The organism is Rhizobium sp. BK602 (assembly GCF_014195095.1).
Taxonomy (GTDB): domain Bacteria; phylum Pseudomonadota; class Alphaproteobacteria; order Rhizobiales; family Rhizobiaceae; genus Rhizobium.
Genome location: NZ_JACIBC010000003.1, coordinates 572,465 through 687,807 on the forward strand (window position 1 = coordinate 572,465; position 115,343 = coordinate 687,807).

Below are 115,343 nucleotides of genomic sequence, written 5' to 3' on the forward strand. Positions count from 1 at the left end.
GCTTGCCGGCGACCTCGCGGGCATCGGCTACGATCTGATCGGCGCCGCAATCACGCCCATCCTGGTGGGGATGCTGCTCGCCTTCGTCATCTCGCCGCGCCTCAACGCGCTGGCGCTCGGCGATGCCGCCGCGACCGGACTTGGGGTGCCGGTCAGGAGCACCCGGCTGATCGGGCTTGCCGCCACGGCCCTGCTCTGCGGCGCCTCCGTCTCCATCGCCGGGCCGATCGGCTTCATCGGTCTCATCGTTCCCAACGCGGCCCGCCAGCTTTCCGGCGGCGATCTGCGCCTCGCATTGCCGCTTGCCGCTCTTGGCGGCGCGGCCCTGCTGCTTGCCGCCGACATCGCCGCACGCATGCTGCTGAACCCGCATGAGCTTGCGACCGGCATCATGACGGCCATCATCGGCGCGCCGATCTTCATTCTCGCCGCCGCGAGGTATTTCCGATGAGCGTCGCGCGACAGAACGGGTATCGTCTCGTCTCATTGGGACCGATGTCGCACCGCATCCATATGCGCTGCGTCGCGGCGCTCGGCCTGCTTTGCCTCTTCGTCCTTGCCGCCGCCTTCATCGTGGCACCGCTCGGCAGCCATGAAGCCGGCGTCCGCGAGCTTCTGGATGTGCTCTTCGATCCGGCCCATGCGACCGGCGAGGGTCATCGCATCATCCGCGATCTCCGGCTGCCGCGCATCGTCATGGCCTTGCTGGCCGGCGGGATGCTCGGACTTTCCGGCGCCGCGCTGCAATCGCTGACACGCAACGGCCTTGCCGATCCCGGCCTGCTCGGCGTCAAGGAAGGCGCAAGCCTTTCGGTGGTCGCGCTGATGCTGCTCATGCCATCCGCCGGACTTTATCTGCGCCCTCTTGCCGGCATGGCTGGCGGCTTCCTGAGCGCGCTGCTGGTCGCCTCGATCGCCCGCGACCTGACCCGCATGCGATTCGTGCTGATCGGCATCGGCCTCTCCTGGCTGATGTCGGCCGCCCTTTCACTGATCCTGACCACCGCCGATATCCGCGACGTGCAGACGGCCATGGTCTGGCTGGCCGGCAGTCTCAATGCCGTCTCCTGGGATATCGTCCCCATCGCGCTTGTCTGCGCGTCGATCGGCGCCGTCATCCTGTTCCTGACTGCAGCCGCGGCCGATGCCGCCCTGCTCGGAAACCCGCTGGCAACGGCGCTCGGCGTGCCGCTGCGGCGACTCTCGATCCTGCGCTTCATCGCGCCGGTACTTCTGACCGCCGCCTGCGTGTCCTGCGTCGGCAGCCTCGGCTTCGTCGGTCTTCTTGCCCCGCACATGGCCCGGCTTGCGCTGCGCGGCGGCGGCCAGACCGCGCTTCTCACCGGCAGTGCACTTTTCGGCTCGGCCCTCGTGCTGATTGCCGACAGCATCGGCCGCCTGGCCTTCGCCCCCCTTCAGCTGCCCGCCGGCATCGTGCTGGCCGTCGTCGGCGTTCCCGTCCTGCTGCTTCTGCTCTGGAAGCGCCGCGACCTTCTTTGAGGATGATCATGTTCCGTCGTTTTGCCGCCGCCCTTCTCGTGCTCGCCGTCACGGCAATACCCTTGCTGGCGCAGGAGATCGAAAACCGCAGCTTCATCGACGATCTCGGCCGCAAGGTCGAGGTGCCGGCCCATCCGCAGCGCATCGTCTCCATGCACGACCTCGATATTACCATTCCCCTGATCGAGCTCGGCGTGCGCCCCGTCGCCAGCCACGGACGCATGGGAAGCGACGGCAAGGCCTATCTGCGCTCGGGTCCGATCCTGACCGGTATCGATTTCGACAATTCCGGCATGCGCTACATCGGCGCCACCACCGTCGATCTCGAAGCCGTGGTATCGGCAAAGCCCGATCTCATCATCACCGAACCCGGCCGCACGACGCCGGTCGAACAGCTGGAAAAGATCGCGCCGACCGTCGTCATCGACAATACGATCGGTAGCGCACCGCATATCTACGAGCGCCTCGCCGATCTCACCGGAACGAAGGAGCGGCTCGCCATCCTCGACCGGCGCTACCGGGCGCAGATCGATGAGCTGAAACAGGTGATCGACCCCTCCAAGATCACCGTCTCCGTGCTGCAGGCACAGAACGGCAAGATCAGCATCTATCATACCTACCGTGCTCTTGGGCGCGTGCTGCGCGATGCCGGGTTCCGCTTTCCCGACATCATCGAGAACATTCCGGAAGGCGGGCGGATCGAGGTCAGTGCCGAGCGGCTGCAGGAGCTCGACGCCGATTTCATCTTCGATACCTATCGTTCCGACACCGGCGGGACGCCCGCCGAGGAGATCGACGCGATGAACAAGGTGCTGCCGGATTACTGCCAGTTCCTCGCCGCTTGCCGCGAAGGGCGCTACATCCTGCTGCCGCGTGAGGAGGCGATCTCCAACTCCTACGCCGCGCTCAGCCTGATGGTATCGATGATACAGTCGCATGTTGCCGGTCGGCCGGGCCTGAAACCACAGCGGCAGTGACGCCCGAGGCTTTCAAAATCCGCCGGAATAGGACAATGTGCCTTCCTTAACATGACTAGATGAGGAAGGTATCTTGCCGGCCATGGACGCCGCCCCCAGAATCCAGAAGACGCGCCGCATCGACCGCTTCGGTGAAAGGCTGAGGAACCGCCGCGCCTCACTGTCGCCAAGCCTGCTCAGCGTCGCCGATTATATCGACCAGCATCGCCACGCCATCCTCGGCAAATCCGCGCTGGAAATCGCCAACGAAACCGGCACATCCGACGCGACGGTCATCCGCGCGATCCAGGCGCTGGGCTTCGAGGGACTACTGGACCTCAAGGACACGCTGGAAGCCCATATCGGCGAAACGGATTCGCCGTCCGAAAAAATGGCGACGACAACGCGCGAGTTGAGCAGCGATGCCGATTCCGCCATCGATTTCGTCATCAACGATCACCGCCACGCGATGGAAGCGCTTTCCTCGCCATCCAACCGCCAGGGCATGGCCGATGCCATCGCCGTCATCCTCGGCGCGAAACGCATCGGCATTTTCGGCATTGGCGCCTCCGGTGTGCTGGCGACCTACGCGGCCCGCCTCTTTTCCCGCAACGGCTACCCTTCCTACGCGCTCAACATGACGGGCATAGCGCTTGCCGAGCAGCTCCTCACCATGGAGGAAGGCGACGCGCTGATCATGATGGCCCACGGGCGGCCGCACCGCGAAGGCATGACCACCATCACCGAGGCACAGCGCCTGGGTATCCCGATCGTCATGCTGCTGGGACAGGAAGAGACCGTGCTGCGCAAGCATGCGAATGCATCGATCATCATCCCCCGCGCCAAGGTCGAGCATGTCGCCTTGCATGGCCCGACCCTTGTGTGCCTGGAGGCAATGATGCTGGCGCTGGCGACCGCCGCTCAGGAAACGACCCTGCAATCCCTCGACCGCCTGCTGAACCTGCGCACATCCATCCGCCCCAGCAAGCGCTGATCGAGCCTATCACATTGACGGAAAAGGATTTCTCCGGAGGAGACGAGCTTGCATGCGACCATAGAATTGACCGCATCGCGAAACGCCGGATCAATACGACGAATATTCTGGTGATGATTGCGGGAAAGAGAGTTGTTCTCTTAAAATCCATATATTATGTGGGTAATTCATTTCACAAAGCCGCAAGAAATAGCATGCTATTTCTCGCCCGCCCCTGTCCCTCTCTCTAGTTTCCGCGCCGACTAAGGAGTTTTGAACCCATGAACTTTGCCAAGCGAACTTCGACAGCCCTTTTTGCTGCCGCCCTTTCCGTCGGTGCGCTTTTCAGCACGATGGCCCATGCCGATGCCACGCTCGACCGCATCAAGGGACGCGGCGCGCTCACCGTCGGCGTTATCCTGTCCGGCGCGCCCTTCGGCTATATCGATCCGACGAACCAGGAGCAGAAGGGATACAATGTCGACCTAGCCAAGGCGCTGGCCGACAAGCTCGGCGTCAAGCTGGAAACGGTGACGGTAACTCCGCCGAACCGCGTGCAGTTCCTGCAGCAGGGCAAGGTGGATATCCTGATCGCCAACATGCAATACACCGAGGAACGCGCCAAGATCCTCGATTACGTACCGACGCCTTACGATCGCAGCGGCGGCGCCGCCGTCGGCCGCAAGGACAGCGGCCTGAAGGACTGGAGCGACCTGAAGGGTAAGCCGGTCTGCATTTCCCAGGGCTCGAACTACGCCCAGCCGCTTGCGGAACAATACGGCGCGGAAGTGAAGGGGCTGCCGAGCCAGCCGGAATCGCTGCTGGCGCTGCAGGGCGGCAATTGCGTCGCCGCCGTGCATGTCGGCGCTACCCTCGGCCTGCTGCTGCAGGATCGCCCGGAAGAATGGAAGGACTATACCATCCTCTTCCCGACCGAACTGATCCCGTCCGATTCGGTGATCTGGCTGCGCAAGGGCGAAAGCGACACCAGCGCCGCGCTCGACAAGATCGTTCGCGAGCTGCATGCCAGCGGCAAGCTCCTCGACTATGCGAAGGCCAACCGGCTGCTCAACACCGCCTATCTCGAGGAAGAGCACAAGAAGCTCCAGACCGAGGGCAAGTGACGCTATTCGTCGCTTGAAGGAAGGCGAGCATGGAGAATTCTCTTCTTCAGGCCTTCATAGACTGGACGGGCAAGATCGGGCTCCATTACGAGTTCCTTGCCAGCGGTTATGAGGCACAGATCTGGCGTGGTGGTTTCATCACCACGCTTTATCTCATCGTGCTGTTGATTCCGGTCAGCCTCGTGTTCGGCCTGATCTTCGCGGCCATGCTGACTTCCAGCCGCAGACTGGTATCCGTGCCTGTCCGTGCATTGATTGAGATCACCCGCAATACGCCGACGCTGGTGCAGCTGATGTTCAGCTTCCTCGTGCTGAACACACTCGTCTCCAACATGCTGGGGGGAGCGCAGCACAATCCGCTCACGCCCTTTTTCTGGGTCGTGGCCGTGGTCGGCCTGCATGTCGCCGCCCTGCATGCCGACGCCATTCGCGCCGGCATCGAGGCCGTACCGGACCAGACGGTGGAGGCGGCCCGCGCCATCGGCTTCAACCGCCTGCAGATCCTGCGCTTCGTATCCGTACCGCTGGCGATCCGCGCCTCGCTGCCGGCGATCGTCAACAATCTGATCAATCTGGTGAAGCTGACCACCGTCGGCAATGCGATCGCGGTCAGCGAGATCACCTATGCCTCGATCATGGTCTGGACGCAGCGCGACAATGTCGTCGAGCTGATGATCGTCATCCTTCTGTTCTTCAGCGCCATCAACCTGGCCGTCGCCCGCATCGGCCATTGGGTCGAAAAGCGCCTGGCGGTGCCTGGATTCGGGGTGGGATCATGATCGGTACAAAAAACCTTCCCGCCCAGGTACATAACCGGCTGCCCTGGCTGTTCGCCGCGCTGGTCGCTCTGGCCGTCATCTGGCTGCTGGCCGACCTGTCATTGCTCAAGGTGCTGGTCGAATGGCTGCCTTATCTCGGCAGCGGCTTCCTGATGAACATCCTGATCAGCCTGCTCGCCATGACGGGCGGCACGATGGTCGGCGTCATCTTCGGCATTCTGGAGCTCGCGCCACTGAAGATCGTCCGCTACCCTGTCGTCTTTTATGTGCAAGTGTTCCGCAATGCGCCGCATCTGGTGCTGATCTTCGCCACCACCTACATCTTTCCCTTCGAAGTCGTCGTGTTCGGCCATTACCTGCCCTTCCCCGACTGGCTGAAGGCAGTGATCGGGCTTGCCATTCCGGCCAGCGCCTATGTGGCCGAAATCACGCGCGGCGCCATCCAGTCGATCCCCACCACGCAGTGGGAAGCCGCCAAGGGACTTGGTTTTTCAAGGCTGCAGGCCCTGCGCTGGATCATCCTGCCACAATGCGCCCGTCGTTCTCTGCCGCCCTGGATGAACCTCTTTTCCTCCATCACCATGGGGACCGCGCTCGCCTCGCTGGTCGGCGTTCACGAACTGCTGCATGCCGCCACCGACGCCAGCACCGCCGTTCGCCGGCTCGATTTCACCGTGCTTGCCTATGTCGTCGTCATGACGGCCTTCTTCGTTCTTTGCTATCCTATTTCCAGCCTGACGCGCCGCCTCGAGCGTCGCCTGAAAGCATGAGGAGCTGGGCATGAGCCAAGCTGCGACCAATCTGATTGTCGAACTCGCCGACGTGCACCTGTCCTTCGGTCCCACCGAGGTCCTGAAGGGCATCGATCTACAGGTGGAGCGGGGACAAACCGTCTCGATCATCGGCCCGTCCGGATCGGGCAAGTCGACCATCCTGCGCTGCATCAACGCGCTGGTGACGCCGCAATCCGGCCGCATCACCGTCAACGGCGCCCGTGTCGACCAGATGACCAGCGAAGCCGAGCGCATCAAGCTGCGGCAGAAGATCGGCATCGTCTTCCAGCAGTATAATCTCTTCCCGCACCTGACGGTCATCGACAACATCACGCTGGCACCGACCCGCATTCTCGGCATCGGTCGGGCGGAAGCCGAGCGTCACGCGAAGGACCTCCTGGCACGCGTGCGCCTCTCCGAAAAGGCGCAGATGTATCCGGGCCAGCTTTCTGGCGGCCAGCAGCAGCGCGTGGCGATTGCCCGCGCGCTTGCCATGAAACCCGACCTCGTCCTGTTTGACGAGGTAACCTCCGCGCTTGATCCCGAAACCGTCGGTGAGGTGCTCGCCGTCATCCGCGATCTCGTCAAGGAGGGTATGACGAGCATTCTCGTGACGCATGAAATGCGTTTTGCCGAGGAAATCAGCGACGTCGTCGTCTTCACCGAAAACGGCCTCATCGTCGACAAGGGCGCGCCGGAGGCTATCTTCCAGAAATCCGCAAACCCACGCATCCGCCGCTTCGTCAACGGGCTGGCGGGCGCGCGCAGCTCGCTGGAGGATGGCGAGGGCATCTGAAGGGATCGATCATGGACAGGACCTTTCCGCTCACCACCGCCTTTGCCGAGGCCATCATTTCCTCCGAGCCTCTGAAGGACGAAGCCGCCGTTCAGGCGGCCCGCACCGCGATCATCGATTGGCTGGCTTGCGCCTTCGGCGGCGCGCTCGACCGGACGACGCTCATCCTTCTGGAGCAGCTATCTCCCGGCAGTGGCAATGCGGTGATCATCGGACAGGAACGCCGCACCGATGCCTTGACGGCCGCGCTGGTCAACGGCCATGCCGGACATGTGCTCGACTATGATGACGTGCATTCCAGCGTGCGTGGCCATCCGACGACGGTGGTCGTTCCGGTGCTGCTGGCACTTGCCGCGGACGTGCAGATGTCCGCCGAGCAGTTGATCGCTGGCTATATCGTCGGGCTCGAGGCCATGGCCCGCCTCGGCCTGTCGCTCGGCATGAAGCATTACGAGAACGGTTTCCACGCGACGGCAACCCTCGGTACGATCGGCGCGGCCGCCGCCGTCGCGCATGTGCTGCGATATTCGGTCGAGGAAACCGCCGTGGCGCTCGGGCTTGCCGCCACCCATTCCAGCGGATTGCGCCTGCAGTTCGGCCACGACGCCAAGCCCTATCACGCCGGCATGGCGGCGCGCTCCGGCCTTCTCTCGGCGAGACTCGCCAGAGCCGGTTTTGGCGGCGCCAGGGATTTTCTCGACAATCACATCGGCTTCTTCTCCGCCTTCGCCTTCGGCGAGGAGCGTCCGCAGGCGGCGGTGGAAAACTGGGGCTCCCCGTGGCAGATCGTCTCGCCTGGTCTGACGCTCAAGGCCTTTCCCTGCTGCACGGCAAGTCATCCCGTCGCCATGATCGGCCTTCAGCTGCATCAGGAAGGTTTGCGCGCGGATACCATCGAATCCGTGACGTTCACCTTCCCGCCGGGCGGCGATGCCGCGCTGGTTGTGAGAAACCCGACCACCGGGATCGACGCGCGCTTCAGCCCCGAATATGTCTTCGCCGCCGCCCTCATCGACGGCGTGCTGCGGATCGATCATTTCGGCGAGACGCCGGTGCGCGAGGACCTGATGGCCGTTGCCCGCCGCGTAGGGCGCCGCCATGACGAAAGCGCCCCTCGGCTTTCCAATGACCCGAAGACGCGCTTCGTGATTGCCGAGGTGAGCCTCGCGGGTGGCGACCGGCTGACCCGCGAGTTCAAGGGGCTGCCGGGCCTCAGCGACCCCACCGGCAAATTCCGTGACGCCACTGGCAACCATCCGGCGGTTTCAGCCGTTCCGGAGCTTGCGCAGACGATGCGGAGCGAGGATGATCTCCATCGCTTCCTCGCCCTGCTCGGCCAACGTCTGACCTGATGCTTTTCCGCAATTCCAAGGCATGAAACCCAAGGCATGAAACCATGAGCAAGACCCGCAAGATCCATCTCGGCCTTTTCCTGCAGGGAGCCGGCCATCACGTTTCCGGCTGGCGCCATCCGGACGCCGAAGCCGGCAGCGAGAATTTCGACCTGCTGCGCCGCGTGGCGCAGATGGCGGAAGCGGCCAAGTTCGACATGCTTTTCCTGGCCGACGGCCTGACGAGCGGTGTCGATGCCCACCCCTCGATGATCGCGCGCTTCGAGCCACTGACCTTGCTCGCCTCGCTTGCCATGGTCACTGAAAAGATCGGCCTCGCCGCCACGGCCTCCACCACCTATGGCGAACCCTATCATCTCGCCCGCGCCTTCGCCTCGATCGACCATTTGAGTCATGGACGCGCCGCCTGGAATATCGTCACGACCTCCTATGCGCGCACCGCCGCCAATTTCTCCAAGAGCCATCCGGAGCATGACGAGCGCTATGCCGTCGCGGAGGAATTCGTCGACGTCGTGCGCGGCCTCTGGGACAGCTGGGACGACGATGCCTTTCCGAAGGACAAGGAAAGCGGCGTCTATGCCGATCCCTCCAAGGTGCATGTGCTCGATCACCAGGGCAAATATTATACGGTCAAGGGCCCACTCAACATTCCCCGCTCGCCGCAGGGACATCCGGTGCTGATCCAGGCCGGCTCGTCGGGTCCCGGCCAGGACTTGGCGGCGCGTACCGCCGACATCGTCTTTACCGCGCAGCAGAGCCTCGACGAAGCGCAAGCCTTCTACAAGAGCCTCAAGGGCCGGGTTGCCGGCTTCGGACGCGATCCCGACAGCGTGGCGGTCATGCCGGGTTTCCTGCCCGTCATCGGCAAGACGGCGGCCGAGGCCCGCGAAAAGCTCGATGTCCTCAATCGCTGGACGGATATCAAGAGCGCCATGCCGCTTCTCGAGGAGCGCATCGGCCATAGCCTCGCCGACTACGATCTCGACGGCCCGCTGCCGGACCTGCCGATCTCCGACCAGCTGCGCAGCCGCGCCGAACTGCTCACCGAACTGGCACGTCGCGAGAAGCTGACGATCCGCGAGCTCGCCCTGCGCGTCGCCGCCGGCCGCGGTCATCATATCGTGCTCGGCACGCCAATCGAGATTGCCGAGCGCATGCAGCAATGGTTCGAGAATGGTGCGGCCGACGGCTTCAACGTCATGCCGCCCTTCTTCCCCGGCGGTCTCGACGACTTCACGCGCGACGTGGTGCCGATCCTGCAGGAAAAGGGCCTCTTCCGCACCGAATATGAAGGCACGACGCTGCGCGATCATCTGGGCATTCCGCGCCCGGCGCTCGGCTGAGCGTCAAATGCAAAAGACCGGGGCGCCATGAGCGCCACCGGTCTTCATCATCGATAGACTGAGAAAGTCCGCCTTCGTCAGCGAAGGCGGACTTTTCCGCTCTACATCAGACCCGAGCCGGGTCTCTGCCGTTCAGATCCTGCGCGGCCGTCACGCGGGCGACGATCCGGCCGACAAACAGCACCAGTATCGCGGCGGCGGTCAGGCAGGCGGCCAGGAAGAACATCGGCGCGATCGTGCTGCCCGTGCTGTCCTTGATCCAGGGCACGACGTTCTGCGCGATGAAGCCGCCGAGATTGCCGATGGAGTTGATCGCCGCAAGGCCGGCGGCCGCACCCGCGCCCTTGAGGAACCGCGACGGAAGGCTCCAGAAGACCGGCTGCCCGGCAAAAATGCCGGCCGCGGCCACGCAGAGGAAGGCGAACTGTATCGTATGGTTCGGAATGATGGCCGAGAGCACCAGGCACGCCGCCCCGACCAATGCCGGAATGACGATATAGGGCGTCTTCGAGGATGCCTTGTCCGCCATGGACGGCACCACATAGAGGGCGATGGCGACCAGGGCCCAGGGAATGATGTTGATGAAGCCGTTGGTGGTGTTGCTGACGCCAAAGCTCTTGACGATGGTCGGAAGCCAGTAGCTGAGCCCATAGGCAGCCAGCGGAAAGCCGACATAGCACAGCGCCATCAAGAGAACGCGCGGATTGACCAATGCCCGAAAACCGTCCGATGAATGCTGTTCCATGCCTTCATTTTCGGTCGCAAGACGCTGCTTGAGCCAGGCCTTTTCCTCCGGCTTGAGAAAATTCGCCTTTTCCGGCAGGTCGGACAGATAGAAGAACGTCACGACACCGGCGAGGATGGCGGGAACGCCGGTGATGATGAACACCCACTGCCATCCGGCATGGCCGTAAAGGCCGTCGAGATCCAGCAAGGCGCCGCCGATGGGCGCCCCGATCGCATTCGCCAAGGCGCTGAAGATCATGAACAACCCGACCATGGTGCCGCGATAGGCACGGGGATACCAGAGCGTCAGAAGATAGAGAACACCCGGAAAGAACCCCGCCTCGCAGGCGCCGAGCAGGAAGCGCAGGATATAGAACATGGTCGGATTCTGCGTATAGGCCAAGGCGACCGTGACGGCGCCCCAGGAAACCAGAATACGCGCGAACCACTTGCTCGCACCGAACCTGTCGAGGAGCAGGTTGCTCGGAACCTCGAACAGGAAATAGCCGATGAAGAAGAGCGATGCGCCCAGACCATAGGCATATTCACTCATGCCCAGCGCGTCCACCATCTGCAGCTTGGCGTAGCTGACATTCTGACGATCGATATAGGCGATCAGATAAAGGACACCCAGAAAAGGCATAAGCCGCCAAGTGATCTTGGAGATAAGCTGCTTTTCATCCACCACGTCGTTTCCTCCTAAACTTGCGCTTGACCACGTACATAGCGCAACTCAGCCTTTATCAATCCAAAAGCAATCAGAAAAACAAGCTGCGAAACGCGAACTTTGCAGCCTCATCCACTAGCAATAGAAAAAAGCGGCAAAGGCTGCGAAATGCCGCCCCTGCATATTCCAATAGGTAGGCCCATCCATCGGATATCCCTCATGAATTGCATAATGCTCATATAGGGTTGACGATGAAGGGATCAGCCGCAACATTGCGTTGCGGGCCGCCGATCCATCGCGATTGCGGGACGGTGGTTCCTCAGATGAATGCCAAGCGTCTTGAATGCGAAGGAATGGATATTTCCGAATTTTCGAAAACATGGCCATTTGTTTCAAACACGTGATCGAACACCCGCCAATTGCACCGCAAACGCCCCAGTTTGGCCGGATTCGCTTACGAACGCTGGAAGGGTTGCTTGACGGTTCATCGGTCCGCGCGGGGCGTAAAGAAGAACAGTAGACGCAAGCGGCAAAATATCGGGGAGTTGGCGCCGTCGAGGAGAGTGTCCGGCAAAGGCTGAAAGCCAGGGGTGTCTATGTCGAATACACGCGACCGCCAATTGGACGGCTTGAGAACTCTTGCCGTCAGCATGGTATTGTACGCGCATTTCGTCGCCGCCGACGGTTCCATTTGGGGCCATCTCGGCGTGCGTCTGTTTTTTGTCCTCAGCGGCTTCCTGATCACGCGGCTATTGCTGGAAGCGCGCGCCGATTCCCGCTACCAGCCGGCAACGGCGCTGAAGGCCTTCTATATCCGCCGCGCGCTGCGCATATTCCCACCCTATTTCGCCATGCTGGCCTTCATCTGGTTCGTCAACCTCGAAGGCGCCCGCGGCAGCCTGAAATGGCACGCGCTTTACCTGTCGAACTACTGGTATGCCCTGCGCAATGAATGGACGCCCTGGGTCCTGTGCCACACCTGGAGCCTCAGCATCGAGGAGCAGTTCTATATCGTCTGGCCGCTCGTCATCCTGCTGGCGCCGCGCCGGCTGATCGAACGCATCTGCATCGCCGTCATCGCCTGTTCGCTTGCCTATCGCCTCTGCTGGCCGCTGACGGGAACGCCCAACCTGATGCGCGATCTGCTGCCTTCGGCCTCGATGGACGCGCTGGCCGCCGGCGCGCTGCTTGCCGCCTATCGCAGCAGGACGCAAGCTTGGCCGCAATGGATGCGGCTGGGCTGGATGCCGTTGGCGGCCGCGGCCGCCGTGGCGCTATGGCTGAGGCCCGATCCCATAAGCCCGATCCTCGACTGGACGATCTGGATCGGCTCGGAGGTTTTTCCGCTCGTGCCGCTCGTCATGCTGGTCGGCAACGGTTCCTCGGGCTTTCGATCTCCCATCGGCCGGCTGCTCCAGCTGCCGCCGATAACGGCCATCGGGCGGATCAGCTACGGTCTTTATCTTTTCCATCCGATCGTGCTCGCCCTGATCGTCAAGGCTCAGCCCTGGATTCCGGTCAACGTCTCCGAGCAGGGAGCCGGCCGCTTTGTCATCGGAAGTGCCGCGACTTTGCTGCTTGCCTCGGTCTCCTGGCTGGTTTTCGAAAAGCCATTGAACAATCTCAAGCGCTACTTTCCCTATATTGCCCGCAACCATCAGAGCTCTGCTCCATCGACCGCCATCGCCGGCGAGCCGCTGGAGCATCGACACGGCGCTAGGGCATACGAACCGGCGCTCTATCGCCGTGATCACGGCAATCGCGGTGACGCCGTCCAAACCTCTGATTTTCAATAGATCGACGAGCTGAAGAATGTTTGTTCCATTGGTCTCCGTGCTGCTGCCCGTCTATAATGGCGAACCCTATCTTGCCGCCGCTCTCGAGAGCATCCTGCGGCAGGATTACCAGCGCCTCGACGTCATCGCCATCGACGATGGTTCCACTGACCGTTCGCTCGACATCCTGCAGCGCTATCGCCAGGCGGATGGCCGCCTGCGCATCGTCTCGCGGGAAAACCGCGGCCTTATCGCGACCCTCAACGAAGGCATGACCATGGCGCAAGGCGAGCTGATCGCCAGAATGGATGCCGACGACATCGCCTATCCCACCCGCTTTTCGCGCCAGATCGCCCTGTTCCGGGAGCGGCCCGAGCTCGCAATCAGCGGCACGGGCGTCGACCGGCTGATCGGCAACCGGCTCGTGCGCGGCACGCCCAATCCGCTGCATCAATCGGCGGATTGGCATGTCTTGTCGATGTTCTACACCGTCTTCATGCATTCGACGGTGATGTACAACCGCAATGTCATCCCGGCGGACATGCTGACCTACGACGCAAGCTACGTGCATGCGGAGGACTTCGATCTGTTCCGGCGCATCACCCGCACCTTCCCCGCCGCCATGATCGACGACAGCCTGGTCGCCTATCGCGTTCACGACGAAAGCGTCACCAACAAGCACAAGCGGCCGATGCGCCGGACGCATCTGACGATCGCCGCCGAAAATCTGGAACTCGAATCCCTGATCGACGATCCCGATGCGCTGCACGCTATCGGCGCGGCGGTGACGCCGGACACGGTGCGGCGTGTCGCCGACTGTCTCCGCTCCATCGAAGCGAAGATCGCAGGTCCTGCGCCGGCATTGCCAAGCTACGAGGAAGGACTGATGTGCTTCTTCTATTTCCTCTACCAGCTCATCGCCGACGAGAAGCAACCGCAGCTCACGCATCAGTTCCTGACGCAGACCGGGAAATGGCATACGATCCGGCGCCGGGAACGCTATGGCCTGCGCGCCGCCGCCTACGCGCCCTGGTGCAGCCGCATCTGGAGCGACGCCAGCCTGCGCCTTGATGCGCTGGCAAGATACAAGCAATCGGTGCCCGCCAGGAGCGTGCCGTCGCTGCAGGGGCTCGCCTGACATGGCCGGGGAACGTTCCGAAACCATGCGGGAGCGTGCACAGCCATCCGCAAAGCCGCCTCGATCTCCCGCGGGCCGTGAGCCCACGGCGAGTTTCATCGTCTGCACCCGCAATCGTGCCGAAGCGCTCGAGGCCTGCATCCGATCGATCGAAGCCACCTGTCGTCTGCATGCTTCGATCACCAGCGAGCTTATCGTGGTCGATAACGGCTCGACCGACGGCACCGCCGAGCGACTGGCCCGCATCGCCGCCACGTCGAGCATGACGATCATAGCCCTGAACGAGCCGCGCCGCGGTCTCGCCGCGGCCCGTAATGCCGGGATGGAGCGGTCGCGCGGACGAATCCTTATCTTCATCGACGACGATTGCGAAGTGGATGTGCACTACTTGCGGGATCTGGAGCGACATTACGCGGCCGGCGAAGGCTGCGTCATCCGGGGCGGCCGCGTCGAACTCGGCAATGCGCTCGACCTGCCCTTTACGATCAAGCGCTCGCCACAACAGGCCCGCTTCAGCCCCGACATCCATCCGGGCGGCTTCATTCTGGGCTGCAACATGACGATGCACCGGGAGGTCGCCCTGCGCGTCGGCCGTTTCGACGAGCGCTTCGGCGCCGGCAGCGTCCTGCAATCGGCCGAGGATACCGATTATATCGTCCGCGCCTTTCAGCTCGGCATCCCCATCGAATATGTGCCAGACATGAGCGTTCTTCACTATCACGGGCGCAACACACGGGAGGCGATCGAGCGGCTCCACCGCAACTACAGCCTCGGAAACGGCGGGCTCTGTCTGAAGCACCTGTTCAGGGCGCCCTGGCTCTTGCGGCATTTTTACTGGACTTTTCGCTCGGCCTGGCGGGAATCATGGGGCGGATCGCGCTTCGATCCGGAAGTGTCCTTGTCTCACTGGCCGATCGTGTCCATGAATTTGCTGGGCGCGGCCGAATTCGCGCGGCTCGCCATGACAGGCCGGCCCCGGCGGCCGGATGTGGACCAGATCAAACAGGCAACCCGCTCGCTGAGGTGATCCGCCATGCTGAAACTCCTTCTGCCGGGCCTGCAGATCCTGCGTCGGGCGCTTGGCCGGCAGATGCGCCTGTTGCCTGTCGTCGTCGTTTTCGGCCTGATCGGCGCCGTGCTCGAGGGTACCGGCATCGGCCTCATCATTCCGATGTTGAGCATCATCGGCGGTCAGAAGGACCCGACGGGGCTCGGCGGATTTTCCGCCCTTTTCCAGCAGGTGGGCTCGAGCCTGGATGATCGCCAGAGGCTGATGGCGATTGCCGCCTGCATCCTGGCATTGATCACGCTGAAGAACATCCTTGCCTTCGCCAACACGGCGCTCACCACCTTCATCTATGGCAAGGCCGGCCACGCGATCCGCAGCGCGCTGGCCGATCAGCTCTTGAAGATCGGCTATCCCTTTTTCCTGCAGGAAACCCCCGGCCGGCTGCTGAACATCATCTCCAACGAATCCTGGCGGGCATCGGACGCGATACAGACCGTGCTCGGTACGATCGTGAACGCATCGGCGGCAATCATCCTGCTCGCCTTCCTGCTGCTCTTGTCCTGGCAGATGACGCTCTGCGTTGCGATCGGCCTCATCCTCGTGCAGGTCGCGCATGCCTTGCTTTCCTCCACGCTGAAAATGCCGAGCCGTGACGTCACCTCCTTCAACAACGAGCTCGCCAGCAGGATGCTGCATCTCGTTCATGCCGGTCGGCTGATCCGGGCTTTCGGCCAGGAAGCGCGCGAAAAGGCGATCTTCGATGGAGCATCGAACGCCGTTCGAAAGGCGGGCTTCATCCTACAGACCCGCCAGGGCGCCCTGCCGCCGCTGACGGAGGTTCTGCATTCGGCGCTCTTCCTTGCTGTCGTGGTGAGCGCATGGTCATGGGGCGTCAGCTTTCCGATCATCGTCGCCTTCGTCGTCCTGCTCTACCGGCTGCAGCCGCATGTGCGCGCCCTACAGCTGGCCTGGAGCCAGGTGCAGGGCTGGAGCGGTTCGCTGGAGGAGGTCCGCTGGCTGCTGGACCCCACCGCCAAGCCGAAGCCGCCGGCGGGCACGGAGCCCGCGCATGGGCTGCATGACGCGATCAAATTCGAGGGCGTGACCTTCAAATATCCAGGCGCGGCTTCCCGGCCCGTCGTGCTGCGCTCCGCCAGCTTCGAAATCCGCCATGGGCGCTCGACAGCGATCATCGGCCGGTCCGGTGCCGGAAAGACGACGATCGTCAATCTTCTCTGCCGCTTTGTCGAACCCGACGAGGGCGCGATCCTGATCGACGGGCTGCCGCTCAGCCGCATCGACCCCGCCCAATGGCGCAACCGGATCGCGCTTGCCAGCCAGGACCTGGAATTGGTGGACGGAACCATTCTTGAAAACATCGCCTATGGGCGCAATGCCTCACTCGCCGAAGCGGAGCGCGCCGCCAGGCTTGCCGAGGCGCACGAATTCATCGAGACACTCCCCGACGGTTACGAAACCGTCGTCGGCTATCGGGGCGCCAGCCTGTCGGCCGGGCAGCGGCAGCGGATCGCGCTGGCAAGGGCGCTGGTGCGCGATCCCGACATCCTCATCCTCGATGAAGCCACCAATGCCATGGATGGCCTGTCGGAAGCCGCCATCGTCGAGACGCTGAGATCGCGCGCCGGACGCCGCACGACGATCGTGATCAGCCATCATCGCAGCACCATCTCGTTCTGCGACGATGTCGTCATCCTCGGCAGCGGCCGCGTCCGCAACCAGACCCCCTTCGCCGACGTCGCATCCCTGAGCATGGACCAGCTCTACGAGCACGAGGTGTTGGAAAAGCCTTGAGTGCGCCAATAGCCGCTCGCTCAAAGTCCGGACAAATGGGCCTTATCGCCCGCTTGCCTGACGAACCGCCGGCTCCTGCGCAATCCAGGGCTTCGGCAGCTCGAGATTGGCGCGGAAATCGCCGCTGAGATAGTCGCTGTCGAGAAGCGAGCGCTTGCGCAGTTCGGGCAGCAGCCCGTTCAGCAGCAAATCCTCCTGGTCCGGATTGCCCAAACCGTGCAGGGAAATCACATCGAGCGCGCCGGCGCGGAAACGTTCCTCTATCGCGTCGGCAAGCTTTTCCGGCGTGCCGGCGACCGACCAGTGGCCCGTCTCCTGCGCCTGGATGATCAATTCGCGCAGGCTGAGCCCCTGCTGCGCATAGCGCCGAAAGATCTCGACGCGGCCGCGCCGGCGATTGACGCTATCGACCTCCGGCAGCAGGCTCGCCGGCAGCGGCTGATCGAGCGGCAGGTCCGCAAGGTCGACATCTCCGCCGAGCATGTCGGCAAGCTTCAGCCGGCCCTTCTCGTAGTCGATCCGCTCATGCTTTTCCTTCAGCCGGCGCGCGACGTCGGCATCGCTTTCGCCGATCACGGAGTGGAACGAGTTCATGACAAGCGGCAGGTCGGCGCCGCGTCCGAAGCCGCGGGCCTGCCGCCGCAACTCGCCGACGAAGGCAATGGCCGCGTCGAGCGTCGGCTGTGACGTGTAGACGACCTCGGCATAGCGCGCGCCGAGCGTCACGCCCTCGGCCGACTGGCCCGCCTGGAACTGCACCGGCCGGCCCTGCGGCGGCGGCGGAACGTTCAACGGACCTTGCACCTGAAAATGCTCGCCACGATAGTCGATGCGGTGCAGCTTGCCGGGATCGACGCTGATCGATCCGCCGGAACCACGCCTGACCGCCGCCGGATCGTTGGCGTCGAAAAGCGCGTTGATCACCTCGATGAATTCCGCCGCCCGCGCATAGCGCTTGGCCGGATCGGGAATGGTTTCACCGCCGAAATTCTCCTCGCCGACGGAGGAAGTAACGGCATTCCAGGCCGCACGGCCGCCGCTGGCATGATCCAGCGTCCCGATCAGGCGGGCGAGATTGTAGGGATGATGATAGGTCGTCGATACGGTCGCGATCAGGCCGATATGGGAGGTCACCTGGCTCAGCGCCGCCAAGGCCACGATCGGCTCCTGCGTGCCCGTCGTGCCCGAAAGCCCGTCGGGATCGGCCTGCAGCAGGTCGGCCGTGAACAGACCGGTTATCTTTTCCGCTTCCGCCTTGCGGGCAAGCTCGACGGCACGGAGAGCGCCGGTCACCGGGCTTGCATCATTGGGGGCGGAGACGAAATTGCCGGCACCGACCAGTGTCTTCAGGCGGCGTGGACGGGCGATACTCATGGGGCAGTACTCCTGTTTTCTCAAATACGGATTCGGCCATGCAAATCGCTGTATTCGCCGATTTGCGGCCGTGCAGCTCAAGCCAGCGCCGGAACGGCCTCCAGCAGAGCCTGCGTGTAGCTATGGCGCGGCGCCGAAAAGACCGTGCCGACATCTCCGGTCTCGACGATCCGCCCCTCCTTCATCACCACGACGCGATCCGTCAGATGGTGGACGACGCCGAGATCGTGCGAGATGAACAGGAGAGAGGTGCCGGAAGTGGCCTGAAGCTCCGCCAGCAGATCGAGGATCTGCGCCTGGATGGAGACATCGAGGGCGCTGACCGGCTCATCGGCGACCAATAGCTTCGGACGTGGGGCAAAGGCGCGGGCTATGGCGACCCTTTGCCGCTGTCCGCCCGAAAGCGCGCGTGGATAGCGGTCGAGGAAACTGGCTCCAAGGCGGACGGCATCGAGAACCTCGATCACCCGCTCTCTTCGCTCGGCTCCGAAAATGCCAACCGAATCCAGGCTTTCGCCGACAATCTTTTCGATCGTGTAGCGCGGATCGAAGGAGCTTAGCGCATCCTGGGCGATCAGCTGGATGCCGGCGCGCTGGGTCCGGCGCTGCGCCTCCGTCAATCCGCTCCAGGGACGTCCGTCGATCAGCACCCGGCCGGCATCGGTAGCCGTGAGCCCCAGCACGATGCGGGCGACGGTGGTCTTTCCCGATCCCGACTCGCCGACGATGCCGAGGGCTTCACCGGCGGCCAGCCTGAACGACACATCGTTGACGACCAGCGATGCCGAAGATCCGCTGCCATAGCGTTTCGACAGGTGCTCGGCGACAAGCATGCTCCGCCGCGCATCGATCTGCTTGGCGGGAAGAGGAATTCGCAGCCGCTCGGCGCCCCTAGCCTGCGCCGGCACCTTGATCGTTTCAGCCGGCGAGACGTCCTCGCTTCTCGGCGCCAGCCGGTAGCCGCGCGAGCTCGCCGAGGGGATCGCATCGAGCAACTGGCGCGTATAGGGATGGCGCGGCGCCGAGAGGATCTCCTCCGTGCGCCCCTCCTCCACGACCTCGCCATTGCGCATCACCAGCACCCGGTCGGCAAGCTGCGAGACCACCGCGAGATCATGGCTGATCAATAGCAGCGTATGCCCGGCCCGCCGGCGCTCGGCCAGAAGGTCGAGGATTTGCTTTTGCACGGTCGCGTCGAGTGCCGTCGTCGGCTCGTCGGCGATGACGAGAGCGGGCTGCCGGGCAATGGCGGTGGCGATCAGGGCGCGCTGGCGCAGGCCGCCGGAAAGCTGATGCGGATATTGCGGCAGGCGCCGCTCGGGGTCGGAAATGCCGACGGAACGCAGCAAGGCGACACTGTCGCCCCGCAACTCGCGCCGGCGCAGGAAACCGCGATGCCCGGTCGCATCCGCCAATTGCTGCGATATGCGGCGCAGCGGATCGAGAGAGACCAGCGCATCCTGCAACACCAGGCCGACCTTGTGCCCCCTCAGGCGCCGCCAGTCCCTTTCACCGAAACCGAGCACGCTTTCGCCATCCACATCGAAGACATTGGCGCTGACTTTCGCACCGGGACCGGTCAACCCGACGAGCGAGCGCGCCGTCACGGACTTGCCGGAGCCGGACTCGCCGACGAGAGCGACGGATTCCCCGCGATGAATGGTCAAGTCGAAGTCGCGGACCACGACATTCGGGTTGCCCGATTGCGGAAAGGCGATGGACAGATTGCGGATATGGACGAGTGGGGTCATGCGCGCCTCCTGCCTTCGAAAGCCGCCTGCCATTGGCGCCCGAGAACGCTGACGGAAATCACCGTGAGCGTGATGACGACACCCGGCCAGGCGCCGATCCACCAGGCGACGCGCAGATAGTTGCGTCCCTCCGCAAGCATGGCGCCCCATTCCGGCGTCGGCGGCTGCGGCCCCATGCCAAGGAAGCTCAAGCCCGCGGCACCGATGATCGCGGTGCCCAAGCCGATGGTCGCGAGGATCGGCACCTGGGCGATCGCATGCGGCAGGACATGCCGCAGGATCAGGACGGATGGAGCCAGGCCAAAGGTTCTGGCCTGCTCGACATAGCCGGATTCGGCGATGACGAAGGTTTGCGCGCGCACCACTCTGGCGAAACGGGGGATGGAGGCGACACCGAGCGCGAAGATGAGATTATAGGTGCCGGGGCCGGTGAAGGAAATCAGCACCAGCGCCAGCAACAGATCGGGGAAGGCGGAAACCACGTCCAGGAAACGCGTGACCACCTCGTCCACCAGCCCACGCGCTAGGCCAGCGGCGAGGCCGAGGATCGATCCGACGACCGCCGCGATCACCACGGCGCTGACGCCGATCAGGATGGAATAGCGGGCGCCGTGGACGACGCGGGAGAAAACGTCCCGGCCCAGCTGATCCGTGCCGAACCAATGTGCCGCACTCGGCGGCAATTGTGCCTGAAGCGGCTCGGCGGCGATCGGATCATAGGCGCTCAGCAGATGCGGCGAGACGGTCGCGAATGCGATCAGCAGCAGGAAAACCGTCGCGACCAGCAGGCCGGGATGGGCCGCCGCCGCAAGGATGCGTCGGGATCGGGAAGCGGAGACGGGTGGAAGCGTGGTCGAGAGTGTCATCGCCTGCCCCTCATGTCCGCGCGCGCAAGCGCGGGTCGAGAAGCAGATAGAGCACATCGACCAGGGTGCTGAGCACGACATAGATGAAGGCCGACAGGATCGCGACGGCCAGCACGACAGGCAGGTCCTTTCCGAGCACGGCATCGACGGTGATCTTGCCAAGCCCCGGACGCCCGAAGACCTGCTCGGTGATGACAGCGCCGGACAGGAGGCCGCCGATCAGCCAGCCCGTCAGGGTGACCGCCGGCAGGGCGGCGTGCCGCAGACCGTGGCGCAGCCTGAGCGTTAGCGCATTTGCGCCCCAGCTGCGCACGGTGAGCGCGAAAGGCTCTTCCAGCGCCCGCTCCAGCCCTTCGCGCAGCACCTGTCCGATGACCGCGCCAAGCGAGAGGCCAAGCGACAGTGACGGTAGTACGAGCGCTGAAAAAGTCCTGTCGCCGGCCACGGGGAAGAGCTTGAGCGTGAAGGAAAAGACGAACAGCAGGACGATGCCCAGCCAGAAGGAGGGGGTGGAAACGAGCACCAGTTCGAAACCCCCGGCGATACGCCGCGGCCAGCGCCGCCCGGCGGTGGCAACCGCGCTCACCACCGCGAAGACGACGGCGACGACAAGGGCGGCCGCCGTCAGCTTCACCGTCGGCCAGAGCTGGGACAGGACCAGGGTCGAAACATCAGTCTGCAGGATGTAGGAGCGCCCGAAATCGCCGTGCAGGATACGTCCGAGATAGGCGAGATATTGCGCATAGAGCGGTTCGTCGAGGCCCCATTCGGCGCGGATCGCCGCCTCCACCGCCGGCGTGCGGAGCTGTTCGCCGATCAGGAGATCGACGATATCGCCCGGCGCGATATGCAGGCTGACGAAGCTCAGCGTCACCGCCGCCCATAGCACGATGATCCCCGAGCCGACGCGGGCCAGGATCTGCGAGGGCAGCGTGCCGCGTGCAAACGACAGACGCCCCAGCACCCCCGAAGCCGGCGCATGGCGAATGGCTGTCACATTCTCAACGTCCATATCTCTTGCTCCTATGGCCCTCCGCGCCTTGCGAAGGGCGGCTCTGGTTCAGACCGTCATTCGCTGCGCCAGATGTCGTAGGCGCTCTCCGGCAGTTGCTTGAATGGACGGAAGCCGATGCCCTTCACATAGGAAGCGGCGGCGACCTGATCCTCCGGTTCGTAAAGCGGCAGCGCATAGGCCTGATCGACGATCGCGAAGCGCTGCAGCTTGGCGTAAAGGGCGAAGCGCTCCTTGGCGTCGAGCGTCGCCGAGGCGGCCTTCAGCCAGGAGAGAAGCTCTGGCGCCGAAGCCCGGCTGTAGTTGATCGAACCGCCCTTATCGAGGGGCAGATAGTGATACTCGATGTCGATCGCATCGGTCGGCGTGTTGGAATTGGCGATGGAGCCGAAGACGCCGGTCTTGCGCCGGTCGGTATAGGTACCGGCGTCGACATAGGAAATGGTGAGATCGATGCCGGCATTCTGCCTTGCCTGCGCCTGCAGGGCCTGCAGCAGCACGTCGCGCTGGTCGCGCACCGTTGCCTGTGCCTGGACCACCTCGATCGTCAGGCGTTTGCCATCCTTGGTGCGGAAGCCGTCGGCGTCGCGCGCCGTCCAGCCGGCCTCGTCGAGGAGCTGGTTGGCAAGCTTCGGATCGCTGCCATAGGCGCCCTCGATGCTCTTGTCGTAGAATTGCGTATCGATCGGCGAAGTAATGCCCCAGGCGCGCGTGCGCTCGCCGCGATAGACGGACTTGAGCACCGCATCCACATCGATCGCGGCAACGAGGGCCTTGCGCACCTTGATATCCTGCGTCGGCCCATAGGTGACGTTCAGGAAGAGGGAATAGGGCGTGCCGGTGTTGAGCGCCTTCTGATAGCTGTAGTCCGGGTTATCCTTGAACAATCCGGCATCATTGCCGGAAATACCCTCGATGACATCGACCTGGCCGGAGGTCAGCGCACCGGTGCGCACCGAGGATTCCGGCAGGAAGCGGTAGGTGATCTCATCGAGATAGGCCGGCCCCTGATGGGCAGCGGTCTTCGGCGGCCAGTTGTAGGCCGCATTCTTGACGAAATGGATATCCTGGCCCTTGACGTAACGCTCAAGGATGAAGGGACCGGTGCCGGCGATTTCCGGGCCGCCGGACTTTAACTGCGAGGAGGCGAAAGCCTTGGGCGACAGGATTTCGAGGCTGGCGGCGAAATCGAGGAACGGGGCGTAGACCTCGCTCAGCGTCAGCACGACGGTGTGCGCGTCCACGGCGTTGGCCTCGGCGACCCTCGAAACCGGCCCGGCGCTGTTGCTGCCGGAATAGGCGGCATCCTTGAGCTTGGTGAAATTGGTCACGACCGCGGCCGCATCGAGCTTCTCGCCATCGCTGAAGGTGACGCCGTCGCGCAGCGTGAAGGTATAGGTCTTGCCGTCATCGGAGATCTTGTAGCCGGTGGCCAGCCACGAGACATATCCACCCTCCTTGGTGCGGGCCAGCAGCGACTCGTAGACATTGCGCAGCAAGAGCTTGGTCTTGTCCTGTCCGTTGAGCTGCGGGTTCAGCGTCGCCGGGTCGGTCTCCACGCCCCAGACGAGCTTGCCGCCGCTGACCGGCGTTGCCTCCTGCGAATGAGCGGCAAGAGGCAACAGAACACTCGCAAGCGTGGCGGTCGTAACGTTCAGGAAAGATCGGCGGGAAAACATGTCGGTCATCGTCTCCAGGATGAAAAAGAAGTCTGATCGGTCGCGAAAGCCTTCGCCTTCCGGCTAGGCATCCAGCCAGATGTCGTAGGCATTTTCGGGCAGTTGCTTGAACGGGCGGAAGCCGACCCCGCGCACCTTGGTCGACGCGGCGATCTGGTCCTCGGGAACATAAAGCGGCAGGCCGAAGGCTTGCTCGACGATGGCGAAACGCTGCAACTCGGCGTAGGTGGCAAAGCGTTCCTTTGCGTCGAGGGTGGAGGCGGCCTTGTCCAGCCAGGCGGTAATCTCCGGCGCCTCGGTGCGGCTGTAATTGATCGATCCGCCCTTGTCCGGCGGCAGATAGTGAAAATAGATGGTGACCGCATTCCCCTGATTGGTGGTGGAATTGGGGATGGCGCCGTATTTTCCGCTCTTCTGCCGTTCGGCATAGGTGCCGGAATCGACATTGTTCAGGATAAGTTCGATGCCGGCGCTCTGCCGGGCCTGGGCCTGCAATGCCTGTAGCAGCACGTCGCGCTGGTCACGCAGCGTCACCTGTGACTGTACGATCTCGATCGACAAGCGCGCACCATCCTTGGTGCGGAAGCCATCGGCGTCGCGTGCCGTCCAGCCCGCCTCATCCAGCAATCGATTGGCAAGCTTCGGATCGAAACCATAGCTGCCCTCGATGCTGGCGTCGTAGAAATCCTTGTCCGCCGGCGTCAGGACGCCCCAGGCGCGGGTGCGTTCGCGGCGATAGATGGACTCGACGATCCCCGCAACGTCAACGGCGGCGATCACCGCCCTGCGGACCTTCACATCCTTGGTCGGACCATAGGTGGTGTTGAGATACAGCGTATAGGGCGTGCCGGGATTGAGCGCGCTCTGGTAGGTGAAGTCGGGATTGTCCTTGAAAAGAGCGGCGTCATTGCCGGAAATGCCTTCGATGACATCGACCTGCCCCGATATCAGCGCACCGGTCCGCACCGACGATTCCGGCAACAAACGATAGGTCACCTCGTCGAGATAGGCCGGCCCCTGATGCCCCGCACTTGACGGCGACCATTTGTAATCCGGGTTGCGGACCAGATGGAGTTCCTGGCCCCGGACATAACGGTCGAGGATGAAAGGCCCGGTGCCGGCGATCTCAGGCCCACCGGCCTTGATCTGCGTGGAGGCAAAGGCGCGCGGCGACAGGATATCGATGCTGGCCACACCGTCGAGAAACGGGGCGTAGACGCGGTCAAGCGTCAGGACCACCGTATGCGGATCGGCCGCCTTGGCTTCAATGACGTAGGACAGATAACCGGCGCTGATGCTGCCCGAATATTGCGGTTCCTTCAGTTTCGTGAAGTTCAGCACCACGGCCGCGGCGTCGAATTTCTCCCCGTCGCTGAAGGCGACATCATCGCGCAGCTTGAACGTATAGGTCTTGCCGTCCCTGGAGATTTCATAAGCGGTAGCAAGCCAGGGAACGTATCCGCCATCGGCCGTCCGGGCGAGCAGGGATTCATAGATGTTGCGCAGCACGAGCTTGGCCTTGGCCTGGCCGTTCAGATGCGGGTTCAGCGTGTTCGGCTCGGTTTCGATGCCGTAGACGAGCGAACCGCCCCGACGCGGCGATGCATTGCCCTCGGCATGGGCCGCGCGATGTCCGATGGCCGCCGTCAATGCCGCAGCACCGACGGTACCCATGAAACCTCTTCTCGTTACCATCATATCCCAGTCCCCCGACGCCGTTGAAAGTGATGCTGCCCACAGGCCGATACAGCGGCCCTATTGGGCATGCGCCAGCAATTGCGGCTCGAAACGCTTGTATTCGGCGACTTCCAGCTTCTCGTAGATCTCCGGGTTGAGGATCTTGCGCAGAAGGAGGATTTCGTCGTCGTGCCGGATATGCTTGTAGAAACCCTCATAGCCACGGCGCTCATAGATGCCGACCAGCCAGGGATGCCGGGTCGCGGTCGCCAGATAGACGGCCGGCGCCTTGATCTGATCACGCAGGAAAGCCAGCTCCACATGGTCCAGTAGCGTGCTGCCGATCGATTGCCGCTTGAAGTCCGGCGAAACGGCGAACCAGTGAATGAACGGGTAGCTCGCCAGATGATTTTCGCCGGTCGGCCAGGGAAAGCGCACGGAGACCGTGGCGATGATCTCTCCGTCACGCTCGAGAACGAAGCTCGTATGCCGGCGGATCGTCTCACGCACCAGAACGACATCGGCCGTGGTGGCCGTGAAGCGGATGTTCATCTCCTTCAGCGGCTGGTACGCCGCGTGCAGCAGGCGATGCAAGGCCGGCGCATCGTCGGCCGTGGCTATGCGGATGCTGTCACTCATCGCGAGGCGGCCTCCTTGCCGCGTTCGGCGTGCCTGCCCCACGGCAGGCTGCGAATGGCTGATATGCGGGGAAACAGGCTCATCATGCCGCGACGGAGAGATGCGCCGCGGCCAGCAGCTCGATCGAGGCAAGACGCGCTACCTTGTCGGTCACCGGGCAGTCGAGAATGAATTCGGCGACGCCGTAGCGCCGATGCAGCCGGTCCAGCTCGGCATGGATGCCGGAAGCGGTGCCGCGAAAGACGCCGGGCATCTTTTCCTCGATCCGGTAATCCGTCACGCCCGCCTGCCGGACATATTCCTCCGCCTGGGCAAGGCTGCCGACGGTAACGCTCTGACCGCCCTTCACCTCGACCTTGAAGCGCCGGAGATCGCCGGTAAGGCGTTCGGCCGCCTGATCGCTCGCGGCGGCGATGACGCCGATGGCAAGCACGGGAACCCTACCGCCGCTTGCATCGCGATAGGTCCTCAGCACTTGATCGAGCTGGGCCTCATCGCCATTGAGATGGCCCGCATAGACGAACTCCCAACCGTGAGCCGCCGCCAGTTCAGCGCTCTCGACGCTGGCGCCGAGCAGGAAGCGCTTCAGCGGAACGGCCGGTATCGGATAGGCGCGGAGGCTTTCCTCCGCATCCTCCGCCGCCTCGCCGCCAAGAAAGATGCTGAGATCAGCCAATTGCTGCGCGAATGTCGGCTTGCGCGCCGGATCGAAAGCGCCCTGCAGCGCCCGCGTCGACAGAGGAAGCCCGCCGGGCGCCTTTCCGACCCCGAGATCGACACGACCGGGCGCCAGCGTGGCGAGAAGATGAAAGTTCTCGGCGACCTTGTAGGCGCTGTAATGCTGTAGCATCACCCCGCCGGAACCAATCCTGATCCGCGACGTGTGCGCCAGCAGATAGGCGATCAGCACTTCCGGCGACGAGCTTGCAAGTCGCGCATTATTATGATGCTCGGCCACCCAGAAGCGGCGGAACCCCCAGCGCTCGGCCCGCTGCGCCAAAGCAAGCGTCCGGGCCAAAGCCTCGGCCGCCGGCTCCTCGCCGTCAATCGGACTTTTGTCGAGCAAACTCAACGCGTAACTCATCTGACCTGCCATGAAAGCTTCAAATTATACATTTAATCTATATGTTTAATGTATAAATCAGCCGAGAAAAGAAATTCCAATCTGGATGGGTGACGAAGAATGTCTTTCGGCCGGTCACCGCATCCGCTTTCGGCCAGGCATCCCGATGAAAGCCTTATGCCCGGATTTCAGACCGCCCTCACGCCTAGGCCGACAGCGTGGGCACGGAGGCGATCAGATTGCGCGTATAGGCATGCTGCGGGTGATTGAAGACCCGCTCCGCCGGCCCCGTCTCCACAATCGCGCCATCCTTCATGACCGCGATCCTGTGGCTCATATGCTGGACCACGCCGAGATCATGGGAAATGAAGACCATCGATAGGCCCAGCCGTCCCTGCAGATCGACCAGCAAATCCAGCACCTGCGCCTGCGTCGTGACATCGAGCGCGGATACCGGCTCGTCGCAGATCAAGAGCTTCGGCTCGGCGGCAAGCGCCTGGGCGATGGAGACGCGCTGCCGCTGGCCGCCGGACAGAGTGTTCGGCCGGCGCGGCAGGAGATCCGGCGACAGGCCGACCAATTCGATCAGCTCGGCAATCCTGGACCGCCGCGCCGCCCGGTCGAGCCCACGGCGCAGCACGAGCGGTTGCTCGATGATGCGCTCGACCGTGAAGCGCGGATCGAAGGAGCCGAGTGGATCCTGGCTGATGGTCTGGATCAGGCAGCGCAAGGGACGCCGCTCGGATTCGGAAAGTGCGTTCCACGGCTTTCCCTCGAACAGCACCTCGCCACTCTGCGGACGGCGGAGCGCGAGGGCGACCTTGCCGAGCGTCGACTTGCCGGAACCGGATTCACCGACGATGCCGAGCGTCTCGCCCCGGCCAACCTCCAGCGAAACCTTCTTTACCGCATCAAGAAGGCTGCCATCGGCACGCTTGAAGCTCACGGAGACATCGCGGACCTCAAGCAATGGCGCGCCGGCTTCGACGGCAGTCCTGCGGATCGGTGCGGCATCGCTCCTGCTCAGCCAGTGCCCACGCGTCGCCGCCGTCGGCACGGCCGCCAACAGGCGGCGCGTATACTCGTGTCTTGGCGACGACAGCACCACACGGGCCGGACCAGCCTCCACGACCTCGCCATTCTGCATCACCAGAACGCGGTCGGCGAGCTGCGCGGCCACGGCAAGATCATGGGTGATGATCAGGACGGCATGGCCGGCGCGGGCCAGCTCCTTGAAGACGGCAAGGACCTGTCGCTGCACCGTCACATCCAGCGCCGTCGTCGGTTCGTCGGCTATCAGCAGGCGCGGCTCGGCGGCAAGCGCCGAGGCGATCAACGCCCTTTGCCGCAACCCGCCGGAAAGCTCATGCGGATATTGGGCAACGCGATGTTCGGGATCAGGAATACCCGCCCGGCCGAGCAGTTCCTCGACACGGCGGGCGACTTGCGACCGGGGCAGCAGACGATGCGCCAGAATGGGCTCGGCCACTTCGCGCCCGACCGTCCGCAACGGATCGAGCGAGACGAGCGCGTCCTGCAGGACGAAGCCGACCTCCCGGCCGCGTAGCCGGCGCCAGGCCTTTTCGGAGAGACCGAGAAGATCGAGCGAGCGTCCATCATGCCCAACCATCGACATCGCTTCCGCCCGAACCTCGGCGCGAGCACCGGCGAGGCCGACAAGCGTGCGGGCCGTCACCGATTTGCCCGATCCGGATTCGCCGACCAGCGCCAAAATCTCGCCGGCGGCGATCTGAAAGGACACATCCCTGACCGCCTGGACCCGGCCACGCGGTGTCGGAAAGGCAACGCTCAGTCCCCTCACGTCAAGCAATGCGGGACGGCTTGCGGGTGCGGCAACGAAATGGCTTTGCGAGATATTGTTGAGGTTCAATGCGCCTCCCCCTTCGACAGGAGATTCTGCAGCCGGCGGCCGAGAAGAGTGATCGAAATGACGGAGGCGGCCACGACGGTCGCCGGCAACAGGCTGGTCCAGGGTGCTATATCCAGGAAGTTTCGGCCGTTGGCGAGCAAGGCTCCCCATTCGGGCGCCGGCGGCACGACGCCGAGGCCGAGGAAGCTCAGAGCCGAAGCGGAGAGAACGGAGCTTCCGACCCCGATCGTCGCCAGGATCAGCAGAGGGCGAACCGTGTTCGGAATGATGTGGCGGATAATGATCGTCCAGGGATGTTCGCCGAGCGTGACGGCATGCTCGACATAGCCGGAGAGCCGCACCTGCAGGACCTGCGAGCGCACCAGCCGCGCATAGGAAGCGATGCTGGAAAGCCCGACGGCGAGCAGCGTGTTGGCCGGTCCGCGCCCGAGCACGGCGATCACCAGCAGCGCCAGCAACATTTCGGGGAAAGCGAGCAGGATATCGATCAGGCGGACAAGCACGCGACTGACCAGCTTGGGAGCAAGCGCTGCCGCCGTTCCCAGCAGAATGCCGCCGATGGTGGCGATCAGCGTCGCACCGACGCCGATGGCAAGCGACATCGAGGTTCCGTGGACGACACGGGAAAATAGGTCGCGGCCGAGCTCGTCCGTCCCGAACCAATGCGTGAGATCCGGCGGCATCAACACGAGGTCGGGGTCGACCGCCTCCGGATCGAGGGCCGTGAACCATTGCGGCGCCCAGGTTGCCAGCGCCAGCACAGCGACCGCGGCGAGCGGCACCAGCAGGCCGGGGGCGAGCCAGGGATTGGCAAGAGAGCCACCATCGCCGCGTCGGCGCTGCACCTGGTCGACGAGGTCCGCGCTGCTCATTGCGCCGTTCTCCGCAGTCTTGGATCGATGAGCAGATAGAGCGCATCGACCAGCAGGTTGATGATGACGAAGACGCAGGCCGACAGCATCACGAGGCCGAGCACCAGCGGCATGTCGCGGGTCTTGATCGCCTGCAGCGTGATCTGGCCGATACCGGAACGGCCGAACACGGTTTCGGTCAGGATCGAGCCGCCAAGGGTGCTGGCAAACAGCGTGCCGGTGAGAGTGGATGCGGCAAGTGCGGCGTGGCGCAGCCCATGACGAACCCGGAGCAGCGTCTCACCGACGCCGCGGGCGCGCACCGTCAATGCGAATGGCTGGGCAAGAGCCTCCTCCAACCCGTCGCGCAGGACCTGGCTCAAGAGTGCCGCGAGCGGCAGGCTGAGCGCGATAGACGGCAGCACAAGGGCAGAAAATCCGTCATTCCCGGTCACCGGAAACCATTGCAGCCGGAAGCTGAAGAGCGACAGCAGCACGATGCCGATCCAGTAGACGGGCGTACTCAGCAGGACCAGCTCAAGGCTGGATAGCGTGACCGCCAGCCCTCTCCTACGCCCGGCGGTTGCCAATGCCACGGTGATCGCGAGGCTGAGTGCGATGACGATGGCGCTTCCCGCCAATTGCAGCGTCGGCCCGGCGGCTTCCAGGATGACGTCAACGACAGGCTGGCGATATTGATAGCTTTCCCCGAAATTGCCGAGCAGCGCCTGGCCGATATAGCGGCCATATTGCAGCAGCAGCGGCTGATCCAGGCCATATTGCCGGACCAGCGCCTCGCGCTCGGCGGCATCGACGATGTTTTCGCCGCCGGTGAGGATCGATACCGGGTCGCCGGGAATGAGCTTGACGGCAATGAAAGCGATCGTCGCCGCGCCCCACAACACGGCGACGATCACACCCAGCCGCCTCGCGACGGCATGGATCAGGTTACGGTGCGAGCCAGGCATCGTAGAAATTCGGCTTTGCGTTGGTCGCCCAGTTGATGCCGAGCAGCTTCTTGGAAGCGCCGAGCTGGTAGGCCGCGATATAGCGCGGCACCGCATAGGCCTGCTCGATGATCTCCGCCTGGATCTCCCCATAGAGCTGCTTGCGCTCGGCGTCGCTCGCGCCGATCGCCTTGCTCAGCTTGTCGTCAAGGCTGGCGATGCGTGCATAATTCGCGCCGTTCGGCGGCGCATAGGCGGAATGGAACACCGTGCGCAGGATGTCGGGCTCGGCTCGCACATAATAGAGCGAGACGAGATCGTAATCATTGGCGCCGGTACGCGCGGTGAAGCCGCCGGCATCGACCGGATCGAGCTGAAGATCGAAGCCCGCCTGGCGCACCTGATACTGTGCCGCCTGGGCAAGCGTGATATCGGAATCGCCGACCTGGGCACTGTCATAGACGTAATGCAGCGTCAGGCGCTGGCCGTCCTTCTTGCGAATGCCATCGGCATCCTTCTCCTTCCAGCCAGCCTCGTCGAGCAGGCGGTTCGCCTTGGCGACATCGAAGCCCCATTTGGCTTTGAGACCGGGATCGTAATAGAGCGTCGAGGGTCCAAGGATATTGTCGGCCGTTTTCAGCGTGCCGAAATAGGCGGCCTTCACGGCCGCGGCGACATTGACCGCGCTCTGAAACGCCTGTCGAACCTTGACCTCCTTGAAGGGGCCCTTCGAGGTATTCAGGAAGAAGGCGCTGCTGACGCCCGGATTTTCCTTCGTCACGACCTGCAGCGCGCCATTGCCCTGCACGGAGCGGAAATTGGCAGGCGGAACGGCGTCGATCGCCTGCACCTGGCCGCTCGCGAGTGCACCCAGGCGAACCGATGCTTCCGGCAGATACTTGAAATCGATCTCATCGAAGTGAGCGGGGCCTGTATGGGTCGCATAACCTGGCCCCCAATTGTAGTCGGCGCGGCGGCTGAGCTTGCTGCCATTACCCTTCACATAGCTGTCGAGAATGTAGGGACCGGAGCCGACGACGGTATTGGTCGTGTTCGTCGCCTTCTGCAAATAGGCCGAAGATTGGATGCCGAGATAGGGCAGGCTGAGGCCCTGCAGAAGCGGCGCGAAAGACTGGCGATAGTGGATGACGACCGTGGATGCGTCCGGCGCCTCGATCTTGTCGACTGGTCCGAGCAGCGATTTCGCGTAGCTCGAGGTGGTTTTCGGATCGAGGATGCGGTCGAAATTATATTTGACCGCGGCAGCATCGAGAGGCGTGCCGTCGCTGAAGGTCACGCCCTTGCGTAGATGGAACGTATAGACGGTGTTGTCAGGATTGATCTCCCAGCGCTCGGCGAGCCAGGGCTTGAAGCTGTTGTCCTCGGCCTGGCCGACGAGCGAGTCGACGATGTTGCGGGTGATGACCGCCGTGATCGAGCTGCCTGTGATCGACGGGTCGATGATTGCCGTGTCTGTTCCCAGACCGACCTTCAGAACACCGCCATCGACCGGCTTGGCGCTGTCGGATGCTGCGAAGGCATGAGGAGCGGCCAAGGAAAGAAATGAAAAGGCGACGGCAGCGCGAATGCTGCCTCGCAATGGAAATCCAGAAACTGCACGACCCATACTCTAAGCCCCGATGCTGAAAACGATCGAATGTGATCGGTCTGCCCGCGCCCAAAGGAAGAGGCGTTCGGCAATCCGCGCTTAGAATATTGTCTATTAAATTAGTGGACTAAAGGCATTCTGGTTCTTTTGCCGCAAGCTTCGAAAAATACCGTTTCAAACTTGCGCCATCATTTGTCCGTTGACGCCTGCCGTCCAGCGCCCGGCATCGTCAAGCGTTTAGGCAACGCGTTCGAAGCGGGTGCGGATATGCTCGATGTAATGCTGGCCGGGCGAAGCGGCCTTGACCATGGCAAGAGCTGCCTTTTCCGGAACCCCGGTAAACAGGCGCTCCTCGCCGTTCTTGAAGCGAATATAAAGACGTCCGTCCTCCGGGTGGAAAGCGACGGATTTAATGATTTTCGATGAAACCGGAAACTCTTTCATGGCGCCCTCTTCTTTGAAGCGGTTATCCCATGAAAACCCCAACATCAGGTGAAGTGACCTAGTTAAGGAAGAGTAGTCTGCAACCATCAGTTTTTATCGAACGGCGGAACGGTCTCCGGCACCGTTCCGTCACCCTCCCCCAAAGCCCGCTGCATCAACACCGTATCGACCCACTGGCCAAGCTTGAAACCAGCGGATTTGAACGTTCCGATGGGCTGAAATCCCATGCGCCGGTGCAGGGCGAGTGAGCCGGCATTGCCGCTATTGCCGATGACGGCCAGCATCTGCCGCCAGGGTCCCCTCTCGCAGCGGACAATGAGCTCCTGTAAAAGCGCGGTGCCGACGCCCCGACCACCCAACCCATCCGCGACGTAGACCGAATCCTCGATCGAGAAACGATAGGCCGGGCGGGGCCGATAGGCGGTCGCATAGCAGTAGCCGACGATGTCGCCATTCAATTCGGCAACCAGATAGGGCAGCCTCATGGCGAGAACAGCTGCCCGACGCGAACGAAGTTCATCGACCGACGGCGGCACCTCCTCGAATGTCGCCAATCCGTGGAGAACATGATGAGCATAGATATCGCGGATAGCCCCCATATCCGCATCGCTTGCATCGCGAATGACGAGCCGATCCCGCTCAACGGATATGTCTTGCTCTTCCACGCTCTGCTCGCTTTTCATCGCACACTCTCTTCAACAAGCTGTTGCCTTCAACGTCGCATCATGGAGAACCACCAATCATAAGTGAAGTTTTTTGAAATTATGCGAGATATAAGGGAAACTTTGCCTAGCGCCCGATCCGATATTGCTCCGGGGTCTTGCCGGACAAGCGTTTGAACATGGCGATGAAGGCCGACGGCGTGCTGTAGCCGAGATCGAAGGCGATGGCCTGGATGGTCCGGCCCTTGTCAAGCCATTCGACGGCACGCAGGAAGCGCATCCGCTGCCGCCATTCCCCCAGCGACATGCCGAGTTCGCGCTGACAGCGCCGCTCCAGCGTGCGCACCGTCATGTGGAAACGTCCGGCCCACGCCGCCAGCAGCAGGTCGCTCGCGGGCTCGGCTTGCAGCGCATCGAGAACCGACTGGATCTCAGGCGAAGCGGCGTGAGGCAGGTAAGCATCATGCGGCTGCGCGATCTCGATCTGGTCGAGCAGAACCGCGGCGAGCCGCCGATCGCGATCGCTCTCCGGCACATGAATGTCGCGTTCGGCGAAATCGACGAGGATCGCGCGCATGATCGGGCTCAGCTCCAGCGCGCAAGGCCGGTCGGAGATCCTTTGAGAACACGTAGCCGACACATAGACCGAGCGGTAGGCCGTGGCCGCCTCGTTATAGGCGCTATGTTGCCAGCGAGGCGGAATCCAGACGGCATAATGCGGCGGCGACAGAAAGCGCTTTCCTTCAACATCGATATGCATCGAACCGTAGGAGACGAAGCTCAATTGCCCGAAGACATGCGCATGCGGCGCCATATAGGTATCAGGCCCAAAATCCTCAGCGCGGAAATAGACATCTGACGGCAGGTCCCGCAAAGGCGGCGGCACGGCGATGGTGGGCATGTGTCAGCCTCGCATTATCCTTTGTCGTAAATAAAGTATATACTGAAAAGACGACGCGCTCTACGCTGGCCCGGACCAATCGGGTAAAGCGGATGAGCTACAGTCTTCTTCTCATCACGGCATTGATCTGGGGCGGCAACGCCATCGTGACGAAGGCCTCGGCCGGCGTCATCTCCGCGTCGGAAATCGCCTTCTACCGCTGGGTCGTCGCAATCGCCGTCCTGACGCCGTTCGTCATTCGCCCGATCTGGATGAACCGCGCGCTGCTCGTCGCACATGGCTGGCGTCTGCTGATCCTCGGGCTCCTCGGTGGTGCGGGTCTGCCCTATCTCTCCTATATCGCCGCCCGCTATACCTCGGCCATGCATCTCGGGGTCATTCAGTCGCTGATGCCGCTGCTGTCTCTCGTTCTCGCCATCATCCTGCTTGGCCATCGGATGACCTATGGCGCGGTGGCGGGCGGGATCGTCTCCCTGTTCGGCGTTGCGCTGGTCGCCTCGCAGGGGCACATCGCGATCCTCCTCACGCAGGGCCCGAACATCGGCGATGCGATCATGCTCGCCGCAACGATCTGCTATGCGCTCTACACCGTTCTGCTGAAGCGCTGGCCGATCGGCGTCCCCTTGCTGCAGTCTCTTTATCTTCAGGCATGCGCGGCCGCCCTCGTGCTGCTGCCGATCTATGTGCTCTCGCCGCGGCAGGGCATCGCCATCGCCAGTCTGCCGCTGATTGCCTATGCCGGTATCGCCGCCTCCATCGTCGCCCCTCTCCTATGGATGCGCGGCATCCATCACATCGGGCCTGCCCGGGCCTCGCTGTTCTTCAACTTCGTGCCGGTCGCGACCGCGATCCTGGCAATCCCGCTGCTCTCCGAGCAGCTCACGGCCAGTCTGGTGCTTGGCGGCGTCATGACCATGAGCGGCGTTATCCTTGCCGAACTCTGGCGCCGCCCGTTCCGTAGCCGATCTCGCGAGTCCGCCAGCCCGGCATGACGTCAAAAATCGCGGCTCTTTCTATGGAAAACGCGAGAGCTTCTTCTTGGCGGCGGGGGATTTGCGCAGCTTGGTCGCCACCATGCTCAACAGACCCTTGAGTTCCGGCTCCCAGACGCGCGTCGCCGCCTCATGGGGCGCCTGCCAGGTGAGCACGCGCTGGCCGCGCTCGGGAAATTCCGTTTCAAGCGCCGAAACCTCGAGAAGATGAACCTGGACGAGCGATGGAACCCGTTCGCCTGTGTCGAGCGACTTGAGATAGGTGTAATAGCCGAACGGCTTCTTCTTTGCCTTGCCCTTGACGCCCGCCTCCTCCCAGGCCTCGCGCTCGGCGACCTGATGCGGCAGCTTCTTGTCCATCGGCCATCCCTTGGGAATGACCCAGCGGCCGCTTTCCCGCGAGGTGATCAGCAGGATTTCGATCTCGTCGCCGGGCGGCCGTCTGCGATAGCAGAGCGCAGCATATTGCTCGATCGTTCGTCCGTGAAAAAGCTTGTCCGCTTCACCCGCCAACTGCGCCAGATAGGTCTTGGTCTTCTTTCTAGACATCGGTTCCCATGGCAGATCGTCTATAGGCTGGAGATGCCGCACCTGCGGCCATGAAGGGATCGATCGATGTCAATTCAGGTTTTGACAAAACTCACCCTCCCCGGACAGAACCGCGCCAAACCAGATCGGCATGCAATGTCAACGCATGACCATCGGGCGCATCCTCCCATCCTTCCACAAGCCAGGTCACGGCCTCGCGCGCGATCGTAACGACCGGCTGGGCAAAGGTCGTCAAATGATATGAGGTCCAGGAGGCCTGCTCGATATCGTCGAAGCCAGCGATGCAGAGCTGTTCGGGAATCGACAGCGAAAACTGGTGCCGCGCCGCATCCATGAAACCGCATGCCAGAAGATCGGTCGCGCAAAATACGGCGTCGGGCCTTTCCTTTCTGGTCAACATCCGCTGCGCGACGATCTGTCCGGCTTCGTATCCGGTCGAGCCATGCCGCTCGACGATGACATCCAGACCCTGCGCCTTGGCCGCGGCGACAAAGCCCTGCTCCCGCGCCATCAGGCTCGGCGTTCCCGCTTGCGAATTGGCGAATGCAAGCCTGGTACAGCCTGCGCGAAGGAAGGCGGTAACAACGCGGCCCGCCGCTTCGCGGTCATCCAGATTGATGCGCAGCGGCCCCGGCTGATCGTCGTCGCGATTGATCAGAACAAGCCGTTGACCGCTGCGCAGACAGAGCTGCGCGATCGATTTGTCGGGCAGGCCGGAAAGGATGATCGAGGCATCGGCCCGGTACCTTATGGCCTGGCGCAGCGCAAGATCGACGCTGCCGTCGGAACGGTCGGTATTGATCAGCATGGCAACCTTGCCGGCGGCCTGCAATTGCTGCGTCAATTCCCGCAGCAATGCGGACCGATAGGGCGTGGCGACGTCGGAGACGATCAGGCTGACGATACCGCTTTCATTGCGCATCAGGCCACGCGCAAGGTGATTGACGTGATAGCCGAGCTCCTCGGCCGCCTCCATCACCTTGATCCTGGTCTTCTCGGAAACACTCGCCCCCGGCGTGAAGGCACGGGAAACGGCCGAACGCGATACGCCCGCCTTCCTGGCCACCTCCTCGGCGCTGACGAAAACCTTTTCCGACAAGTGCTGTCCCCATGCTGCTGAAGATGCTGATTGTGCATGATTTGCAATCGTGTGCAATATTGCTCGATGCATCCTTTGTAAAACTTTTATGACAAGCCTGTTGACACGAGCATATGGCTCATGCAGCATTTGCACACGCTTGCAAAAGCGGATGGCGTGGAGGCGCCATCACGACCAGGAGGACATCATGCGATCGGTTAAATTGGCCGCGGCCGTGCTTGCCGCCGGCGTATCTTTTATTGCCTATTCCGCCCATGCCGCGGGCGAGCTCAATGTTATATGCTCGGCCGATCCGACGGTCTGCGACCTGATGAAGGAACTGTTCGAGAAACAATCCGACATCAAGGTCAACATGGTCCGGCTTTCGGCGGGCGAGACCTATGCGAAGATTCGCGCCGAGGCGCGCAATCCGAAAACGGATATCTGGTGGGCGGGCACCGGCGACCCGCATCTGCAGGCTGCGGCCGAGGGTCTGACGCAGGAGTACAAATCGCCACTCTTCGACCAGCTTCAGGATTGGGCGAAAAAGCAGGCCGAAAGCGCCAAGTACCGGACGGTCGGCGTCTATGCCGGCGCGCTCGGTTGGGGTTACAACACGGCGATCCTGGAAAAGAAGGGGCTCAAGGAGCCAAAGTGCTGGGCCGATCTGCTGGATCCCTCCTACAAGGGTGAAATCCAGATCGCCAATCCGAACTCCTCCGGCACATCCTACAACACGTTGGCGACGCTGGTGCAGATCATGGGCGAGGACAAGGCTTTCGATTACCTGTCCAAGCTCAACGCCAATGTCTCGCAATATACCAAATCCGGTTCCGCTCCGGTCAAGGCGGCCGCCCGCGGCGAGTCCACCATCGGCATCGTCTTCATGCACGATGCCGTTGCCCAGACCGTCGAGGGCTTCCCGATCAAGGCCGTCGCGCCGTGCGAGGGCACCGGCTACGAAATCGGCTCCATGTCGATCGTCAAGGGCGCCAAGAACCTCGAAAACGCCGAGAAATGGTACGATTGGGCCCTGAGCGCCGAGGTGCAGTCTCACATGAAGGATGCGAAGTCCTACCAGCTGCCGTCGAACAAGTCGGCGGCGGTTCCGAAGGAAGCGCCGAAGTTCGAGGATATCAAGCTCATCGATTACGATTTTGCGAAATATGGCGACCCGACGGTTCGCAAGGCACTTCTTGCCCGCTGGGACAAGGAGATCGGCGCGAAGGCCAATTGATGCCCGGCTGCGACCAGATGCCGGGCCGGCACCAGGCCGATCCGCCCGGCATCACTTCCAACCGATCTCCAACGGGACGCGAAATCCGACCATGACCAAAAGCAATCGCCGGCTGGATATCGCGCTTCTTCTTGGCCTCGCCGCCCTGATACTACTCCCATGGTATCGCATAGAAGGCGGCTTCTTCGGCTTTGGCTGGCTTTCCAGCTTTCCGGGCGACCCCTCCACAGCGCCCGGATTGCTCGAAATCGCCGAGCATGGCCGATGGTGGCTCGCGATCGCCGCCGCGCCCCTACTGCTCGGCGGCATCGCGCGCCTGCTTTCCAATCCGATGCAACGAGGCGCACTGCTCGCCTGGGCCGGAGGCCTCGGCGTTGTATTTCTGGCGCTGCAGGGCCTGGCGATCACCTTTTCCGGCTGGAGCTGGACGATCAGCGAGACCTCGTTCAGCACGCTTGCGGGCGGGCAGCCGTCAATGGGCGCCGGCGCCGTCCTGACGGGGATCGTCTTCGTCCTGTTGTTTTCCTTTGGGTTGGCCGAGCGCGGCGTCATGAAGGGCGACGCCTTCGTCGTCGGTGCGATCGCCATGCTGATCGTCCTGGTCGCCATCTTCGTCTTCTACCCGGTCGGCAGCATGTTCGTCGGCGCGTTCCAGGCCTTCGACGGCTCATTCAATCCGGATGGCTTCATCGCCAATGTCCAGGACCCCTCGATATGGAGCCTGAGCTGCCTTGCCGGCGGCGACCGCTGCGGCGTCGCCTGGCGCACGCTCTGGCTGGCCATCATGACGGCAAGCGGCGCCACCCTGCTTGGCCTCTGCTTTGCGCTGGTGGCGACACGCACGCGTTTTCCGTTCAAGAAGGGGCTGCGACTCCTGACCATCCTCCCCATCATCACGCCACCTTTCGTCGTCGGCCTGGCGCTAACCCTGCTGTTCGGCCGCGCCGGCATCGTCACGCAAACGGCCGCCTCGCTCTTCGGGACGGAGCCGGGCCGCTGGCTCTATGGCCTGACCGGCATCTGGATCGCCCAGGTCCTGTCCTTCACGCCGATCTCCTTCCTGGTCCTGATCGGCGTCGTCGAGGGTGTCAGCCCGTCGATGGAGGAAGCTTCGCAGACGCTCAGGGCCGATCGCTGGCGCACCTTCTGGCGCGTCTCCCTGCCGCTGATGAAACCCGGCATCGCAAACGCCTTTCTCATCGGCTTCATCGAGAGCATGGCCGATTTCGGCAACCCCATGGTCCTCGGCGGCAGCCACGGCGTCTTGTCGACCGAGATCTTCTTTGCCGTGGTGGGCTCGCAGAACGACCCTTCGCGCGCGGCCGTGCTCGCCATGATCCTTCTGCTCTTCACCATGTCCGCCTTCATCGCCCAGCGGTTCTGGCTGGCCGGCAAGAGCTTCGCGACGGTTACGGGCAAGGGCGATTCCGGCGCCCATATCGCCCTGCCTCGCGGCCTTTCCATCGCGGTTCACGCGATCGTCGTTCCCTGGATGATCTTCACCGTCATCGTCTATGCGATGATCCTCTTCGGCGGCTTCGTGCGAAGCTGGGGGCTGGATAACACCCTGACCGTTGCCCATTACGTCAAGGCATTCTCGATCGGCTGGCGCGATGACGGCGGCCTCGCCTGGACAGGCGTCGCCTGGAACTCCTTCTGGACGACGATGGAAATCGCCCTGATATCCGCCCCGCTCACCGCCGCCGTCGGCCTGCTCACCGCCTATCTGATCGTCCGCCAGACATTCGTCGGCCGCAACCTTTTCGAATTCGCGCTGATGATGAGCTTCGCCATTCCCGGCACGGTCATCGGCATCAGCTACATCATGGCGTTCAATCTGCCGCCGCTCGAGATGACCGGGACGGCGCTGATCCTGGTCGCCTGCTTCGTCTTCCGCAATATGCCCGTCGGCGTGCGTGGCGGCGTCGCGGCCATGAGCCAGCTCGACAAGAGCCTGGACGAAGCGTCGCTGACACTACGCGCCAACAGCCTGCGCACGATCCGCAAGGTGATCCTGCCGCTGCTGCGGCCGGCAATCACCGCCGCACTCGTCTATTCCTTCGTCCGCGCCATAACCTCGATCAGCGCGGTCATTTTCCTCGTCAGCGCCCAATACAACATGTCGACCGCCTACATCGTCGGACTGGTTGAGAACGGCGAATACGGCATCGCGATCGCCTACTCCTCCGCGCTCATCGTGGTGATGATCGCCGTCATCGCCGGCTTCCAGCTTCTGGTCGGCGAGCGGCGTCTGCGACGCGAAAACCGCGTCTCGGTCGCCACGCCTGCAGCTCCCATCCGTCAGGAGAAAACCGCATGATCACGACCTCCCCCGGCTCCGTCGTCTTCGAAGGCGTGCGCAAGAGTTTCGGAGCCTTCACCGCGATACCGGATCTGTCGCTGACCATCGAACCCGGCACGCTCGTGACGCTGCTTGGCCCTTCCGGCTGCGGCAAGACGACGACGCTGCGCATGCTGGCCGGCCTGGAACATCCATCCTCGGGCCGCATCCTGATCGGCGGCAAGGACGTGACGATGCTGCCAGCCAACGAGCGGGACGTTTCGATGGTCTTCCAGTCATATGCGCTCTTTCCGCACATGACAGCGCTGGACAATGTCGCCTACGGGCTGGAATCCTCCGGCATCCGGCGAAAGGAAGCGCGCGAGCGGGCCGAAGAGGGGCTGAAACTCGTCGGGCTTGCCGGAATGGGACAGCGCCTTCCCGCCGAGCTTTCCGGGGGACAACAGCAACGCGTCGCGGTAGCCCGCGCACTGGTGCTGGAACCGCAAGTGCTGCTTCTCGACGAACCGCTTTCCAATCTCGACGCCCGCCTGCGCCGCCGCGTCCGCACGGAGATCCGCGAACTGCAACAGCGTCTGGGCTTTACGGCGGTTTACGTGACGCACGATCAGGACGAGGCGCTGGCCGTCTCCGACCGCATCATCATCATGCAGGATGGCCGGATCGCCCAGCAGGGCACGCCGCGCGAGCTTTACGATACGCCCGCCTCCGCCTTCATCGCCGACTTCATGGGCGAGGCCAATGTCGTGCCGTGCGACATCGTCAGCGTCGAAAACGGCAGCGCGACCATCAATGTCGAAGGGCTCGAACATCGCGTACCCGGTCGCAACATTCGCGCCGGCCGTGCCCAACTGGCGGTCCGCCCCAATGCCATCACGCTGGCACCCCGCGCATCGGACAGTGCCTTCAACGGCCAGATTACCCACACCGCCTATCTCGGCGACCATGTCGAATACGAGGTCAAGACCCGCAATGGAACGCTCTATGTCGTCGATTCAGCGGTCGAAGCGCCGTTCAAGCCATCCACCGAGGTAACGATCGGCTTCAGGGATCGCGGCATCGCTATCATCGGCGGCTGAATGCCTGCCACTTCAAAGAGGAATTCGCATGCCAAATAATGTTGTCGCCGGCCTGGAAGAGCGCTTCGCACGAGCGCAGGAGGTTGCGCGCGAGGCCGGGGCACTGGCGCTCGATTATTTCAGCCGCCGGGAAACGCTGACGATCGAAACCAAACGGGATCTCCAAGATGTCGTATCGATCGCCGATCGGGATGTCGAAAACCTGATCCGCAGCCGCTTTCACGAGGCCTATCCCGGCGACGGCATCCTGGGCGAGGAATATGGCCTGGAAACCGGGTCCTCGGGCTTTACATGGGTCATCGATCCGATCGACGGCACCAGCCCCTTCGTCAACGGCATGCCGAACTGGTGCGTCTCCATCGCACTGCTGCACGACGATATTCCCGTCGTCGGCGTGATCTCCGCACCATGCCACAACGAGCTCTATGCGGCCGCGCTCGGCAAGGGCGCGACCTTGAACGGCAAGACATTGGCGCTTAATGCCACGCGCAATATCCGCAACGCGGTGACGGGCCTTGGCGCCAACAATCATGTCACGCCCGCCTTTGTCGGGAAGATGGTCGAGAACCTGCTGGAGGCCGGCGGCAATTTCATCCGCAACGGCTCCGGCGCGCTGATGCTCGCCTATGTCGCCGCCGGACGGCTGGTGGGCTATTACGAACCGTACATGCATGCCTGGGACTGCCTGGCCGGATATTGCCTCGTGAAGGAGGCCGGTGGCTGGTATCACCCCTTCCCGACGGCGGACGGAAAATTGACGAAGGGATCGGTCGTTCTGGCCGCGGCACCCGGCGCGATCGACGATTTACGTCGGATAGCCGGCTTATGATGGGTTTAATTCCACGGCGGAATCGTTTTAACTAGCGGTTTTATAATGAAATGTTCCGGTTTGGATCCAGGAGAAGCCGGCCGGAAATCCAAGTTGGCGCAATCCGCGCCGGACGCGATAACAAAGGGAGGAAACATGTCCATACGTCTTATCTGCGCTTCAGCCGCGGCGATCGCCGCTTCGCTGTCCCTGACGTCGAACGCCTTTGCGTTGACCGAACTGCAATGGTGGCACGCCATGTCGGGCGCCAACAATGAGGTCGTCGAGCAACTGGCCAAGGAATTCAACGAGAGCCAGAAGGATTACAAGATCGTTCCGGTGTTCAAGGGCACCTATCCGGAAGCGCTGAATGCCGGCATCGCCGCATTCCGCGCCAAGCAGGCGCCGGCAATCCTGCAGGTCTTCGATGCCGGCAGCGGCGTGATGATGGGGGCCGAGGGTGCGATCATGCCGGCGGCAGACGTCCTGAAGAAGGGCGGCTATACGTTCGACAAATCGCTCTATCTGTCGGGCATTGTGTCTTATTATTCCAAGCCGGACGGCACGATGCTGTCCTTCCCCTACAACTCGTCCTCGCCGATCCTCTACTACAACAAGGATACTTTCAAGAAGGCGGGACTCGACCCCGAAAATCCGCCGAAAACCTGGCCTGCCGTCTTCGAAGCCGCCAAGAAGATCAAATCGAGCGGCGCATCGGCCTGCGGCTTCACCTCCACCTGGCTCACCTGGATTCAGACTGAGAACTTCGCCGCCTGGAACAATGTCAGCTACGGCTCCAACGAAAACGGCCTCGGCGGCACGGACGTCAAGCTGGCGTTCAACGCGCCGCTCTTCGTCCAGCATTTCCAGGCGATCGCCGATCTCGCCAAGGACGGCACCTTCCGCTACGGCGGCCGTACCTCCGAAGCCAAGCAGCTCTTCACCTCGGGAGAATGCGGCATCCTGACGGAATCGTCCGGCGGCCTCGGCGACATCGTCAAGAGCGGCATGAATTACGGCATCGGGCAGCTCCCCTACTATGAGGGCGAGGGCCGGCCGCAGAACACCATTCCCGGCGGCGCCAGCCTTTGGGTTTTCGGGGGCAAGAGCGATACCGAATACAAGGGCATCGCCGAATTCTTCCACTTCCTGTCGCAGACCAAGATCCAGGCGCGCCTGCATCAGGTGTCCGGCTATCTGCCGGTGACGATGGCTGCCTATGAGGAAACCAAGAAATCCGGTTTCTACGAAAAGAACCCCGCCCGCGAAACACCGATCCTGCAAATGCTCGGCAAGGCTCCAACGGCCAATTCCAAGGGCGTGCGCCTCGTCAACCTGCCGCAGGTGCGCGACATCATGAACGAGGAGTTCGAGGCGATGCTGGCCGGCAAGGAAGATGCCAAGACGGCGCTCGACAAGGCTGTCCAGCGTGGCAACGCCGCCATTCAGCAGGCCCTCGGCAATTGATGCATGATACGGTCCCGCCCGCAGCCATCGAGGCTGCGGGCAATTTCCCCGTCCTAGGAGATCGCCGTGCAGCGCGTCGTCTTTCCGAACAAGATCCTTCCCTATCTCCTTGTCGCTCCGCAGATCATCCTGACGGTCGTCTTCTTTTTCTGGCCGGCGAGCCAGGCGCTTTATCAATCGACGCAGCGTGAAGACCCCTTCGGACTGAAGAGCGGCTTCGTCGGGCTTGCGAACTTCCGCGCCGTCCTGTCCGACGAGACCTATCTGCATTCCTTGCAGGTGACGGTGATCTTCAGCGTCGCGACGGCGTTGCTGTCGATGATCGTCGCGCTGGCGCTCGCCACCGCCGCCGACAAGGTGGTGCGCGGCCAGACGCTCTATCGCACACTGCTGATCTGGCCCTATGCGGTCGCGCCCGCGGTCGCCGGCATGCTCTGGCTCTTCATGTTCAACCCGGCCATGGGCACCTTCGCCTATATCCTGCGCCGCAACGGCTTTGCCTGGGACCCGCTGCTGAACGGCGATCAGGCCATGGTGCTGGTCATCATCGCCGCCGCCTGGAAGCAGATCAGCTATAATTTCCTGTTCTTCGTTGCCGGCCTGCAGGCGATCCCCAAATCGCTGCTGGAAGCCGCCTCCATCGATGGCGCGCGCGGCAACCGGCGCTTCTGGACGATCGTCTTTCCGCTGCTGGCGCCGACGACCTTCTTCCTGCTGGTGGTCAACACCGTCTACGCCTTCTTCGACACCTTCGGCATCATCCATGCCGTCACCGGCGGCGGGCCGGCAAAGGCGACGGAGACCCTCGTCTACAAGGTTTACAATGACGGTTTCGTCAATCTCAATCTTGGCTCCTCGGCGGCGCAGTCCGTCATCCTCATGGTGATCGTCATCGCCCTCACCGCCTTTCAATTCCGCTTCGTCGAGAAGCGCGTGCACTATGCGTGAGGCAAACCGATGATCGAAAAACGTCCCATCGCCAATCTCATCGGCCATCTGATGCTGATCATCGGCGTCATCATCGTCGCCTTTCCGATCTATTATACCTTCGTCGCCTCGACGATGACGTCGGCGGAGATTCTGCGGCCGCCGATCTCGCTGCTGCCCGGCGGCCATTTTGCCGAAAATTATGGCGAGGCACTGAACGGCGGCGTCGAGCGCGTGGTCGGCGTCAGCCTTGAGCGGATGCTCTGGAACACGCTCGTGGTCGCTGTCGTCATCGCCGCCGGCAAGATCGCCATCTCTTTTCTCTCGGCCTTCGCCATCGTCTTCTTCCGCTTTCCGCTGCGGATGGTCTTCTTCTGGATGATCTTCGTGACGCTGATGCTGCCGGTGGAGGTGCGCATCCTGCCGACCTACAAGGTCATCGTCGATCTCGGCATGATCGACACCTATGCGGGCCTCACCCTGCCGCTGATGGCCTCGGCAACGGCGACCTTCCTGTTCCGGCAGTTCTTTCTGACGGTGCCGGGTGAATTGCTGGAGGCGGCCCGCATCGACAATGCCGGCCCCTTCCGCTTCATGCGCGATATCCTGCTACCGCTGTCGAAGACCAATATCGCCGCCCTGTTCGTGATCCTCTTCATCTATGGCTGGACGCAGTATTTGTGGCCGCTGCTCGTCACCAATGACGCGAAGATGTCGACGATCATCATCGGGCTCAGGAAAATGGTGGATTTCGCCGACGCGGCGACACCCTGGAATTTCGTGATGGTGACGGCGATCCTGGCGATCATCCCGCCCATCCTCGTCGTCGTGCTGATGCAGCGCTGGTTCGTCAAAGGTCTTGTGGAGACAGAGAAATAATGGCTGGGATCACCCTCAAGGATGTCCGCAAAACCTATGGCGGCGGTGTTGAAGCGATCAGAAGCGTATCGCTGGATATCGCCGACGGCGAACTGATCGTGCTCGTCGGGCCTTCCGGTTGCGGCAAGTCGACGCTGCTGCGCATGATCGCCGGTCTTGAAAGCATCACCTCGGGCACGGTGTCGATCAATGGCCGCGTGGTCAATGACCTGGAACCGTCCGACCGCGACATTGCCATGGTCTTCCAGAACTATGCGCTCTATCCGCATATGACGGTACGTCAGAACCTTGCCTATGGTCTGAAGAACCGCCACATGCCGAAGGACGAGATCGATCGGCGGATCGCCGCTACGGCACGTTCGCTGGAGATCGAGCAATTCCTGGAGCGCAAGCCGCGCCAATTGTCCGGCGGCCAGCGCCAGCGTGTTGCCATGGGCCGCGCCATCGTGCGCGAGCCTGCAGCCTTCCTGTTCGACGAGCCGCTGTCCAACCTCGATGCCAAGCTGCGCGTGCAGATGCGCGTCGAAATCAAGCGGCTACAGCGCGCTCTCGCGACCACCAGCGTCTATGTCACGCACGACCAGATGGAGGCCATGACGCTGGCCGATCGGCTGGTGGTGCTGAACGGCGGGCGGATCGAACAGGTCGGCACGCCCATCGAGCTCTACGAACGTCCGGCCACGACCTTCGTTGCGACCTTCATCGGCTCGCCGTCGATGAACCTGCTGAAGATCACGGAGAAAAGCGGTCTCGCTCTTACGCCAAGTGCCGGCCTTGTCAGCGGCGACGCGACCATCGGCATTCGGCCCGAGGACCTTCATCTTGCCGAAGATGGAAACGGCCACGCCTTTAGCGCAAAGGTCCGGGTCCTGGCGGTGGAGCTGGTGGGCGCGGAAAGCTATGTCTACGGCGCCCTCCGAGACGGCCAGGACATCGTCTTTCGCGTTTCCGGTCGATCGCAGATCGCGATCGACAGCGAGCTTGTCGTTGCCGCCTCCGCCAATGCCCTGCATTTCTTCAATGCCGAAGGAAACAGAATAGAACCCGCGTAAACAGTTCAAACCTTGGGACGACGCGGTCGGAGCGCGCCGTTTCGCAGGCACATCGGCTTTTCATGTCAGGCTTCGTCATTTATGACGGATTTATGACAACGCATGTTTGGAGCGCCGAGAGTGAACTGGTTTCGTAAATTGATGCCGCGGGAAGATCGCTTTTTTGATCTGTTCGAGCGGCATTCCCGCACCATCGTCGGCGCGGCGGAGGCGCTGAACGAGCTGCTGGCCGGCAAGGACACCGAGCGGCATTGCCAGCGCATCATCGCGCTCGAAAACGAAGCCGACGAGATTACCCGCGAGGTTCTGCTCGCCGTCCGCCGCAGCTTCATCACGCCCTTCGACCGCGGCGACATCAAGGATCTCATCATGTCGATGGATGACGCCATCGACATGATGCACAAGACGGTCAAGACGATCCGGCTGTTCGAACAGACCAGCTTCGATCCCCTGATGCAGCAGATGGGCGGAGCGATCGTGCAGGCCGCCAAGCTGGTGGCCGAGGCCGTTCCGCTTCTCGACCGCATGGGCGCCAACGCGCAACGCCTCAGCGCCCTGACCGAAGAGGTGGTGAAGGTCGAAGGCCGATCCGACGAATTGCACGAGCAGGGATTGAAGGATCTCTTCCGCCGTCACGGCGGCGGCAATCCCATGGCCTATATCATCGGCAGCGAGATCTATGGCGAGCTCGAGAAGGTCGTCGACCGCTTCGAGGACGTCGCCAACGAGATCAGCGGCATCGTGATCGAGAACGTCTGATGGAGGCCACGCTTGCCCTTCCGCTGCTGGCGGGCCTGATTGCCGTCGCGCTGTTCTTCGATTTTCTGAACGGATTGCACGACGCCGCCAATTCGATCGCCACGATCGTCTCCACCCGCGTGCTGCGGCCGCAATATGCGGTGATGTGGGCGGCCTTCTTCAATTTCATCGCCTTCCTGTTCTTCGGCCTGCATGTGGCCGAGACCCTCGGCACCGGCATCATCGATCCCGGCATCGTGACGCCGCAGGTGATCTTCGCCGCGCTGATGGGCGCCATCGTCTGGAATATCGTCACCTGGATATTCGGTATCCCCTCCAGCTCGTCGCATGCGCTGGTCGGCGGCCTTGTCGGAGCAGGCCTCGCCAAGGTCGGGACGGGAGCGATCGTATGGTCCGGCCTCCTGAAGACGGCCAGTGCCATCGTGCTGTCGCCGCTGCTGGGCTTCGTGCTCGCACTTCTCCTCATCCTGTGCGTGACCTGGATCTTCGTCCGGCAGACCCCCTTTGCCGTCGACAGCACCTTTCGCGTGCTGCAATTCGTCTCGGCCTCCCTCTATTCCCTCGGCCACGGCGGCAATGACGCCCAGAAGACGATGGGGATCATCGCTGTCCTTCTCTATTCGCAAGGATATGGCGGTGGGGAGTTCCACGTCCCGCTCTGGGTCGTGCTGTCCTGCCAGTCCGCCATGGCGCTCGGCACATTGTTCGGCGGCTGGCGGATCGTGCACACGATGGGCTCCAAGATCACCCGGCTCAATCCGATGCAAGGCTTCTGCGCGGAGACGGGCGGCGCGATCACCTTGTTTGCCGCCACCTGGCTCGGTATCCCGGTTTCGACCACGCACACGATCACCGGCGCCATCATCGGCGTCGGCGCCTCGCGGCGCCTGTCGGCCGTGCGCTGGGGCCTTGCCGGCAATATCGTCATCGCTTGGGTGATAACCCTACCCGCCGCCGCGGCCATCGCCGCCCTCGTCTACTGGCTCATGAACTGGGTGGGCTGAGCGCCCACCCAAAGGCTTATCGCCTTCCCGTCACGGCGGTTCTTCCGGCAGCGTGCACCGATCGCAGCCTTAGACCTTCAAATCTATTTTTTCCATTCCCTCGCCGTCATCTCGAATGCCCGCTTCGGAGCCAACCTCGAATCCGGCGTCATTTTTGGGCAATTCAAGCCTCTCAGCGCCCATCCATACCCAACATGCGCAATTAATACGCACTCCAGGAGCGCGCACAAAACTTATGCGAATTTTCCACGAGAGCCGCTTGACAGGCCGGGTTTGGAAGGCTCTTAATGCGGTCACTGACGCAAATATATACCAGTATATCGGTTCACCATCGGAGCGTCGTTCGCCCTAGCTGGCGCGTCAAAAGCTCCGATCCGTTGATACGCACCGCCCATCCGCAGGCCGCAGCCGGCCTTCGGAGCGATGTCGCAATGCAAAGTAACGTCCGCACACGAACGAAAATCCATAAGGGGAACTTCATGCGACGCCTGCTTTCCATCTCTCTCGCCCTGATCCTTACCGCAAGCGCGGCCTCAGCCGCACCGGTCGCGGGCGGCAAGATCAATCTCATCGTCCAGCCGGAACCGCCCAGCCTGATGATCGGCATCACCACCAACGGCCCGAGCCTTGCCGTCGGCGGCAATATCTTCGAGAGCCTGCTGCGTTACGACGAGAAGCTGCAGCCGATGCCGTCGCTCGCCAAGGCATGGACGATTTCCGGCGACGGGCTGACCTACACCTTTACGCTCCAGGACAATGTCGTCTTTCACGACGGCAAGCCGATGACCTCGGCCGACGTGCTGTTCACCGCCAACGACTTCCTGATGAAGACACAGCCGCGCCATCGCAATCTGATGGAGCATGTGGAGAGCGTCACCGCGCCTGACGACAAGACGGTCGTCTTCAAGCTGAAGCAGCCCTTCGAGCCCTTCATCCGCGCCTTCAATTTCAGCGCCATGCCGATCGTGCCGAAGCATCTTTACGAAGGCACGGATTACGCCACCAACCCGAACAACGAGAAACCCATCGGGACCGGTCCCTTCAAATTCGTCGAATGGAAGAAGGGCAGCTATATCAAGCTCGAAAAGAACAAGGATTACTACCTGCCCGGCAAACCTTATCTCGATGAACTCTACTACCAAATTATCCCGGACGGCGCCGCGCGCGCCGTGGCCTATGAGACGGGCAAAGTGGATGTGTTGCCCGGCGGTTCGGTCGAAAATTTCGACGTCCCGCGCCTTTCGGCGCTGCCGAATACCTGTGTCACCGAAAAAGGCTGGGAATATTTCTCGCCGCTCTCCTGGCTTTGGCTGAACAACCGCGTCAAACCGATGGACAATCCGAAGTTCCGTCAGGCGATCATGTATGCGCTGGACCGCGAATTCGCCAAGGATGCGCTGTGGAACGGCATGGGCAAGGTTGCGACCGGCCCGTTCTCGTCCAAGCTTCCGTTCTATAAGGCGAGTGGCCAGCAATATGAATTCAATCAGGACAAGGCGAAGGAACTGCTGAAGGAAATCGGCTATGACGGCAAGCCGCTCCGCCTGCTGCCGCTTCCCTATGGCGAAACCTGGCAACGCTGGGCCGAAGCGGTGAAACAGAACCTTGCCGATGTCGGCATTCCCGTCGAGATCGAGGCGACCGATGTCGCCGGCTGGAACCAGCATGTCAGCAACTGGGACTACGATCTCGCCTTCACCTATCTCTACCAGAACGGCGATCCGGCGATCGGCGTCGAACGCAACTACAAGACCAAGCAGATTTCCAAGGGTTCGCCCTGGAACAATGTCGAGGGCTATTCGAACCCCGAAGTCGACAAGCTGTTCGATACTGCCGCCGTCGCCTATCCGGCCGCCGAGCGCCAGAAGATCTACGATCAGGTGCAGGCCAAGCTTCAGGACGACGTGCCGGTTGCCTGGCTGCTCGAACTGGGTTTTCCGACCATCTACAACTGCAAATTCCAGGATATCGTGACCACCGCCAACGGGCTCGCGGAATCCCTGCGCGATACATGGATACAGAAATGACGGCATGCATGGGGGAAGAATTTCCCCGTGCACTCACCCCGCATGAACATCGCATCCGGAGGCCATCATGATCCGATTCATTGCAGCAAGGCTGCTCAAGGCGGCCGTCATCCTCATCTGCATAGCCATCTTGAATTTCTTCCTGATCCATGCGGCGCCGGGCGATCCCGCCGCCGTGATGGCCGGAGAAGCGGGCGAAACCGATGCCGTGTTTCTGCAGCAGCTGCAGGAGCGCTTCGGGCTCGACAAGCCGCTCTATGTGCAATTGTGGATCTACATTTCCTCGATCGTGCGGCTCGACCTCGGTTATTCCTATCGTCAGCAATTGCCGGTCCTGCAATTGATCCTCGATCGCCTGCCGGCGACGCTGCTTCTCTCCGTCTCGGCCTTCGTCATCTCGCTCGGCCTCGGTATTGTCGCCGGTGTCGTCTCCTCGATGCGCCAGGGGCGCTGGTCCGACACGCTGATCTCGCTGGTGACGCTGATCTTCTACGCGACGCCGCTTTTCTGGCTGGCGCTGATGGCGGTGCTGTTGTTTTCCGTGCAGCTCGGTTGGCTGCCCGGCTTTGGCTACGAAACCGTGGGCGCGGACTATACCGGCTTCGCCCGCATGCTGGATATTCTCCAGCATCTCGCCCTTCCCGCCATGACGCTCGGCCTGTTCTTCATGGCCATCTACGTGCGGATGACGCGCGCCTCGATGCTGGAGGTCAACCGGCTCGATTTCGTCAAGACCGCCAGGGCGAAGGGCCTGCGCCCCGCGGTCATCCAGCGCCGGCATGTGCTGCGCAACGCCATCCTCCCGGTCGTCACCCTGGCCGGTCTTCAGGCCGGGCAACTGGTTGGCGGCGCGGTGCTCATCGAGACGGTCTTTGCCTGGCCCGGCATCGGCCGGCTGATGTTCGATGCCCTATCGCAGCGTGACTATAATCTGCTGCTTGGCGTCTTCATCGTCTCGGCCGCCATGGTGCTGCTGTTCAACCTGATCACCGACGTGCTCTATCGCATCGTCGATCCGCGCATCCGGGTGACGTCATGAAGGATTTCTGGAAGCGTTTCTCGCGGAACCGCGGCGCCGTCATCGGTCTGTTCATCCTCGCCGCCGTCGTGATCCTGTCGATCGTCGCTCCCTTCGTCTACCCCAAGTCGCCATGGGCGATGGTGCAGCGGCCGTTCCTGCCGCCGTTTACGACGGAGCGCTTTCTCCTCGGCACCGACCCGATGGGCCGCGACCTGGCCGCCGGACTGGCGCATGGCGCGCATGTCTCCCTGCTCGTCGGCTTGGTATCGACTATGGTATCGCTGCTCATCGGCATTCCGATCGGCGCGCTCGCCGGCTATTTCGGTGGCTGGGTCGACGACATCCTGATGCGCCTTACCGAATTCTTCCAGAGCGTTCCGAGCTTCGCGCTTGCCGTCGTGCTGGTCGCCATCTTCCAACCCTCCATTGGCTCCATCGTCGTGGCAATCGCCGTGGTCTCCTGGCCGCCGGTGGCGCGGTTGCTGCGCGGCGAGGTGATGTCGCTGCGCTCACGGGAATTCGTCGAGGCGGCCGTATTGTCGGGCCAGACACACGCAACCATCATCTGGCGGCAGATCCTGCCCAACACGTTGTCCCCGATCATCGTGCTTGCCTCGATGATGGTGGCGGCCGCCATCCTCATCGAAAGCTCGCTGTCCTTCCTCGGCCTCGGTGACCGCAACGTTATGTCCTGGGGCTATATCATCGGCGCCGGCCGCACCGTGATCCGGCAGGCCTGGTGGGTCAGCTTCTTTCCCGGTCTCGCCATCCTGCTTACCGTGCTCGCCCTCAATCTGGTCGGCGAAGGCCTGAACGATGCCCTCAATCCGCGCCTCGCGCACCGGCGAAAGTGAGGCGCGCAATGAGCGAAGATGTGTCATTCAATCCCATCGTTCACCCGCAACGCGTCGATCGCGGCGAACCGGTCGTTGATATCGACCGGCTGAGCATCGCCCTGCCCGCCGGCTCGGATCGCGCCTATGCCGTCGACCGCGTCAGCTTCCGGCTGCATCCCGGCGAAGCGCTCTGTGTCGTCGGCGAGAGCGGTTCGGGCAAGTCGATGTCGGCCAATGCGCTGATGGGACTGCTGCCCGAAGCGGTCAGCATCGCCCAGGGACGCATCCTGCTGGAGGATGTCGATCTTTTGCAGCTTGCGCCGGAGCAGCTCTACGATATTCGGGGCCGCCGGGTGGCGATGATCTTCCAGGAGCCGATGTCGGCACTGAACCCGCTGATGAAAGTGTCGGCGCAAATCGAGGAAGTGTTCGAGGCGCATGGTCTCCTGACCCCAAGGGAACGCAAGGCGAAGGCGCTGGACCTTTTGACCGAGGTCGGCCTGCCGGACCCGGCTCGCGCCGCAGCCTCCTATCCGTTTCAGCTTTCCGGCGGTCAGCGGCAGCGCGTCATGATCGCCATGGCGCTGGCACTCGAACCGCAGGTGCTGATCGCCGACGAGCCCACCACCGCGCTCGATGTCACGACCCAGGCGCAGATCCTGAAACTGATCCGCCGTCTGCAGAGCGAACGCAACATGGCGGTCATGTTCATCACCCATGATTTCGGCGTGGTGGCGGAGATTGCCGACTATGTCAGCGTCATGCAGTTCGGACGCATCGTCGAGCAGGGTGCGGCCGAGGACGTTCTCTATTCGCCGCAGCATCCCTATACGAGAAAGCTGATCGCCGCGATCCCACAGCCGGGTGGCGGCCTGCCGAAGCAGACGCAGCGCGAAACGGTGCTTTCGGTCGAAAACCTCACCAAGACCTATCGCATGGGCGGCGGCCTTTTCTCGAAGCCTAAATCGGTGGATGCCGTCAATGGTGTCAGCTTTTCGCTTGGCCGGGGCGAAACGCTTGGCATTGTCGGGGAAAGCGGCTCCGGCAAATCCTCGGTCGGGCGCTGTCTCGTGCGCCTGCAGGACCCGGATGGCGGCCGCGTCCTGCTTGGCGGCCAGGATATGGCGCATCTCAAGGGCGAGGAGCTGCGCGCCATGCGCCGGCGCATACAGATGATCTTCCAGGACCCCTTCTCATCGCTCAATCCGCGTGAGAGGGTTGGGCGCATCATCGCCGACGGCCCGATCGCCTATGGCGAGGATGAAAGGAAGGCTTTGTCACGCGCGGCGGAACTGATGGAAATGGTCGGTCTCGACCCGAAGGCGGCGAGCCGATATCCGCACGAATTTTCCGGTGGCCAGCGCCAGCGCATCGGCATCGCCAGGGCTCTTGCGCTCGAACCGGATATCATCGTCGCCGACGAAGCGGTATCGGCACTCGACGTCTCCATCCAGGCGCAGGTGCTGGAGCTTCTGGGCAGGCTGAAGAAGGAACTCGATCTTTCCCTGGTCTTCATCACGCACGACCTGCGTGTCGCCGCACAGATCTGCGATCGCGTCATGGTGATGCAGAAGGGCCACGTGGTTGAGCTCGGCGCCGGCGCGGAAATCTTCAACACACCGAAACACGCCTACACCAGGAGCCTGATCGATGCCATTCCCGGCCGGGACCGGGAAGCGCAGATGATGTCAAAACGCGCCTGAACCCGAACGATCGGCAAGACCGAAGGAGCCACTGCACATGCGCATCGTATCCAATTCCATCGAAGGCCGGGACATCGCCTATCAGATGCATCCCAACGTCAACCTGCGCAAATATGAGAAGACTGGCGGCCTGGTGATCGAATCCGGCGACGGCATCTATGTCACCGACAATAACGGCAAGCGCTATATCGAGGGCATGGCGGGTCTCTGGTCGGTGGCGCTCGGCTTCGGCGAAAAACGCCTGGCGGAGGTCGCCAAGGCCCAGATGGAGAAGCTGCCCTACTACCACACCTTCTCCTACAAGACGCATGGCCCCTCGATCGATCTTGCCGAACTGCTGATCTCCATCGCACCGGTGCCGATGTCGAAGGTTCACTTCACCTCCTCCGGCTCCGAAGCCAACGACCTCGCGGCCAAGATGGTCTGGTACCGCTCCAATGCGCTTGGCAACAAGGACAAGAAGAAGATCATCGGCCGCATCAAGGGCTATCACGGCGTCACGATCGCCGCCGCCTCGATCACCGGCCTGCCGCGCAACCACGAAAGCTTCGACCTGCCGCTCGACCGGATGATCCACACCTCGTGCCCCTCCTATGTGCATTTCGGAAAGGACGGCGAGAGCGAAGCCGATTTCACCGCCCGCATTCTCGCCGATCTGGAAGCGCTGATCCTCACGGAAGGCCCCGAAACCATCGCCGCCTTCTGGGGTGAACCGGTCATGGGTGCCGGCGGCGTTTTGGTTCCCCCGGCCGGCTATTGGGAAGGCGTGCAGGCGATCCTGAAAAAATACGATATCCTGCTGGTCGCCGACGAGGTGATCTGCGGTTTCGGACGCACCGGCAGGATGTTCGCCTGCGAGACCTGTAATATCAAACCCGACGTGCTGATCGTCTCGAAGCAGATCTCGTCCTCCTACATGCCGCTTTCGGCAATCATCATGAACGACACCTTCTACCAGCCGATCGCCGACGAATCCGACCGCATCGGCGTATTCGGCCATGGTTTTACCGCCTCGGGACATCCGGTCGCGACGGCGGTCGGCCTTGAAAACCTGAAGATCATCCAGGAGCGCGATCTGGTCGGCAATGCCGCGCGCCTGGAGAGACAATTCCTCAGCCGCCTCGCCGAGCTTGCGGAGCATCCATTGGCCCATTCCTCTCGCGGCGTCGGGCTGATCGGCGCGCTGGAAATAAAACCATGGGCCGACGCCAAACCCGGCGATGCCGCAGCGGCCGTTTCGGCGGCGCTTGAAGAGGAAGGTGTGATTTCCCGCAATATCGGCGAGGCGCTGTGCTTCTGCCCGCCGCTGATCATCACCGCCGAACAGATCGACGACATGTTCGATGCGGTCGGTCGCGCGCTCGACAAGGTCGGGAAAACAAGAGCCTGATGGGGATTTGATAATCATGGATACATCGGTCAAAACAGATCTCGGCGAGATGAGTGCGGTGGAACTGTCGGCGCTTTTCGCGTCCGGAAAGGCCTCCCCCGTGGAGGCGGCGCGAGCCTCGCTGGAGCGCATCGAACGCTTCAATCCCTCTGTCAATGCCTTTGCCTATGTGATGCCGGAAATGGCCCTGGCGGCAGCCGGGGAATCGGAAGCCCGCTGGCGGAAAGGCGAGCCGCTGAGCCCCATCGACGGCGCACCGACGACGATCAAGGAACTGACCCCGGTCAAGGGCATTCCCTGGCGGCGCGGCTCGGCGCTTGGCTCAAAGGAACCTTCCGACAAGGAGTTCCTGATCATGAAACGGCTCCGCGCTGCCGGCGTCACCGTGCTCGGAACCACGACCTCGCCGGAATTCGGCTGGAAGGGCGTGACCCATGGCCCGGCCTTCGGCAACACGCTCAACCCCTGGCGCACCGATCGCGCCTCCGGCGGCTCGTCGGGCGGCGCGGCAGTCGCCGCCGCACTCAACATGGGCGTCCTGCATGAAGGCTCCGACGGCGCCGGATCGATCCGCATTCCCGCCTCGTTCTGCGGCATCTTCGGCATCAAGCCGACCTATGGCTGGATACCATCGGATACGCCGACACCGCTGTTCGAACTCGCCCATCGCGGTCCGCTGACCCGTAGCGTCGAGGACGCCACGCTGTTTCTCAACGCGACGACCGGCCCGACGCCGGATGCCATGTATGGCTACTGCCCGAGCCCGGTTCCGGACTGGCGGCAAGCCATAAAAGGCGCGAACATCAAGGGGCTGAAAATCGGCTACAGCCGCAATCTCGGCTATGCGCAAGTCCAGCCGGACGTGGCCGCCGCCGTCGAGCGGGCGGCCTCGCGCCTGGCCGACATGGGCGCCATCATCGAGGAGGTCGATCCCGGCTTCTCCAATCCGCAGGACGCCCTGCTGACCCTCTGGTATGCGGCGGAAGCACGGACGGTCGACCTTGCCAACCCGACCGAGGAACAGAGGAAGCTGATGGACCCCGGCCTTCTGCGCATTCACGAAAAGGGCAGCGCCTTGACCGCCATCGACTATGTCGCCGCGGAGCAGGTGCGTGCAGACCTGAAGGTCAAGATGGCGTCCTTCCATGAGACCTATAACGCATTGATGCTGCCGACCATGCCGACGACGGCGATCGAGGCCGGCGTTGATTTTCCTGGCGGCATCGAAGGCAAGGATTGGTCGGACTGGTCGCCATTTACCTACCCTTTCAACATGACGGGACAGCCGGCCGTTTCGGTTCCCTGCGGCTTCGACGCGGGCGGCCTGCCGATCGGCCTGCAGTTCGTCGGCCCGCGTTATCGCGACGACATCGTGCTGAAACTCGCCGCGGCCTATCAGACGGCCTTTCCGGAACAATTTCCGTCGGCCCCTCGCGCGCTTTAGCCGTATTGGTCACGCAAGCATCCGCTCCATGCGCATGCGGCGGAGGACTGGCCGGAAGCGAATATGGAGCATTCGCGCTCGGCTGAAACATATAACAAGCAGAGGAAGCCCATGTTAAGCAGTTCCGCCCGCGACGCGGGCATCGGTGCCGAGCTGAAAACCGGCGCCGCCGCCGTGCCGGCCGATCAGGCCGAGGCCGTCGCCCGAGAAAAATACGGGCTGGACGGACGCATGCAATGGCTGTGGGGCGAGAAGGATTCGAACTATCGGCTGACCCTCGCCGATGGGCGGGATTATCTCTTCAAGGTCCTCAATCCGGCGGAAGATCCCGGCATGACCTCCATGCACAGCCAGGCGCTGCTGCATGTGGAGGCCGCCGATCCCGGTATCCCCGTGCAGCGCATCATTCGCACGCTCGATGGCGAGGCGGATTTCCGTATGACGGCCGAGGACGGCGGAACGCGCGGCGTGCGCATGGTGACCTTCCTGCCGGGGATCGCCCAGAAGGCCGCGCCGCATTCGAAACGGCAGCGACGCAATGTCGGCGCGCTGCTGGCGCGCATGCAGATGGCGCTCTCCAGCTTCACGCACCCGGCAGCCGGGCACCGCATCACCTGGGACATGCAGCACGCAATCGGCATGCGCGATCTCCTGCCGGTCTTTTCAGACGTGGCGCAGCGCCGCCGGCTGGAAGCGGCGATGGACGACTTCGAAACGCGGATCGTGCCCGTCATGGCCTCGCTCCCGGCGCAGGTGGTGCATAATGATTTCAACATGGAGAATATCCTCGTCGATCCCGAAACGCCGGAGACGGTGAGCGGCATCATCGACTTCGGCGATATGGTGCATGCGCCAAGGGTATTCGACGTCGCCGTCGCCGCCGCCTATCAGATGGGCGACGCCACCGATCCCATCGGGGCGATCTGCGATTTTCTCGAGGAATATTCGACGCTTGTCAGCCTGACGGCACAGGAAATAGCCGTCCTCTATCCGGCAATCCTCACGCGTATGGTCATGCGTCTTGCCATCCCGCAATGGCGGGCCGGGCTCTTTCCGGAAAATCGCGACTTCTATGTGCGCAACAGTCCGACGGTCTGGGCGCAATTTACGCGCCTCGATGCGATCCCGGCCGAAACCATCGTGGCGCGGCTTGCCACTGCCTGCCAGCAAGGAAAGCGAAAGCAATGACCACGCCCAAAATCGAAACGGCCGCTCCCGGCATGATCAACGGCTTCGATGCATCGAAGCTGAGCACCCTGCCCGAACGCGAACGGCGAATGGTCGAGCGGCGTCAGGCCTTGCTCGGCCCCTCCTACCGGCTGTTCTACGACAACCCGCTGCATGTGGTGCGCGCCGAGGGCGTCTGGCTTTACGACGGCGAAGGCAAGGCCCATCTCGATGTCTATAACAACGTGCCCTCGGTCGGCCATTGCCATCCGCGCGTCGTGGAGGCCATTGCCCGGCAGGCGGCCGTGCTCAACACGCATACGCGATATCTGGACGAAAATATCCTCGATTATTCCGAACGGCTGCTCGCCACCTTTCCGGACGAGATCGACCGGGTGATGTATACCTGCACCGGCAGCGAGGCCGTCGATCTCGCCCTGCGCATCGCTCGCCACTATACCGGCGGGACGGGCATCATCATCACCGAGAACGCCTATCATGGCGTCACCGCCGCCGCCGTCGAGATTTCTCCGTCGCTCGGCGCGGGCGTTCCGCTTGGCCCGCATGTCATCACGGTTCCCGCTCCGAATGCCTATCGCGCCCAGGGCCGGGATGTGGGCGATGCACTCGCCGAGGATGTGAGCAAGGCAATCGCCTTCATGCGTCGCCACGGCATTCGCCCCGCCGCTTTCATCGCCGACAGTATCTTTTCGACGGACGGCATCCTGCCCGGTCCGGCGGGCTTCCTGCAAAAGGCGCTCGCCGTGGTCCATGAAGCCGGCGCGCTTTACATCGCCGACGAGGTTCAGCCCGGCTTCGGCCGCACCGGCAAGCACATGTGGGGCTTCATGCGGCATGGAATCGTCCCCGATATCGCCGTGATGGGCAAGCCGATGGGCAATGGCATGCCGATCGCCGCCGTCGTGATGAAGGCCGACGTACAGGAACGGTTCGGCAAAGATGTCCGCTATTTCAACACCTTCGGCGCCAATCACGTCTCGATCGCCGCGGCAAGTGCCGTACTGGACGTCATCCGTGACGAGAAGCTGATGGAAAATGCCGCGACCACCGGCGAGCATATGCTTGCGGGCATGCGGGCGCTGCAGCGGAAATTCGCCAGCATCGGCGATGTCAGGGGCGCCGGCCTGTTCCTGGGGCTGGAATTCGTCAAGGATGGTGAAAGCTGCACCCCGGACGGTGCGCTGGCTCTTGCCGTCGTCAACGGGTTGCGAGAGCGCCGCGTCCTCATCAGCGCCTCGGGAGCTCATGGAAACGTCCTGAAAATCCGTCCGCCCTTGCCATTTTCGCGGGAACACGCCGATATGTTTCTGGAAACGCTGGAGAGCGTGCTCGCAGACATTGTATAAAGGACGACGCCCGGTTCAACCGGGTGACAAAATGCCGGGGAGAGGAGATCATTCCGGGTGAGTGTACATATCAAGCGGTCCGAGCTGCGGACTGACGGCAACAGCCAGCCGAAGGCACAATGGGCCTACAACGCCATCCGCGACGCCATCATCACCATGGCCCTCGAACCGGGAGCCATGCTGAGCGAAAAGGAGACCTGCGCGAAGCTCGGCATCTCCCGCACGCCCATGCGCGAAGCCGTGCTGCGGCTTGCCCAGGAGGGCCTTGTCAATGTCGTGCCGAGCGGCGGCACCTTTATCAGCAAGATTTCGGTCCGGGGCGTCATCGAAGGACAGATCGTCCGATCCAGTCTGGAGCTGCGCATGGTCCGCCTCGCTGCCCGGACCTATGATCCGGTCTTCGACAAGGATTTCGATCTTCTGATGTTCCTGCAGGGCGATTCCGCCAAGCGACAGGATTACGACGAGGCCTTTTCCGTCGACAATGCCTTCCATCAGCTCATCTGCAAGACGGCCGGCTTTCCCAATATCTGGCATACGATCCGCAATGCCACCGGCCAGCTCGACCGCGTGCGCCGCCGCGCCTATCCGAAATCCGGCTATTTCGACGAAGTTGTCGAAGAGCACGGCGCCATCTACGAGGCCATCCGCTCGCGCAACGAAGACAAAGCCTACAAGCTCCTGCGCCAGCATCTCGATGATATCGAGCAGGTCCTGGCCTTCGTGGTCTCCGAGGATCCCGGCATCATCGTCCAGGAAGAGAATGCCGGTATCCTCGATGCGCTGTTGACGCCGAGGGAGTAGGACAACCACCATCAATGCCGGCCAACCCGGCATTGATGGTGCGGCCAGTGAACCTACCTGCTTTTCAAGATTCGCGGATCCAGCGCATCGCGCACCGCATCGCCGAGATAGTTGATGCTCAGCACCGTCAGCGAGATGGCAAGGCCCGGCCAGAGTACGCGTGAAGGCGTGATCTGCAGGAAGCTGGCGCCGTCGAACAGCAGGCGTCCCCAGGTCGGGAAATCGGACGGAAAACCGAGCCCCAGAAAGCTCAGGGCGGATTCGGTGATGATGGCCGAAGCAATGCCGAGCGTTGCCGACACCATGATCGAACTCATGACGTTCGGCAGGACATGCTTCAGAATGATGCGGTATTCCCGCATGCCGCTGCTTCTTGCCGCCGTGACATATTCGAGCCGCTTGACCGCCAGAACATCGCCGCGGACGATACGGGCGGTATGCATCCAGCTTGTAATCCCGATCACGAAGACGATGAGGATGAAAATCCCGGTTTCCGGCCCGAAATAGGCCCGCAGCGTATCGCGGAACAGCATGATGATGACCAGCAGCAACGGCAGCAGCGGCAAGGCCAGGAACAGGTCGGTCAACCGCATGAGGGGGCCGTCGAGACGCCGGAAATAGCCGGATGTCACGCCCACCAGCGTTCCGAGAAGAAGCGCGAGCAACATGGCTGTAAAGCCGACGGCGAGCGAGATGCGTCCGCCTGCCATGACCTGCGCCAGCATGTCGTGGCCGAGATTGTCGGTGCCGAAGGGATGAGCGAGAGACGGCCCCTGGTTCTTGGCGCGGATATCGATCTTGTTCGGATCGATGCGGTGGATGAGCGGGCCGATATAGACGACGGCAAGGATGAACAGGAAGACGATCAGCCCCGCAAACCCGCCCTTATGGGCGCGGAATTGCCGCCACGTATCGGCGATGATCGAACGCGACGGCTTGGTGGAAAGCGTCGTCGGGATTGCTGACACGTCAGTCATAACGAATCCTCGGGTCAAGAATGCCGTAAAGCACGTCGGCGATCAGATTGAAGAGAACGATCAGCACCGCGAAGATGAAGGTCAGTGTCTGGACCATCGGGATGTCCCCGCCCTGCACGGCGGTGATCAGAAGCTGGCCAAGGCCGTTCACGCGGAAAACCTGCTCGGTGATGATAGCGCCGGAAAAGATGGTCGGTACGCCGAGCGCGATGACGGTGACGACCGGGATCAGGCTGTTGCGCAGCACATGGATCAACAGCACGGCCTGCTCCTTCACGCCCTTGGCCCGGGCGGTGCGCACATAATCCTGATGCAGATTGTCGAGCACGGAGGCGCGGACGAAACGGCTGATATGAGAGACGTTGTAGAGCGTCAGCACCATGACGGGCAGGAACATCTGCCGGAGCTGCGCCACGAAGCTCGACCAGTCCGTCACGCGCAGATTGGTATCGTAGACCGAGGGAAACCAGTGCAGGTAGGAGCTGAAGATGACGATCAGCAATACGCCGGTGAAGAAGGTGGGCACGGAATAGCCGACCATCGAGACGAAGGTGCCGATCTGGTCGAAGATCGAATATTGCTTGTAGGCCGAGAGAACGCCGATCGGGATCGCCAGCAAGATGCCGAAGACATAGGCCATGCCGACGACCAGCAGCGTCTGCGGCAGGCGCTGGACGACAAGGTCGACCACGGGGCTGCGCGTTGCCCAGGAGAGCACCCGCAGCCTGTGACCGTCGCCGAACTGCCAGCCGGTGAGCTGCTCGAGGATATTCAGCGGTTCGTTGACGAAGAACTGATGCAGCCATCGCAAATAGCGGATGAGGAAGGGCTGATCGAGGCCGAGTGCTGCGCGGATCTGTTCGCGAACCTCAGGCGGGATCGTCAGCGGCAGGTCGCCCGTGGGATTGTTGGGCGCGAGATCGAGAAGGGTAAAAATAACAAAGCTTATAACAAGCAATGTCGGCACGGCAAAGAACAATCGCCGCAGGGTAAAATGAAACATCGGAAAGTCTCCAGACCTTCAGGCGATAGAAGACGCCGGCCCCGCCATCGGGCGGAGCCGGTGTCTTTCGCGTCCTACTTCTTGCGAGACCAGTCAGCGACGTTCCAGAGTTCGGAATCCCAGCCGTTTATCCTGACGCCTTCGAGCGTCACGGCGCGCGCCGACACCTGACCACGGTAGATAAGCGGGATATGCGCGCCCTCTTCCGTCAGCATGTCATTGGCTTTCTTGGCGATTTCCGCCCGTTTGGCGAGATCGGCCGTCTTCGACAATTCTGCGACGAGCTTGTCGTATTCCGGATTGCAGTAACGCGGCATGTTCTGCCCCTGCCAGCCGTTCTCAGGCGCGGGGATCTTGTTGCACAGCCATTCGGCCAGATATTTTTCCGGATCGGTGCCGTCAAAATTGTTGGTGTACATTTCGACGTCGGCATAGAATTTCTGGAACGTGTCCGGGCTTGCCGGATCGCCGCCGAAAAACACAGAGGCACTGATATTGCGCAGCTCCGCCTGGACGCCGATCTGCGCCCACATGTCCTTCACCAGCGCCTGGGTGGCCTGACGCACGGAGTTGGTCGACGTCTGGTACAGGAAGGAGAGCTTCACGCCGTTCTTGGCGCGGATGCCATCCGAACCCTTGACCCAGCCGGCCTCGTCGAGCAGCTTGTTGGCGCCATCGACATCCGGCTTCAGGCACCAGTCGTTCGCCGTCGAGGCATAGACCTCGGGGCCGGGAACGATATTGCAGGTCGGCTTGCCGGCGGCGCCATATCCCGTCTCGTTGATGACGTCGCGATCGATCGCCATCGACAATGCGCGGCGAACGGCCGGGTCCGACAAGGACGGATGCGGACCGGCTTCCTTGGTCGAGCGCTTGTCACCAAGCGACGGGTCGACGGCATAATGGTTGATGTTGATACGTTCGACCTGTGATCCGAAGGCCGTCACCAGCTCGCCCTTGCCGGCTGCCACCATGGTTGCCAGAATTTCCGGCTCGACCTGCATGTTCCAGGCATAATCATATTCGCCGGTTTCCAGCACCGCACGGGCAGCGGACACCGCATCGCCGCCGCCTTTGAGCGTTACCGTGGCGAAGGCGGGCTTGGCCGGATCGCGGTAATTCTTGTTGGCCACGAAGGTAATGACATCGTTCGGCTTGAATTCCTTGACGACGAAGGGGCCGGTGCCGATCGGGCCGAAATTGGCCGACGTGCAGCCGGGAGCGGCCGCGCCAAGGCAATCCTTGAACTGGGCCTTCTGGATCACGGGCGACTGGCCGCCGACGAAGGCGCTATAGGGATAATATTTCGGCTCCGTGAAGGTCAGCTTGACAGTATGGGGATCGACGGCCTCGACCGACTTGACGCCTTCATATTGCGCCTTCTGGGCGCAGCCGCCGTCCGGCGCGGTGCAATATTTCCAGGTGAAAACCACGTCATCGGCGGTGAAATCGGTGCCGTCGGACCATTTGACATCCGGCTTCAGCTTCCAGGTCATGCTCGTCATGTCCTTGGAGATGCCACCATTTTCCAGTGTCGGAATTTCCGTCACCAGCGTCGGCACAAGCTTGCCGGTTTCGTCGTAACGCGCCAGCGGCTCGATGACCATCGAGGAGCTGTAGACTTCCTTGGTGCCGCCCGAGAGATACGGGTTGAGCGTCGAAACCGCCTGCCAGAACAGGATCTTCAGCTCGCCGTCGCTGCCGCGCTCCGCATGGGCGGCAGAGCCGGCCATGGCGAAAGCCGCAAACGCGCTGGCAAGAAGGATATTGCGTCTCTTCATCTTGATTTCCCCTTTGAGATTCTTGTGCGTTTGGAATTTCGACGCGGCCTGTCTCATGTGCCGCGGCGCTAAAGGTTCACATCCGTGCGCCGGCCTCCCCTAAAAATCGAAGCCGGCGATATTCAGCGCGGCGGTCTTCGTCGACAGGACCCCGCGCCGTGGAGATGCTCGCATCGGCGCGCCGAGGGCCATTGTCAGGCCATCCGGGGACACCGTGCTGCGTTATGGATTGGGAAAGGGCTTCACGCGCCGGAACGGCTGGCGGAAGGTTGAGAAACGCGTGGTCGACCACCGGTCTGGCGACTTTGCGGAGGCGCGTCATCCTCAAGCGCCTCGAATGGCTCCAGGACGGGACACTTCCGATCGCTATCGGCTCCTCGCAAACCTGCAGAATGATAACCTCCTGAAATCGTTTAACTCTTCTTTACTCGAGTTCCGATTGCCTATCCGCTTCAGCCTTGTTTTTGGAAGCCACTCGCTGTCATTGTTCCCGTCTGCCGGCACACGCGTCAAAGGCGATGCTCAAATTTTGAGCCATCTAAGCACAGGCCTATTTTTCGTTCAAGAATGAAAGTTGAAGCTTGCAAAATCAGATTTCCACAGGGCAATATACTGCCATATCCCTTTGAACCGGACGAATGAGGTCGAGACAATGCCGATATTGAACCGCGTTGCCGAAATGCAAGAGGAAGTCGCCGGCTGGCGCCGTCACCTGCATGAAACGCCGGAATTGCTCTACGACGTCTTCGAAACATCGACCTTCGTCGCGCGGAAATTGAAGGAGTTCGGCTGCGACACCGTCGAGAGCGGCCTGGGCAAGACCGGCGTGGTCGGCATCATCAAGGGCAGGCACGGCGACGGGCCGACCATCGGCTTCCGGGCGGATATGGACGCGCTGCCGATCACCGAGACCAGCGGCAAGCCGTGGACTTCGAAAGTGCCGGGCAAGGCGCATTCCTGCGGCCATGACGGGCATACCGCCATGCTTCTTGGGGCCGCGCAATATCTGGCGGAAACACGCAACTTCAAGGGTTCGGTCGCGGTGATCTTCCAGCCGGCCGAGGAAGGCGGCGCCGGCGCGCTTGCCATGCTTGACGACGGCATGATGGACAAGTTCGGCATCAAGGAAGTCTATGGCATGCACAATGCACCAGGCATGCCGGTCGGCAACTTCGCTATCCGCAAGGGATCGCTGATGGCGGCAGCCGACAGTTTCGAGATCGAGATCATCGGCAATGGCAGCCATGCTGCCGCGCCGCATCTCTCGATCGATCCGGTGCTGGCATCCGCCCATGTGATCATCGCGCTGCAATCGATCGTCTCGCGCGAGGTCGACCCGTTGAAATCGCTGGTCATTTCGGTAACCACCACCCATGGCGGCACCGCCCATAACGTCATTCCCGGTTCCGTGACCCTGACGGGGACGGTGCGCACGCTGCTGCCCGAAACGCGGGATTTCGCCGAAAAGCGCCTGACCGAGGTCGCGCAGGCAACCGCAATAGCGCACGGCGCGAAAGCGGAAGTCAATTACCATCGCGGTTATCCGGTGACCTTCAACCACGACAACGAAACCGAATTCGCCATCGGCATCGCAAGCTCGATCGCCGGCGCCGCCGGCGTCGAAGCCAACACGCCGCCGCGCATGGGAGCGGAGGATTTCTCCTACATGCTGGAATCGCGTCCTGGCGCCTTCATCTTCATCGGCAACGGCGACACCGCCGGCCTGCACCATCCCTCCTATGATTTCAACGACGACGTCCTGCCCTACGGCATCAGCTATTGGGTGAAGATGGCGGAAACCGCGCTGGCCGCATGAGGTCGCGAAGTCTCGTTCCGTCATGAAAAATTCCGGACGGCATGGAGGTGGTCAAGTCAATCGGCTCGCCCGCCCCTGGCGCCTTCGCCGCCACAGATAGACCAGGAAGGCGATCATCCATATGGCCAGCATGATCAGGCCCGCCGGAATGGTCGCGAGCATCAGCCAGCCGAGCACGGTCAGCGAATAGAGAAGCTCGCCGGCATCGAAGCCGGCGATCATGCAGGGATGGACGCTGCCCTCATCGACCTGACATCCGCTCACCTGCGCCGTGATGCCGGCAAGGAGAACCGAGAGGACGGGAAGAAACGCGAACAGGATGATCGCCGCAAGCACCACAAACCAGATCTTTCGCATCCGATCCTCCCCATGCCGGACCTAGCCGCGAGCCGGCACCGATGGCCAGCTTCCGCGGCTTATATTATCCCAGCTTTCTTGGAGTGGCGAAGGCTTATGCGGGCAGGCGGCTTCGCTCCTTCTGCTTCTGCGCCTCCTGGGCGGCCTTGAGCTGCGCCTTGGTATACATGAGCGCATGGGAGGCAAGGTCGCCGCTGTCTTCCCATAGGTTGCGCCAGATGCCGAGAATGCCTTCGAGCGGCTGGCCGACGACACGCGACGAGAAGGATTCGAAGGTGATCGGCCCCTTGTAATTCGCCTTCACCAAGGCGCGAAATACGCTGGCCAGATCGATCGAGCCCGAGCCCATATAGCCGCGATGGGAATCGCCGGTGTGGAAATAGCCGAGATAATCGCCCGTCTCGATGATCGCCTGGGAGATATCCGATTCCTCGATGTTCATGTGGTAGACGTCGAGATGGACCTTGACGTTCGGCGCACCGATGCGCTTGCACATCTCGACGCCCTGGGCGGCGGTATTCAGCACATTGGTCTCGTAGCGATTGACCACCTCCAGCCCCAGCGTGACATTGCTGGCCGCCGCCTTTTCCGCGACGCGGCGAAGGATATCGGCGGAATGGCTGATGCCGTCGGCCGTCGGCGGCACGGCATATTTCTGGAAGGCGGAATAGAGGATGCCGGCAATATGGGTCGCGCCCAGATCCCGGGCGAGCGCCACCGCGCGCTCCAGCTTCGCCTCGCCTCGCTTCAGCTTATTGGGATCATTGCTGGAAATATCCTCCTCCGCGCCCATTCCGAACGAGAAAGTGCAGCCCAAACCATGCCTGTCGAGCTCCGCTCGCGTATGGGCGGCATCGATCTCATCCATATCCATCGCCGAGACTTCGATGAGGTCGAACCCCGTTTCGGCCGACCGTGCGATCGCCCGCTTGCTCTCCTCCTTGCTCCAGCCCTTCTCCCACACAAATGCATGCACACCGAGCTTGTTCATGGAAAATCTCCTCCTCCGTATCTGACGACGCGTCAGGTTTCGCGTCGCTCGAGCAGGCGCCCGAGGGCACCAACCAGGACAATATTGACACGGCCGAACGGAAAGTCTAGCTTTTGATAAAACGTTTTACGGGAGGTCCGGCCCAGCCGGAAGAAGACGGTGAAGCGCAGACAGCCGGTTTCGATCAAGACAGTTGCCGAGCGCGCCGGGGTCTCCCCCGCCACGGTCTCCAATGTCCTGAACGCAAAGCCGAGCGTGGCCCCGGAACTGATCGAACGCGTCCGCAACGTCGTTGCCGAGCTTGGCTACATCGCCGACAATCACGCCTCCCGGCTGCGCTCCGGCAAGCATTCGCTCGCCGGCGTCGTCGTACCCGATCTTTCCAATCCGATGTTCGGAACATTCGTCTCGACGCTCGAGACGCTCGCAAGGCAGGACGGCTTCGACCTTCTGGTCGTCAGCGCCGCCAATGACGTCGAACAGGAAAGGGAGCGCCTCAACGCCATCCGTTCCTGGCGGCCCGCAGGCCTGATCGTCATTCCCTGCGACGGCGCGCTCAGCCATCGCACGCCGTCCATCATGCCGATGCCGATCGTCGTCGTCGACCGCCTGCCCGACGATCCGGATTACGACCTGATCGCCGTCAACAATGCGCAATCCGCCGCCGCCATCAGCGCCCATCTCTCCGGACAGGGCTATCGCTCCTGCACGGTTGCCGGCAGCACGCTGTCGATCAGCAACGTGCGCGAACGCTGGGAGGGTGCTGCTTCGGCAGCCGGCGGCATGGCGATTTCCATGGTCGAGGTCGGCCTAGAGACCGACGGCATCCGCCGGCGACTATACGAGACGCTGACACAACGGCGGCCGGAGGCACTGTTCGCACTCGATCACATCACCGCGCTGATCGCCTATCAGACGATGACCGATCTCGGTCTGTCCACTCCCGGCGATCTCGCATTCGCCAGTTTCGACGAGGCCGAATGGATGCGCCTCGTCCGTCCCGCAATCACCACCGTCCGTCAGCCAATCGAGGAAATGGCAACGGCGGCCTGGCAGCAGCTCTCCCAGCGAATGGGAGGGAATGCCGATCCGGTCAGGACGATGCGCCTGGCATGCTCGGTGGAAATCCGCGGCTCGACGCTGCGAGAAGGAGGGCGGTCCGACACGGCTGCTTGACAATAAAACGGAGGAGGAGAACATCATGGACATGACACGACGCAGGCTGCTCGGCACGCTGACGGGCGGAGCCGTGGCGGGAGTCTTCGGCTTGCCGAACCTGACGCTGGCACAGGACAAGCAGGTTCAGGCCGGAATTGTAGTGAAGATCGGCGGCATCCCCTGGTTCAACGCCATGGAGGTCGGCATCAAGAAGGAATCGCAGGCGCTCAAGGCCAATGCCTGGATGATCGGCCCGACACAGGCCGACGCCGCCCAGCAGGTGCGCGCCATCGAAGATCTCATCGCCCGCAAGGTGGACGTGATCGGCGTGGTGCCGAACGACGCGGCGGCTCTCGAGCCGGTGCTCGGCAAGGCCAAGGCCGCCGGCATCAAGGTGATTTCGCATGAAAGCCCCAATCAAAAGAACAATGACTGGGACTTCGAGCTGACCACAGTCGAAGCCTATGGCGAACAGCATATGGACCTGCTCGCCAAGGAAATGAAGGAAGAGGGCAAATACATCGTCTATGTCGGCTCCCTGACCGTGCCACTGCACAATGCCTGGGCCGACGCGGCGATTGCCTACCAGAAGAAGAAGTATCCGAAGATGGAAATGCTCGGCGACCGCTTCGGCGTTGCCGAAAGCCTGGATGAGTCCATCAAGACGACACAGGACCAGCTTCGCGCCCACCCCGACCTGAAGGGCATCCTGACCTTCGGATCGCAAGGGCCGATCGGTGCCGCCAAGGTGCTGGACGATCGCGGCAAGGCGAAATCCATCGTGCTGGTCGGCGGCTTCTCGCCGGGCCAGGGGATCAAATATGTCAAAAGCGGCGTGATCCGCGGCGGCTATATCTGGAATCCCTTGGTCGCAGGTCAGGTTTTCGTGCAGCTCGCGACCCTGCTGGCCGCCGGCAAGGCAATCACCGACGGCATGGAGCTCGTCGAGGTCGGGCCGGTCAAGGTCTTCCCCGACAAGCGCCTGATCCAGGCTCAGAAGCTCGAATCCCTGGACAAGGAAAACATCCAGCGATTGGCCGATCTGGGGCTTTGAGCCCCGTCTCGCCGGAAAGATGCCACCGTACGGGATGCAAACGTCCCGTACGGCCCCGCATCGTTCCCACCGTGACCGGCCTGAACGGAACCACCCGATGAGTGAACAGGATTCCTTTTTGCGTCTCAGCAAGGTCAGCAAGCGCTTCGGCGGCGTGCTGGCGCTCGACGATATCGACTGGGAGGTCCGGGCAGGCGAGATCCACTGCCTGGTGGGAGAAAACGGCTGCGGCAAGTCCACGCTGATCAAGACGGTGGCGGGTGTGCATCCGCCGACATCCGGCGACATCGAGATCGCCGGAAAGCCGGCACTGCCGCTCAGCCCGGCTTCGGCGCGGGCACTCGGCATTCAGGTCATCTTTCAGGATCTGTCGCTGTTTCCCAATCTCAGCGTCGCCGAGAACATCGCCGTCGAAAGCCATCTGCAAGGCGGCCTCAAGCCGGTTTCCTATGGCCACATGCGAAAGCTCGCGCTTGCCGCACTGAAACGGTTGGATTTCCATCTCGACCCGGATGCCACGGTTGCCGATCTCTCGGTCGCCGAACGGCAGATCGTCGCGATCTGCCGTGGGCTGGCGGCGCAGGCTCGGCTGATCTTCATGGACGAGCCGACGGCATCGCTGACGCGCAGCGAGGTCAAGCGGCTGCTCGCCATCGTCACCCGGCTGAAGGCCGACGGCATCGCCGTGGTCTTCGTCTCGCATCGGCTGGATGAAATCGTCGAGATCGCCGAACGCGTCACCGTCATGCGCGACGGGCGCAAGGTGGGAACCTACCCCGCCTCGGAAGTCGACCAGCGCCGCATCGCGCATCTGATGACCGGCATCGACATCTTCCAGTCCATCGTCGCCCGCGACATGTCGGGGGAAAAGCCGCTCTTGGAAATCTCCGCGCTCAGCCGGCGCGGCGAATACAAGGATATCAGCTTCACGATCCGGCGCGGCGAAGTGGTCGGCATCACCGGCCTGCTCGGCGCGGGACGAACCGAACTTGCGCTCAGCCTTTTCGGCATGACGCGCCCCGACAGCGGTGCGATCACGCTCGACGGCCGAGCGCTGTCGCTGCGCTCCAATCGCGACGCCGTGCGCGCCGGCATCGCCTATGTCTCCGAAGACCGCCTGAGCCTCGGCGTCATCCTGCGGCAATCGATCGGCGACAACCTCATATTGGCGGTTCTCAAAAGCCTGCGTGGCCGGTTCGGTCTGATTTCGGACGGCCGTCGACAGGCATTCGCCGCCGATTGGGTGAGCCGGCTCGCCATCAAGATACCGGGGCTGGATCGTCCGGTCGGCACGCTGTCGGGCGGCAACCAGCAGCGCGTGGTGCTGGCGAAATGGCTGGCGGCGAAACCCAAGATCCTCATCCTCGACAGCCCCACGGTCGGTGTCGACATCAAGAACAAGCAGGGCATCTACAAGGTCGTCGCCGATCTCGCCCGCGAGGGCGTCGGCATCCTGATCATTTCCGACGAGGTCGCCGAAGCCTACGCGACCTGCGACCGCGTGCTGCACATGCGCGCCGGCCGCATCGTCGACGAGATTGTGCCCGGCCAGATCAGCGAACATGCGTTCGAGGAGCGAATCTATGCCTGACATCAGAAAGCTTCAGCGCCGCCCGGAAACCTGGCTCGCCATGGTGATCGTCGTCGCCATCATCGCGCTCGGCGCGACGGCGCCGGGTTTCCTGACGCTCGCCAATATCGTCGATCTCCTGGAAACCTACAGCGTCCAGTCGATCATGGCGATGGGGCTTTTCGTCGTGCTGGTCTCCGGCGGCATCGACATTTCCTTCGCCGCAACCGCATCGGTCGCCCAATATGTCACCGCCCTTCTGGCAACGCAGTCGGGCCTGCCGCCCTTCGTCTGCATCGGCCTCGGCCTATCGGTCGGCATCCTGCTCGGCTGCATCAACGCGCTGCTGATCCACTTCATCCGCATCACCTCGATCATCGCCACCATCGCCATGATGAGCGTCTCCTTCTCGCTGCTCATGTATTTCTCGCAAGGGAAATCCATCTACACCCTGCCGGAATGGTGGACAGACCGCATCGTGTTCTGGGAACACGAGGCGCCCAACGGCGACCTGACACGCATCACCCTGCCGATCGTGGTGATGCTGGCGGCGACGCTGCTCACCTGGCTGTTCATGACCCGGACGAAGACCGGGCGGCAGCTCTACACCATGGGCGGAAATCCGGAGGCGGCGCGGCGCATCGGCGTCAATATCGCCAAATTGCAATTCATCGCCTATGGCTTCCTCGGTTTCATGGCCGCGGTCGGCGGGCTGCTGCAGGCGCATCGCGTCGGCGAAAGCGTGCCCAACGCTATGTACAATACCGAGCTTTCCGTGCTGTCGGCCGCCGTGCTCGGCGGCGCGAGCCTGACCGGCGGCATCGGCACAGTGCCCGGCGTGCTACTCGGCATCGTACTCCTCGCCATCCTGCAAAACGGCCTCAACCTTCTCGGCGTGTCCTCCTATTTCTTCCAGATCGTCATCGGCCTGACGATCCTGATCTCCACCTCGATCACCGTCATCAGCGCGCGCAAGCGCCGCCGGCTCAATCCGATAGGAGACGTGGCCCATGGTTGATTCCACCCATTCTCCGAATGACGGCCTCGCCGGCCTTGTCGCGCGGATGCGCGATGCCAAGCCGGGGCTGTTCGGGCTGCTCATCCTGCTGGTGGCCGCCTTCTCGCTGACGATCCCTGGCTTCGCCAGCTGGGGCACGTTGAATTCCTTTGCCGTGCAATTGCCGATTCTCGGGCTCCTTTCTCTTGCCATGGTCGTGCCGCTCATCACCGGCGGCCTCAATCTGGCGATCATCGCGACCACCAATCAATGCGCGCTGCTGATGGCCTGGATCATGCGCAGCATGACGACGGCAGACTCGTCCTCGACGGAAGTCTTCGGCGTCATCCTCCTGGCGCTGCTCGCCGGCCTGCTTCTGGCCCTCGTCATCGGCATCATAACCGGCGCGATCGTCGCCTATACCGGCGTGCATCCTATTCTCGTCACGCTCGGCACCAAATCGCTGATCGACGGGATCAGCATCTACATGACGCGCGGCGAGGCCCTGTCCGGCTTCCCGCAATCCTATTCCGTCGTCGGCAATTCGGCCATCGCCGGCATACCCGTGACATTCCTCCTGCTGGTCGTCGTGGCCGTCGTCGTCGGCATCATTCTGCGCAAGACGCCGTTCGGCATCAGTTGCGCCATGATCGGTTCCAACATGGAAGCGACCCGTTTCTCGGCGATCGATACGCGCCGCGTCCTGGTCGGGGTCTACACACTGTCGAGCGTCCTCTGCTTCGTGGCCGCCGCCGTGACGCTTGCCGTCTTCAACTCGGCGAGCGCCGACTATTCGCAATCCTACCTGCTCGTGACGATCCTCGCAGCCGTCCTCGGCGGCGTCGATCCTTTCGGCGGCTTCGGCAAGGTTTCCGGGCTGATGATCGCGCTCGCCATCCTGCAGATCATCTCCTCCGGCTTCAACCAGCTCGGCATCAGCCCCTATCTGACGACAGCCATCTGGGGCCTCATCCTGATTTTCGTCATGGCGGCGCAGACCGCCTATCCCTACCTCACCTTCCTTTTCGGGCAACGCCGGTCGGGGGAGAAGCGATGATGGTTCAGCCAGGCCCATGCAACGGCCATGGGAACCTCCCATGAGAACCATCGCCGTCTTCGACACCGGCAAGACGAACATCAAGCTCTCGGTCACCGATGAAGCCGGCGGGCTGATCGAGACCTTGTCGACCCCCAATCCCGTTCTGGACGGACCGCCCTACCGTCATCACGATCTTGCCGCCGTGGAGAATTGGTTGCTGGCCGGGCTCGCCGCGCTGGCAAGCCGGCACGAAATCGCCGCCATCGTCTGCACGGCGCACGGTTCCGGCGGCGTGCTGGTCGGCGAGCAAGGGCCAGCCATGCCGATGATCGACTACGAGCAACCGATCCCCCCGGAAATCGACAGGGCATATCGCGACATCATGGGATCGTTTCGCGAGCGCGGCAGCGCCCTCATGCTCGGCGCCGCCCATCTGGCACGGCAGATGCTCTGGCTGGAGCGTGGCTGGCCGGATGTCTTTGCAAAGGCGCGGCATTTTCTCGCCATTCCGCAATATTGGGCCTGGCGCCTGTCGGGTGTTGCAGCCTCCGAAGTGACGAGCCTTGCCGCGCAATCGCATCTCTGGTGCGCAGCTGAATCCCGGCCCGCGGCACTCATCAGGACAATGAACTGGGAGCGGCTCCTGCCGCCGCTGCGCCCTGCCTGGGCGAAGCTTGGCACCATCAAGCCGGAGATTGCGGAACGGACTGGCCTCGCGCCCGCGACCGCAGTCCTTTGCGGCATCCATGACTCCTCCGCCAATTTCTACCAGTATCAAGCCGCCGGCCTGCGCGACGTCACGATCGTTTCGACCGGAACATGGATCGTGGCGATCAGCGACCGTTCCGGCCCTGATTTCGATGTCGAACGGGCCGGTCTCTGCTGCAATGCCGATGTTAAGGCAAGACCGCTTCCCGGCATGCTGACCATGGGCGGCCGCGAATTCGCGATGGTGGCGGGCGAGGACGACCGCCCGACGACCGAGGAAAGCCTCGCACGGCTGATCGAGACGCGCAGCATGGCGCTCCCTTCCTTCGGCAGCGACGACGGCCTGTTTCCGGGAACGTCGCGCAAGGGACGGCTGCAAGGCCCGCTCGCCGAGCGCTCGGACATGCGCCACTCGCTCGCCCTGCTCTATGCGGCGCTTTTGACGGACAAATGCCTTCAGCTCGTCCGCACGCCGACGGTCGTCCTCGACGGCTCCTTCGTCCGCGATCCGCTTTATGGCGCCCTCGTCGCCGCGCTCAATCGGGACCGCCATGTCCTCGTCAACGCCGACCAGTATGGAACCGCGACAGGCGCCGCCCTGCTGGCGTCGCACGAGACGCGGCAGGCGCCAGCGCCCTTGGCCCTGAGGCCGGCGATGCCCTTTTCTCACCCCGACCTTGACGACTACCGCGCGCAGTGGCTGCACGCGGCCCTATCTGGAGAACAAAGATGACTGACTATGACGATCGCCGCCAACGGGAGGCCATGGTTGAAATCTGCCGCAAGATGAATGCCAGCGGCATCAACCAGGGAACGGCCGGAAATGTCTCGATCCGCAATCCCCATGGCTTTCTCGTCACCCCGACCTCCCTGCCCTATGACGAGATGACGCCGGACGACCTCGTGCAGATGAACTTTGACGGCACCTATGAAGGTCGCCGCCGCCCCTCGTCGGAATGGCGCTTCCATCGCGATATCCTGGCCGCGCGCGACGATATCAATGTCGTACTGCATTGCCATTCCGTCTATGCGACCACGCTTGCCTGCCATCACAAGACGATCCCGAGCTTCCACTACATGACGGGCGTGGCGGGCGGCACGACGATCCGCTGCGCGAAATATGCGACATTCGGCACGCAGGCGCTCTCCGACAATGCGCTGGAAGCGCTTCAGGGCCGCCTTGCCTGCCTGCTCGGGCAGCATGGCCAGATCTCTCTGGGCAAGACGCTCCCCTCGGCGCTGGCGCTCGCCATCGAGGTCGAGACCATTTCACGCCTCTATGTGCAGGCCCTGACGCTCGGCGAGCCGCCGGTGCTGTCAGACGAGGAGATGGCGCGCGTCCTGCAGCAGATGAAGAATATGAGCTACGGCCAGGCGCCGGATCTCGACGGCGTCAATGACATCGCACGGCCGAAACAGCGCTGACCGGTTCTATTGTCGAGGAGGTTGCCTACCAGCTCAATTGCCTGACATCGTCGATCGCGGCACGCCCCTTGCGGACGACATAGGCCGGCGCTTCCACGGCTCTGTTCAGGATATAGCGCACGCCACCCACCGGCGGATGATCGTCCACGGGTTCGGGCTCATAACGCGCCGCCACCTGCAGATCCACCGGCGGCGGAGCCGGCTCCGCCTGGCCCACGATCATCGGATCGCGCGTGTCGCATTGCGGCATGCAACGGTCGAACCGCGTGACGTCGGAAGCTTCGGCCGTCTTGACGACCGTTACCTTGGCATGCGCCACGACCTTCTTTGCCCCGGTCGCGGTTTGGGTTGACGCGGACCTGTTCGGGGAAGCCGGCCGGGCGGCCGGCGTCGGCAGCACATACGGGCTTGCATCGATCGCCGCCTGAAGATCGCTGGCATTGTTCCGGGCATTGGCAATCTTGATCGCCCCGCCCCCGACAGCATCGATCGACGACATCAGCGGACGTTCCGAGTCGGTGCGGGCAACCGCATACAGTCCGGCCACCGTGACGCCGCAGACGAAAAGCCCGACACTGATCTTTCGGGCCAGCTCACTTGCGGCACCCGGCAATTTGGCATGCTGCATGCTCATCGCTCTCTCCGTTCGACATTGGTCCACGGTTGAGAGTTGACCCGACAATTACGGCACCACCTTTGCCGAAAAAAGGCCGATAGCAGGCGATTTGCAAAGAAATGTTACGCGCGCCGGCAACGCCGCGCTCAGGAAGATCGGCCTTGCCGCTTGTTTGCGCGGTCGGCATGACTGTAGCCCAACCGCTCCGAAATCTCACCCACGGCAGCCAGAAGACTGTCGAGATAGGCTTCGCGATTTCTCAATCCGTCTTCCTTCGGCGCCACCAGGCAAAGCGTGGCGATGCATCGCCCGTCTTCCTGCCTGATCGGCGCGGCGAAGCAATGGGTGAAATTTTCCACCTCGCTGTTGAAGGTGAAATAGCCATCGATCGCCGCCTGGCGCACCTCGTCGACGAAACGGCTCCGGTCGAGCTGCTTGCCGCTGGGGAGGACGAAGTCCTCCTCCGGAATGAAGTCGATCAGCTCGGCATCGGACAGGTGCGAGACGAGCAGGCGGCCGGAGGCGGTCCATGGGATCGGCACGAGCTCGCCGACATTCGAGGAAATGCGGAAGGGGCGCACACCCTCGCGCATCATCGCGACCGTATATTTGTTGCCTTCCAGCAGGCACATCTGCGCCGTTTCGCGCGTCTCCTCGGCAAGTCGGGTCAGCATATTGTCGGATTCGCGCATCAGGTCGAACTGGTCGGCATAGGCCGTGCCGAGAAAATAGAGCTTGCGACCAAGAAAAACCCGGCCGTCGCCGCCCTGATAATCGAGCATGCCATGACGCAGGAGAAGATTGACGAGCTCATAGACGGACGAGCGCGGCGCGCCGATCTCCACCGCAATCTCGTTGGGGCGCATCGGTTGACGCTTCGTGCGCAAGAATTCAAGGATTTCAAAAGCACGATCGAGGCCGCGTGTCCGCCGCGATACGATATCGTCTACGCTGTCCGCCATCAAACATGCTCCATTGTTGGGAGAGCGCGACCATGACGGCCGCGCCCGCATATATCAACCCCTGTCAGCGCGATAGGCCACGCAATCGACTTCCACCTTGCAATCGACCATCATGCGGGACTGAACGCAAGCGCGCGCCGGCGCATCCTTGCCGAAATATTCCGCATAGACGCCATTGAAGCTCCAGAAGTCGCGCGGATCGTCCAGCCAGACGCCGACGCGAACCACATCCTCGACCCCATAGCCGGCCTCATGCAGGATGGCGATCAGGTTTTCGATCGCCTTGCGGGTCTCCGCTATGACGCCGCCACCAACGATCTCGCCTTTTTCCATCGCAACCTGGCCGGAAACATACAGCCAGCCGTTGGCTTCCACCGCGCGGGCAAAAGGCAAGGGCTGCCCACCGGCTCCGGTTTCGCCGGCACCGTAACGCTTGATAGTCATGTGACCTCTCTCTTTTCTTCTGGATCTTACGTGTCAGCGGGCGGCAGCAAGGCCGCCCGTCATCAGTTGAAGCTGGATGTTTTCAGGAATTCGGCGAGGCGCTCGGTCTTCGGCTTGACGAACATCTCCTTCGGATCGCCTTCTTCGCCGATGAGCCCCTGGTTCATGAAGATGACCCGCGAGGAGACCTCATAGGCAAAGCGCATCTCATGGGTGACGAGCAGCATGCTCATGCCGTCGGAGGCGAGCCCCTTGATGACCTGCAGCACCTCGCCGACCAGTTCCGGATCGAGCGCGGACGTCACTTCGTCGAACAGCATCAGCCTTGGGGTCATGGCAATGGCCCGCGCAATCGCCACGCGCTGCTGCTGACCGCCGGAAAGCTGGCCAGGATAGTGATCGGCGCGCGATGCGAGCCCCACGCGGTCGAGCCATTTCTCGGCAACCGCGCGCGCCTCGTCGCGATGCATCTTCTTGACCTTGACGAGCCCCAGCATGACATTGCGCGCGGCCGTCATGTGCGGGAAAAGATTGAACTGCTGAAAGGCCATGCCGGTCAGCGCCCGCTGGCGGGCGATGTCCTTCTCGCTCTTGCGGCGGCGGACGCCGTTGGCCTCCTCGTAGCCGATCTCTTCGCCCTCGAGCAGGATGCGCCCGCCCTGGAATTCCTCCAGCATGTTGATGCAGCGAAGCATCGTCGTCTTGCCGGAGCCGGAAGAACCGATGATCGAGATGACCTCGCCCTCGCGCATGGTGCAGTCGACGCCCTTCAGCACCTCGACCGGGCCGTATTGCTTGCGCAGCCCCTGTATTTCGAGAAGTATCTTGCTCATGATGATCGAGCCCTCACGACGGAACGGCGGTCTTGCGCTCGACATATTTGCCAAGCCGCTCGATGCCGTAATTGATGACGAAATACAAAAGCCCCGCGAAGAAATAGAACTGGAGGCTCATGAAATTGCGCGAAATGATCTCCTGGGTCCGCAGCAGCAGCTCGGCGACGCCGATGACGGAGAGCAGCGTCGATGCCTTGACCATTTCGGCGGCGGTGTTCACCCAGGCGGGCAGGAACTGACGCAGCGCCTGCGGCCAGAGCACATAGGCAAAAGTCTGGCGGAAGGTGAGCCCGATCGCCTTTGCCGCCTCGGTCTGCCCCTTCGGGATCGCCTGCAATCCGCCGCGCACGATCTCGCCGACATGCGAGGAGCAGAAGATCGCCAGCGCCAGAATGCCGGCCTGGAAGGGACCAAGATCGATCCCGACGGTCGACAGGACATAATAGCTGGCGAGAACCAGAACGAGGACCGGCGTCCCCCGGATAAAATCCGTATAGGCGCGCACAAGAAAGCGCAGCACCGGATTGCCATAGACGAGGCAAAGTCCGACGAGGACGCCGAGCAGCGAGCCGATGACGATGGCGAGCAGCGAAATCGAGACCGTGACGCCAAGGCCCTTGAGGATGACGAGACGGGCGATCCAGAGCTGATCGAGAAAAGCGGTAGAACCTGTCATGACATCACCTCGGAATGGCCAGGCGGCGCTCGACGAAACGCAACAGCGCGGCGAGCACGACGCAGGTGACGACATAGAGACCGGAGGTGACAAGCCAGGTCTCGATGACGCGGAAGCTCTCGACATTGATCTTGCGCGCCTCGAAGGTCAGCTCCGGCACGGCGATCGCGGCGGCGAGCGAGGTGTCCTTGAACAGCGAGATCACCGTCGAGGACAGCGAGGGCAGCACGTTGCGGAACATCAGCGGCGCGACGATCGAGCCACGGATCTGCATCGGCGTCAGGCCGATGGCGAGGCCCGCTTCCGATAACCCCTTGGGAATGGACAGCAGCCCGGCGCGAAACACCTCGGCCAGATAGGCGCCGGAATAGATCGACAGCACCGCCACGAAGCTTTGGATCTTCGAAATCCGGAAACCCATCTGCGGCAGCGCGAAATAGGCGAAAAGAACCAGCACGAGGATCGGCAGGTTGCGAATGATCGTCACGTAAAGCCCGGCCGGCCGGCGTGCCCAGCCGCTTTTCGCGGTGAGGGCGAAGGCAACCAGCAGGCCGATCAGCGCGCCGATCAGGATGGAAATAAAAGCCAGACCGAGACTGAGCAGCAGTCCGCCCAGAAGCTGGTCGAAACTGCGCCAGACGGCGGCAAAATTCAGCGTATAACCCATGGTGCAATCCGGCAATCAAGGGTGAGGAAAGGACGGAAGCCGAGCTTCCGTCCTCGACGAGATTACTTGTATTCGACCGGGAAGCCGATCTGCGGCGGCGTCAGATCCTTGCCGAACCACTTCTTGTAGGAGGCGGCATAGAAGTCGAACTCGACGCCGGTCATGGCCTCATGCAAAGCGGTGTTGACGAAGTTCAGCCAGTCCTGATCGCCGCGCTTGACGCCGCAGGCATAGGTCTGCGGGTTCCAGCCGTAGCCGGCATCCTTGTAGCGGCCGGGGTTCTGGGTCATGTACCAGGCAAGCGAAGACTGGTCGGTCGCGACCGCGTCGGCGCGGCCGGATTCCAGCGCCTGGTAGATCAAATCCACCGATTCATATTGGTCGACCGTCGCTTCCGGCAGGGCGGCATGCACCATCGCCTCGGCATAGACGTTCTGCAGGACGGAGACGGTGACGGACGAACCGGCGGCCTTCAGAGCGGCATAATCGGCATATTTGCCATCGGCCTTCAGCATCAGCCCGACGCCTTCGCGATAGTAGGGAATGGTGAAGGCGATCTGCTGGGCCCGCTCGCCCGTGACCGTCATGAACTGGCAGGTGATATCAACCTTGTCGGTGGTGATGTTCGGAATGCGCGCATCCGAGGACTGGTTGACGAATTCGATCTTGTCGGGATCGCCGAACAGCGCCTTGGCGACGATGTGGCCCATGTCGATATCGAATCCCTGAAGCTTGTCGTCGGCGCTCTTGAAGTGCCACGGCGCATTGGTGCTGCCGGTGCCCATGACGAGGTGGCCGCGGGCGAGCACTTCGTCGAGCTTGCTTTTCGCCTGCTGCGCGGCGGCAGGCACTGCGGAAATCAGAAGGGCGGTGGCCAGCGATAGCAGGCTGGCGCGGAGCGAGATGGTCATGATGTTCCCCTATCGAACGATTATTAAAGATGTCCAATATTCCGGACATGTGTCCATTTTACCGGATTTCCATATTCAGCGCCGCATTGACGAAATTGTCAAGAGCGGCATGCCGCGGAATCCGCATGCGCCGGAATCGCCCTTTGCAGGGTGCATCCAGTTGATACGGCATGAGCAGCCTGGCTGCAGGTACGCCTTATGATAGGGGGACAGTTAAAAACACCGCCTGATCGGCCCGATGACGGCAATGAGAGCGGGCCAGTTTGCAGGAAACGCACGGGGCAAAGACAGCGAACACTTCAGCGCAACCTCGGCTGTGCTTACGCGGTCTCGCCTTCAATCAATTCGAAACCGAGATCGATCGTCTGCGACGGCGCATCGTCGAGAACGAGCTGTGCCGCGACCTGCCCCACGGCCACGCGAGGGGTACGAATGGTCGATAGCGGCTGCGGCGTCACTTTGGCCATATCCAGGCCGTTGTAGCCGAAAATGGCCAATTGATAGGGAATGGAAATGCCCCGCGCCAGACAGTGGAAATAGCCGCCCAAGGCCATGTCGTCGTTCGAAAAATAGATGGCGTCGAGTTCTGGAAGGCGCGCAAGCAGCCTTTCCAATCCCAGCCGTCCGGCTTCGACGGAGGAGGCACCGGCATGAATTTCATGCCCTGCGAGCGGCCTGCCGGCGGCTTCCAGCACGGTACAAAAGGCTCGAAAACGTTTGCCTGCACGCGTATCGCGATGGAAATCATGGCCGACATAACCGATGCGGCGATAGCCGCGCTGCAGCATGAACTCGGCGCTCGCGCGCCCGGCCGCACCGTTTGAAAAACCGACCGCGAGGTCGATCGCCGCGCCGTCGAGATCGAGCAGCTCCACCACGCGGCAGCCATTGGCGCGCAATATCTTCGCCGTTCCCTCACTGTGCTCCAGACCCGCCAGCATGACCGCCGAGGGGCGCCAGGCGAGCATGGCGGCAACCATGGCCTCTTCCCTGCCCGGATCATAATCGGTCACCGCGAAGACCGATTGATACTGGTTCGCCTCCAGCACGCCGCCGGCGCCGCGTAGCACATCCGGAAAAACGATATTGGACAGGGAGGGGATCACGAAGGCGACGAGACGCGACCCCGCCGAGGCAAGCGCGCCGGCAATCCGGTTCGGCACGTAACCGAGGCGCTCGACCGCCGCCATGACGCGATCATGCGTCTTCTTGGAAAAGGAACCATGATTGCGAAGCACGCGCGAAACCGTGCTTTCGCCCACCCCGGCCGCTTCCGCAACCTCCGCAAGCGTGACCGTGGATTGGAGCTTGGAAGTCATGTTTCCTTGCAGGTCGTTTGCGCTTCGCACCCGAAGCAACGCGGAAAGCCCGCTGTTTTCAATATCTATTTTCCACGTCCGTCCCCTGATTGCAAGATTTTTGGCAGCGCCGCCAAATTCTGGATTGGCAGCGCTGCCAAAATGCGTTAATAAAATTGGCAGCGCTGCCAAAATTGAAAGGCAAGCGGCCGAAATGGCTCAGGAGGAGCCTCGGCTTTCTGTTCGGAGGAGGACATCGTGACGTTTCAAGCGCAAGCTTCAGCTCAAGGCGAACGGGTGAGCAATCCCGTCGAGGATCGTGCCTATCGCAAGGTTTTCTGGAGGATCATCCCCTTTCTGGTCCTCTGCTACATCGTCGCCTATCTCGACCGCGTGAATGTCGGCTTTGCCAAGCTGCAGATGGCGAGCGAGCTCGGTCTTTCCGAAGCCGCCTACGGCGTCGGCGCCGGCATCTTCTTCATCGGCTATTTCCTGTTCGAAGTGCCGAGCAACGTCATCATGAACCGGGTCGGCGCCCGCGTATGGATCGCGCGCATCATGGTGACCTGGGGTATCGTTTCCGCCGCCTTCATGTTCACCACGTCGGAAACCGTCTTCTACATCCTGCGCTTCCTGCTCGGCATCGCCGAAGCCGGCTTCTTCCCTGGCCTCATCTTCTATCTCGCCTCCTGGTATCCGGCCCATCACCGCGCCAAGATCATCACCACCTTCATGTCAGCGATCCCGGTATCGGCCATCTTCGGCAATCCCCTGTCCGGCTTGCTGATGGACAGCTTCCACGGAACGCACGGTCTCTCCGGCTGGCAGTGGATGTTCCTGATCGAGGCTATCCCGGCAGCACTTCTCGGCATCGCGGTCTTCTTCTATCTCGATGACAAGATCAGTGATGCAAAGTGGCTGACGGCGGACGAGAAGGCCATTCTCATCGGCAATATCGAAACGGAAAACCGCACCAAGTCGTCCAGCCCGCACGACGTTGCCAGCACCCTGCGCGACGGCCGCGTCTGGCTGATGTGCCTCATCTATTTCTGCTTCGTCCTCGGACAATACGGCCTGAACTTCTGGATGCCCAGCATCGTCAAGGCAAGCGGCGTCGTCGGCAACTTCAACATCGGCCTCGTCTCGGCAATCCCCTATATCTGCACCTTCGTCGTCATGATCGCGCTCGGCCGCTCGGCCGATCGCCATCGTGAGCGCCGCTGGCACCTGATCGTGCCCGCTTTGATCGCCGCCGTCGGCTTCGTCATCGCAAGCAGCACCACCAGCACGACGGTCGCGATCATCGCCCTGTCGCTTGCCGCAGCCGGCGCCATCAGCTGCGCGCCCCTCTTCTGGTCGCTGCCGACAGCCTTTCTCGCCGGAACGGGCGCGGCGGCGGGCATCGCCTGGATCAATTCGGTCGGTAATCTCGCTGGTTTTCTCGGCCCGTTTCTGGTTGGCTATCTCAAGGACTTCACCGGCAGCACCGCCGCCGGCATGTATTTCCTGGCGGCCGCGCTCGTCATCGGATCGATCGCCGTGCTGACCGTTCCGGCCAAGAGCGTCAACCGCTAAACCAAGAGGCCCCCGGACATCGCGACCGGGGGCCTGGCATCCCAGACACCGCAAGGATTTGAACATGTCATCTCCCGCTGAAAACGCGCAACATCCGCTCACTGCCGCCGTCATCGGTCTCGGCTCCATGGGCCTCGGCATGGCCCGATCCCTGAAACGCGCCGGTCTCGACGTGATCGGATACGACATCTCGGCAGCCGCCGTCGACCGCTTCGTGAGCGAAGGTGGCCGGGGTGCCTCCAGCCCGGCGGAAGCGGCGCAGGGCGCGGATATCGTCGTCTCCGTTGTGGTCAACGGCGCCCAGACCAGGGACGTCCTGTTCGGCGCCGGCAAGGTCGCCGAAGTCATGAAGCGCGGCGCGGTCTTCATCTCGTCGGCAACGATGGACCCGGCGGTCGCCCGCGAGCTCGCCGAGCGAAGCACGGCCCTCGGCCTGCACTATCTCGATGCACCGATCTCCGGCGGTGCGGTCAAGGCCGCAAGCGGCGAACTGACCATCATGGCCTCCGGCACCAAGGCGGCCTTCGATACGGCCCGTCCGGCGCTCGACGCCATGGCCGGCAAGGTCTACGAGCTGGGCGATGCCGCCGGCACCGGCGCCGCCTTCAAGATGATCAACCAGCTACTCGCCGGCGTGCACATCGCCGCCGCTTGTGAGGCGATCACCTTCGCCGCCAAGCAGGGCCTCGATCTCGACAAGGTCTATGAGGTGATCACCGCGTCGGCCGGCAATTCCTGGATGTTCGAAAACCGGGTGCCGCACGTCCTCGAAGGCGACTACAGCCCGCGCAGCGCCATCGAGATCTTCGTCAAGGATCTCGGCATCGTGCAGGACATGGCCCGCGCCGAGCGCTATCCCGCCCCGCTCGCCGCCGCGGCGCTACAGATGTATCTTGCCGCCTCCGGCGCCGGCATGGGGCGCGACGACGACGCATCGCTCGCCCGCCTTTACGCGCAGCTTTCGGGCGCGGCCCTGCCGAACAGCTGAAACGGGAAAAGAAGGAAACCAACATGCCCGTCTTCGCCGCCAATCTGACGATGATGTTCAACGAATGGCAGTTCCTCGATCGTTTCGATGCTGCCGCCGAGGCCGGCTTTACCGCCGTCGAATATCTCTTTCCCTATGAATTCGCGCCGGAGGCAATCGCCGAGCGTCTTCAGCGCAACGGCCTGACGCAAGCCCTGTTCAACATGCCTCCAGGCGATTGGAACCGGGGCGAACGAGGACTTGCCGCCCTGCCCGAGCGCTTCGAGGACGTGAAATCGAACGTGGAAAAGGCGCTCGACTATGCCGAGGCCACCGGCGTCAGGCGATTGCATCTGATGGCGGGCCTGGCCAATCCGAGGAACGAAGAGGCGCTGCGCGCCTATCGCCGTTCCGTCGAATATTCCGCCGGCCGGATTGCCGAAAAGGGACTGGACCTATTGCTGGAGCCTATCAACGGGCGCAACATGCCAGGCTATTTCCTCAATGATTTCAACCACGCAAAGACGCTGATCGAGGAACTGGGCCTCGCCAACCTCAAGCTCCAGTTCGATATCTACCACCGCCAGATCATTCATGGCGATGTTGCGGTCGCGCTCCGCGAGATGATGCCGCTGATCGGTCATATCCAGACCGCCAGCGTTCCCTCCCGCCAGGAACCTTTCAGCGAAGAGCTGAACGACGCCTTCCTGTTCAGCGAGATCGACCGGCTCGGCTACCGGGGCTTCATCGGCTGCGAATATGTTCCGCGGCAGCATACGCTCGACGGCCTCGGCTGGTTCGCATCCTTCAAAAGGAGAAAGGCATGACACTCCTGCTCGGATCGATCGCCGACGACTATACCGGCGCATCCGATCTCGCCAACACGCTGACGAAGAACGGGTTGCGCACGGTGCAGACCATCGGCATTCCCGATCCCGATCTGGCGCTGCCGGATGTCGATGCGGTCGTCGTCTCGCTGAAGATCCGCTCCGTTGCCGCGCAGGAGGCCGTTTCGGCGGCCAGCACGGCAGAAGCCTGGCTGCGGGCACGCGGCGCGATCCATGTCCTCTACAAGATCTGCTCGACCTTCGATTCCACCGATGCCGGCAATATCGGCCCGGTGACGGATGCACTGCGGAAAGCCGCCGGCGGCGGTCCCGTCATCGTCACCCCCGCCTTCCCGGAAACCGGTCGCACCGTCTATGCCGGCCATCTCTTCGTCAACGGGATGCCGCTCGACGAAAGCCCGCTGAAGGACCATCCGCTCAACCCGATGCACGACGCCAATCTCGTCCGCGTTCTTGCCCGGCAATCCTCCGGCACCGTCGGCCTTGTCGATCTGGCGACGATTGCGGGCGGCGCGGATGCAGTAAGATCGCGTCTTGCAGCTCTCGGCGCAAGCGGCGTGACGGCGGCTATCGCCGACGCCGTGTTTGAGAGCGATCTCGAAACGCTCGGCGCGGTCGCGCTCGAAACGCCGCTGTCGACAGGCGCCTCGGGGCTTGGCCTCGGACTGGCCCGTGCACTGGTGCACTCCGGCAGGATCACGCAGCCGGCTCGGGCGGCGGGGACTGCACTTCCCGCGGTCGGCGGGCTTGCTGCCATCGTCGCCGGCAGCTGCTCGGCGGCAACGCTGCGCCAGATCGCCGAAGCGGAACGCATCATGCCCGTCCTGCGGCTCGATCCCGAAAAGCTGCTCTCCGGCCCCGACGAACTTGCCGCCGCCATTTCCTGGGCGGGCGACAGGATCGCAAGCGGCCCGGTCGCTATCGCCGCCAGCGCCGATCCGCAGGCCGTTGCCCGCGTGCAGGCGCGTTACGGCCGCGAAGCCTCCGGACATGCCATCGAAAGCGCCACATCCGCCATCGCTGAGGAACTCGTTGCGCGCGGCGTGCGCCGCCTTGTCGTCGCAGGCGGCGAGACATCGGGCGCCGCCGTCGACAGGCTCGGCATTCCGGCCTTCCTGATCGGCCCCGAAATCGCACCGGGCGTGCCCGTCCTCGGAACGGTCGGCAATGCCCAGGGCAAGATGCTGCTCGCTCTCAAATCCGGAAATTTCGGCGGCGACGACTTCTTTGCCGCCGCTCTTTCCATGATGCACTAGAGCAATTCCAGGAAAAGTGCATAGCGGTTTTCCGTCCGGAATTGCGTAGAAACAACGGCATAGAGCGGCTCAACGATTCCATGAAGCGATGAACCGCTCTAGACAATAGAGGCAAGGAACCATGACCGAGGAAGCTGAACTGCGCGAGAAGATCGCCCGCATGGGCGCACTGCTCTATAATCGCCAGCTCGCCCATGGCAGTGCCGGCAATCTCTCGGTTCGTCTCGAAGACGGCTCGATCCTGGTCACGCCGACCAATTCGAGCCTGGGCTTTCTGGACCCGGCCCGGATATCGAAAGTCTCCCCCTCGGGTGAGCTTCTGGCCGGCGATCCACCCTCCAAGGAGGCTTTCTTCCATCTCGCCGTCTATGAGGAGCGGCCGGCTGCCCGCGCCGTGGTGCATCTCCACTCCACCTATTCGGTGGCGGTCTCCTGCCTCTGCCACGACCAGACCGACGATGTGTTGCCGCCGCTGACCGCCTATCACGTCATGCGGGTCGGTAAGCTCCCGCTGCTGAAATATTTCCGGCCGGGCGATCGGGCGCTGGCGGAGGCCGTCCGCCTTGCCGCCCGCGACCACCGCGCCATGCTGCTGGCCAATCATGGGCCGATCGTTTCGGGCAAAACCCTGGAGGAAGCGGTCTATGCCTATGAGGAGCTGGAGGAGACCTCCAAGCTCTTCTTCCTGCTGGGCGACCGCAAGACGGCTCCGCTCAGCCTCGAGGCCATAGCGGAGCTGAACCAGTCTTTTCCAAGCTGAGCCTGTCTTCCACAGGCTCCTTGCTTCGAACATTCGAGCAATAATAGAGAGCCGCCAGGGCGACCACGGCGGCAATCAGAAACCTGATCATCGGCGTTCCTTGATCGATATCGGCATCGGTCGAAACGGCGGCCTACCCCTGATATTGCTCGTCGCTGACGTGCTCCATCCAGTCGACCACCTTGCCATCGAGATTTTCCTGGATGGCGATGTGGGTCATGGCCGTGGTCGGCGACGCACCGTGCCAATGTCTTTCGCCTGGCTCGAACCAGACGACATCGCCGGGGCGGATTTCCTCGATGAGACCGCCTTCGCGCTGGACCCGCCCGAGGCCGGCCGTCACGATCAGCGTCTGGCCGAGCGGATGCGTGTGCCATGCGGTACGGGCGCCCGGCTCGAACGTCACGCTGCCGGCGGCTCCCCGCCGTGCCTCGTTGGCGGCAAACAGCGGATCGATACGAACCGTGCCGGTGAACCAGTCGGCCGGTCCCTTGGCGGAGGGCTGACTGCCATTCTTCCTGATATCCATGCTTTCATTCCTTTCGATTCAGACGGGCTTTCACCGTCCGCTTGGGATTATCTAGGGTATCGGATCGGCCCGGATTAGCCCTTGATCCACGCATGGGTTTATGAGTCTCATTCATGAATTGATCCGCTGGCAACAAAATTGCAGCGCCAATATCGGCAGCGTTTCCGCCCCGGATGCAGCTGCGGAGCAGCCTCGACACTCTGTTGCGCAACGACTTTCGGATATCCGCCGAAGATGCCGGAGCCGAGCGGCGAGCCGTGAGAATCTCCCGGCAAATTAGGTGAACGGCGCATTCACGCCATGTTCAGATGAACATAGTCATTCTGTGAACACACTGATTAGCTCAGTCGAACATTTGCATTTCAAGACGCATCGCGTCGGAGGTGATCATGATCAAGAAAACAGTTCTCACCGTTTTGCTCGCGGCCACGGTCGCCGGCAGCGTGTTGGCTCCGGCCGGTTTCGCTCAGGCGCAGGAATATGACCGCTATGGCGATTGGCGCGACGCACCGCGGCGTCATCATCGTCACCATGACGGAAACGCCATCATCGGCGGCGTGGCTGCCGGCCTCATCGGCGGCATGATCGGTGGCGCGATTGCCAATGGCGGTCCGGTCTATGCCGCTCCTCCGCCGCCGCGCTGCTGGTACGAAAGCCGCCCGGTTCAGAACGAATACGACGACGGCTGGCATTATGAGCGGATGCGGGTCTGCGATTAAGCGCTGCGGACCTTCCCAGGTATGATCGAGAGGCGCCGGATACCGGCGCCTTTTTCGTCAGTGGCCCGCGGGATCACCGCGCCGGACAAACGGGGACTGCCCCGTCAGCTCGGTCAGCGCCCGAAACAGGAAGCGCGTTTCGAGCAGATTGAATATCCTCAAGATCGTCTCGACCGCATCGATCGGCTTCACAAGAAAATCCTTGGCGCCGAGCGACAGAGCCCTGCGCCGGGTCTCGACCGTCACGTCGGCGGTCAGCACGACGATGGGAACGAATGACGCCGGTCCCGTCAGCCGGGAAAAGGCATCCAGAAGCGCAAAGCCATCCAGATGCGGCATCATCAGATCCAAGAGGACGATATCCGGGGCGACCTCGTTGAACAGCCGCACGGCATCCCTCGGATCGGTCGTCGTCGTCACCTTCCGGAAGCCTTCGCGACGCAGCAGGCGCTCCATCAGCGCGATGTTGGCTGCCTCATCATCGATGACCAATATGCTGGCCTCGGCTGCAATATCGATTTGCTGGCTCATTGCGCCATGACCTCATCGAGAAGCTGAAGAAACTGTCTTATGTCGAGGGGTTTGGTCAGGACGCGCGTCGCCCCCTCCTGCTGCGCCCGTTGACGTGTCGTCTCCGTCGCGTCGGCAGTGATGACGATCACCGGTATGTTGCGCATCTGACCGTCTGCCTTCAGGCTTTTCAAAACCTCCAGGCCACCGATATCCGGCAGGTCGATATCGAGCAGGATCAGATCCGGCCGGTGCTCGCGCGCCAGCGTCAAGCCGAGGCTGCCGAGCATAGCCGGGATGACCTTGGCGGCACAATGCCGGGTCAGGACATTCTCGATCAGGTTCAGGCTCGCCAGATTGTCCTCGATGCATAGAACGAGATCGAGACCAGGCTTGCTCGCAGGCCTATCCGGCGTCTCGGCTATCGCCGGACGGGATGTGACCGCGGCGCGCGGCGCGGCTGGCGCGAGAACGGTAAAGGTCGAGCCCTCGGCGTCGCTGGACGCAAGCTCCAATCTGCCGCCCATTGCCTCCATCAGATTTTTCGACAAAGCGAGCCCCAAGCCGGTTCCGGACGTGGCATTGCTATCGGCGCCGAGGCGTTCGAAGGGCTGGAAGAGATGCTCCTTCCTGCCCTCCGCGATACCGAAGCCATTGTCGCTGATATCGATGGCAAGGGTATCGCTATCTGGAAGCCGGGCGGAAACGCGGAGCATTCCATGCTCGCGATTGAATTTGATCGCATTGGAGAGAAGGTTCAAAAGCACCTGGAGAAAACGCCGGCGATCGACAGTGACGGCGACGCCGTCGACCGGCCCGATCTCCACCGCGATGCCGACATTGCGCGATGCCGCAAGCGGGCGGGCAAGGTCGACGGCTTCGCCGATAACCTCGCCCGCATCCAGCGTTTCGATATAGAGCTCCATCCGCCCTGCATCGATGCGGGCGAGGTCGAGCAAATCGTCGAGCAGGCTGAGAAGATGGCGGCCGGCCCGTAAAATCTGGGCCAGACTTGCCTGCATTTCAGGCTCGGTCACATCCATTTCCAGAATCTGCGCAAATCCGAGAATGGAATTGAGAGGCGTCCGGAATTCATGGCTCAAGCGCGAATGGAAGGCGCTTCTGGCCTCGCTTGCCTGCTCGGCCTTGTGGCGGGCGGAAAGGAGTTCTTCTTCATTGCGTTTGCGATCAGTGATATCGCGGGTGATCTTCGAAAATCCCCGTGGATTACCACTCTCGTCGTGAAGCGCGGTCACGACGACATTGGCCCAGAAACGGGAGCCGTCCTTGCGCACCCGCCAGCCTTCATCCTCGACACGGCCATCGGCCTCCGCACGCTCAAGCTCCTGGCTCGGCAGCGTATCGCGCACCTCCGGCGGATAGAAACGCGAGAAATGTTGGCCAATGATCTCCTCGGCCGAATATCCCTTGATGCGTTCGGCGCCCGCGTTCCAACTGACCACCCGCCCCTTCTGGTCCAGGCCGAAAATGCCGTAGTCGTGGACGCCGTCGACGAGGAGGCGGAAGCGTTCCTCGCTTTCCCGCAGCGCCCGTTCGCGCTCCTTCAGGAGAAGGCTGGCCTCCTGAAGCGCCCGCGACAGCGTGCCGAGTTCATCGCGCGCATGTTCACTGATCGTCAGCGGCTGTCCCGTCGCCAGAAGCCGCGCCGCCTTTTGCAGGGACGCCACCCGCCGGACGATGCCGTTCGACATCAGAATGATCGCAACGACGCAGCCGACCAGCCCGAAAATGGCACCGATGATCGTGATCCACTGCGCCCTGTCCCGGATGAAATCCGCCTGCTTCGTCCGCTCTTCAAGAAGCCGGTCCTCCCGCTCGCGCATCTGCTGGATACGGGAACGAAGCTCGTCGAGTACCACCTTGTTATCCACCAGCGTCTGGCGCATCTCGCCATCGATCATCTGGTTGTTGCGGCGGCCCTTCTCCAAAAGATCATTGAGGCCCGCGAGCTTTTGGAAAACGAGCGGCTCGATGCCGTCGAGCCGGGTGCGCTGTTCGCTGTCGGTGATCAGCGGCCGCATCCGGGCAAAGACACCCGGAAGTTCGGCATTGGCCTTTTCGAAGGGTGCAAGGAAGGCATCGTCCCCGGTCAGCAGATAGCCGCGGACGCCGGAGGCGCCCTCGGCCAGCAAGGCATGCAGCTCGAGAATGTCGGACTGAATGGCGAAGGTCACGCGCACATAATTCTCGGCGCGGCGGCTTTCCTGGTCGGCCAGGAACACCGATCCGAGGGCGATCAGCAGGCAGATCAGCGGCAGGGCGATGACGATCAGCCCCTTGCGGGCCAACGGCTGGTCAAGGAAACGAGCCGACGGACCTGCCTTGTCGATGGTATCGCCGATCGTCAAAGCTCTTCCTTTCGCAGCAATCCGGCCTGGATCGCCAGCACGGCTGCCTGGGTGCGGTCGTTGACGCCGAGCTTGCTCAGGATGCGCTCGATATGCACCTTCACGGTTCCCGGTGAGATGGAAAGCAGCCGGGCGATGCCCTTGTTGGTCTCGCCGGTGGTTAGGCGACCGAGGATTTCCCTCTCCCGGTTCGTCAGTTTTTCGATGACGGTTTCCGCCGCCGGTTCCCGACCGATGCGCGCCAGCATCTTGCGCATGAGATCGGCATCGAAGAAGGCCTGGCCGTCGAGCACGGTTTCGATGGTACGCAGCAGGTCGTCGCGGCTGACATCCTTGAGGAGATAGCCGCTCGCACCCACCTTGATCGCCGCGCTCAGATAATCGACGCTGTCATGCATGGTGAGCATGACAATCCTGGTGGCCGGCGCGACCTTGCGAATCTCCGCTGCGGCAGCCAGCCCGTCGAGCGGCGTCATGCGGATATCGAGAAGAATGAGGTCGGGACGCAAACGATCGCAGAGTTCGATCGCCTCGAGGCCATCCCTTGCCTGACCGACGACGTGCAAACTGTTCGAGGTGGCGAGAATGGCCGCGATCCCCGACCGCGCGAGGTCATGGTCGTCGGCGATGACGATCGACGCATTGCTCATGCTGAGGTCTCTCCGTTCGTGTCAACCGGCACCTCGGCCAGCAGGCTAGTTCCGGCGCCGGGGGCGCTGTCGATGGCGAGCGTGCCGCCGACCAGCGCCAGGCGCTCCCGCATGGCGGACAGACCGATCCCATGGCCCCTGCTGCGCTGACGATCGCTGGCCGCGAAGCCGCGTCCATCGTCCCGTATCGTCAAGGCGACCATTCCGTCGGCTGTCTTGCCGAGTTCTATCCCGAGATGCTTGCAGGCCGCATGTTTCTCGGCATTTGCCAGGGCCTCCTGGGCAACGCGATAAAGCACGATCTCGACGGCGCGCGGCAGGCGCGTTTCGCCAAGCCGGTCGGAAAAGGAGATGGTCTCGATCCGCATCGCATCCAGCTTTGCCCGGATCGCGGCGGCAAGGCCGAGGTCGTCGAGTTCGGCCGGCCGGAGATCGGCGATCGCATGCCTGACATCGCCGACGCAACGGCGGGCGAGATCGATGCAGTTCGCCAGGTTCTGTGCGGCCTCGTTGGCAATCTCCTGTCCCGCCGCTGCCGCCTGCAGATGATGCAGCAGACTGACAAGGCTTTGCGCTACGCCGTCATGCAGATCATAAGCGACGCGGGCGCGCTCCTTCTCCTGCGCGCTGATCATCTCCGCCACCAGATGGGCGAGCATGGCTTCACGACCCTTCAGTGCCTCGGTGAAAGCCTCGCGCTCCTGCCGCCTCGTCCGGTCGTTGAGGGCCGACAGGATCTGATCCGCGACGATCCCGAGCGTCTGCCGGTCATCATCGCTGATCAGAACCTGCAATTCGGAGGCAAGCGACAAGGTGATGGCAGAGGCGTCCTCTCCGCCTGCGACGGTCAAAACGATAGCCAGGGACGGCGAGGGGCTGCGCTCGTAGCTGATGGTCTCGTCCGCTTGCGTTTCAGGAAACTCGATACGCGCGGACGAGGCACCGCTGAAGGCGCAGGCGAGAGCCAGCACCTGCCGGGCGGCAAACTCGAAATCCGCACTGTCGAGAATGGTCCGCGCCTCGACGATCAGCCGCAGACGCGCCGCCTTTGCCTCGGACTCCCGGTAGAGGCGACGCAACTCTCTAACCGGGGATTCTAGGTTTTCCAATGTGCCTGTCTCTAGCCTGCGCCGGGCGAACGAGCCGGCGGTCCCGGATTAGATAGTCGTTCCGTAAGCCAAAGAACATACGCCATCCGGCATATCGTTTCGCGATTTGCGCAAACCTATCTCCAGCCTACCGGCGATGGGCCGGGAAACTCGTAGAATTCAAGATTGGAGAAAACCTCTATGTATAAACTCGTCCTGGTCGCCGCGGTTGCTTCTGTTCTGGCGGGCCCGGCAATGGCCGTCGAATGCACGCCGATCACCGAAAAGCAGGTGGAAGGCCTCTTCGACCGCTGGAATGCATCGCTCGCAACACTCGACCCGCAAAAGGTGGTCGACAACTACGACAAGGATGCGGTTCTGCTGCCGACGCTATCGAACAAGCCACGCCTGACGCAGGAAGAGCGGATGGCCTACTTCAAGGACTTTCTGAAGAAGAAGCCGCAGGGCAAGATCGATAGCCGCACCGTCAAGATCGGCTGCGACAAGGTGATCGATACGGGCACCTATACCTTCACCCTCGCCGACGGCACGAAGGTTCCGGCCCGCTATACCTTCACCTACAAGTTCGAGCACGGAAAGTGGCTGATCACGTCGCACCACTCTTCGGCAATGCCGGAAACGCATAGCTAACCAACCACGCACCGATCCGGCCCATCGAGGGGAGCGCTCGACCGCTGTCGAGATACGTTCCGCCTCGATGGGCAAGATCGGCCGCTGCGGTCACTGCCCGGCCGGAGCGAGGAAGGCCCTGACGGCGGCGAGGAATATCCCCCTCCCCGCAACATCACGATCAAGATGCACGAAATGCGTTGCCTCCGCTATTTCCAGCAGTTTCGCGTTCGGTGCCTCCTCGGCGATCGTGCTTGCATCTTCCGGCCGGCTCCAGAAATCACCTCTCGAACGGATGACGAGCACCGGCCATCGTCGATCACGTCCGGTGAGCGCCTAAGTCAGGCTCTTCCTGAAAAATGCATGTGTGAACGAGCCGGAATAGACGTAACAAATCGTCTCCGGCTTATCCGCCATGAATTCATCGCATGCCTTTTTGACACCGGGCAGATGATTCCATCCATCCGGATTGACGGCCGGATCGCAATAGTCGTCGATGAGGCACACCGCCCCCTTGGAAAGGCGCGGATAGACGTGCTCCAGGCTCACCAATATCGAACTGTACAGATCGCCATCCAGATAGGCGAAACATATCCTGTCGGGAAGGCCCTGCGGAAGCGTGTCTTCGAACCACCCCTTGTGGATGGTCGGCAGTTCCAGCCCATGGGTCGCGAAGTTGCTGATCAGCACGTCTTGCGAGGTGGCGAGATCGCCTTTCTTGTAGGCATCTCCATCCTCGCTACGCGCCGACGGAAGTCCTTCGAAACTGTCATAGACATGCAATTTCTTGGGCGAATTGAAGCTCTTTAGGACTTTCGTGATCAAGACGGATGACTGGCCTTCGTTGCAGCCGACCTCCACCAGGTCGCCTTCTATCCCGTAGGCGATGACCTGGGACACCAGGTGGTACATATTCATTCTCTGTTCCACATTCGTGGAGATGCCCGAACGCGTCGGCGCAAATTTGAGACCTGTGTATTTATGGATCAGCCGGTCGACGATATCGGCCGTATCGGCGTTGAATCCGATCCGCCGCGTGAGCAGGTTCAAGGCTCTGTCGACATTGGACGAGCGCCGTATCCGCCAGTCAAAATCCCTCGTGATGAAAAAGTTGTCCATATCTGGTCACCTTGTTTCGTGATCCACGATCTATCGTCCCGCGCATGGAAAGCAGGATAAGCACAAGTATTTTTGGATGTATTCCTCCGAATATTTCAGTAAATAATTGTATAAACATAAGAAAGTCAAGAATTTTCGATAATACTAATCCCACCTGCTTTGCAAAGCGGCCCTCGCGGGAATTCATACGGAACCGCCCGGCGCCGAAGGCCATGATGACGTCGCGCTGGCCGGGCAGCGGTCATCCGGGATGACACACTTCCTATGTGCGGGCGCGAACTCGGCAATATCAGTCAGAGCGCCGGCGTGGTCGACAGGACGGCTTCCTTCAGCGCCTGCGAATAGGGATGCTGCGGATTGTCGAGAACGGCGCGTGCCTTGCCCTGTTCGACAATCTCGCCCTTCTTCATGATGATGATCCGGTCGCTGATATAGTAGGCGGTCGCCAGGTCATGTGTGATATAGATGATCGACAGGCCGAGCTCCCTTTTCAGCTGGCCGAACAGATTGACGATCGCCATGCGAAGCGAGGCATCGACCATCGACACCGGTTCGTCGGCGACCAGAAGCCGTGGCTGCGGAATGAGGGCGCGGGCGATCGCCGTGCGCTGCAATTGTCCGCCCGACAATTCATGCGGAAACCGGCCTTTCACCTCGGCAAGCGTCAAGCCGATATGCGATAGCGCCTCGTCGGCCATGCGCTCTACCGCGGCGCGGTCCGGCCGTTTGCCGTCGGGCGCAAAGCTCCTGGCCGTTTCGAACAGGTAGCGATCCACGCGTTTCAGCGGGTTGAAGGCCTCGAACGGGTTTTGCAGCACCGGCTGGACCTGCCGCATGAAAGCGCGCCGCTCGGCCCTGCCGTGCACGGCAACAGGACTGCCGCGAAAATCCAGCCGTCCTTCCGTCGGCGCCGTCTGGCCGAGGATCATCGCCGCGATGGTCGACTTGCCCGAGCCGGATTCGCCGACGATCGAGAGGATTTCCGGCTCCTCCCCGAGTGTCAGGCTGACATCGCTGACCGCGGTGATATGGCGACGGCTGAGCAGGCCGCCCTGCCGGTAGATCTTGGTGACATGCGAGAGCGACAGCAGATCGTTCATGTCCGCTCTCCCGTCACGGCAAAACAGGCCACACGCCGATCCGGCTCGACATTGACCATCGGCGGCACCTCGCGGCTGCAAATATCCATGCGCTTCGGACATCTCGGATGGAAACGACAGCCCTCCGGCGGCATGGCGAGATTGGGTGGGCGCCCTTCCAGCGACGGCCGGGCGCTGGCATCGCCGATCCGGGGAAGGCTTGCCACCAGATGCTGCGTATAGGGATGCAGCGGCATGTGGAACAGCTTGCGGGTCGGCGCCTCCTCGACCAGACGGCCGGCATAGACGATGCCGATGCGGTCGGAGACGGCGGCGTGGACGCCCATGTCATGGGTGACGAACAGGAAGGAGGAGCCCATCTCCCGCTGGATCTCGCGGATCATCGTCAGGACGTCGCGCTGCACGATGACGTCGAGCGCCGTGGTCGGCTCGTCGGCGATAATGAATTCCGGCGTCAGGATGGTGGCGAGCGCAATGGTCATGCGCTGGCGCATGCCGCCGGACAATTCGTGCGGATAGGCGTCGAGAAGCTGCGGATCGAGCTTCAGCCGCTGCAGATGGCTTCCGACCCGCTCAAGGAAAGTGGCCTTGTCCACCTTCATATGGCGAAAGGCAAAATCCGTGAACGAATGGCGGATGCGCCGCACCGGATTGAGCACGTTCATCGAGCCCTGCATGATGTAGGAAAGATAGCGCCACCGCAGCGCCGCCCTCGCCTCCGGCGTCATCGCATGGATATCCTGGCTACCACCATCGAAATGGAAGGTGACGGCGCCGGAAACCACCCGCAGCGGCGGACGGATGGCGCCGGCGATGGTCTTGATCAGCGTCGTCTTGCCGCTGCTCGATTCACCGGCGACGCCGTAGATCTCGCCGCGTCCGATCGTCAGGCTGATATCGTCGACCGCGCGCACCTCGCGATCGACGCCGTAGAGGAAGGCCCGGTAATAGGCCTTCAGATTCTTGACCTCGACGACTGCGTCCATGACTTAGCCCCCCATCCGGTTCAGCCGGCTGCGCGGATCGTTGTATTCGTTCATCGACATCGACAGCAGGAAGAGCGCCATGAACAACACGATGATGGCCGCGACGGGAGCGGCCACCCACCACCATGTCCCGGCGATCAGCGCCGAATGCGCGTTGGCCCAATAGATCATCATGCCCATGGTCGGGGTTTCGATGTCGGTGAAGCCGAGCACCGACAGCGTGATCTCCATGCCGATCGACCAGATCATGTTGTTCATCGTCGTGGCGAAGACGATCGGCAGCACATAGGGCAGATGTTCCTGGACGAGGATCTTGTACATGCTCATGCCGGAATAGACACTCTGGGTGGTGAAGGGCCGGCTCTTCAGGCTGATCGCCACCGAGCGGATCAGGCGCGCGTCATAGGACCAGCCGAGGCAGGCCATCACCACGATGAGCACGCTCCAGGTCATGCCGTCCTTGAGCACGAAATAGAACAGGATCAAAAGCGGGAACTGCGGAATGACCATGATGCTGTCATTGATCGCCATCAGCACCCGGTCGACCATGCCGCCGGCATAGCCCGCCACCAGCCCGACCACGAGAGAGATGATGCGCGACAGGAAGGCGACGCCGATGCCGAAATAAAGCGTGTTGTGCAGGGCGGTGGTGAGCTGCCAGAAGACATCCTGGCCGCGCGAGGTCGTGCCGAGCCAGTACTGACTATCGGGCGGCATGTCCGGCGGCAGGAGATAGATGTCCGAGGGACCATAGGGCGAGAAATAGGACAGGATCACCAGACCGACGATGATGCCGAACAATATCAGGCCACAGAGGAATTCCGCATTCTGGCGGGCAAGGTCGCGAACGATCGTGAACATGGCCTACTCCACCTTGATGCGCGGGTCGATCAGCGGACCCAATATGTCGATGATGAACACGGCCGCGGCGACGCCGGCGATGGAGAGCGCGCTCAGCCCCAGGACCAGGCTGTAATCGCCGGCATGCACCGCCGAAATCAGCAGATTGCCGATGCCGGGATAGCCGAAGACGATCTCGGTGATGACCGTGCCGTTGAAGACCGCCCCCAACGACATGGCAAGGCCCGTGAACTGCGGCACCATTGCGTTGCGGGCGATATAAGAGCGCAATATGCGGCCCTTCGGCACCCCGCCAAGCTCGGCGAAGGTCACATAGTCCTCGGTGATGATGTTGGAGACCAGCGCCCGCATGCCGATCAGCCAGCCGCCGGTGCCGACGAGGATCAGCGACAGCGCCGGCAGGATCGAATGCTTGAGGATGTCGAGAACCAGCGAGAAGGACAGTTGCAGATTGGTGTTCATCTCATAGCCGCCATTGATCGGCAGGATCGGCCAGAGATAGCCGAACAGGATGATCAGCACGAAGGCGAGGATGTAATAGGGGATCGGCTGCATGGCGATGAACACGAGGCTGACGGCCTTGAGCGCCATGCTCTTGCGATAATAGCCGGCCAGCGCGCCGATCATGTTGCCGAGGATGAAGGTCATCAGCGTCGCGACCGTCATCAGCCCGATGGTCCACGGCAGGGATCGCAGGATGATGGTGGAAACCGGCGTCGGAAAGGCCGAGAGCGAAGGGCCGAGATCGCCCGTCGCCAGCCGGCCCCAGAAGTGCAGATATTGCTGCCAGAGCGAGCCCTGCGTGCCGTAGAGTTCACGCAGCGACTGGCGCATCAGCTCGATGGCGCGCGGATCGGACTGGCCCATCTGCTGGATCGCGCCGATGCTTTCCTCGACCGGATCGATCGGCGTCAGATGCGTGATGAAGAACGTCGCGGAAATGCCGAGAAAGACAACGAGCAGGAACTGGCCGAAACGCCTCAAGACGAAGATGGGATAGGACGTCATACCGCCTGTTTCCTTGCTGCTTGCATGGGATCTCGCTTCAAGAAAGGTCGCCGGACCCGCCTATGGCCCGGCGACTAGGTGCCCGACGCAACGCCTATTGCGTCGAGGTTGGGAGGATTATGGCTGCGCCGGTTTCAGCTTCACCATCATCAGCCGCGAGTTCGCCCAATTGGGAACCGGGTCGGTATAGGGATCGGCAATGGTCGGGTAGCCTTTCCAGTAGGTGGTATCCATCGACGTGAAGACGTTGTAGGACATCAGCGGAATGGTCGGCATTTCGCGGGCGACGAGCTTCAGATACTCCTTGCCGAATTCGATCCCCTTGGGATCGTCGGCACTGACGCGACGGATACCCTCGATGATCTTGTCGAGCTCCGGATTGGACCAGCGCTGCCAGTTGCGCGCCGCCTGGTTCTCACCCTTCTTGGCGACGAAATCCGAATGCCAGCTGTCGAGGAAGAACGACAGGTCGGGATCGCCGCCCCAGGTCTCGACGCTCCAGGCGATGGCGCATTGGAAATCGCCAGTCGCCAGCCCCTGCCAGACGGCGGAGGATGGAACGGCCTTGGCATCGATGCCGAAGGCTGCCCATTGCTGGGCGATCAGCGTGCCGGCGCGGGTGAAGACCGAACGGGTGTCGCCTTCAACCGTCATGCGGATCTTGAACGGCTGACCGTCCGGCGTCATCCACTTGCCGCCGACCTTCTTGAAACCGGCCTTCTCCAGCAGTTCGGCCGCGGCCTGTGGATCGGTCTTCCACCAGCCATAGCCGAAGGCCGTGCTGATGGCGGCCGGATCGGTCGGGATCTGATCCCTATATTTCGGCTGCTTGCGCAGGATATCGGCGACTTGCTGGCCGATCGTCGGATCGTAGGGCTTGACCTTGCGCTTGCCGGTATCAACCTCGAAATCCTTGAGCCAATCCTGCAGCGGCGCCTGATAATCCTTCATGGCGATCGCCGTCGGCGGAACGCCGAGCGCCGACAGGGTCGCGGCACCGCGATAGCTCGCCATGTCCACAGCCTTGATATCGATGAGCAGCGCCAGTGCCCAGCGCACATCGGCATTCTGGAACAAAGGGTCCTGATTGTTGAAGATCACCGCCGGCAAGGTCGGGTCGGGATGCGCGAAGGGGAAGCCGGGGAACCAGCTTTCAACCGTCTTGGATTTCTCCTTCAGCGTGAACATGCCTTCGGGCGTGTTGTCGTGAATGATATCGAGATTATGCTCGAGCTGGGCGATCGTGCGCTTATCCGGTGGGCCGGGATCGACGTAGCTGACATATTTCGGTCCCGGTTCGCCGAGGCGGGCAAGCGAGGTGCGCTGCCAGTCGTCGCGCTTTTCCCAGGTGTACCATTTGCCCTGCGGATCGAAGGCTTTCAGCTTGTAGGCACCGAGCGAGACCGGATTGGCGAAATCATAGCGAACCGGATCGGCCGCCTTTTCGAAGACGTGCTTGGGCATGATCCAGGCGCCGTTCCAGCGCACGGTGAAGATGGCGTGGAAGCGCGAATTCGGCTTCTTAAGCTTGAAGACCACCGTATAGGGGTCCGGCGCCTCGACGCTGGCCACCTGCACCGAGAAGGCGGCGCTCCAATTCATGCCCGGATGGTCCATCTGGGTCTTGACGGTATAGACCACGTCATCGGCGGTGAATTCCACGCCGTCGCTCCAATAGAGCCCCTTGCGCAGCTTGACCGTCATCTGGGTGAAGTCGTCATTATATTGCGGCTTGTCGGCGGCGAGGGAATTGTCCCAGGCCGAGCCGCCGAGCCCCTGTTCGGGATCGATGTACCAGAGCGTATCCATGGTCAATTGCTGCAGGCCGGTCGAGACGCCGCCGCCGCCATTGACCCAGGCATTGAACCAGCCGGGATTCTTGATCGTCCCTTCCGGATTTTCGACGATCAGCGTCTCCTTGCGCGGCAAAGAGGTATAGTCCTGGGCCTTGGCCGCCGCGATGAGGCCGAACGTGGCCAGCGCGACACCAAAAGCAAGCTTCTTCCACTGCTGCATGATCTCCTCCCTTTGTTATCCATCGGGCGGCATGCCGATCAAGGCGACGCATGCCGCGACCTTCGCGCTCCCGCAATCGGCCGAGATCGAACGATTTACGTCCGATCGGGCCTGCGGCAGATTGGCCTTGCCGGCTTCATCGCCTCCTCGCGATGGCCGGATGCCGCTGCCAGCCGGAGCGCATCCCGCGCCCCGGCAAGCCGGCCGTCATACCGACAGCCGGATCACGTTATAGGAGAGCGGCTTCAGCGTAGCGCGAAGCCGGCCATCCTCGATCTTGGCGTTGCCCGTGGCGGCGGGAACCACCGTATTGGGCCGGGCCGCGGTGTTGACCGCATTCAAATCCTCATGAACCATCTCATGCTGTTCGAAGACGCGGGCGCCGGGGAAGCCCTGAAGCTGCGTGTCGAGATCGAGCGCCGCGTCGGGATGCCGGTTCACCGCAAACAGGGTGACCGCATTGGCCGTAGCGTCATGGACGGCGGAGACATCGAGATAGGGTACGTCGTCGGCCTCGTCGCTGTCATAGGTCGGGCCATCGACAACAAGCCGAAGAGCGGAACCGCGCCCATATTTCGACGCGAAATAAAGCGGATAATAGATGCTCTGCCGCCAGGCAGGGCCACCATTCTCCGTCATGATCGGCGCGATGACGTTCACGAGCTGGGCGATGCAGGCGATGCGCACGCGGTCGGAGCGGCGGATGAAGGTGTTCAGGATGCCACCGACCTGGAGAACATCCTCGAAATTATAGACGTCTTCGAGGAGATGCGGCGCATCCGGCCATTCGTCGCGCGCAAGAATGTCCTTGTCCTGCTGGTTGGAATGATACCAGACGTTCCACTCGTCGAAGGAAATACCGATCGTCTTCTTCGAGCGCTTCTTCGCCTTGATATAGTCGATCACGCCGCCGATGGTGCCGATATAGCGGTCGAGCTTCTCGGCCTTGGCGAGATAGTTCAGCGTGTTCTTCTCGCGATTGGCGAAATACATGTGCAGCGAAATATAATCGGCGCTGTCGTAGCACTGATCGAGAACCTCGGCCTCCCAATCGGGATAGGTCTTCATATCCGAGTTGGACGAACCGCAGACCACCAGCTCCAGCGACTTGTCGAAGCCGCGCATGGCCTTGGCGGTCTCGTCGGCCAGCCGTCCATACTCATAGGCGGATTTGTGACCCACCTGCCACGGACCATCCATCTCGTTGCCGAGGCACCACAGCTTCACGCCATGCGGATCGGCCCAGCCATGCTTGCGACGCAGATCCGACCAATAAGTGCCACCGGGATGATTGCAATATTCCAGGAAGTTGCGGGCCGCATCCAGCCCGCGCGAACCGAGATTGACGGCGAGCATCGGCTTGGTGTTGGCCTTCTTGCACCAGTCGACGAACTCGTTGACGCCGATCTGGTTGCTCTCGCGGGTGCGCCAGGCGAGATCGAGACGCACCGGGCGCTCCGAACGGGGCCCCACCCCGTCTTCCCAATCATAGGCGGATACGAAATTGCCGCCGGGATAGCGGCAATAAGGCGAATTCAGCTCGCGCACCAGCTCGATGACATCCTGGCGAAATCCGTCCGAATCCGCCGTCGGATGCCCCGGCTCGTAGATGCCCCCGTAAATCGCCCTACCCAGATGCTCCAGAAAGGAGCTGTAGAGCCGGTCGTCGATATCGGCAATTCGGAAATCACGATGGATGACCACATTCGCCTTCACGGCTATCCTCCCGTATGTATCAAATATTTCGTTCTTATACCTCAATCCTGATATAACTCGACCGAGCAGTCAACGCCGAATTGGTTGTTTCTTTGCGCAGAAGGCACCACCAATCCACCATAAAACCGCATAAGACAAGAAAATACAAAATGTTATGGAAAATTATGCCGCAAGCGAATTTTCGCAGCAGTGTCGTTATATATCATATTTTCTGATTTAATTTACGACAGATCGATGCGCATGAGGATGTCGCGCCCGTAATTGCCGAAGCCGCGGCCGAAAATATTGACGCCGCCGGTATGACGCGCGTCGTCGGCAATGCCGATCCTCAGCCGGATCGAGGAATGCTGACCGATGGCAAGATCGTCGATGGTGACATCCGAGGTGGCGACGCCGTCGATGAAGGTGCCCTTCTTCGAGATCCGCCAGGTCTTCAGCTTGCCGTATTGCGAGCCCTCGAGCTTCCACCAGCTCGGCGTGAAGGCGCCGCGCTTGTCGCCGTAATCGCCAGGCGACGTCCATGTGCCGACGGCAACGCCGTTGACCCAGATGGTGATATCGGACGGCCAGTCCGGATTGGTCCCCGGAACCTCCGACGACAACTCCATCGAGAATTCGATGGCATTGACGCTCTTGTTCAGGATCTTGGCATTGTTGGGAAATTTATATTCCACATGACCGCGCCCGAACCAGAGGAGACCCGCCTGCATGCGTTGCGGATCAAGGAAATAATCCGGCACATCCAGCAGCCCGATTACCCCTTCCGTCGAGCAAAGCCCGCAGGGCGCATGGGTCTCGCAGCTCGTATAGAGGCCGATCGGCATCGCCACTTCGATCACGTCTTCATCATGCTTGAAGGCAGGGTCCTCGAAGCTGAGGAGAATTTCGTCGTAAAGCGCCGTGCAGATCTTCTGGTAGCCCTTGCGTGCCTTCGCCGCCTTGGTCTCGACCAGGCCGGCCTCTTCCAGAATCATGATCCCGGTCGCGACCGTCGACTGCGGCAGATCGAGCGCCCGCGCGATTTCGTTGACGTTCAACGGGCCGTTGGAGCACAACAGCCTCAGCATATCCACGCGTGCGGGCACGGAAAGCGCCCGCAACACCGCAGCGTTCTCACCCGCATAGATCGTCAGAAAGCCGCGCTTCATCGTATCCAGAATGCCTCATCAATCGCCTTCATTTATATCAACATTCTTGATTTAACAAGGCCATCGATGAAGCAATCTGGGCTATCCCGCGTCCAAGGCATCCGCCCGCGGTTCAAAACCGGCTCGTTCCAGCGTTTCCCCAGCCTTGGCCCAGTCTTCCGCGCGCTGCATCAAGGAGACCATTTCCTGCCGCAAGGCATGCGATCTGAGGAGATCGGCGGCGTGATCGGGATTGGTCCGTGGATCATAAAACCTGTCTATCTCCTCGCCTGCCACCCGCCTGGCCGCCTCCAGCCGCGCCTTCAGCACCCCCGCTTCCGCTTTCGCCATGAAATACCGCTTCATCACTTCGATGAGGTCGCGATCGCTGGTATCGAACGCCATGCATCCTCCGTCTCGTTGTTATCGACGAGCGGCAATGATCTGATTCGAATGGCAAAATCTGGATCGGAAGCGGAATCGTCCGCAGCGGCTGCGATATGGACGCTGCATTTCCAAGGCCTGACTATATCGCGTCAGACCGTCGCCATAACGACAAAAAAGCTGAGGGCGCTCGACCCATCACTGGGGAGCGCCCTCGCTGTTACCCTGGACAGCAGACACCGGCACGGCCTCGAAAGGTCGGCCCGGCAGGCTATCGATACAGGTGATGACGTGCAGATAATACAACAGGAGCCGATTTGCAAGGTTTCATCCGAAAAATTACGGACCAGCGAACGGGTGCGGACTGCAGTCCTGCCGGCAATATCGTTCAAAATGCATTCTCGCGTTTCATCCATCCCTCGGAGATTATGTTGACGCCACCGCTTGGGCTGCTACCTTTGCTCTCAATGAGATCATGGAGGCCAACGTGTCCGGCAATTTGCATGTCCGCAACCTCGACGACGAATTGATCGCCAAGCTCAAGCTGCGCGCAGCTCGTCATGGCCGCTCGGCGGAAGCCGAACACCGGGAAATCCTGCGGCAGGCGCTGGAAACCGAAGTCGAGCCTTCCTTCGACACATTGGCGGCGCAACTGCGCCAACTGACCGCAAAACGCAAGCAAACCCCCTCGGAAGTCCTCCTCCGAGAAGAGCGTGACAAACGGTGACGGAAACGCTCGTCGTCGACGCAAGCATCGCCATCAAATGGGTCATTGAGGAGGACGGGACCCCGCTTGCAGTCAGATTACGGCAGAATCATCGTTTTGCCGCCCCGGATCTACTGACGGCGGAATGCGCCAACATTCTTTGGAAAAAGACCCAACGAAACGAGCTGACAGCTGCGGAGGCCGCCATGGCGGCAAGGTTGCTGGAGCGAAGCAACATCGAATTATTCGGCATGCGTAGCCTGCTTACCAAAGCCACCGAGATGGCGATCAGCCTTGGCCATCCGGCCTATGACTGCCTGTATATCGGCCTTGCCGCTAGCCATAATTGGCGCTTCGTGACCGCCGATCAAAGGCTCCTACGCGTCGTCCAGCAAAAGGCTCCAGCAAAAATTGCGAATCTTTGCATCACGCTGGAACAGGCAGCGAACGCCCCCATCTAAAGAAGGCGGCCATGGGATAGCTCAAATGGTATGCGCCATGTTTGGCTACTCTCGACCGAGTTCCCCTGAAATTCGTATCTCCAGCGCACGCAACTTCCTGCCGCATGCGCCAGCCCCATAGACAAAATCTATCGAATTTTTCTGATTTATCTATTTTGCTTATCGCAATGCACGCACTATGTTGCACCGCGAAATCCTCCCGTCCAAACATACAAGGGTCCCATGTCCGTTCTCAATACCGCCATCAAGCCGTTCAAAGCCCAAGCCTTCAAGCAGGGCAAGTTCATCGAGGTCACGGAAGCTGACATCGCCGGCAAATGGGCGGTCTTCTTTTTCTATCCGGCCGATTTCACCTTCGTCTGCCCGACCGAGCTCGGCGATGTCGCGGATAATTACGCCGAACTGCAGCGCCTCGGCGTCGAGGTCTTCTCGGTTTCGACCGATACCCATTTCACCCACAAGGCCTGGCACGACAGCTCCGAGACCATCGGCAAGATCCAGTATGCCATGATCGGCGACCCGACGGGCACGATCACCCGCAACTTCGACGTCATGCGCGAAGCCGAAGGCCTTGCCGATCGCGGCACCTTCGTCGTCGATCCGGACGGTGTCGTCCAGGCCGTTGAAATCACCGCCGAGGGCATTGGCCGCAATGCCGCCGACCTTCTGCGCCGGATCAAGGCTGCCCAGTACGTCCGCGCCCATCCCGGCGAAGTTTGCCCGGCAAAGTGGGAAGAAGGCGAAAAGACGCTCGCTCCCTCGCTGCACCTCGTCGGCAAGATCTGATCACGGCTTCGGCCCCGGCCTTCCCCGCAAGAGGGGAAGGCGTCCTTCTCTTTTGCAATTTAGGCAGACGGCATTTGTCCCGGCGGACAGGCCGCGCCCAATCCCTTTTCGAACGGAGACACGTCGATGCTTGACGATGCACTGAAAAGCCAGCTCAAGGCCTATCTGGAAAAAGTCGTACGGCCGATAGAGATCCGCGCGAATATCGATGACAGCGCCAAGTCCAGGGAGATGGTGGCGCTCCTCGAAGACATTGCCGCGCTCTCCGAGAAGATTGCCCTCGTGCAGGCGCGCGACGCCGGCGAGCGAGCCCCCTCCTTCGCGCTGACAAGCCCCGGCCACGATATCAGCCTGCGCTTCGCCGGCATTCCGCTCGGCCACGAGTTCACCTCGCTGGTGCTCGCGCTGCTGCAGACCGGCGGCCATCCGCCGCGTGTCGAACAGGCCATTCTCGACCAGATCCGCGACCTTGAGGGCGACTTCCGCTTCGAAACCTATTTCTCGCTGTCCTGCCAGAATTGCCCCGATGTCGTCCAGGCGCTGAACCTGATGTCCATCCTCAATCCGAAGATCAGCCATGTCGCCATCGATGGTGCCGTCTTCCCGCAGGAAGTCGCGGACCGGCAGGTCATGTCGGTGCCAACGGTCTATCTGAACGGCGAGGTCTTCGGCCAGGGGCGGATGGAAGTCGAGCAGATCATCGCCAAGCTCGACACGGGCGCCGCCAAGCGTGCCGCCGAGAAGCTCAAGAGCCTCAACACGTTCGACGTCCTCGTTGTCGGCGGTGGCCCCGCCGGCGCGGCAGCGGCGATCTATGCGGCACGCAAGGGCATTCGCACCGGTGTCGTCGCCGAACGCTTCGGCGGTCAGGTGCTCGACACCATGGCGATCGAGAATTTCATTTCCGTGCCGCACACTGAAGGCCCGGCCTTCGCCACCGCGCTGGAAACGCATGTGAAGGACTACCCCGTCGAGATCATGAACCTGCAGCGGGCCGAAAAGCTCACGCAGCGGGCCGATCTGTTCGAGGTCGAGCTTGCAAGCGGTGCAACGCTCACATCCCGCACCCTCATTCTCTCCACCGGCGCGCGCTGGCGGCAGATGGGCGTGCCCGGCGAGGAGCAGTACCGCAACAAGGGCGTCGCCTATTGCCCACATTGCGATGGCCCGCTGTTCAAGGGCAAGAATGTCGCCGTGATCGGCGGCGGCAATTCCGGCGTCGAGGCGGCGATCGATCTCGCCGGCATCGTCAGGCATGTCACCCTCATCGAATTCGACAGCACGCTGCGCGCCGACGACGTGTTGCAGCGCAAGCTGCGCAGCCTGCCCAATGTCGAGATCATCCTGTCGGCCAAGACGACCGAAGTGCTGGGCGACGGCGGCAAGGTCACCGGCCTTTCCTACGACGATCGCGGCAAGGGCGAGAAGCATACGCTCGCGCTCGACGGCATCTTCGTGCAGATCGGCCTCCTGCCGAATACGGAATGGCTGAAGGACACGATCGCGCTTTCCCCGCGCGGCGAAATCGTCGTCGATCAGCACGGCCAGACCTCGCTGGCTGGTGTCTTTGCCGCAGGCGATTGCACCACCGTCCCCTACAAGCAGATCGTCATCGCCCTCGGTGAAGGCGCGAAGGCGTCACTCGCCGCTTTCGATCATCTCATCCGCAGCTCCGCCCCAAAGGAGGAAGAGGCCAAGGCCGCGTGAGCGGCCAGGGCAGATCATGACCCTGAGGGAACTGGAATATCTCGTCGCGCTCGCCAAATACCGCCATTTCGGCCGCGCGGCGGAGGCTTGCCTGGTCAGCCAGCCGACCTTGTCGGCGCAGATCAGAAAGCTCGAGATCGAACTCGGCACGCCGCTATTGGAGCGGGACTCGCGCTCCGTCATGCTGACCTCCTTCGGCAAGGATGCCGCCGAACGGGCCAAGCGAATCCTCGCCGATGTCCAGCAATTGAAGAACGCCGCGCTGCTCAACCAGAACCAGGAACTCGGCACACTGCGTCTCGGTGCCTTTCCGACACTCGGCCCCTATTTCCTGCCGCATGTGGTGCCGCAGGTGCACGAGCGGTTCCCGCAGCTGGAAATCCTGCTGAGCGAGGAGAAAAGCGGCGTGCTGTTGTCGCGCCTGCGCAGCGGCGAGCTTGACGCCGCGCTTCTCGCACTGCCGGTCGAGAGCGACCAATTGCAGGTGGAATTCCTGTTCGAGGAGCCTTTCCTGCTCGCCTTACCGCGCAAACACCCGCTGGCGGACCGGGACAGTCTCGGCATGGAAGACCTCTCGCGTTATGATCTGATGCTTCTGGAGGAAGGACATTGCCTGCGCGAGCATGCGCTCGAAATCTGCCGGCTGTCCGGCGCCGGACAGAAATCCTCCTTCCAGGCGACGAGCCTCGAAACGCTTCGTCTGATGGTCGGCGCGAATGTCGGCATAACCCTGCTGCCCATGCTGGCGACCATCGGCCCGTTGATGTCGTCGGATCGCATTCGCCTCCAGAAATTCAGCGACGGCAACCCAAAGCGCCGCATCGGCCTGTGCTGGCGCCGAAGCGCGCCCACCGGCCCGCTCTTGAAGCAATTGGCGGAGATGTTTCGGGCAACAGCGCGGCAATTGCTGCAGTAGTGATCGCGTAGAGCTGGCAATGCTAATGGCAGCCGCCGCAACCCTGGCGCAACCCCTCCCGATGTGGTTGAATTCAAAAGCACTCAACGTGTCTTCAAGGGGGAGTATCCATGAAACGTTCCGCGGCAATGCTCGCCATTCTTGCCATGTCTGCGGCAATGGCCGCCGCCTCGAATGCATGGGCCGATGAGGCCTGCTACAAGAAGGCGCAAAGCCAGTTCGACCTGACGCAGTGCTCCCTCGACGATCTGAAGAAGAGCGATGACAGTCTGAACAAGCTTTACAGGGCTATGCAAAGCCGGCTGAAGGACGATGACGACACCAAGAAGCTGCTGGTCGACGCGCAGAAGAAATGGATCGCCTTTCGCGACGCCGAATGCACCCTTGCCACGGTCCGATCGGCCGGCGGCAGCATCAATCCCATGAATTTCAACAGTTGCGCCAACGGTCTGACGCAAAGCCGGATCAAGGATTTTCAGGCCTATTTGAACTGCGGGAAGGCCCCCGGCGGTCAGGATGACGACGACTGCGCCATCCCCGGTCCCGCGAAATAGGATAAGCCGATCGCGGGAGGCAAGCGCAGTCGGAACGTCCTCATCTCAGCCGACCGCGGCCTTCATTTTCAGTGCATCCAGAATGCGCGCGCCCACCAGCACCTCGGTGCCGGCAAGCCCCACGGAACAGAACAAGGTCGTCTGGCCAGGTTCCTCGCGGGCGGCAAGCTTGCCGCTGACGATCGCTGCGAGGTCGACCATCCGCTCGGCGCTCGGCGTTCCCTCGAGGAAAAACGGCATCCTGTAGGCCTTCACCTGCTCCGGGGAATCCGTGGCGATCAGATGCGCGGCGGCGGCAACGTCGAGATCGAGTTCGTGCTCGTCCACCATCTTGGGGCCGACGGTGTTGATGTGGGCGCCGGGCTTCAGCCAATCCGCCTTGAGTACCGGCGTCAGGCTACTGGTGGCGCAGATCACGATATCAGCGTCTCGGACAGCGCAGCGCGGCGAGTCCGCGGCCTCGACCGGAATACCCAGACGCTCCTCCATCTCCAGGGCGAAATGATAGCGATTGCGCTCGCTGCGGCTATAGACGCGAACATGGGAAAGCTGGCGGACAAGAGCGGTTGCCTCCAGCTGCGCGCGCGCCTGCTGGCCGCTGCCGATGATCCCGACGGTCGTGGCGTCGGGAGACGACATGTAGCGGACGGCGATGCCGCCGATCGCGCCGGTACGGATTTCCCCCAGCCGGGTGCCGATGAAGATGCCCTGAAGTTCGGCCGTCTCGGTCGACCAGACCGCGACGATCTGTTCGTGCCGCGGCCCCCGGAAAGTATCGTAGACCCGGAAGCCGGCAATCGACGCGTGGTCCGTCGTTCCCCCGATCGTGAAGATCAGGTCGCCCTTTTGCGCGAAGGAAACATTGTGCCTTGGCGGCGACACCAGATCCCCGGCGGCGCGGGCAAGAATTGCCGCCTCGATCGCCTCCATGGCAAGCGCCATAACCGGAATCCGCTCCAGATCGCTATCGCTCAGAATGATCGCCATGTCCCCTCCACGACCACGTCTCTCCCGGCGGTCATGGTGGGATCTAGAGGCCTTATCCGCCTTGCCAAGCCCTTGGCCGACAAAGACCAGGCTTGAGCTCAATCATACTGCGACAGGAAGGTGGAGACCGTTGCCAGGCACAACGCCTTCTCCTCGACATGAGGCATGTGGCTGGACTCGTCGAACAGCACCCACTTGCAGCCGGCGACACGCTCGACATAGGGCCTCACCACCTCCGGCGTCGCCTCATCGTATTTGCCCGAGATCAACAGCGTCGGCGCCTCGATCAGGGGCAGCCGCTCCTCGATCGTCCAGTCCTTCATCGTGCCGATGACGTGAAATTCGGTCGGGCCGTTCATGTTGCGATAGACGGTGTTGTCCTCGTCCATGATGGCGAAGGTGCGCGCCACCTCCAGCGGCCAGGGCACGACGCGGCAGACATGCCGGTCGTAGAAGACGCGCGAAGCGGCGATATAGTCCGGATCGGTGATCGTACCGGCTTCCTCATGTCGCAGAAGCGTCTCCTGCACCTCCTGCGGCAGCTCGCGGCGCAGACGGTTGGCCTCCGAAACCCAGGTATGCATGTTTGCCGGCGAATTGGCGATGACGAGCGCTTTCAGTCCCTTCGGCCGGCGCACCGCATGTTCCGCTCCCAGCATGCCGCCCCAGGACTGGCCGAGGAAGGCGTAACGGTCCTGGATGCCGAGATGCGCAAGCAACGCGTCCAGCTCCTCGAGGAAGAGCGCCGGCGTCCAGAAATCAGGACCTTTTTCCGGCAGACGCGTGGAGTTGCCATTGCCGAGCTGATCGTAATGGATGACGGCGCGGCCGTCGATCTCGGTGATGCCCTTGAAGGAATCGACATAGTCGTGCGTGCAGCCGGGGCCGCCATGGGCGACGACCAAAGGCAGCTTGCCGCTATCGAGCGATCCGGTGATGCGATACCAGGTCCGGTATTCGCGAAAGGGCAGGAAGGCTTCGTTCGATGCGACGGCGGCCACGTGTCTCTCCATCTTTTTGACCAGGATGGAAAAGCATAACGCGGCGCAAATGCCGGCGGCAGCTATCAGAAGTTATAGGATGGCTCGTTTTCCAGAAGCCGGTAATGCGTGGCCCGCACCACCGCCTGCGTGCGGTTCTTGGCGCCCAGCTTCTTGGCGGCGGCATTGAGATGCATGACGACGGTTGGCACCGAGCGGTCGATGATGCGCGAGATTTCCTTGGCCGAAAGCCCCTCGGCCGAATAGCGCAGGCACTCCCTCTCCCGCTCCGTCAGCCGCATCTTGCCGACGCTGCGCGCGCTGGAATCGAACAGCATATAGGCCGTCTCGTGGAAGACATGCGCGAGCAGGCCGAAATCGGCGATGTAACGCAATGCGTTGCGCTCGAAATCCTTGTTGGCCCCGAAGCGGATACCGGTCACCGTCGCATAGTCGCCGCGCGGCATATGCACCGGCACGGTGACGCCGCTCGACATGTCGCGTTCGTTGAGATAGCGCGCGACCGGCTCGGTGCTTTCCCCCAGATAGCGGTTGATCGCGGTATCGGCTGCGGCATTGTAGTTCCAGAAAAACGGCGCGGAACTGCGCAGCGCCACCTGCTGCACCGGGTCGATGCGGAAATAGCCGCGGTCGAACCAATATTCGAGCATGTCGTCCGAAATGTTGCGCAGCTTCAGGAAGGACGGCACCATGATCTCGCCGTCGAGATCGTAGGGAACCGGCGTATAGTCGTAGATCAGAGCCTCGAAGCCGAGCCGCTGCATCGCCTCGAACGCCTGGTCGATCCGTCCGTCCAGCGTGTCGTGCGCCGTGAACTGGCGCCTGATCGCTCCAATTTCGTCAAGCATGGGATAACTCCGGCTCGCATTCAGACCCAACCCTATCACTTCTTATAGCTGGTGTGGATTGCGGTTTACGGTAAAAATTTAATCATGCCCAAATGTTGAGCAAGAAGAATCTTTGCCGGAGTGAGCTGATGTGGCGCGAAATGCAGCCCGACGAGCGGATAGAGGTCGAAGTCGACGGCCATAAGGTGGTGGCCTACAGCTTCGGTTCCGGCTCCGAAACCGTCTTCTGCCTGAATGGCGGTCCGGGCCTTCCCTGCGACTATCTGCGCGAGGCCCATTCCTGCCTCGTCGATCACGGCTACCGCGTCGTCGCCTTCGATCAGCTTGGAACCGGCACCTCTGATCGTCCGACCGATCCCGCGCTCTGGACCATCGGCCGCTATGTCGAGGAGACGGAGACCGTCCGCGAGGCACTCGGGCTCGGCCAGGTCCATATGCTCGGCCATTCCTGGGGCGGCTGGCTCGCCATCGACTATGCGCTGACCTATCCCGAAAACCTCAAGACGCTGATCCTCGAGGATACCGTCGCCGACATGCCGCACCTGATCTGCGAACTGGAGCGGCTGCGCGCCGCGCTCGGTCCGGAAACGGTAGCGATGATGCAGAAGCACGAGGCGCAAGGCAGCTACGATCACCCGGAATACCTGGCCGCCGTGACCATCCTCAACTATCGCCATGTCTGCCGCCTGCCGGAATGGCCGGCGCCGGTGCGCCGCTCGCTCGACGACTGGAACATGGGACCTTACGCGACGATGCAGGGGCCGAACGAATTCCTTTATATCGGCAACCTCAAGGACTGGAACCGCATCCCCGACCTGCCGGGGATGACCGTGCCGACGCTGATCACCGTCGGCGAGCATGACGAGCTGACGCCGGCCTGTGCGCTGCGCATGAAACTCGCAATCCCGAACGCCGAACTCAAGCTGTTCGCGAATGCCAGCCATATGCCCTTCTATGAGAATCCCGGAGACTATTATCCGGCGCTTCTCGGCTTCCTCTCGAAACACGGGCCGGCATGATGCGACAGCAAAAATTCGACACCCGAGGACGGCAAGGGAGCGATCATCGCGATGCATCGCTATAGGTTCGTTCTCAGCCGGCCGCTGCAATTCCTGCCCGTCATCTTCGGCATCAGCGTCATCACCTTCATCCTGGTGCGCCTCATTCCCGGCGATCCCGCCCGCAACATTCTCGGCACGCGCGCGACACCGACGGCGCTTGCCAATATCCGCGCCCAATACGGCCTCGACCAGCCGATCTGGCTGCAATATCTCTATTTCCTGAAGAACCTCGCCAATGGCGAGATGGGCAAATCCATCCTCTACAAGATCGATGTCCTGAAGCTGATCGTCACCCGCATCGAGCCGACCGTGGCGCTCGTCGTCGCAAGCGTCCTCCTGTCGGCCGCCATCGCCGTGCCGATGGCGGCGATAGCGGCCCGCAACAGCGGCCGGGCGCCGGATCATATCGTGCGCATCGTTTCCACCTTCGGCATCGGTTTTCCGCCCTTCTGGCTCGGCCTGATGCTGATCATCCTCTTCAGCGTCGATCTCGGCGTGCTTCCCGTTTCCGGCTACGGCGAGACGCTCGGCGACAAGCTGCTGCATCTCATCCTGCCGAGCCTCACCATCGCGTTGTCGCTATCGACCGTGCTGACGCGCAGCCTGCGCGCGGCGATGATCGAATCCCTGAAATCCGACGTGGCGACGGCGGCGCGGGCGCGTGGCATGCCGGAAAACATCGTCTTCTGGCGGCACGTGCTGCCGAATTCGCTGGTACCATCAATCAATCTGCTGGCGGTCAATATCGGCTGGCTGATCGGCGGCACGGTCGTCGTCGAGAGCGTCTTTGCGCTCCCCGGCATGGGCCAGCTTCTTGTGCGCGCCATCTTCTCGCGCGATTACATGGTCGTTCAGGGCGTCGCCATGGTCTTTGCCTGCGCCACCGTCTTCATCAATTTCCTCGCCGATATCGTCACCGTCGCCGCCGATCCGAGGGTGACGCTATGAGCCTCCAGGCAACCGCACCCACCTCGATCGCCTGGCGCCATTTCCTCGGCAAGCGGCTGACCCTCGTCATCGGCGGCGGCGTTCTTGCATTCTTCCTGCTGGTGGCGCTCGCCGCCCCCGTGATCGCGCCCTATGACCCGATCCTGCAGAATGCCGATGTCCGCTTGCAGGCGCCGTCCATCCTGCATCCTTTCGGCACCGACAATTTCGGCCGCGACATCCTCTCACGCGTCATCTGGGGCACCCGCATCGATCTGCAGATGGCGCTGATCGGCGTCGTCTTTCCCTTCCTGATCGGCACGACGATCGGCACCGTCGCCGGCTTTTTCGGCGGGATCGTCGACGCGCTGTTCATGCGGCTGGTCGACATCATCCTCGCCTTCCCCTTCCTGGTGCTGATGCTCTCCATCATCGCCATCCTCGGACCGGGGCTCGGCAGCTTCTATATCGCCATGGCCTTGGTCGGCTGGGTCTCCTATGCCCGCCTCATCCGCGCGCAGATGCTGGTGCTGAAGAACAGCGACTATGCGGTCGCCGCCGTCAGCCTCGGCTTCAGCCGCTTTCGCATCATGTTCCGCCACCTGCTGCCGAACGCCATCGCCGGCTCCATCGTTTTTTCGATGTCGGATGCCGTGCTGGTCCTGTTGAGCGGTGCCGCCGTCAGCTATCTCGGGCTTGGCGTGCAGCCGCCGCTGGCGGAATGGGGCGTCATGGTCGCCGAAGGCCAGAGCTTCATCACCACCGCCTGGTGGATCACGCTATTCCCCGGCCTCTCCATCGTCTGCCTCGCCTTTGGCTTCAGCATGCTGGGCGATGCGCTCGGCGAGCTGCTGGGGGTGCATGAATGAGCGCCTCCGTCCTTTCCGTCCGTGACCTCACCGTCAAGGCACATCTCGATACGGGCGAACGCACATTGATCGACACCGTGTCGCTCGATCTCGCCAAGGGGGAAATCCTCGGCCTCGTCGGCGAAAGCGGCTCCGGCAAGAGCCTGTTCTGCCGCTCACTGATCCGCCTCCTGCCCTCCTCGCTATTGAAGATCGAAAGCGGCAGCATCCTGCTCGAGGGCCGCGATCTCACGACAATCAGCGATGCCGACATGCTGAAGGTGCGCGGCGGCGAGATCGGCATGATCTTCCAGAACCCGACCAGCCATCTCGATCCGGTCATGCGTATCGGCGAACAGATCGCCGAGGGCATCCGCTTTCATCAGGGGCTTGGCGCCCGAGAAGCGCGCGCGGCCGCCATCGAAATCCTCAGCCAGGTCGGCTTTCCCGATCCCATCAGGCAATATGACAGCTATCCGCACGAGTTCTCCGGCGGCATGCGCCAGCGCGCGATGATCGGCGTGGCGCTGTCCTGCAACCCGAAAATCCTGATCGCCGACGAGCCGACAACCGCGCTCGACGTCACCATCCAGGCGCAGATCCTCAAGCTCCTGATGGACATCCGCGACAAGCGCGGCCTTTCGATCATCCTCATCACCCACGATCTCGGCATCGTCGCCCAGACCTGCGACCGCATCGCCGTGATGCGCGGCGGCAAGCTGCTGGAGCAGGGTCCGAAACGGACAATCCTGTCGCAGCCGCGCCATCCCTACACGATCGACCTGATCAACAGCCATCCGTCGATGCTCGACGAGGCGGCATCCGTTACGGATGTGGCGAAAGAGGATACGCCCCTCAAGCCGCTCGTCGAAATCGACGACCTGCACGTCCGCTTCAATGTCGGCGGCGGCTTCCTCAAGGGCAGTGGCGCCAGAACGGTCAATGCCGTCTCGGGCGTCAGCCTGCGGATCATGCCTGGCGAGACCGTCGGGATCGTCGGCGAATCCGGCAGCGGCAAGAGCACGCTTGCGCGCGCTATTCTCGGCCTGACGCCGC

Annotated in this window: 108 protein-coding genes (2 of these 108 running past the window's edge); 59 read left to right on the top strand and 49 right to left on the bottom strand. The window is 62.2% G+C overall.

Annotated features, from left to right (window positions below; all coding sequences use genetic code 11):
- The 10 genes from FHX11_RS13010 to FHX11_RS13055 all read left to right on the top strand — a co-directional run.
- On the top strand, positions 1-451 hold the 3' portion of the coding sequence (locus FHX11_RS13010; protein WP_184358043.1) for an iron ABC transporter permease. Its footprint begins 584 nt before the window's first position; 451 of the gene's 1,035 nt are visible here — the last part of the coding sequence; its start codon lies beyond the left edge, outside the window; it ends in the stop codon at positions 449-451.
- The gene (locus FHX11_RS13015; RefSeq protein ID WP_184358044.1) at positions 448-1,500 is read left to right on the top strand and encodes an iron ABC transporter permease; all 1,053 of its coding nucleotides are present in this window, start codon (positions 448-450) and stop codon (positions 1,498-1,500) included. The genes FHX11_RS13010 and FHX11_RS13015 overlap by 4 nt, the downstream gene beginning before the upstream one ends.
- An 8-nt stretch (positions 1,501-1,508) precedes the next feature.
- Entirely contained in the window at positions 1,509-2,477 is a 969-nt protein-coding gene (locus FHX11_RS13020) for an ABC transporter substrate-binding protein (RefSeq protein ID WP_184358045.1), read from the top strand.
- A gap of 82 nt (positions 2,478-2,559) precedes the next feature.
- A complete protein-coding gene (locus FHX11_RS13025) occupies positions 2,560-3,450 on the top strand; it encodes a MurR/RpiR family transcriptional regulator (RefSeq protein WP_184358207.1) in 891 nt (296 codons plus the stop codon).
- Positions 3,451-3,782: 332 nt separating this feature from the next.
- Positions 3,783-4,553 (top strand): transporter substrate-binding domain-containing protein, encoded by a 771-nt coding sequence (locus tag FHX11_RS13030; RefSeq protein ID WP_246780991.1) that lies wholly within the window; start codon positions 3,783-3,785, stop codon positions 4,551-4,553.
- Positions 4,554-4,582: 29 nt separating this feature from the next.
- Positions 4,583-5,332, top strand: a complete 750-nt coding sequence (locus tag FHX11_RS13035) for an amino acid ABC transporter permease (protein ID WP_184358047.1) — start codon at positions 4,583-4,585, stop codon at positions 5,330-5,332.
- Positions 5,329-6,102: an amino acid ABC transporter permease gene (locus FHX11_RS13040; protein WP_184358048.1), complete on the top strand. Its 774-nt coding sequence runs from the start codon at positions 5,329-5,331 to the stop codon at positions 6,100-6,102. The genes FHX11_RS13035 and FHX11_RS13040 overlap by 4 nt, the downstream gene beginning before the upstream one ends.
- A 10-nt stretch (positions 6,103-6,112) precedes the next feature.
- Positions 6,113-6,901, top strand: a complete 789-nt coding sequence (locus tag FHX11_RS13045; protein WP_184358049.1) for an amino acid ABC transporter ATP-binding protein — start codon at positions 6,113-6,115, stop codon at positions 6,899-6,901.
- A gap of 11 nt (positions 6,902-6,912) precedes the next feature.
- Positions 6,913-8,253: an MmgE/PrpD family protein gene (locus FHX11_RS13050; RefSeq protein WP_184358050.1), complete on the top strand. Its 1,341-nt coding sequence runs from the start codon at positions 6,913-6,915 to the stop codon at positions 8,251-8,253.
- A gap of 44 nt (positions 8,254-8,297) precedes the next feature.
- Positions 8,298-9,596 (top strand): LLM class flavin-dependent oxidoreductase, encoded by a 1,299-nt coding sequence (locus tag FHX11_RS13055; protein ID WP_184358051.1) that lies wholly within the window; start codon positions 8,298-8,300, stop codon positions 9,594-9,596.
- A 106-nt stretch (positions 9,597-9,702) separates the two neighbouring features.
- Here FHX11_RS13055 and FHX11_RS13060 read toward each other — a convergent pair whose 3' ends face one another.
- The gene (locus tag FHX11_RS13060) at positions 9,703-11,010 is read right to left on the bottom strand and encodes an MFS transporter (protein ID WP_184358052.1); all 1,308 of its coding nucleotides are present in this window, start codon (positions 11,008-11,010) and stop codon (positions 9,703-9,705) included.
- Between the two features lie 575 nt (positions 11,011-11,585).
- On the opposite strand from FHX11_RS13060, the gene FHX11_RS13065 reads away from it, so the two are divergent.
- From FHX11_RS13065 to FHX11_RS13080, 4 genes are read left to right on the top strand one after another with little or no spacing between them, the layout of a single operon-like run.
- Complete coding sequence (locus FHX11_RS13065) at positions 11,586-12,785, top strand: acyltransferase (RefSeq protein WP_184358053.1); 1,200 nt, start codon at positions 11,586-11,588, stop codon at positions 12,783-12,785.
- A 16-nt stretch (positions 12,786-12,801) separates the two neighbouring features.
- Positions 12,802-13,902 carry a glycosyltransferase family A protein gene (locus FHX11_RS13070; protein WP_184358054.1) on the top strand — a complete coding sequence of 367 codons (1,101 nt, stop codon included), beginning with the start codon at positions 12,802-12,804 and terminating at the stop codon, positions 13,900-13,902.
- 25 nt (positions 13,903-13,927) lie between these two features.
- On the top strand, positions 13,928-14,929 hold the full coding sequence (locus FHX11_RS13075) for a glycosyltransferase family A protein (RefSeq protein ID WP_246780992.1): 1,002 nt from the start codon (positions 13,928-13,930) through the stop codon (positions 14,927-14,929).
- 6 nt (positions 14,930-14,935) lie between these two features.
- Positions 14,936-16,723: an ABC transporter ATP-binding protein gene (locus FHX11_RS13080; RefSeq protein WP_184358056.1), complete on the top strand. Its 1,788-nt coding sequence runs from the start codon at positions 14,936-14,938 to the stop codon at positions 16,721-16,723.
- Between the two features lie 42 nt (positions 16,724-16,765).
- On the opposite strand, the gene FHX11_RS13085 is transcribed toward FHX11_RS13080, so the two are convergent.
- The 15 genes from FHX11_RS13085 to FHX11_RS13155 all read right to left on the bottom strand — a co-directional run bounded on the left by FHX11_RS13085 (position 16,766) and on the right by FHX11_RS13155 (position 34,089).
- Positions 16,766-18,097: an NtaA/DmoA family FMN-dependent monooxygenase gene (locus tag FHX11_RS13085; RefSeq protein ID WP_184358057.1), complete on the bottom strand. Its 1,332-nt coding sequence runs from the start codon at positions 18,095-18,097 to the stop codon at positions 16,766-16,768.
- A gap of 77 nt (positions 18,098-18,174) precedes the next feature.
- A complete protein-coding gene (locus tag FHX11_RS13090) occupies positions 18,175-19,848 on the bottom strand; it encodes an ABC transporter ATP-binding protein (RefSeq protein WP_184358058.1) in 1,674 nt (557 codons plus the stop codon).
- A complete protein-coding gene (locus FHX11_RS13095; RefSeq protein ID WP_184358059.1) occupies positions 19,845-20,714 on the bottom strand; it encodes an ABC transporter permease in 870 nt (289 codons plus the stop codon). The genes FHX11_RS13090 and FHX11_RS13095 overlap by 4 nt, the downstream gene beginning before the upstream one ends.
- Before the next feature lie 10 nt (positions 20,715-20,724).
- A complete protein-coding gene (locus tag FHX11_RS13100; RefSeq protein ID WP_184358060.1) occupies positions 20,725-21,726 on the bottom strand; it encodes an ABC transporter permease in 1,002 nt (333 codons plus the stop codon).
- A gap of 56 nt (positions 21,727-21,782) precedes the next feature.
- Positions 21,783-23,405, bottom strand: coding sequence for an ABC transporter substrate-binding protein (locus FHX11_RS13105; protein ID WP_184358208.1), 1,623 nt, complete (start codon positions 23,403-23,405; stop codon positions 21,783-21,785).
- Between the two features lie 63 nt (positions 23,406-23,468).
- Positions 23,469-25,103 carry an ABC transporter substrate-binding protein gene (locus FHX11_RS13110; RefSeq protein ID WP_184358061.1) on the bottom strand — a complete coding sequence of 545 codons (1,635 nt, stop codon included), beginning with the start codon at positions 25,101-25,103 and terminating at the stop codon, positions 23,469-23,471.
- 57 nt (positions 25,104-25,160) lie between these two features.
- Entirely contained in the window at positions 25,161-25,721 is a 561-nt protein-coding gene (locus tag FHX11_RS13115) for a GNAT family N-acetyltransferase (protein ID WP_184358062.1), read from the bottom strand.
- A gap of 82 nt (positions 25,722-25,803) precedes the next feature.
- Entirely contained in the window at positions 25,804-26,805 is a 1,002-nt protein-coding gene (locus FHX11_RS13120) for an MsnO8 family LLM class oxidoreductase (protein ID WP_184358063.1), read from the bottom strand.
- Between the two features lie 184 nt (positions 26,806-26,989).
- On the bottom strand, positions 26,990-28,675 hold the full coding sequence (locus FHX11_RS13125) for an ABC transporter ATP-binding protein (RefSeq protein WP_184358064.1): 1,686 nt from the start codon (positions 28,673-28,675) through the stop codon (positions 26,990-26,992).
- Entirely contained in the window at positions 28,672-29,547 is an 876-nt protein-coding gene (locus FHX11_RS13130; RefSeq protein WP_184358065.1) for an ABC transporter permease, read from the bottom strand. The genes FHX11_RS13125 and FHX11_RS13130 overlap by 4 nt, the downstream gene beginning before the upstream one ends.
- Positions 29,544-30,494 (bottom strand): ABC transporter permease, encoded by a 951-nt coding sequence (locus FHX11_RS13135; protein ID WP_184358066.1) that lies wholly within the window; start codon positions 30,492-30,494, stop codon positions 29,544-29,546. The genes FHX11_RS13130 and FHX11_RS13135 overlap by 4 nt, the downstream gene beginning before the upstream one ends.
- Positions 30,475-32,073: an ABC transporter substrate-binding protein gene (locus FHX11_RS13140; RefSeq protein WP_246780974.1), complete on the bottom strand. Its 1,599-nt coding sequence runs from the start codon at positions 32,071-32,073 to the stop codon at positions 30,475-30,477. Before FHX11_RS13140 ends, FHX11_RS13135 begins: the two co-directional genes overlap by 20 nt.
- A 246-nt stretch (positions 32,074-32,319) precedes the next feature.
- On the bottom strand, positions 32,320-32,526 hold the full coding sequence (locus tag FHX11_RS13145; protein ID WP_184358209.1) for a KTSC domain-containing protein: 207 nt from the start codon (positions 32,524-32,526) through the stop codon (positions 32,320-32,322).
- Positions 32,527-32,612: 86 nt separating this feature from the next.
- Positions 32,613-33,209 carry a GNAT family N-acetyltransferase gene (locus FHX11_RS13150; RefSeq protein ID WP_184358068.1) on the bottom strand — a complete coding sequence of 199 codons (597 nt, stop codon included), beginning with the start codon at positions 33,207-33,209 and terminating at the stop codon, positions 32,613-32,615.
- Positions 33,210-33,315: 106 nt separating this feature from the next.
- Entirely contained in the window at positions 33,316-34,089 is a 774-nt protein-coding gene (locus FHX11_RS13155) for a helix-turn-helix transcriptional regulator (RefSeq protein WP_184358069.1), read from the bottom strand.
- A gap of 92 nt (positions 34,090-34,181) precedes the next feature.
- Here FHX11_RS13155 and FHX11_RS13160 point away from each other — a divergent pair, with 92 nt between their 5' ends.
- Positions 34,182-35,081 (top strand): DMT family transporter, encoded by a 900-nt coding sequence (locus FHX11_RS13160; protein WP_184358070.1) that lies wholly within the window; start codon positions 34,182-34,184, stop codon positions 35,079-35,081.
- 21 nt (positions 35,082-35,102) lie between these two features.
- Here FHX11_RS13160 and FHX11_RS13165 read toward each other — a convergent pair whose 3' ends face one another.
- On the bottom strand, positions 35,103-35,630 hold the full coding sequence (locus FHX11_RS13165) for an NUDIX hydrolase (RefSeq protein ID WP_184358071.1): 528 nt from the start codon (positions 35,628-35,630) through the stop codon (positions 35,103-35,105).
- A 91-nt stretch (positions 35,631-35,721) separates the two neighbouring features.
- The gene (locus tag FHX11_RS13170) at positions 35,722-36,729 is read right to left on the bottom strand and encodes a LacI family DNA-binding transcriptional regulator (RefSeq protein ID WP_184358072.1); all 1,008 of its coding nucleotides are present in this window, start codon (positions 36,727-36,729) and stop codon (positions 35,722-35,724) included.
- A 187-nt stretch (positions 36,730-36,916) separates the two neighbouring features.
- Between FHX11_RS13170 and FHX11_RS13175 the strand changes: the two genes are divergently transcribed.
- The 19 genes from FHX11_RS13175 (at position 36,917) to FHX11_RS13265 (ending at position 59,981) form a co-directional block, all read left to right on the top strand.
- Positions 36,917-37,945 carry an ABC transporter substrate-binding protein gene (locus FHX11_RS13175; protein WP_184358073.1) on the top strand — a complete coding sequence of 343 codons (1,029 nt, stop codon included), beginning with the start codon at positions 36,917-36,919 and terminating at the stop codon, positions 37,943-37,945.
- Between the two features lie 91 nt (positions 37,946-38,036).
- On the top strand, positions 38,037-40,265 hold the full coding sequence (locus FHX11_RS13180; RefSeq protein ID WP_184358074.1) for an iron ABC transporter permease: 2,229 nt from the start codon (positions 38,037-38,039) through the stop codon (positions 40,263-40,265).
- Positions 40,262-41,326, top strand: a complete 1,065-nt coding sequence (locus FHX11_RS13185) for an ABC transporter ATP-binding protein (RefSeq protein ID WP_184358075.1) — start codon at positions 40,262-40,264, stop codon at positions 41,324-41,326. The genes FHX11_RS13180 and FHX11_RS13185 overlap by 4 nt, the downstream gene beginning before the upstream one ends.
- Before the next feature lie 28 nt (positions 41,327-41,354).
- Complete coding sequence (locus tag FHX11_RS13190; RefSeq protein WP_184358076.1) at positions 41,355-42,155, top strand: inositol monophosphatase family protein; 801 nt, start codon at positions 41,355-41,357, stop codon at positions 42,153-42,155.
- A gap of 135 nt (positions 42,156-42,290) precedes the next feature.
- Positions 42,291-43,601: a sn-glycerol-3-phosphate ABC transporter substrate-binding protein UgpB gene (gene ugpB / locus FHX11_RS13195; RefSeq protein ID WP_184358077.1), complete on the top strand. Its 1,311-nt coding sequence runs from the start codon at positions 42,291-42,293 to the stop codon at positions 43,599-43,601.
- Between the two features lie 66 nt (positions 43,602-43,667).
- Complete coding sequence (gene ugpA, locus FHX11_RS13200; RefSeq protein ID WP_184358078.1) at positions 43,668-44,549, top strand: sn-glycerol-3-phosphate ABC transporter permease UgpA; 882 nt, start codon at positions 43,668-43,670, stop codon at positions 44,547-44,549.
- A gap of 9 nt (positions 44,550-44,558) precedes the next feature.
- Positions 44,559-45,407 carry a sn-glycerol-3-phosphate ABC transporter permease UgpE gene (gene ugpE / locus FHX11_RS13205; protein WP_184358079.1) on the top strand — a complete coding sequence of 283 codons (849 nt, stop codon included), beginning with the start codon at positions 44,559-44,561 and terminating at the stop codon, positions 45,405-45,407.
- The gene (locus FHX11_RS13210; protein WP_184358080.1) at positions 45,407-46,459 is read left to right on the top strand and encodes a sn-glycerol-3-phosphate import ATP-binding protein UgpC; all 1,053 of its coding nucleotides are present in this window, start codon (positions 45,407-45,409) and stop codon (positions 46,457-46,459) included. The genes ugpE and FHX11_RS13210 overlap by 1 nt, the downstream gene beginning before the upstream one ends.
- A 102-nt stretch (positions 46,460-46,561) precedes the next feature.
- Complete coding sequence (locus FHX11_RS13215; RefSeq protein ID WP_184358081.1) at positions 46,562-47,218, top strand: DUF47 family protein; 657 nt, start codon at positions 46,562-46,564, stop codon at positions 47,216-47,218.
- On the top strand, positions 47,218-48,222 hold the full coding sequence (locus FHX11_RS13220; protein WP_184358082.1) for an inorganic phosphate transporter: 1,005 nt from the start codon (positions 47,218-47,220) through the stop codon (positions 48,220-48,222). Before FHX11_RS13215 ends, FHX11_RS13220 begins: the two co-directional genes overlap by 1 nt.
- A gap of 479 nt (positions 48,223-48,701) precedes the next feature.
- Positions 48,702-50,249, top strand: coding sequence for an ABC transporter substrate-binding protein (locus tag FHX11_RS13225; protein WP_184358083.1), 1,548 nt, complete (start codon positions 48,702-48,704; stop codon positions 50,247-50,249).
- A 67-nt stretch (positions 50,250-50,316) separates the two neighbouring features.
- Positions 50,317-51,288 carry an ABC transporter permease gene (locus tag FHX11_RS13230; protein WP_184358084.1) on the top strand — a complete coding sequence of 324 codons (972 nt, stop codon included), beginning with the start codon at positions 50,317-50,319 and terminating at the stop codon, positions 51,286-51,288.
- On the top strand, positions 51,285-52,124 hold the full coding sequence (locus FHX11_RS13235; protein WP_184358085.1) for an ABC transporter permease: 840 nt from the start codon (positions 51,285-51,287) through the stop codon (positions 52,122-52,124). Before FHX11_RS13230 ends, FHX11_RS13235 begins: the two co-directional genes overlap by 4 nt.
- An 8-nt stretch (positions 52,125-52,132) precedes the next feature.
- Positions 52,133-53,809, top strand: a complete 1,677-nt coding sequence (locus FHX11_RS13240; RefSeq protein ID WP_184358086.1) for an ABC transporter ATP-binding protein — start codon at positions 52,133-52,135, stop codon at positions 53,807-53,809.
- 37 nt (positions 53,810-53,846) lie between these two features.
- Positions 53,847-55,199, top strand: a complete 1,353-nt coding sequence (locus FHX11_RS13245; RefSeq protein WP_184358087.1) for an aspartate aminotransferase family protein — start codon at positions 53,847-53,849, stop codon at positions 55,197-55,199.
- 16 nt (positions 55,200-55,215) lie between these two features.
- Positions 55,216-56,643, top strand: a complete 1,428-nt coding sequence (locus FHX11_RS13250) for an amidase (RefSeq protein WP_184358088.1) — start codon at positions 55,216-55,218, stop codon at positions 56,641-56,643.
- A 111-nt stretch (positions 56,644-56,754) separates the two neighbouring features.
- A complete protein-coding gene (locus tag FHX11_RS13255; protein WP_184358089.1) occupies positions 56,755-57,831 on the top strand; it encodes a phosphotransferase in 1,077 nt (358 codons plus the stop codon).
- 32 nt (positions 57,832-57,863) lie between these two features.
- Positions 57,864-59,177, top strand: coding sequence for an aspartate aminotransferase family protein (locus FHX11_RS13260; protein ID WP_184358210.1), 1,314 nt, complete (start codon positions 57,864-57,866; stop codon positions 59,175-59,177).
- A 57-nt stretch (positions 59,178-59,234) separates the two neighbouring features.
- Positions 59,235-59,981 carry a GntR family transcriptional regulator gene (locus FHX11_RS13265; protein WP_184358090.1) on the top strand — a complete coding sequence of 249 codons (747 nt, stop codon included), beginning with the start codon at positions 59,235-59,237 and terminating at the stop codon, positions 59,979-59,981.
- A gap of 53 nt (positions 59,982-60,034) precedes the next feature.
- On the opposite strand, the gene FHX11_RS13270 is transcribed toward FHX11_RS13265, so the two are convergent.
- The 3 genes from FHX11_RS13270 to FHX11_RS13280 all read right to left on the bottom strand — a co-directional run bounded on the left by FHX11_RS13270 (position 60,035) and on the right by FHX11_RS13280 (position 63,742).
- The gene (locus FHX11_RS13270) at positions 60,035-60,958 is read right to left on the bottom strand and encodes an ABC transporter permease (RefSeq protein WP_184358091.1); all 924 of its coding nucleotides are present in this window, start codon (positions 60,956-60,958) and stop codon (positions 60,035-60,037) included.
- On the bottom strand, positions 60,951-61,961 hold the full coding sequence (locus FHX11_RS13275) for an ABC transporter permease (protein ID WP_184358092.1): 1,011 nt from the start codon (positions 61,959-61,961) through the stop codon (positions 60,951-60,953). Before FHX11_RS13275 ends, FHX11_RS13270 begins: the two co-directional genes overlap by 8 nt.
- A 74-nt stretch (positions 61,962-62,035) precedes the next feature.
- Positions 62,036-63,742 carry a peptide ABC transporter substrate-binding protein gene (locus tag FHX11_RS13280; protein ID WP_184358093.1) on the bottom strand — a complete coding sequence of 569 codons (1,707 nt, stop codon included), beginning with the start codon at positions 63,740-63,742 and terminating at the stop codon, positions 62,036-62,038.
- A gap of 652 nt (positions 63,743-64,394) precedes the next feature.
- Here FHX11_RS13280 and FHX11_RS13285 point away from each other — a divergent pair.
- On the top strand, positions 64,395-65,558 hold the full coding sequence (locus FHX11_RS13285; protein ID WP_184358094.1) for a M20 aminoacylase family protein: 1,164 nt from the start codon (positions 64,395-64,397) through the stop codon (positions 65,556-65,558).
- 51 nt (positions 65,559-65,609) lie between these two features.
- Here FHX11_RS13285 and FHX11_RS13290 read toward each other — a convergent pair whose 3' ends face one another.
- Both FHX11_RS13290 and FHX11_RS13295 read right to left on the bottom strand, forming a co-directional pair.
- Complete coding sequence (locus FHX11_RS13290) at positions 65,610-65,915, bottom strand: hypothetical protein (RefSeq protein ID WP_184358095.1); 306 nt, start codon at positions 65,913-65,915, stop codon at positions 65,610-65,612.
- 94 nt (positions 65,916-66,009) lie between these two features.
- Entirely contained in the window at positions 66,010-66,906 is an 897-nt protein-coding gene (locus FHX11_RS13295) for a sugar phosphate isomerase/epimerase family protein (protein ID WP_184358096.1), read from the bottom strand.
- A gap of 159 nt (positions 66,907-67,065) precedes the next feature.
- Here FHX11_RS13295 and FHX11_RS13300 point away from each other — a divergent pair, with 159 nt between their 5' ends.
- The 7 genes from FHX11_RS13300 (at position 67,066) to FHX11_RS13330 (ending at position 74,857) form a co-directional block, all read left to right on the top strand.
- A complete protein-coding gene (locus FHX11_RS13300) occupies positions 67,066-68,082 on the top strand; it encodes a LacI family DNA-binding transcriptional regulator (RefSeq protein ID WP_184358097.1) in 1,017 nt (338 codons plus the stop codon).
- A gap of 25 nt (positions 68,083-68,107) precedes the next feature.
- On the top strand, positions 68,108-69,118 hold the full coding sequence (locus FHX11_RS13305) for a substrate-binding domain-containing protein (protein ID WP_184358098.1): 1,011 nt from the start codon (positions 68,108-68,110) through the stop codon (positions 69,116-69,118).
- A gap of 97 nt (positions 69,119-69,215) precedes the next feature.
- Positions 69,216-70,709 (top strand): sugar ABC transporter ATP-binding protein, encoded by a 1,494-nt coding sequence (locus FHX11_RS13310; protein WP_184358099.1) that lies wholly within the window; start codon positions 69,216-69,218, stop codon positions 70,707-70,709.
- Complete coding sequence (locus FHX11_RS13315; protein ID WP_184358100.1) at positions 70,702-71,706, top strand: ABC transporter permease; 1,005 nt, start codon at positions 70,702-70,704, stop codon at positions 71,704-71,706. The genes FHX11_RS13310 and FHX11_RS13315 overlap by 8 nt, the downstream gene beginning before the upstream one ends.
- Positions 71,699-72,742 carry an ABC transporter permease gene (locus FHX11_RS13320; protein WP_184358101.1) on the top strand — a complete coding sequence of 348 codons (1,044 nt, stop codon included), beginning with the start codon at positions 71,699-71,701 and terminating at the stop codon, positions 72,740-72,742. Before FHX11_RS13315 ends, FHX11_RS13320 begins: the two co-directional genes overlap by 8 nt.
- 40 nt (positions 72,743-72,782) lie before the next feature.
- A complete protein-coding gene (locus FHX11_RS13325; RefSeq protein ID WP_184358102.1) occupies positions 72,783-74,165 on the top strand; it encodes an FGGY-family carbohydrate kinase in 1,383 nt (460 codons plus the stop codon).
- On the top strand, positions 74,162-74,857 hold the full coding sequence (locus FHX11_RS13330; RefSeq protein ID WP_246780976.1) for a class II aldolase/adducin family protein: 696 nt from the start codon (positions 74,162-74,164) through the stop codon (positions 74,855-74,857). Before FHX11_RS13325 ends, FHX11_RS13330 begins: the two co-directional genes overlap by 4 nt.
- 25 nt (positions 74,858-74,882) lie before the next feature.
- Here FHX11_RS13330 and FHX11_RS13335 read toward each other — a convergent pair whose 3' ends face one another.
- From FHX11_RS13335 to FHX11_RS13370, 8 genes are all read right to left on the bottom strand, one after another.
- Positions 74,883-75,491 carry a hypothetical protein gene (locus FHX11_RS13335; RefSeq protein ID WP_184358103.1) on the bottom strand — a complete coding sequence of 203 codons (609 nt, stop codon included), beginning with the start codon at positions 75,489-75,491 and terminating at the stop codon, positions 74,883-74,885.
- Between the two features lie 128 nt (positions 75,492-75,619).
- Positions 75,620-76,435: an IclR family transcriptional regulator gene (locus tag FHX11_RS13340; protein ID WP_184358104.1), complete on the bottom strand. Its 816-nt coding sequence runs from the start codon at positions 76,433-76,435 to the stop codon at positions 75,620-75,622.
- Positions 76,436-76,489: 54 nt separating this feature from the next.
- Positions 76,490-76,879 carry a RidA family protein gene (locus tag FHX11_RS13345; protein ID WP_184358105.1) on the bottom strand — a complete coding sequence of 130 codons (390 nt, stop codon included), beginning with the start codon at positions 76,877-76,879 and terminating at the stop codon, positions 76,490-76,492.
- 62 nt (positions 76,880-76,941) lie between these two features.
- Positions 76,942-77,712 carry an amino acid ABC transporter ATP-binding protein gene (locus tag FHX11_RS13350; protein ID WP_184358106.1) on the bottom strand — a complete coding sequence of 257 codons (771 nt, stop codon included), beginning with the start codon at positions 77,710-77,712 and terminating at the stop codon, positions 76,942-76,944.
- A gap of 13 nt (positions 77,713-77,725) precedes the next feature.
- Positions 77,726-78,391: an amino acid ABC transporter permease gene (locus FHX11_RS13355; RefSeq protein WP_184358107.1), complete on the bottom strand. Its 666-nt coding sequence runs from the start codon at positions 78,389-78,391 to the stop codon at positions 77,726-77,728.
- Positions 78,392-78,395: 4 nt separating this feature from the next.
- Entirely contained in the window at positions 78,396-79,058 is a 663-nt protein-coding gene (locus FHX11_RS13360; RefSeq protein ID WP_184358108.1) for an amino acid ABC transporter permease, read from the bottom strand.
- Between the two features lie 62 nt (positions 79,059-79,120).
- Complete coding sequence (locus FHX11_RS13365) at positions 79,121-79,969, bottom strand: transporter substrate-binding domain-containing protein (RefSeq protein WP_184358109.1); 849 nt, start codon at positions 79,967-79,969, stop codon at positions 79,121-79,123.
- 320 nt (positions 79,970-80,289) lie between these two features.
- Positions 80,290-81,288: a LacI family DNA-binding transcriptional regulator gene (locus tag FHX11_RS13370; RefSeq protein WP_184358110.1), complete on the bottom strand. Its 999-nt coding sequence runs from the start codon at positions 81,286-81,288 to the stop codon at positions 80,290-80,292.
- 237 nt (positions 81,289-81,525) lie between these two features.
- Between FHX11_RS13370 and FHX11_RS13375 the strand changes: the two genes are divergently transcribed.
- From FHX11_RS13375 to otnC, 5 genes are all read left to right on the top strand, one after another.
- Positions 81,526-82,842, top strand: a complete 1,317-nt coding sequence (locus FHX11_RS13375) for an MFS transporter (protein ID WP_184358111.1) — start codon at positions 81,526-81,528, stop codon at positions 82,840-82,842.
- Positions 82,843-82,906: 64 nt separating this feature from the next.
- Entirely contained in the window at positions 82,907-83,830 is a 924-nt protein-coding gene (gene ltnD, locus FHX11_RS13380; protein WP_184358112.1) for an L-threonate dehydrogenase, read from the top strand.
- 23 nt (positions 83,831-83,853) lie between these two features.
- The gene (gene otnI, locus FHX11_RS13385; RefSeq protein ID WP_184358113.1) at positions 83,854-84,636 is read left to right on the top strand and encodes a 2-oxo-tetronate isomerase; all 783 of its coding nucleotides are present in this window, start codon (positions 83,854-83,856) and stop codon (positions 84,634-84,636) included.
- Positions 84,633-85,913 (top strand): 3-oxo-tetronate kinase, encoded by a 1,281-nt coding sequence (gene otnK, locus FHX11_RS13390; protein ID WP_184358114.1) that lies wholly within the window; start codon positions 84,633-84,635, stop codon positions 85,911-85,913. The genes otnI and otnK overlap by 4 nt, the downstream gene beginning before the upstream one ends.
- Positions 85,914-86,034: 121 nt before the next feature.
- A complete protein-coding gene (gene otnC / locus FHX11_RS13395; protein ID WP_184358115.1) occupies positions 86,035-86,673 on the top strand; it encodes a 3-oxo-tetronate 4-phosphate decarboxylase in 639 nt (212 codons plus the stop codon).
- A 133-nt stretch (positions 86,674-86,806) separates the two neighbouring features.
- On the opposite strand, the gene FHX11_RS13400 is transcribed toward otnC, so the two are convergent.
- Positions 86,807-87,202, bottom strand: coding sequence for a cupin domain-containing protein (locus tag FHX11_RS13400; RefSeq protein ID WP_184358116.1), 396 nt, complete (start codon positions 87,200-87,202; stop codon positions 86,807-86,809).
- A gap of 389 nt (positions 87,203-87,591) precedes the next feature.
- Between FHX11_RS13400 and FHX11_RS13405 the strand changes: the two genes are divergently transcribed.
- Positions 87,592-87,921: a hypothetical protein gene (locus FHX11_RS13405; RefSeq protein WP_184358117.1), complete on the top strand. Its 330-nt coding sequence runs from the start codon at positions 87,592-87,594 to the stop codon at positions 87,919-87,921.
- Between the two features lie 57 nt (positions 87,922-87,978).
- Here FHX11_RS13405 and FHX11_RS13410 read toward each other — a convergent pair whose 3' ends face one another.
- The 4 genes from FHX11_RS13410 to FHX11_RS13425 are packed head-to-tail and all read right to left on the bottom strand — an operon-like array spanning position 87,979 to position 92,529.
- Positions 87,979-88,452: a response regulator gene (locus FHX11_RS13410; RefSeq protein ID WP_184358118.1), complete on the bottom strand. Its 474-nt coding sequence runs from the start codon at positions 88,450-88,452 to the stop codon at positions 87,979-87,981.
- Positions 88,449-90,800 (bottom strand): PAS domain S-box protein, encoded by a 2,352-nt coding sequence (locus tag FHX11_RS13415; RefSeq protein ID WP_210292422.1) that lies wholly within the window; start codon positions 90,798-90,800, stop codon positions 88,449-88,451. Before FHX11_RS13415 ends, FHX11_RS13410 begins: the two co-directional genes overlap by 4 nt.
- A complete protein-coding gene (locus tag FHX11_RS13420) occupies positions 90,797-91,450 on the bottom strand; it encodes a response regulator transcription factor (RefSeq protein ID WP_184358119.1) in 654 nt (217 codons plus the stop codon). The genes FHX11_RS13415 and FHX11_RS13420 overlap by 4 nt, the downstream gene beginning before the upstream one ends.
- Entirely contained in the window at positions 91,447-92,529 is a 1,083-nt protein-coding gene (locus FHX11_RS13425; RefSeq protein ID WP_246780977.1) for a sensor histidine kinase, read from the bottom strand. The genes FHX11_RS13420 and FHX11_RS13425 overlap by 4 nt, the downstream gene beginning before the upstream one ends.
- A 264-nt stretch (positions 92,530-92,793) precedes the next feature.
- Here FHX11_RS13425 and FHX11_RS13430 point away from each other — a divergent pair, with 264 nt between their 5' ends.
- Positions 92,794-93,189: an SgcJ/EcaC family oxidoreductase gene (locus FHX11_RS13430; RefSeq protein ID WP_246780994.1), complete on the top strand. Its 396-nt coding sequence runs from the start codon at positions 92,794-92,796 to the stop codon at positions 93,187-93,189.
- 90 nt (positions 93,190-93,279) lie between these two features.
- On the opposite strand, the gene FHX11_RS13435 is transcribed toward FHX11_RS13430, so the two are convergent.
- The 10 genes from FHX11_RS13435 to FHX11_RS13480 form a co-directional block, all read right to left on the bottom strand.
- Positions 93,280-93,474, bottom strand: coding sequence for a hypothetical protein (locus tag FHX11_RS13435; protein WP_184358122.1), 195 nt, complete (start codon positions 93,472-93,474; stop codon positions 93,280-93,282).
- Between the two features lie 30 nt (positions 93,475-93,504).
- Positions 93,505-94,287, bottom strand: coding sequence for a TylF/MycF/NovP-related O-methyltransferase (locus FHX11_RS13440; protein ID WP_184358123.1), 783 nt, complete (start codon positions 94,285-94,287; stop codon positions 93,505-93,507).
- A 293-nt stretch (positions 94,288-94,580) separates the two neighbouring features.
- Positions 94,581-95,387 (bottom strand): ABC transporter ATP-binding protein, encoded by an 807-nt coding sequence (locus FHX11_RS13445; RefSeq protein WP_184358124.1) that lies wholly within the window; start codon positions 95,385-95,387, stop codon positions 94,581-94,583.
- Positions 95,384-96,373 carry an ABC transporter ATP-binding protein gene (locus tag FHX11_RS13450; RefSeq protein WP_184358125.1) on the bottom strand — a complete coding sequence of 330 codons (990 nt, stop codon included), beginning with the start codon at positions 96,371-96,373 and terminating at the stop codon, positions 95,384-95,386. The genes FHX11_RS13445 and FHX11_RS13450 overlap by 4 nt, the downstream gene beginning before the upstream one ends.
- Before the next feature lie 3 nt (positions 96,374-96,376).
- Positions 96,377-97,234, bottom strand: coding sequence for an ABC transporter permease (locus FHX11_RS13455; RefSeq protein ID WP_184358126.1), 858 nt, complete (start codon positions 97,232-97,234; stop codon positions 96,377-96,379).
- Positions 97,235-97,237: 3 nt separating this feature from the next.
- On the bottom strand, positions 97,238-98,242 hold the full coding sequence (locus FHX11_RS13460) for an ABC transporter permease (protein ID WP_184358127.1): 1,005 nt from the start codon (positions 98,240-98,242) through the stop codon (positions 97,238-97,240).
- 117 nt (positions 98,243-98,359) lie between these two features.
- Entirely contained in the window at positions 98,360-100,258 is a 1,899-nt protein-coding gene (locus FHX11_RS13465; protein ID WP_184358128.1) for an ABC transporter substrate-binding protein, read from the bottom strand.
- A 207-nt stretch (positions 100,259-100,465) separates the two neighbouring features.
- Complete coding sequence (locus tag FHX11_RS13470) at positions 100,466-101,974, bottom strand: alpha-N-arabinofuranosidase (protein WP_184358129.1); 1,509 nt, start codon at positions 101,972-101,974, stop codon at positions 100,466-100,468.
- A 221-nt stretch (positions 101,975-102,195) separates the two neighbouring features.
- A complete protein-coding gene (locus FHX11_RS13475; protein ID WP_184358130.1) occupies positions 102,196-103,122 on the bottom strand; it encodes an ArsR family transcriptional regulator in 927 nt (308 codons plus the stop codon).
- A gap of 81 nt (positions 103,123-103,203) precedes the next feature.
- Complete coding sequence (locus FHX11_RS13480; RefSeq protein ID WP_184358131.1) at positions 103,204-103,506, bottom strand: hypothetical protein; 303 nt, start codon at positions 103,504-103,506, stop codon at positions 103,204-103,206.
- 466 nt (positions 103,507-103,972) lie between these two features.
- On the opposite strand from FHX11_RS13480, the gene FHX11_RS13485 reads away from it, so the two are divergent.
- From FHX11_RS13485 to FHX11_RS13510, 6 genes are all read left to right on the top strand, one after another.
- Positions 103,973-104,212: a hypothetical protein gene (locus tag FHX11_RS13485; protein ID WP_184358213.1), complete on the top strand. Its 240-nt coding sequence runs from the start codon at positions 103,973-103,975 to the stop codon at positions 104,210-104,212.
- On the top strand, positions 104,209-104,652 hold the full coding sequence (locus FHX11_RS13490) for a type II toxin-antitoxin system VapC family toxin (protein WP_184358132.1): 444 nt from the start codon (positions 104,209-104,211) through the stop codon (positions 104,650-104,652). Before FHX11_RS13485 ends, FHX11_RS13490 begins: the two co-directional genes overlap by 4 nt.
- A 222-nt stretch (positions 104,653-104,874) precedes the next feature.
- Entirely contained in the window at positions 104,875-105,438 is a 564-nt protein-coding gene (ahpC, locus tag FHX11_RS13495; protein WP_184358133.1) for an alkyl hydroperoxide reductase subunit C, read from the top strand.
- Positions 105,439-105,564: 126 nt separating this feature from the next.
- Entirely contained in the window at positions 105,565-107,145 is a 1,581-nt protein-coding gene (gene ahpF, locus FHX11_RS13500) for an alkyl hydroperoxide reductase subunit F (RefSeq protein ID WP_184358134.1), read from the top strand.
- A gap of 16 nt (positions 107,146-107,161) precedes the next feature.
- Entirely contained in the window at positions 107,162-108,061 is a 900-nt protein-coding gene (locus tag FHX11_RS13505; protein WP_184358135.1) for a LysR substrate-binding domain-containing protein, read from the top strand.
- Positions 108,062-108,171: 110 nt separating this feature from the next.
- Entirely contained in the window at positions 108,172-108,615 is a 444-nt protein-coding gene (locus tag FHX11_RS13510) for a lysozyme inhibitor LprI family protein (RefSeq protein ID WP_184358136.1), read from the top strand.
- A 45-nt stretch (positions 108,616-108,660) separates the two neighbouring features.
- Here the strand turns inward: FHX11_RS13510 and FHX11_RS13515 are convergent, their stop codons facing one another.
- The 3 genes from FHX11_RS13515 to FHX11_RS13525 form a co-directional block, all read right to left on the bottom strand.
- Positions 108,661-109,602, bottom strand: a complete 942-nt coding sequence (locus FHX11_RS13515; RefSeq protein ID WP_184358137.1) for an ornithine cyclodeaminase family protein — start codon at positions 109,600-109,602, stop codon at positions 108,661-108,663.
- Positions 109,603-109,700: 98 nt separating this feature from the next.
- On the bottom strand, positions 109,701-110,603 hold the full coding sequence (locus FHX11_RS13520; RefSeq protein ID WP_348649703.1) for a proline iminopeptidase-family hydrolase: 903 nt from the start codon (positions 110,601-110,603) through the stop codon (positions 109,701-109,703).
- A 65-nt stretch (positions 110,604-110,668) separates the two neighbouring features.
- Positions 110,669-111,451: a LuxR family transcriptional regulator gene (locus FHX11_RS13525; protein WP_184358139.1), complete on the bottom strand. Its 783-nt coding sequence runs from the start codon at positions 111,449-111,451 to the stop codon at positions 110,669-110,671.
- Between the two features lie 128 nt (positions 111,452-111,579).
- Between FHX11_RS13525 and FHX11_RS13530 the strand changes: the two genes are divergently transcribed.
- The 4 genes in view from FHX11_RS13530 to FHX11_RS13545 are tightly spaced (at most 51 nt apart) and all read left to right on the top strand, a layout consistent with a single transcriptional unit that may run on beyond the window.
- Positions 111,580-112,470: a proline iminopeptidase-family hydrolase gene (locus FHX11_RS13530; protein ID WP_184358140.1), complete on the top strand. Its 891-nt coding sequence runs from the start codon at positions 111,580-111,582 to the stop codon at positions 112,468-112,470.
- A gap of 51 nt (positions 112,471-112,521) precedes the next feature.
- Positions 112,522-113,460: an ABC transporter permease gene (locus FHX11_RS13535; protein WP_184358141.1), complete on the top strand. Its 939-nt coding sequence runs from the start codon at positions 112,522-112,524 to the stop codon at positions 113,458-113,460.
- Positions 113,457-114,308, top strand: a complete 852-nt coding sequence (locus FHX11_RS13540; RefSeq protein ID WP_184358142.1) for an ABC transporter permease — start codon at positions 113,457-113,459, stop codon at positions 114,306-114,308. Before FHX11_RS13535 ends, FHX11_RS13540 begins: the two co-directional genes overlap by 4 nt.
- On the top strand, positions 114,305-115,343 hold the 5' portion of the coding sequence (locus FHX11_RS13545; protein ID WP_184358143.1) for an ABC transporter ATP-binding protein. 671 nt of this gene lie beyond the right edge of the window; 1,039 of the gene's 1,710 nt are visible here — the first part of the coding sequence; the start codon lies at positions 114,305-114,307; its stop codon lies off the right edge, out of view. Before FHX11_RS13540 ends, FHX11_RS13545 begins: the two co-directional genes overlap by 4 nt.

Excerpts from the sequence above, each read along its gene's own strand:
- FHX11_RS13015 (WP_184358044.1), top strand. The coding sequence starts at position 448 with ATGAGCGTCGCGCGACAGAACGGGTATCGTCTCGTCTCATTGGGACCG.
- FHX11_RS13020 (WP_184358045.1), top strand. The coding sequence starts at position 1,509 with ATGTTCCGTCGTTTTGCCGCCGCCCTTCTCGTGCTCGCCGTCACGGCA.
- FHX11_RS13025 (WP_184358207.1), top strand. The coding sequence starts at position 2,560 with ATGGACGCCGCCCCCAGAATCCAGAAGACGCGCCGCATCGACCGCTTC.
- FHX11_RS13030 (WP_246780991.1), top strand. The coding sequence starts at position 3,783 with ATGGCCCATGCCGATGCCACGCTCGACCGCATCAAGGGACGCGGCGCG.
- FHX11_RS13035 (WP_184358047.1), top strand. The coding sequence starts at position 4,583 with ATGGAGAATTCTCTTCTTCAGGCCTTCATAGACTGGACGGGCAAGATC.
- FHX11_RS13040 (WP_184358048.1), top strand. The coding sequence starts at position 5,329 with ATGATCGGTACAAAAAACCTTCCCGCCCAGGTACATAACCGGCTGCCC.
- FHX11_RS13045 (WP_184358049.1), top strand. The coding sequence starts at position 6,113 with ATGAGCCAAGCTGCGACCAATCTGATTGTCGAACTCGCCGACGTGCAC.
- FHX11_RS13050 (WP_184358050.1), top strand. The coding sequence starts at position 6,913 with ATGGACAGGACCTTTCCGCTCACCACCGCCTTTGCCGAGGCCATCATT.
- FHX11_RS13055 (WP_184358051.1), top strand. The coding sequence starts at position 8,298 with ATGAGCAAGACCCGCAAGATCCATCTCGGCCTTTTCCTGCAGGGAGCC.
- FHX11_RS13065 (WP_184358053.1), top strand. The coding sequence starts at position 11,586 with ATGTCGAATACACGCGACCGCCAATTGGACGGCTTGAGAACTCTTGCC.
- FHX11_RS13070 (WP_184358054.1), top strand. The coding sequence starts at position 12,802 with ATGTTTGTTCCATTGGTCTCCGTGCTGCTGCCCGTCTATAATGGCGAA.
- FHX11_RS13075 (WP_246780992.1), top strand. The coding sequence starts at position 13,928 with ATGCGGGAGCGTGCACAGCCATCCGCAAAGCCGCCTCGATCTCCCGCG.
- FHX11_RS13080 (WP_184358056.1), top strand. The coding sequence starts at position 14,936 with ATGCTGAAACTCCTTCTGCCGGGCCTGCAGATCCTGCGTCGGGCGCTT.
- FHX11_RS13085 (WP_184358057.1), bottom strand. The coding sequence starts at position 18,097 with ATGAGTATCGCCCGTCCACGCCGCCTGAAGACACTGGTCGGTGCCGGC.
- FHX11_RS13090 (WP_184358058.1), bottom strand. The coding sequence starts at position 19,848 with ATGACCCCACTCGTCCATATCCGCAATCTGTCCATCGCCTTTCCGCAA.
- FHX11_RS13095 (WP_184358059.1), bottom strand. The coding sequence starts at position 20,714 with ATGACACTCTCGACCACGCTTCCACCCGTCTCCGCTTCCCGATCCCGA.
- FHX11_RS13100 (WP_184358060.1), bottom strand. The coding sequence starts at position 21,726 with ATGGACGTTGAGAATGTGACAGCCATTCGCCATGCGCCGGCTTCGGGG.
- FHX11_RS13105 (WP_184358208.1), bottom strand. The coding sequence starts at position 23,405 with ATGTTTTCCCGCCGATCTTTCCTGAACGTTACGACCGCCACGCTTGCG.
- FHX11_RS13110 (WP_184358061.1), bottom strand. The coding sequence starts at position 25,103 with ATGATGGTAACGAGAAGAGGTTTCATGGGTACCGTCGGTGCTGCGGCA.
- FHX11_RS13115 (WP_184358062.1), bottom strand. The coding sequence starts at position 25,721 with ATGAGTGACAGCATCCGCATAGCCACGGCCGACGATGCGCCGGCCTTG.
- FHX11_RS13120 (WP_184358063.1), bottom strand. The coding sequence starts at position 26,805 with ATGAGTTACGCGTTGAGTTTGCTCGACAAAAGTCCGATTGACGGCGAG.
- FHX11_RS13130 (WP_184358065.1), bottom strand. The coding sequence starts at position 29,547 with ATGAGCAGCGCGGACCTCGTCGACCAGGTGCAGCGCCGACGCGGCGAT.
- FHX11_RS13135 (WP_184358066.1), bottom strand. The coding sequence starts at position 30,494 with ATGCCTGGCTCGCACCGTAACCTGATCCATGCCGTCGCGAGGCGGCTG.
- FHX11_RS13145 (WP_184358209.1), bottom strand. The coding sequence starts at position 32,526 with ATGAAAGAGTTTCCGGTTTCATCGAAAATCATTAAATCCGTCGCTTTC.
- FHX11_RS13150 (WP_184358068.1), bottom strand. The coding sequence starts at position 33,209 with ATGAAAAGCGAGCAGAGCGTGGAAGAGCAAGACATATCCGTTGAGCGG.
- FHX11_RS13155 (WP_184358069.1), bottom strand. The coding sequence starts at position 34,089 with ATGCCCACCATCGCCGTGCCGCCGCCTTTGCGGGACCTGCCGTCAGAT.
- FHX11_RS13160 (WP_184358070.1), top strand. The coding sequence starts at position 34,182 with ATGAGCTACAGTCTTCTTCTCATCACGGCATTGATCTGGGGCGGCAAC.
- FHX11_RS13165 (WP_184358071.1), bottom strand. The coding sequence starts at position 35,630 with ATGTCTAGAAAGAAGACCAAGACCTATCTGGCGCAGTTGGCGGGTGAA.
- FHX11_RS13175 (WP_184358073.1), top strand. The coding sequence starts at position 36,917 with ATGCGATCGGTTAAATTGGCCGCGGCCGTGCTTGCCGCCGGCGTATCT.
- FHX11_RS13180 (WP_184358074.1), top strand. The coding sequence starts at position 38,037 with ATGACCAAAAGCAATCGCCGGCTGGATATCGCGCTTCTTCTTGGCCTC.
- FHX11_RS13185 (WP_184358075.1), top strand. The coding sequence starts at position 40,262 with ATGATCACGACCTCCCCCGGCTCCGTCGTCTTCGAAGGCGTGCGCAAG.
- FHX11_RS13190 (WP_184358076.1), top strand. The coding sequence starts at position 41,355 with ATGCCAAATAATGTTGTCGCCGGCCTGGAAGAGCGCTTCGCACGAGCG.
- ugpB (WP_184358077.1), top strand. The coding sequence starts at position 42,291 with ATGTCCATACGTCTTATCTGCGCTTCAGCCGCGGCGATCGCCGCTTCG.
- ugpE (WP_184358079.1), top strand. The coding sequence starts at position 44,559 with ATGATCGAAAAACGTCCCATCGCCAATCTCATCGGCCATCTGATGCTG.
- FHX11_RS13210 (WP_184358080.1), top strand. The coding sequence starts at position 45,407 with ATGGCTGGGATCACCCTCAAGGATGTCCGCAAAACCTATGGCGGCGGT.
- FHX11_RS13215 (WP_184358081.1), top strand. The coding sequence starts at position 46,562 with ATGTTTGGAGCGCCGAGAGTGAACTGGTTTCGTAAATTGATGCCGCGG.
- FHX11_RS13220 (WP_184358082.1), top strand. The coding sequence starts at position 47,218 with ATGGAGGCCACGCTTGCCCTTCCGCTGCTGGCGGGCCTGATTGCCGTC.
- FHX11_RS13225 (WP_184358083.1), top strand. The coding sequence starts at position 48,702 with ATGCGACGCCTGCTTTCCATCTCTCTCGCCCTGATCCTTACCGCAAGC.
- FHX11_RS13230 (WP_184358084.1), top strand. The coding sequence starts at position 50,317 with ATGATCCGATTCATTGCAGCAAGGCTGCTCAAGGCGGCCGTCATCCTC.
- FHX11_RS13235 (WP_184358085.1), top strand. The coding sequence starts at position 51,285 with ATGAAGGATTTCTGGAAGCGTTTCTCGCGGAACCGCGGCGCCGTCATC.
- FHX11_RS13240 (WP_184358086.1), top strand. The coding sequence starts at position 52,133 with ATGAGCGAAGATGTGTCATTCAATCCCATCGTTCACCCGCAACGCGTC.
- FHX11_RS13245 (WP_184358087.1), top strand. The coding sequence starts at position 53,847 with ATGCGCATCGTATCCAATTCCATCGAAGGCCGGGACATCGCCTATCAG.
- FHX11_RS13250 (WP_184358088.1), top strand. The coding sequence starts at position 55,216 with ATGGATACATCGGTCAAAACAGATCTCGGCGAGATGAGTGCGGTGGAA.
- FHX11_RS13255 (WP_184358089.1), top strand. The coding sequence starts at position 56,755 with ATGTTAAGCAGTTCCGCCCGCGACGCGGGCATCGGTGCCGAGCTGAAA.
- FHX11_RS13260 (WP_184358210.1), top strand. The coding sequence starts at position 57,864 with ATGATCAACGGCTTCGATGCATCGAAGCTGAGCACCCTGCCCGAACGC.
- FHX11_RS13270 (WP_184358091.1), bottom strand. The coding sequence starts at position 60,958 with ATGACTGACGTGTCAGCAATCCCGACGACGCTTTCCACCAAGCCGTCG.
- FHX11_RS13275 (WP_184358092.1), bottom strand. The coding sequence starts at position 61,961 with ATGTTTCATTTTACCCTGCGGCGATTGTTCTTTGCCGTGCCGACATTG.
- FHX11_RS13280 (WP_184358093.1), bottom strand. The coding sequence starts at position 63,742 with ATGAAGAGACGCAATATCCTTCTTGCCAGCGCGTTTGCGGCTTTCGCC.
- FHX11_RS13285 (WP_184358094.1), top strand. The coding sequence starts at position 64,395 with ATGCCGATATTGAACCGCGTTGCCGAAATGCAAGAGGAAGTCGCCGGC.
- FHX11_RS13290 (WP_184358095.1), bottom strand. The coding sequence starts at position 65,915 with ATGCGAAAGATCTGGTTTGTGGTGCTTGCGGCGATCATCCTGTTCGCG.
- FHX11_RS13295 (WP_184358096.1), bottom strand. The coding sequence starts at position 66,906 with ATGAACAAGCTCGGTGTGCATGCATTTGTGTGGGAGAAGGGCTGGAGC.
- FHX11_RS13305 (WP_184358098.1), top strand. The coding sequence starts at position 68,108 with ATGGACATGACACGACGCAGGCTGCTCGGCACGCTGACGGGCGGAGCC.
- FHX11_RS13310 (WP_184358099.1), top strand. The coding sequence starts at position 69,216 with ATGAGTGAACAGGATTCCTTTTTGCGTCTCAGCAAGGTCAGCAAGCGC.
- FHX11_RS13315 (WP_184358100.1), top strand. The coding sequence starts at position 70,702 with ATGCCTGACATCAGAAAGCTTCAGCGCCGCCCGGAAACCTGGCTCGCC.
- FHX11_RS13320 (WP_184358101.1), top strand. The coding sequence starts at position 71,699 with ATGGTTGATTCCACCCATTCTCCGAATGACGGCCTCGCCGGCCTTGTC.
- FHX11_RS13325 (WP_184358102.1), top strand. The coding sequence starts at position 72,783 with ATGAGAACCATCGCCGTCTTCGACACCGGCAAGACGAACATCAAGCTC.
- FHX11_RS13330 (WP_246780976.1), top strand. The coding sequence starts at position 74,162 with ATGACTGACTATGACGATCGCCGCCAACGGGAGGCCATGGTTGAAATC.
- FHX11_RS13335 (WP_184358103.1), bottom strand. The coding sequence starts at position 75,491 with ATGAGCATGCAGCATGCCAAATTGCCGGGTGCCGCAAGTGAGCTGGCC.
- FHX11_RS13340 (WP_184358104.1), bottom strand. The coding sequence starts at position 76,435 with ATGGCGGACAGCGTAGACGATATCGTATCGCGGCGGACACGCGGCCTC.
- FHX11_RS13345 (WP_184358105.1), bottom strand. The coding sequence starts at position 76,879 with ATGACTATCAAGCGTTACGGTGCCGGCGAAACCGGAGCCGGTGGGCAG.
- FHX11_RS13350 (WP_184358106.1), bottom strand. The coding sequence starts at position 77,712 with ATGAGCAAGATACTTCTCGAAATACAGGGGCTGCGCAAGCAATACGGC.
- FHX11_RS13355 (WP_184358107.1), bottom strand. The coding sequence starts at position 78,391 with ATGACAGGTTCTACCGCTTTTCTCGATCAGCTCTGGATCGCCCGTCTC.
- FHX11_RS13360 (WP_184358108.1), bottom strand. The coding sequence starts at position 79,058 with ATGGGTTATACGCTGAATTTTGCCGCCGTCTGGCGCAGTTTCGACCAG.
- FHX11_RS13365 (WP_184358109.1), bottom strand. The coding sequence starts at position 79,969 with ATGACCATCTCGCTCCGCGCCAGCCTGCTATCGCTGGCCACCGCCCTT.
- FHX11_RS13370 (WP_184358110.1), bottom strand. The coding sequence starts at position 81,288 with ATGACTTCCAAGCTCCAATCCACGGTCACGCTTGCGGAGGTTGCGGAA.
- ltnD (WP_184358112.1), top strand. The coding sequence starts at position 82,907 with ATGTCATCTCCCGCTGAAAACGCGCAACATCCGCTCACTGCCGCCGTC.
- otnI (WP_184358113.1), top strand. The coding sequence starts at position 83,854 with ATGCCCGTCTTCGCCGCCAATCTGACGATGATGTTCAACGAATGGCAG.
- otnK (WP_184358114.1), top strand. The coding sequence starts at position 84,633 with ATGACACTCCTGCTCGGATCGATCGCCGACGACTATACCGGCGCATCC.
- otnC (WP_184358115.1), top strand. The coding sequence starts at position 86,035 with ATGACCGAGGAAGCTGAACTGCGCGAGAAGATCGCCCGCATGGGCGCA.
- FHX11_RS13400 (WP_184358116.1), bottom strand. The coding sequence starts at position 87,202 with ATGGATATCAGGAAGAATGGCAGTCAGCCCTCCGCCAAGGGACCGGCC.
- FHX11_RS13405 (WP_184358117.1), top strand. The coding sequence starts at position 87,592 with ATGATCAAGAAAACAGTTCTCACCGTTTTGCTCGCGGCCACGGTCGCC.
- FHX11_RS13410 (WP_184358118.1), bottom strand. The coding sequence starts at position 88,452 with ATGAGCCAGCAAATCGATATTGCAGCCGAGGCCAGCATATTGGTCATC.
- FHX11_RS13420 (WP_184358119.1), bottom strand. The coding sequence starts at position 91,450 with ATGAGCAATGCGTCGATCGTCATCGCCGACGACCATGACCTCGCGCGG.
- FHX11_RS13430 (WP_246780994.1), top strand. The coding sequence starts at position 92,794 with ATGGCCGTCGAATGCACGCCGATCACCGAAAAGCAGGTGGAAGGCCTC.
- FHX11_RS13440 (WP_184358123.1), bottom strand. The coding sequence starts at position 94,287 with ATGGACAACTTTTTCATCACGAGGGATTTTGACTGGCGGATACGGCGC.
- FHX11_RS13445 (WP_184358124.1), bottom strand. The coding sequence starts at position 95,387 with ATGAACGATCTGCTGTCGCTCTCGCATGTCACCAAGATCTACCGGCAG.
- FHX11_RS13450 (WP_184358125.1), bottom strand. The coding sequence starts at position 96,373 with ATGGACGCAGTCGTCGAGGTCAAGAATCTGAAGGCCTATTACCGGGCC.
- FHX11_RS13455 (WP_184358126.1), bottom strand. The coding sequence starts at position 97,234 with ATGTTCACGATCGTTCGCGACCTTGCCCGCCAGAATGCGGAATTCCTC.
- FHX11_RS13460 (WP_184358127.1), bottom strand. The coding sequence starts at position 98,242 with ATGACGTCCTATCCCATCTTCGTCTTGAGGCGTTTCGGCCAGTTCCTG.
- FHX11_RS13465 (WP_184358128.1), bottom strand. The coding sequence starts at position 100,258 with ATGCAGCAGTGGAAGAAGCTTGCTTTTGGTGTCGCGCTGGCCACGTTC.
- FHX11_RS13475 (WP_184358130.1), bottom strand. The coding sequence starts at position 103,122 with ATGAAGCGCGGCTTTCTGACGATCTATGCGGGTGAGAACGCTGCGGTG.
- FHX11_RS13480 (WP_184358131.1), bottom strand. The coding sequence starts at position 103,506 with ATGGCGTTCGATACCAGCGATCGCGACCTCATCGAAGTGATGAAGCGG.
- ahpC (WP_184358133.1), top strand. The coding sequence starts at position 104,875 with ATGTCCGTTCTCAATACCGCCATCAAGCCGTTCAAAGCCCAAGCCTTC.
- ahpF (WP_184358134.1), top strand. The coding sequence starts at position 105,565 with ATGCTTGACGATGCACTGAAAAGCCAGCTCAAGGCCTATCTGGAAAAA.
- FHX11_RS13505 (WP_184358135.1), top strand. The coding sequence starts at position 107,162 with ATGACCCTGAGGGAACTGGAATATCTCGTCGCGCTCGCCAAATACCGC.
- FHX11_RS13510 (WP_184358136.1), top strand. The coding sequence starts at position 108,172 with ATGAAACGTTCCGCGGCAATGCTCGCCATTCTTGCCATGTCTGCGGCA.
- FHX11_RS13515 (WP_184358137.1), bottom strand. The coding sequence starts at position 109,602 with ATGGCGATCATTCTGAGCGATAGCGATCTGGAGCGGATTCCGGTTATG.
- FHX11_RS13525 (WP_184358139.1), bottom strand. The coding sequence starts at position 111,451 with ATGCTTGACGAAATTGGAGCGATCAGGCGCCAGTTCACGGCGCACGAC.
- FHX11_RS13530 (WP_184358140.1), top strand. The coding sequence starts at position 111,580 with ATGTGGCGCGAAATGCAGCCCGACGAGCGGATAGAGGTCGAAGTCGAC.
- FHX11_RS13535 (WP_184358141.1), top strand. The coding sequence starts at position 112,522 with ATGCATCGCTATAGGTTCGTTCTCAGCCGGCCGCTGCAATTCCTGCCC.
- FHX11_RS13540 (WP_184358142.1), top strand. The coding sequence starts at position 113,457 with ATGAGCCTCCAGGCAACCGCACCCACCTCGATCGCCTGGCGCCATTTC.